Below are 115343 nucleotides of genomic sequence, written 5' to 3'. Positions count from 1 at the left end.
ATCCGGCGTCGAATACTGGACCGCGTTGTTCCAGCCGGAATCGCCGACCACGCCCATGTCCGTCGTGTAGGTCGGGAACGTGCCCAGACCGAGGAACACGTGATAGACGGCCGGCGAGAACACGTACGAATCGATGAACGGATTGAACAGAATCGTCGATACGAACAGTTGCGTCGTCAGACGGCCCGCCGTCACCGTGCCGTACGGCGATTCGATACCGACATACGCGTTGCGGCCGAAGAACGTGTCGCCGTCGAAGCGGCCGAACTTGCCGTTCTGCGCACGGAAGAAGTCTTCAAGTGTGAAGATCGCCTTGTAGCCGTTGCCCAGATCTTCCGCGCCCTTGATGCCCCAGTACGACGTCGACATACCGCCGCCCGACACGTTCCACGCGCTCTGGCTGCCCGGGAACTTCGTTACGCCGACCCATTCGTCGACCTGACCATAAAGCTGCACGCTCGACTGCGCGAATGACGACGTCGATGCGATGGCCAGCAAGGCGCCAATGACGGTCGCCTTCAGGGTCGCCCTAGCGCTTGCTTTCGGGCTCGCCTGACGACTTGTTCTCAGCGCACGGCTGACGGTGGTATTCATGGGTTCTCCTGTCTTTGTCAAAAAGGTGTGGCTGTGCGGCGGGGCGCTCGCCGGATCCGTGCTTGTTGTCCGTCTGATCGTCGAGCCAATCGGGGGCTGGGACAAATCTTTGCGGACCATTTTTATGGACAAAAATATCTGCGCTTATTGCGGGTATATGGGTCTGAATAGTTTGGTGAACTTTCAGCCTGATACTCGTTGCCGGTGCACCTTGTTTTTGCACCGCCGCAAATCTGCGCACGCACCTGGAAGGGCGCGGATTTTACAGGACGGCGCTTGACGCGAGGCACATCAATCGAGGATTGATGCACCGCCGCAACAAAGACGGGATTTGATGACAAAAGGCCGCGCGCTGACGAGCGATTTCAAAAAAGTGTGGCGTGCTTACGTCAGATCAGACGGCCGCATTTTGACGAGGCGTGCAGAGGCCGCAGAGGTTGATGAGGCGGATTGAGAGGAGACCGATCCGAACTCAACGCGAGTTGGATGGCATAAGACGGCGACGAGCGCGTGAACAGCGAGCGCGGCGTGAGCCGAAGATTCGAACGATCAGTTGCGGTACGGCGAGGGAGACGGAAGTCGCGAAGAATCGCCCGGCGGACGAGGAATCTGGCGCGATGCGCCACGCTCTTCGTTGTAACGCGTGACGTCGTCGCGAATCGAGCCGACGTGCGCCGATTGCGCATTGGCAGGCGGACGCGGTGCGTTGTGCGAGTCGGTGCTGACGGGTGTGATGGCGCCCGCGTATTGCGTGCCGACGTATTGCGCCGCTGGACGATTTCGATAAACGTCAGAGGGAACCATCATGCGCTGCGCACCGTAGCCGCTGCGAGTGTTCGACACGTCGTTTCGTGAATAGCGGCCAGTGTGACCCGACATCGGAATGCCGCGCGGCATTTCGCGCGAAACATTCGCGCGCGGCACGGGATTGCCATGCACAGGTCCGCCAAACGACGAACCGTGAAATCCTGCACTGCCGCCGAAGAAACCATGTCCGTCATGCTGAACGAACGACGGCTTCGCATAGGCGAGCGAGGTCAGCGCAACGACCAGCGCGCCCGTCATCCACCATTTGATCCTCGACAGCCCTACAAGCACCATGTTTCACCTGCCCGACGACCCGCCTGAGAGTCCGCCGTTCGAGCTGCGGCTGGACTGGTTTCGGGACTCTCGCGACGCATGACGCTTTGGCGCGCGCGAAGCCCATCGGCCTTCGAACAGTAATTTATTGGCGGCCTCCGAGGGTGTCGAGCCAAAATATGTTAGGTCTGCGGCACTCTTGTAACGCATTGTTACTGCGACGTTTTTTCGCCACAAAGATCTTGCGGACCACAACGAAAAAGCGCTGAAACGGAGTGGTTCGAACACCTGAATTCGTATGAACAGTAGCGCAAAAAATGCGGCTTCGAAGGCGGTTTTCGAGCGGCTGATCGATACTTGAAACGTGGGTCGTGACGAGCACAGGAAGCGCCTTTCTGGATGCGGGCGCAACGACACGACATGGGCGAAAACGCGGTCGCTTTCATGCGTTTACGTAATTAATCAATTCGGCAAATGAATTTGCTTTTTCAATCGCTTTGCACGGACAATAGCCCTTTGGCGTACGCTCGCCGGCGGCAACAAGGCGATCGCTTCACCCGCACCGAGATTTAAGAGATGGCCCGTCCGAAACTCCTGCCAGACAATTTCACGCTGTGCCTGATCGGCACGGTGATTTTCGCCAGCCTGCTGCCCGTGCACGGGCAAGCAGCGCAGGCGTTCAACTGGGTCACGGACGTCGCGGTCGGGCTGCTGTTCTTTCTGCACGGCGCCAAGCTCTCGCGCGAGGCGATCATCGCCGGCGCCACGCACTGGCGGCTGCACCTCGTCGTGCTGCTAAGCACCTTCGCGCTCTTTCCGATACTCGGGCTCGTACTCAAACCGCTTCTTTCGCCCCTCGTGACGCCTGCGCTCTACGCCGGCATCCTGTTCCTCTGCACGCTGCCGTCGACGGTTCAGTCGTCGATCGCGTTCACGTCGATTGCGAAGGGCAACGTGCCCGCCGCCGTATGCAGCGCGTCCGCGTCCAGCCTGCTCGGCATCTTCATCACGCCCGCGCTGGTCAGCGTGGTCGTCACGAATCAGGCAGCGAGCGGCGGGTCGGCGTGGCATACGGTGTGGAACATCGTGCTGCAACTGCTCGTGCCGTTCGTCGCCGGGCAGCTGTTGCGGCCGATGATCGGCGGATGGATCGAGCGCAACCGCGGCGTGCTGAAGTTCGTCGACCAGGGCTCGATCCTGCTGGTGGTCTACGGCGCGTTCAGCGAGGCTGTGAACGAGGGCCTCTGGCATCAGATTCCGCTCGCCGCCCTCGGCGGCCTGCTGGTGGTGTGCGCCGTGCTGCTCGCGCTTGCGCTGACCGTGACGATCTTCGTCAGCAAGCGTCTCGGCTTCAGCCGCGCCGACCAGATCACGATCATCTTCTGCGGCTCGAAGAAAAGTCTCGCTGCCGGCGTGCCGATGGCGAAGGTGATCTTCGCGACGCACGCGGTGGGCGCCGTCGTGCTCCCGCTCATGCTGTTCCATCAGATCCAGCTGATGGTCTGCGCGGCGCTCGCGCAACGCTGGGGCGCTCGCGATGTCAGCGCGGAGAAGCGCGCCGCGCAAAAAAGCGCGACTGCCGCCGTGGCGCGCCGCTAGGCCTGCTTCGAATGAAACGGAATTCATAAGCGCTCTCCCTGAGTGCATGTCGTGGAAAGCCGCCTGCGGGCGGCTTTTTTGTTATTTCAGCGCGCCCACCGTTCGCTGTCGCCTCGGCACGACGGCATAGGACAAACGCACTCCCACCGATATGCGTTCCAGATATTGGAAACGCTTCCGTGACGCACCAAACAGGTGCATCGCGTCACTAAAAATTCACTTAATTCTTGCGTTTTGCTGCCGATAAGCCGTCGGTCCAATGCTCCGGCCGTGTGTGTCATGTCTCAACGCTCGCCCTCCCTCAATGCAGCGCCGCGCATCGTCGATCTGATCGCGCGGCGTGACCTGTCCGCCGTGTTCCAGCCGATCGTCGATTTCGAAGACGGCGCCATTCTCGGTTACGAAGGACTGATTCGCGGACCGGCCGGCACCGCGCAGGAGGCGCCATATGCGCTGTTCGCGCAGGCGGCCGCCGAAGGCAGCGTGATCGCGCTGGAGCGCGCGGCCGCGCAAACCTGCATCGAGGCGTTCGCGAAGCTCGGTTACGACGGCAAGCTGTTCCTGAACTTCAGCGCAGGCGCGATCCGCCTGCTCGCCGATCACCGCGACGACACGTTCACGATGTTGCGCAACATGGGCGTCGATGCCGAGCGCATCGTGATCGAGCTGACCGAGCAGAGCGCGATTCCCGACGTCGCCAGTTTTCTGCCCGCCATCTCCGTGCTGCGCGCGGCAGGCGCGCAGTTCGCGCTCGACGATTACGGCACGGCCAACGCCAGCATGAATCTGTGGGTGCGCCTGCAGCCCGACGTCGTGAAGATCGACCGCTTTTTCATTCACGACATCGCCAGCGATCCGCTCAAGTTCGAAGCCGTCAAGGCGATGCAGCACTTCGCGGCCGCGAGCGGCGCGCGCCTCGTCGCCGAGGGGATCGAAAACGAAGCGGATCTGATCGTGGTGCGCGACATGGGCATCGCCTGCGGACAGGGTTATTTCTTCGGCAAGCCGAGTGCGCGCCCGCCGCGCAAGCTCGCCGACGACGCGCGCGAGGCGCTGCGCTCCGGCCATATCGCCGTGTTCCCGGAAGCGACGCGCGCGGTGAGCGCCTCGCCGTCGGGCGGCATGGCGTCGGCGAAGATGGTCGTGCACGCGCCCGCGCTGCCGCGCAACGCGACCAACAACGACGTGCTCGAACTCTTCAACCGGCTGCCGAACCTGCACGCCGTTGCCGTCGTCGAGGAAAACGAGCCCGTCGCGCTGATCAATCGCCGCGCATTCATGGACCGCTACGCACTGCCGTATCACCGCGAGCTGTTCGGCAAGCGGCCGTGCATGCTGTTCGCGAACGAGTCGCCCGTCGTGATCGAAAAATCGATGACGGTCGAAGACATGGCCAAGCTGCTCGCGAGCGACGACCAGCGCTATCTCGCCGACGGCTTCGTCATCACCGAGGATGGCCGCTACGTGGGCCTCGGCACGGGCGAAAGCCTGGTGCGCGCGGTGACGGAAGTGCGCATCGAAGCAGCCCGCTACGCGAATCCGCTGACCTTCCTGCCGGGCAACATTCCGATCAGCTCGCACATCGCGCGGCTGCTCAGTCACGAAGCGGGCTTTTATGCGTGCTACGTCGATCTGAATCACTTCAAGCCGTTCAACGACCAGTACGGCTACTGGCAAGGCGACGAAGTGCTGAAATTCGCCGCGCATGTGCTCGCCGAAGTGTGCGATCCGACCCGCGATTTTCTCGGGCATGTCGGCGGCGACGATTTCCTGGTTCTGTTCCAGAGCGAGGACTGGCATGAGCGCGCGCAACGTGCGATTCACGTGTTCAACGAAGGAGCGCAGCGCTTTTACGCGCCGGGCGACCGGCTGGCAGGCGGTATCCACGGCGAAGACCGGCGCGGCAATCCGACGTTCTTCGGTTTCGTGACGATGGCGATCGGCTGCGTGCAGGTGCGGCCGCACGTTGACGACACTACGTACAGCAGCGAGGACATCGCGTCGGTGGCGGCGCTCGCGAAACGCCGCGCGAAGAGCGAGCCGTCCGGTCTCGTGACCGTCGAATTCGAAGAGAGCCAGACGCTGCTGCAAGGGCGCGCGATGGCAACCGTCGACTGAACCGCGCGCCGCTTTAATCCCACCTCACCCATCGTCCGACGCGACGACATTTCCCTGTCACGCCGCACGGTCACCTTGTGACTGTGCGCGCTCCATTTCCTTTTTCAGTTTGCTCATCCGCTCGAGTCCAGGCGAGTCCGGGCGAGGCGCACCCATTCATTTCACGTATCGTTTAGTGAATTTTACTAAACTATCCGAAAGCCTTCACCCCGCCTGTATACGGGTATCTACGCGTATCTAAAGCCTCTGAACAAGGGTTTGCAGATGACGTTTTACTATACAATCACCCGGACCTGAACTCCGCCGCGGCGCTTCGCTTGCGCCGCCGTCTTTTCGATGGCTACAACGATCCGCGACGTCGCCCGCGCGGCCAGCGTGTCGATCGGCACCGTCTCACGCGCGCTGAAGAATCAGCCAGGCTTGTCGGAATCGACGCGCGAACGCGTCGTCGAAACCGCGCGCCGGCTCGGCTATGACTCCGCCCAGTTGCGCCCGCGCATTCGCCGGCTCACATTCCTGCTGCATCGGCATCACAACAACTTCGCTGTCAGCCCGTTCTTCTCGCACGTGCTGCACGGCGTCGAGGATGCATGTCGCGAGCGCGGCATCGTCCCGTCCGTGCTGACGGCGGGTCCGACGGAAGACGTGGTGCAACAGATGCGCCTGCATGCGCCCGACGCGATCGCCGTCGCCGGTTTCGTCGAGCCCGAAACGCTCGCGACGCTCTCCGCGATGAAGCGCCCGCTCGTGCTGATCGACCTGTGGGCGCCGAATCTGCGCTCGGTGAACCTCGACAACCAGGCGGGCGCCGCGCTCGCGATGCAGCATCTGTTCGTGCAGAAGCGCACGCGGGTGGCGTTCATCGGCGGCTCGCTCGCGCACTACAGCATCGCGCAGCGCGCGCTCGGCTACCGGCGCGCGTTCTTCGAAGCCGGGCTGCTGTTCGATCCGTCGCTGGAACTGACGATCGACGCCGGCCTCGATCCCGACGCCGGGGCCGCGCTCGCGATGGAACAACTGCTCGACCGCCCCGGCCCGCGCCCCGACGCCGTCTTCGCCTACAACGACCTCGCCGCGCTCGCCGCGCTGCGCGTGTGCCTCGCACGCGGTTTGCGTGTGCCCGAAGACATCGCGATCGTCGGTTTCGACGACATTCCCGCCGCCGCGCACGCGCGTCCGCCGCTCACGACGATCGCCGTCGACAAGGAAGCGCTCGGCCGTCGCGGCGTCGAACTGCTGCTCGACGACACGCCGTCCGCACTCGACATTCGCGTGCCGGTCCAACTCGTTGTCCGTGCCAGTACCTCGGTGAACATGCCATGAAACAACCCGACACGACTCTCCCGAACAACACCGCCAATCACAAGGCGCCGCCCGTCGCGAGCTTCCGCGACGGCGCTTTCCTGCTGTCGCACATCGAAGACACGCTGCGCTTTTATGCGCCGAACGTGTTCGATCCGAGCGGCGGCTTCTTCCACTTTTTCCGCGACGACGGCTCGATCTACAACCGCGCGACGCGGCACCTCGTCAGCAGCTGCCGCTACGTGTTCAACTACGCGATGGCGTACCGGCAGTTCGGCGATCCGCAGCATCTGGAATACGCGCAGCACGGCCTGAAGTTTCTGCGCGACGGTCACTGGGATCCGCATCATCAGGGCTACGACTGGGAAGTGGACTGGCGCGACGGCCACCGGCGCACGCTCGACGCAACGCGCCACTGCTACGGCCTCGCCTTCGTGCTGCTCGCGTATTCGCACGCGGCGATGGCGGGCATCGAAGAAGCGAAGCCGATGATCGCCGCGACGTTCGAGCTGATGGAGCACCGCTTCTGGGACCCCGCAGCGGGCCTCTACGCCGACGAAGCCACCGCCGACTGGCGCGTGAGTTCGTATCGCGGCCAGAACGCGAACATGCATACGACGGAAGCGCTGCTCACCGCGTACGAAGCGACGGGGCATCTGGTGTATCTCGACCGCGCCGAACGTGTCGCGAGCAACATCACGCTGCGTCAGGCAAAGCTGTCGCAAGGTCTCGTGTGGGAGCACTTTCATGCGGATTGGTCAGTGGACTGGCACTACAACGAGGAAGACAGCTCGAACATCTTCCGTCCGTGGGGTTTCCAGCCGGGCCATCAGACGGAATGGGCGAAGCTGCTGCTGATTCTCGAACGTCATCGTCCGCTGCCGTGGCTGCTGCCGCGCGCAATCGAACTGTTCGACGCCGCGATGACGCACGCATGGGACCACGATCACGGCGGCCTCTACTACGGCTTCGGCCCGGACCGCACGGTGTGCGATCACGACAAATACTTCTGGGTCCAGGCAGAAACCTTCGCGACGGCCGCGCTGCTCGGCAAGCGCACGGGCAACGAGCGCTTCTGGGACTGGTACGACGAGATCTGGCGCTACAGCTGGACGCATTTCGTCGATCATCGCTATGGCGCGTGGTATCGCATTCTCACGTGCGACAACCGCAAGTACAGCGACGAAAAGAGCCCGGCCGGCAAGACCGACTATCACACGATGGGCGCCTGCTACGAAGTGCTGCACCATGCGCTGCAGACTTCCAGCGCGTCCGCATAACCTTGTACGGTGAGCATCATGAGCGCGAGCCCTGAATTTCCCGATTTCGTTTCCGCCGGCGACATCCTCACCGATCTCGTCCGCACGGGCCCTTCAAGCTGGCTGTCGGTGCCGGGCGGCGCGGGCTGGAACGTCGCGCGCGCGGTCGCGCGTCTCGGCCTGCCGACGGCATGCGCCGGTTCGCTCGGCGTCGACAATTTCTCCGACGACCTGTGGCACGCCAGCGAAGCCGCCGGTCTCGACATGCGCTTCATGCAGCGCGTCGAGCGCGCGCCGCTGTTGGCCGTCGTGCATCAGACGCATCCGCCCGCGTACTTCTTCATGGGCGACAACAGCGCGGACCTCGCCTTCGATCCGTCGAAGCTGCCCGAAGGCTGGACGTCGCATGTGAAGTGGGCGCATTTCGGCTGCATCAGCCTCGTGCGGCAGCCGCTCGGCACGACGCTCGCGAAGCTCGCCGCCGAATTGCGCGCGCGCGGCGTGAAGATCAGCTTCGATCCGAACTACCGCAATCTGATGGCGCAAGGCTACGAGCCGACGCTGCGCCAGATGGCGGGGCTCGCGGATCTGATCAAGGTATCGGACGAAGATCTGCGCATGCTGTTCAAGACCGACGACGAAGCGGCTGCCCTCGCTCAACTGCGCGCGATGAATCCGAAGGCGATCGTGCTCGTCACGCGCGGCTCGGAAACGGCAACGCTGATCGACGGCGAGCGCGTCGTCGAAGCGAAGCCGCCGCGCGTCGCTGTCGCGGATACGGTCGGTGCGGGCGACGCGTCGATCGGCGGTCTGCTGTTCAGTCTGATGACGGCGCCGCAGCGCAAGTGGGAAGAGCATCTGGCGTTCTCGCTCGCGGCGGGCGCCGCCGCGTGCCGCCACTCGGGCGCGCATTCGCCGACGCTCGATGAAGTCGTATCGCTCTTGCAGGATTGACGGGAAAAAGTTGCCGGTACAAGCACCGACCGGCAACTCCGTCCTTTGCGGGAACGGCCGGTGAATGCGCGATGAAAGTGACTCGAGGCGTCGACATGTGAGCGTCGAAATCGCGTGCTAGGATGGAATCTCCCCCTTGCAGGAGAGATGCATCATGGAGGACGTCACCTACACCAAAGGTCTCTATACGGCGACGGCGACCGTTCGCCCGGTAGATGGCGGGAAGTATCAGGGCGTCGTTGCGCTTTCGCGCGACGAAGGCGAAGGGACCGAGGACACCGTCTACGAAGTCGAAGCCACGTCGGCGACCGCTGACGAAGCGCTCGAAGAAGCCAAAGCGCTGGCTCACAGAATCCTCGGCGAGATCGAACTATAGGCATGCGATTTTTCCGTTGAAGCGAGACGTGGCGCGTCCGCCGCGCGCCGCGCCTGCGACTTTTTGCAGCTGAACAGGCGGAGGCGATCATGGCAGAACCGCTCTTTCTTTACGGCGTGTATGCGATACACGTGCGACCACTCGAACTGCAAGGCGCGCGCTGGGACGCGGAGTACGAGATCCGGCATCGCGATCATCCCGTGCAGCGCTGGACAACCGTAGGCGGCGACGCCGGCTTTGCGACCGAAGCCGAAGCCGTCGAAATGGCGCATCAGCAGGCCGTTGCCGATATCGAGCACGGCGCGGGCGTGCCGAAGCCGCGCGCATTTCCCTGATTTTTCCCTGAGCGCACGACGGCCGCTTCTTCGACGATGACGCCTCGCCGCCCGTAGGCGGAGGGCCGCGCTACACTACACGCCGCAGCGGGCGACGTCGGTGACTGGCGCGCCATGACGCTGCGCGACACACTCGTCAGCGGAACAGAAAAACAATGAGCGCGACCCCACCCGAATCCAGCGGCGATCATCCCGCGCGCGCAGGCCGCCGTCTCGACCGGAAGATTCGCGCCCGCTCGCATACGGTCATTGCGCACGGCTTGCCGTTGCGCGTGTGGCAGGACCTCTATCACCGTGCGTTGACGATCAGCTGGCCCGTGTTCTTCAGTTCGCTGGCGTTCGTCTTTCTCGTGCTGAACTCGATTTTCGCGTCGCTGTATGAGTTCGGCGGCAGCGCGATCGCCAATCAGAATCCCAAGGGATTTGCAGGCGCATTCTTCTTCAGCGTCGAAACGCTCGCGACGGTCGGTTATGGCGACATGCATCCGCAGACGCTGTACGGCCACCTCGTCGCGACGCTCGAAATTTTCGTCGGCATGTCGGGCATTGCGCTGGCGACGGGCCTGATCTTCGCGCGCTTTTCGCGGCCGCGAGCGAAGATCATGTTCTCGCGCTTCGCGATCGTGCGACCGATCGACGGGCAGACTACGCTGATGGTGCGTACCGCGAACGCGCGGCAAAACGTTATCGTCGAAGCGCGGGCGCGGCTGCGGTTGATGCGCGTCGAGCGTTCGACGGAAGGCTACGTGCTGCGCAAGATTTACGACCTCAAGCTCGTGCGCGATCAGCAGCCGATGTTCTATCTCGGCTGGAACCTGATGCACGTGATCGACGAGGCGAGTCCGCTGTTCGGCGAAACGCCCGAAAGCCTCGATTCGCAGGACGCGTCGCTGCTGCTCACGATAGAAGGCTCCGACGAAAACACATCGCAGACGATGCAGGCGCGCTTTTCGTGGCCCGCCGACGACATTCGCTGGCAGCACCGTTTCGTCGATCTGATCCGCGAGGTGAATGGCGTGAGCCACATCGACTACTCGCATTTCGATGACGTCGAGCCGCTGCAGCCGCATGAATTGCAGCAGGCGCCGACGGGCTGAGGCGCTGTTTTGCCTTGCTGGCTAGTGCTTGAGTTTCAGCGCTTCGATTTCGCGTTGCTCGATGGCCATTGCGCGCGTATGCGCATCGCGCGCGATCGCCCGATCGACGTATTCGCCGATGCGTCCCGCAGGCTCCAGCAGTTTCGCGACGAACGCGATTTGCAGCGTGCCAGCGAGCAGCAGATCGGCCGCCGAGAAGCGCTCACCGAGGAGCCAGTCGCCTTCGTCGAGCGCCGTGTCGATCGCGGCCTTCACGCGTTCGAGATTGCCCCAGCCGAAGCTGAACGAATTGCCCGACGCGCCTGTGAGTTTCTCGGCCATCGCCGGTTCCAGGCAGCCTGGCGTGAAGAAGAGCCATTGCAGGAAGCGCCCGCGGAGTGGATCGCCTACGGGCACGCCAAGCTTTGCTTCCGGGAAACGGTCGGCCAGATACAGAAGCACTGCGCCCGATTCGGCGACCTGCACGCCAGCGTCGTCGAGTGCCGGGAGCTTGCACATCGGGTTGATGTGGTGGAAGTTGGTGGTGTCCTGCTCGCCGGCGCGAAGGTTCACGTGCGCCAGTTCGTAGGGCTCGCCGATTTCTTCGAGCATCCAGAGCGCGCGGAATGCGCGGGTTTTGGGCCAGTAATAGAGTTTCATCTTTTTTTGCCTTCGGCGAATGGGTTTGGGTAGGGTAGCTCAGGATTGGGTTGGGTTGGCGGGTTTGTCTTTTGTGGTGGCATCCGCGGTTTCGTATCGGTAGTTCATGCGTTGCCCCTGTGCGGGGCGGCACCTACTTTTCTTTGCAGCGGTGTACAGACTGGAGACATGGTTGACACATGTACGGGGACATCGTTGACACCTGATGGTCAGGGTTTGGGTGCCTTCAGGTCAAGTTTGGCGACCCGCTGATGGGCGAACCAGATCTCGATCACCCCGTCTTCCTTCTCGCTCATGCGGGCGGCTACCTGCAGCCCCTTGAGCGCGATCGACAGCTTCAGTTTCTGGCCGCGCAGGCGCACCACGCCGCTGGCATTGACCCGTAAGACTTCATCGCCACAGCCGTATTCGGGCTCGGGCACCCGCCCGGGCATCGCGCGCAGGCTGCACGCGTAGCGGGTAATGGGCGTGGCCATCCCGAGTGCCTCGTGCGGACGTTCGACGTTGTACACGTGCCGCCAGCGATCCAGTGCCTGCTGCATGTGCGCATGTGTGCTGAAGGCCTGCCGGTCCAGCACTTCGGCCTTCAGCGTGCGGTGAAACCGTTCGTCCTTGCCATTGGTCTGCGGGTGATACGGCCGGCTGTAGCTCACCAGGATGCCCAGCCGGATCAGCCAGACCGCGAGTTCGGTGAGCTGCCCCGGCGCGCTGGGCGAGCCCCACGGCGCGCCGTTGTCGGTGTTGATGCGCGCAGGCAGCCCGTAGCAGCGGAACGCGCGCTCAAGCGCGGCCTGCACGACCTGTGTGGTCGTACGCGAGCAGGCGCTGAGCACGAGGTTGTAGCGCGAGTGATCGTCGATGACCGTCAGCGGCATGCAGCGCCCATCCTTCAGCGTCTGGACGTCGCCCTTGAAGTCCATCTGCCACAGCAGGTTCGGATGCGCGTGCTCGAAGCGCTGCCAGTGCTGGCGCTGCTGCGACGCCTGTTCATCGATGAGCCCGTGGCGGCGCAGGATTTCGGTGATCGTGGCGGGCGCGGGCACCTCAGTCTCGCCCAGATCCTTCAGGCGCCGTTCGATCTTGCGTCCGCCCCAGCCATGTTCGCGACGCAGTTCCAGCACCCGCGCTTCGATGTGTTCAGGTGAGCGCAGGGGGCTGTGGTGCGGGCGTCGGGAGCGGTCGGCCAGCCCGCCGGGGCCTTCGGCCTTGTGACGGTCCAGCCACTTGTAGCCGGTCTGGCGGCTGATCCGGTAGCGCCGGCATAGCTCGCTGAATGACAGAGCCTGTGTGGCGGCCAGGCTGACGAATTCTTCGCGGAGATTCATGGTGTTTTTTGCTTCCCAGGGCATGGTTGAATCCGGGCGTTTGATTACCCGAAAGTGTCAACCATGTCCCTGTACACCTGTCAGCTATGTCTCCAGTCTTTACACAGCGGCAAAGAAAAGTAGGCAAAAGAAAGCCGCTTTTGAACCTCCGGGGCCTGCCAGGATAACGCCCCGGCACATGTTCTTTGAGCTATTGCGCAGCGACCTCCGCACTCTGTAGAAAGCCCGCAGTCAACCGCGCACGGCGCGAAAACCCCACACACAGTTTCGAGCACATACCGCCGCAATCAGACCGACGGCAAACACAAAAACAAGCCTACCGAACGTGCCCCAGGTGGATGTCATCTTTCGCGCCGCGCGCGCCTGACTGCGGGCTTTCTACGGAGTGTTGCGTCGCTGCGCGACAGCTCAACTGCGGCATGCTGAAGCGCTATCCTGGCCGGCACCGGAGGTACAAAAGCGGCTTTCTTTTGCCTACTTTTCTTTGCCGCTGCAAAGAAAAGTAGGTGCCGCCCCGCACAGGGGCAACGCATGCAGCACCGATACGAAAACGCGGATGCCACAGCACGCGCAGAAAAATCCACCCAAACACCGCAAATTCCGCGAAGAAACTTGCGAACGAAACGGAACGGCCGGCCAATTTAGAGAACTTCTACTCCAATTGACGCGAAAGAATGGAGTCTCTTTCGCCGCGACTGCGGCCAGCGGCAACAAGGACGCGCCGCAGGCAGCAAAGCCCGAAAAAGCAAAAAAGGAGACTCCCCAATGACCGCTCGTCTACCCATCGACGGCACCCCCGCACTCGCCGATTACCGCCTCTCGGACAACCTCACCGCCACGCGCGGCCGCATCTTCCTGACTGGCACCCAGGCGCTCGTGCGCCTCGCCCTGATGCAACGGGAACTCGACAAGGCGCACGGCCTGAACACCGCCGGTTTCATCAGCGGTTATCGCGGTTCGCCGCTCGGCATGGTCGACCAGCAGTTGTGGAAGGCGAAGAAACTGCTAGACGCACACGACGTCCGCTTCCTCCCCGCGATCAACGAAGAACTCGGCGGCACGGCCGTGCTCGGCACGCAGCGTGTCGAGGCAGACCCGGAGCGCACCGTCGATGGCGTCTACGCGATGTGGTACGGCAAAGGCCCCGGCGTCGACCGCGCAGGCGACGCACTCAAGCACGGCAACGCATACGGCTCGTCACAGCACGGAGGCGTGCTGGTCGTCGCGGGCGACGATCACGGTTGCGTGTCGTCGTCGATGCCGCATCAGAGCGACTTCGCGATGATCGCGTGGCACATGCCCGTCGTGAATCCGTCGAACATCGCGGACATGCTCGAATTCGGCATCTACGGCTGGGCGCTGTCGCGCTACTCCGGCGCGTGGGTCGGCTACAAGGCGATTTCGGAAACGGTCGAGTCCGGTTCGACCGTCGATCTCGATGCGCTGCAAATGGAATGGCCGACGCCCGAAGGCTTCCAGCCGCCCACTGGCGGCCTGCACAACCGCTGGCCCGATCTGCCGAGTCTCACGATCGAACAGCGCCTGCACGCGAAGCTCGACGCCGTGCGCCACTTCGCGCGCTTCAACAGCATCGACAAGTGGATCGCGCCGAGCCCGCACGCGAACGTCGGCATCATCACGTGCGGCAAGGCGCATCTCGATCTGATGGAAGCGTTGCGCCGGCTCGACCTCACCGTCGCCGATCTGGAAAACGCGGGCGTGCGCATCTACAAGGTCGGTCTGTCGTTCCCGCTCGAAATGACGCGTATCGATGCATTCGTCTCCGGTCTTTCCGAAGTGCTCGTCATCGAAGAGAAAGGTCCCGTCATCGAGCAGCAGATCAAGGACTATCTGTACAACCGCAAGGAAGGCGCGCGGCCCGCGATCGTCGGCAAGTACGCGGAAGACGGTTCGCTGCTGCTGTCGTCGCTCGGTGAATTGCGGCCGTCGCGCATTCTGCCCGTGTTCGCGAACTGGCTCGCGAAGCACAAGCCCGCGCTCGACCGCCGCGAGCGCGTGGTCGATCTCGTCGCGCCGCAAATTCTCTCGAATGCCGCCGATGCCGTGAAGCGCACGCCCTACTTCTGCTCGGGCTGCCCGCACAACACATCGACGAAAGTGCCCGAAGGCTCGATTGCGCAGGCGGGCATCGGCTGTCACTTCATGGCGTCGTGGATGGAGCGCGACACGACGGGGCTGATCCAGATGGGCGGCGAAGGCGTCGACTGGGCCGCGCATTCGATGTTCACGAAAACGCGTCACGTGTTCCAGAATCTCGGCGACGGCACGTACTTCCACTCCGGCATTCTCGCGATCCGCCAGGCCGTCGCGGCGAAGGCGACGATCACGTACAAGATCCTCTACAACGATGCCGTCGCAATGACAGGCGGGCAGCCGGTCGACGGCAGCATCTCCGTGCCGCAGATCGCGCGACAGGTCGAAGCGGAAGGCGTGTCGCACTTCGTCGTGGTCAGCGACGAGCCGGAAAAATACGACGGCCATCACGATCAGTTTCCGAAGGGCACGACGTTCCATCACCGAAGCGAACTCGACAGGATGCAGCGCGAATTGCGCGACATCGACGGCGTGACGGTGCTGATCTACGACCAGACCTGTGCCGCCGAAAAGCGCCGCCGTCGCAAGAAAGGCGAGTTTCCCGATCCGGACAAGCGCCTCTTCATCAACGAAGAAGTGTGCGAAGGCTGCGGCGATTGCGGCGTGCAATCGAACTGTCTTTCCGTCGAACCCGTCGAAACGCCGTTGGGCCGCAAGCGCCGCATCGATCAGTCGTCGTGCAACAAGGACTATTCGTGCGTGAACGGCTTTTGCCCGAGCTTCGTGACGATCGAAGGCGGCAAGCTGAAGAAGGCCGCAGGCGTCGCATTCGATGCAGCCGCACTCGCCACACGTGTCGACGCATTGCCTTTGCCGACGACGCAACTCGATGCCGCGCCTTACGACATCCTCGTAACGGGCGTCGGCGGCACGGGCGTCGTGACGGTGGGCGCGCTGATCAGCATGGCTGCGCATCTGGAGGGCAAGAGCGCGTCGGTGCTGGATTTCATGGGCTTCGCGCAGAAAGGCGGTTCGGTGCTGTCGTTCGTGCGCTTCGCCGCGCGCGACGAGTGGCTGAACCAGGTGCGTATCGACACGCAGCAAGCCGACGTGCTGCTCGCGTGCGACATGGTCGTGGGCGCGAGCGCCGATGCATTGCAGACAGTGCGTCATGGCCGCACGCGCATCGTCGTGAACACGCATGCGATTCCGAATGCGTCGTTCGTGCAGAACCCGGACGCGAATCTTCACGCGGACGCGTTGCTCGACAAGATGCGTCACGCGGCGGGCGAAGAGCGCATGTCGTCGTGCGACGCGCAATCGCTCGCGACGCGTTTTCTCGGCGACACGATCGGCGCGAATATTCTGATGCTGGGCTACGCGTGGCAGTTGGGTCTCGTGCCGGTGTCGTTTGCGGCGATGATGCGCGCGATCGAACTGAACAACGTCGCGGTGCAGATGAATCAGTTGGCGTTTGCGATTGGCCGCATGGCAGCCGCCGATCCCGCCGGGCTCGAAGCACTATGGACGCAGCGTCATGCGGTCAAGCCTGTTGTGTCGCTGGAATCGCTCGATGCACTGGTTGCGGATCGTGAGGCGCGTCTTTTGGCTTATGGCGGTGCCGCTTATGTGAAGCGCTATCGTGCGCTGGTCGATGCGGCGCGTCAGGCCGAGCGCAAGCTCGAAGGCGGTGTGCGTGACGAGCGTTTGAGTCGCGCGGTGGCGACGACGTTCTATCGATTGCTGGCCGTGAAAGATGAATACGAAGTCGCGCGTCTGCATAGCGATCCTTCTTTCCGTGCCGCGCTCGAAGCGCAATTCGAAGGTGTCGCGGGTAAAGACTTCGGCGTGAAGTTCAACCTCGCGCCGCCGACCATTTCACGCGCGAATGGCGGCGCAAAGCCGCAGAAGAAGACGTTCGGGCAATGGATGTGGCCGGTGTTTGGCGTGATGGCGAAGTGGCGTGGCCTGCGAGGCACGGCGCTCGATCCGTTTGGCCGCACTGTCGAGCGGCGCATGGAGCGTGAGCTTTCCGCCGACTACGAAACGACTATGCAGCGGGCGTTCGTGATGCTGAACAACGTTACCGTTGATGATGTCGTTCGGCTTGCTGAGGTCTTTTCCCGCGTGCGCGGGTATGGGCATGTGAAGCTCGCTAATCTGGCTGCTGTTAAGCGCAGCGAACGTGAGATTGCTGTGCGGTTGCGGGTCGAAGCGGCGACCGGCCGTTTTGTTGCTGAAGCGCTTCTGGAAGCTAAAGGGGTTGGGACTCTGCGAGGCATTCCTGTTGTAGTCGCCAAGTGATGGTTTTTTTGTCTGCGACGCTTGAAGGCTTTTTTGTTGGCATCCGCGTTTTGCGGTCTGTGCTTCAGGCGTCGCCCCTGTGCGGGGCGGCACCTACTTTTCTTTGCAGCGGCAAAGAAAAGTAGGCAAAAGAAAGCCGCTTTTGAACCTCCGGGGCCTGCCCGGATAACGCCACGGCTCACGTTCTTTGAGCTATTGCGCTGCGACGTCCGCACGCTGTAGAAAGCCCGCAGTCAACCGTGCGCGGCGCGAAAACCCCACACACAGGCTGGAGCACATACCGCCGCAATTGGACCGACGGCAAACGGACAAAAACAAGCCGACCCAATGTGTCCCAAGTGGATGTCATTTTTCGCGCCGCGCGCGCCTGACTGCGGGTTTTCTACGGAGTGTTGGCGTCGCTGCGCGACTGCTCAACTGCGGCATGGCGCAGCGCGAACCTGGCAGGCACCGGAGGTTTGAAGCCGCTTTCTTTGGTTACTTTCTTTGCGGCGGCAAAGAAAGTAACTGCCGCCCCGCACAGGGGCAACACTAGCAAACCGATACGAAACCGCGGATGCCAGCAAAAGCAAAAGCAAAAACAAAAACAAAAGCAAACCTTTAAACATCCACCAGCCCACGAACTCGCCGCACGAGTTCTTCCCGCACAACACCATCACTACGCACACCAGACCCAAAATGAACCGCCTGCACGCGCGTAGCGTGAACAAACTCGGCGACACGATCGACGGTTAACCCAGCGCCAGCAAGAACAGTACACCGCGACCCAGCCGCTTGAGCAACAAGCCCACGAACTTCGTCGACAGCATCGAGCACAGAACGCTTCCCACCGGAGGTCAACACATTAGTAACGCCATCGACCGAAAGCAAAACATCCAACGCCCGGCGCAAATCGAGCGCCTCATCAAACGCACGATGAAACGTAACATCCATGCCGTCGGCAACATCGACAACCCGCAATAACGCCTCAAGATCGACTTCACGCGACGCAGTCAACATCCCAACCACAACGGCATTAGCCCCCGCCAATCTGGCAGCACGCACATCGCGCAAAAGAACATCGAAGTCATCGGCGTCGTAGACAAACGACCGGCTATGCGGCCGCACAATCACATTCACAGGAATCGAAACAGCCGCGATCACGGCCTCGATCATCCCGATGCCCGGCGTCAATCCGCCCTCGCCCATCGCCGTAATCAGTTCGAGCCGATCTGCGCCGCCGCGCGCGGCAGCCTTCGCATCGGCAACCGTCGTCGCGATGACTTCAAGCAATACCCGTTCGTTTCGCATCTCAATGAGTCACGTCGTGAAAAGAACATGATCTCAGAAGTGCGGCTCCTCGAACCAGTCGATATCGCCGCACAGCACGCACATGCGGCTGCCGATCTGCGTCGCCACCGATAACGTCACGCACGGCACCGCCTCGTTGATCGACAGATAAGGCCGCGTCACATGCACGCGTTCGGGCGCATCGATCGCCGCGCGGAAATACGGTCGACGCAGCCAGTTCGCGCCCTGCGCATCGGACAACGGCAAGAAGCGCGTTTCGTGCGACGCGCGGTCCGCTCGCAACACCACGTTGCGCCCCGCCTGCCGGCCCTTTTCGTCGAGCAGATAGCAGCGCGCCGCGTGATCGAGCGCAAGAAAATTCCAGCACACCTCGTCGAGCAGTTCGCCCGCAGCAAGCCGTTCCGCCGCGCGCTCGAACGCGCGAATGTACGGCGCGAGCCGCGACGCGTTGCGCCGCTCGCGCTGCTCGGTCTGCGTCTGATAACGCTCGGTCAACTCGCCGATGCAGGCCGCCGCATGCGTCGCATCGGCGAGACCCGGATGCGGACGTCCAAAGAAAAAGCCCTGTACGAAGTCCACATTGCATTCGAGCGCCATGTGCGCTTCGTGCTCCGTCTCGACGCCTTCGATCAACACCAGCTTGCCCGCCTCGTGCAGCAGCGCGACCAGGCCCGGCAGGATCGACGCGACATCCGTGCGATGCGCCGCGTGCGACAGCATGATGCGATCGAGCTTCACGATGTCAGGGTTCAGCTGCCAGATGCGTTCGATATTCGAATGCCCCGCGCCGAAGTCGTCGAGCGCAATCAGGAAGCCGCGCTCGCGGAACTGGCGCACGGCGTCGGCAAGTCGTTCGATATCTTCCGCGCTCTGTTCGAGCACTTCGAGCACGATGCGTCGCGGCGACAGGTCCAGGCGCCGCAAATTCGCGAGCAGCGCCGCCGAATGATACGAATCGATCAGCACGCCCGGATGGACATTCAAGAACAGCCACTCGCGCTCGGCGCCGAGCACCTTGAAGTTCTCCAGATGCAACGACTGCGCGAGCCGGTCGACCTGCAGCACGTCGCCGATCCGCGCCGCCTGGCCGAACACATCGACGGGCGACACGACACGGTCAAACGGATCATGTGCGCGCAGCAAGCCTTCGTAGCCCACGGCACGCATGTGCGACAGACTGAATATCGGCTGGAAGACGCTCGTCAGCGTCAGGTCGCCGTGTTGCACCGAATAGCGCTGCAGGCCCGAGGTCATGCTGAGCTCGAAACCGTGCGGCACCGCCGTTCTTTCCTGTTGCGCAATGGTCATGCAATCCTCTCACGCAGGAGTCACGGCGCGCGCGTCGCGAATGCGAAAGAGCCGCGGCCGTCCTCGAAATGTGCGTTGTCGCTTCCTCTCAAGCAAGCTCCATGCGCACGGCAGCGCACCTGGGAGCGAAATCCGCATCGGACATTGCACCGCGTGAGCCGCGTATGCGTCGCGCAAGGGCGCGAGATGCACTGCAACGGTGCAAACGGCTTTCAGACGACTTGCAGCCTTCGAAGCGCGATGTCATCCGATCGGGCTACACTTCGGTCTGACCGACGCGCCGCATCGTCTTTCCAGACGCGGCGCTACCTGTCGCGCGAGGTGCCGTATCGAGGTGTCAACCCGAGAGTCGTCCTTCCTCGCGCGTGCCGCCGTCTGTTTCCCCACACCCCGCCCGCTTCTGATGGATATCGTCTTCACCGTTCTGATCCTGCTGCTCGCCGTCGCCGCTTCGGGCGTGATCGTGCGGCTGGTGCCGCTCAAGCTGCCGCTGCCGCTCGTGCAGATCGCGTTCGGCGCGCTGCTCGCGTGGCCGCGCCTCGGCCTGCATGTCACGTTCGATCCCGAACTCTTCATGATGCTCTTCATTCCGCCGCTGCTGTTCGCGGACGGCTGGCGCATTCCGAAGCGCGAGTTCTACATGCAGCGCCGCGCGATCCTGATGCTCGCGCTCGGCCTCGTGTTCCTGACGGTCGTCGCCGTCGGCTACTTCATTCATGCGATGGTGCCGTCGATCTCGCTGCCCGTCGCGTTCGCACTCGCCGCCGTGCTGTCGCCGACGGATGCCGTCGCGCTGTCGGGCATCGCGGGCCGCAACCGGCTGCCCGATCACCTGATGCATATCCTCGAAGGCGAAGCGCTGATGAACGACGCATCGGGCCTCGTCGCGCTGAAGTTCGCCGTCGCGGCCGCGCTGACGGGCGTGTTCTCGCTGCGCGATGCATCGGTGAGTTTCGTGATCATCGCAGCGGGCGGACTCGCGACGGGCGCAGCCGTCGCGTGGCTCTTCAGCTTCGCGTCGACGCGCTTTCTCAACCTCACAGAAGAAGGCGACCCCGCGCCCGGCGTCGTGATGACGATGCTGATTCCGTTCGCCGCCTATCTGTTCGCCGAGCACTTCGGGTTCTCCGGCATTCTCGCCGCCGTCGCCGCGGGCATGACGATGAACTCGTCGACGTTCGCGCGCACCAGTCCTGCATCGGCGCGCGTGCGGGCGAGCGTCACGTGGACGATGATCGAGTTCATCTTCAACGGCATGGTCTTCATTCTGCTGGGGCTGCAGTTTCCGCACATCATCGGACGCGCGCTGCTCGACGCGCACGAAGAAGCCAGTGGCTCCGAAGTGCGGCTGATGTTTTACGTCGTGGCCGTGGCGCTCGCGCTGTACGCGCTGCGCTTCGTGTGGGTCTGGTTGCTGCGCTGGTTCGCGAGCCGCGGCGCGGCAAAGCACGGCGTCGCGAATGCGGTGCCCGGTCTGCGCACCGTATCGATGACGACGATCGCGGGCGTTCGCGGCGCGGTGACGCTCGCGGGTGTGCTGTCGCTGCCCGTCGCGTTGTCGAACGGACAGCCGCTGCCGGGACGCGATCTCGCCATCTTCATCGCGTCGGGCGTGATTCTCGTGTCGCTGTTCGTCGCCGTGGTCGGCTTGCCGCTGTTGATGAACGGCGCGCGCCGCCGCCCCGATCCGCATGCCGCCGAAGAGCGCACGGCGCGCATCCAGGCGGCGCAGGCCGCGATTCGCGCAGTCGACGACTTTCACGAAACGGCGACGGCCCAATGCGACGAAGCCGCGTCCGCGCATGCCGCCGATGTGACGGCGCGCGTGATGGACATCTATCGCCGCCGCTTGGCGACGCTCGACGACGATGTCGGACCCGCCGAAAACGCGCGGCGCAGCGAAGCGCTGGAGTTCCAGATGAAGCTCGCGGCGATGCGCGCGGAACGCTCGGCGCTGCTCGAACTGCGCGGCAGTCAGCTGATCAACGACGACACGCTGAACAAGCTGATGCGCGAAGTGGATCTGTCGGAAACCGCGCTGCAGACGCGCGGCAAAGGGAAGAAGTAGACGTAAAAAAGGGCGCCTCGATGGGCGCCCTTTTTTACAGGCAAGCCGTGCCGCTATCGCTCAGACAGCAGGCTCTTGCGGACCTTTGCGACGCAGCAGCGCATACAGAATGATCGCGCCGAACGTCGCGGTACCGATGCCGCCGAGCGCGAAGCCGCCGAACTTCAGCGAGAAATCGCCCGCGCCGAGCACGAGCGTCACGGCCGCGACGATCAGATTGCGGTTGTCCGAGAAGTTGACCTTGTTGACGACCCAGATGCGCGCGCCCGTCACGGCGATCAGACCAAACACGACGATCGACACGCCGCCCAGCACGGGGCCAGGAATCGTCGCGATCACGGCGCCGAACTTCGGCGAAAAGCCGAGCACCAGCGCGATCAGCGCGGCGATCACGAACACGAGCGTCGAGTAGATTTTCGTGACGGCCATCACGCCGATATTTTCCGCGTACGTCGTCACGCCCGTGCCGCCCGCGAAGCCCGACAGCACCGTTGCGAGACCGTCGCCGATGAACGCGCGGCCGATGTAGCCGTCGAGGTTCTGCCCCGTCATCGCGCTGACTGCCTTGATGTGGCCGAGATTTTCCGCGACGAGAATGACCGCGACGGGCGCGAGCAGCGCCATCGCCTGACCGCTGAAGACGGGCGCCATGAAATGCGGCATGCCGAACCACGGTGCGTTCGCGACGATCGAAAAGTCGATCGGCTTGCCCATGCCCATGCCGTTCGTGACGACCGCGTAGATCGCGTAGGCAATCAGCAGACCGACGAGAATCAGCAGACGCTGCAACATGCCATGCGCGAACACGGCAACGGCGCCGACGCACAGCACAGTGACGAGCGCCATGTACGAATCGAACGCGCTGCCGCTCACGCCCTTCACCGCGATCGGTGCGAGATTCAAACCGATCACCGCGACGATCGAGCCAGTCACGACAGGCGGCATCAGCGTTTCGATCCACGCGGTGCCGATCGCCGACACGATCAGCCCGATCACGACGTAAGCCACGCCACACGCGATGATCCCGCCGAGCGCGACGGGAATGTTCATGTTCGGACCTTGTCCCGTGTATCCCGTGATCGCGATCACGAGCCCGATGAACGCGAAGCTCGAACCGAGGTAGCTCGGCACGCGGCCGCCGACCAGCACGAAGAACAGCAGCGTGCCGATACCCGACATGAAGATGCACAGATTGGGATCGAAGCCCATCAGCAGCGGCGCGAGCACGGTCGAACCGAACATCGCGACGACGTGCTGGATGCCCATGGCGAACATCTGCGGCGCGGGCAGGCGTTCGTCGGTATTGACGACGCGCCCTTCGACGCTTTTTGGCTGGACGCGCCAGCGCGGAAAATAGGAATCGGCCATCGCGGGGGTTCTCCTCTATTGGCGTAGATCTTGTATGGAGCGCCGCGTGGATGCGTAATACGGCGGCGCGGTCCAGGATGCGATTCTTGAACTACGCGCGAGTGTACGGAGAGCGCCTGGCGCTGACAAGCCGCGCAAAATGCTGCGCGCGACTGCTCCGATTTAGTGTTGTATCAAAGCGAAAACACCGCGACGGCCGTCTTCAGATGCCGCGCCTGATCGGCCATCGCGCCCGCCGCCGCGGCCGCCTGCTCGACGAGCGCGGCGTTCTGCTGCGTGACTTCGTCCATCTGCGCGACGGCGCGGTTCACCTGCTCGATGCCCGTGCTCTGCTCGCTCGACGCCGCCGAAATCTCGCTCATGATGTCCGTCATCCGCTGCACGGCCTGCGTGACTTCCGCCATCGTGCGGCCCGCGCGCTCGGCGAGCACCGCGCCGCTGTCGACGCGCGACGTCGAGCTTTCGATCAGCTCCTTGATCTCTTTCGCCGATACCGCGCTGCGTTGCGCGAGCGCGCGCACTTCGCCCGCGACGACCGCGAAGCCGCGCCCCTGTTCGCCGGCGCGCGCCGCTTCGACGGCGGCATTCAGCGCAAGGATATTCGTCTGGAACGCGATGCTTTCAATCACGCCGATGATGTCCGTCATCCGCTTCGAACCGGACGCGAGTTCGCGCATCGTTTCCACCACATCGCCGACGAGGCCGCTGCCACGCACCGCCACTTCCGATGCGCCTCGCGCAACGCCGCCCGCCTGCTGCGCGTTGTCGGCGTTCTGGCGGACGGTCGCCGTCAGCTGCTCCATGCTCGACGCCGTTTCTTCCAGCGACGCGGCCTGTTCCTCGGTGCGCTGCGACAGATCCGTGTTGCCCTGCTCGATTTCGCCCGATGCAAGCAGGATCGATTCGCTCGACTCGCTGATCTTGCCGACGATCGCCGCCAGCTGCGCGCGCATGTTGGCCAGCGCGTGCAGCAGGCTCGTCGTGTCGCCCGGTTTCGTGTCGACGTGCACGGCCAGATCGCCCGCCGCGATCCGGCTCGCAATCTTCATCGCATAGTCGGGCTCGCCGCCGAGCTGACGCGTCAGACGCCGCGCGATCAGCCACGCGAACGCCGCGCCTACGACCATCGACGCCAGCACCAGCAGCGACAACACGACGCGCATGTTCGCGTATTCCGCACCGGCTTCGTGCTGCGCGGCGTTCGCCTGCTTCCGGCGATAGTCGATCAGTACGACGATCCTGTCGCGCAGCGCCTCGCTCGCGGCGATCGCGCGGCGCACCAGTTCGGCGTTGTCGACGCCGGCGGGCACCGGCTTCAAGCCAATCTGCTGATGCACGATCGCTTCCCATCCTTCCGTCTTGCGCAGCACGTCGTCGTAGAGCGTCTGGCCGTCCGCGCCCGCAATCGTCTCGCGATAGCGCGCGTACGCGTCGTGCATGTTCTTCAGCGACACGAGGATGTCGTCCTTCAGCTTCTGGCGCGCGGCTTCGTCGGGCGCGTAGCCGAGATTGGCCGCGTCGAGATCGGTGTCGATCTTGTATCGATTCGCCTCTTCCATCCAGTAGAGGCCGTCCATGTGCCGACTCGAGATTTCTTCGGTGATGCCGTGCATCGACGCCAGCGCCGACAATCCCGCCGCGCCGACGGCGACACCAAAACCGATTACGACTGCAAATGCGATCAGCAGCTTCTTCCAGACGGACATGCGGTCAAACCACTTCATGATGCGATCCTCGACAGTTCATCAGCCGGATGGGCAGGCAATGCGGGCCGGCAGGCTGCATTGCTTTACGGCGTCCGTTATGCGGACTTGATGAATGGATCCACGACATAAGAAAGCCGGCATGAGGGTTTGCGCGAAGTGCTCCGGCGTGCTGTCGAATCAGACGTTTGCGGCGGTGCTTTGGGAGTTATCTGATATCGGAGCGTATGTCCCGCTCCCTACACTTCAACGGCTGCGTGACCCCGATTGAGTAGCGCAAGCGATGTTGTAACTCTCCGACTTTCCGCTCATGCTCCCCGGCATGAGCGGTTTTTTTCGTCCGTCGGTTTTGTGGCGACACGTCACGCGTTCGCTGAAACGTCGACATCGAACGAACACTTCGCCAGCTTGCGCGTGTGATCGCGGACGTCGACGGGCCATGCGGCCGTCATCGCGTCGAAGCGCGCGGCGTCGTTCGCATACAGCGCGCGCGTCGCTTCTTCGTAGCCGGCCAGGTCGCCTGCCATGGCCGTCATGAAGCGATACGCCGCTTCCTGCGCCTGCCGCGCGCGATCCTTCCCTTCGCTTGCGACGCGCGCCGCGTCGACCAGTTTGCGCAGCGCCACCGACGCCCCGCCCGATTGCGCGTTCAGCCATTCCCAATGCCGCGGCAACAGCGTGACCTCGCGCGCGACCACGCCGAGTTTCGGACGGCCTCGGCCGCGTGATGCCGAAGCCGTGTCGCCGGATGGCTCGGAATCGAGTGCGCCCTGCGGGGCCAGTCTCGTGAGCACATCGCTCGCGGAACCTCGCAGATCCAGTTCGATGAGGCGGCTGGTCAGATCGTCGAAGATCAGGACGGACGCGCCCGCGTCGCGCTCCATGGCGGCTTTGACAGCCAGCGCGACGTCCGGCAATGCGCCCGACGCGACGCATCGGACGCCTTCGAAAGCCGTGCAGGTGATGGAATGGGTCATGTGATGCCTCGCATCGTGTGAAGTCGATGCGCGCATTTTATCCGGGTATAAATATAAAAAGCAATATCGTCCGGATAAAATTCTCATCTGCCACAGGGAACTCAAAACCCACCCCGCATTGCCGTTAACAAGAGCAAGGCCGCGACCACAAAAAATCGCCACCGGCTATCGCGGCATCATTCGTACGGGGTTGTTTCCATGTTCGTCCACCATCATCCAGGTCGACCGTCAGCGCTGACGGGACGTCTCGGCGCGCTCACTCTGGCCGCGCTGGTTTGCCTCTCGCCCGCCGCCATCGAGAAAACCGCGCGCGCCGCGACCATCAGCAGCGAGATCCAGATTTCGCTCACCATCCGCGACGTCTGCACGATGAATACTGACGACGCGACACCGCAAGTCGCCTGTTCGGCGGGCGCGCCGTTTCGCGTCTATCGAGGCAACTACTTCGCGAGCGCAACCGAGCCGCGATCCGCTGTTTTTGCCACGGCGTCGCGCGATGGATCGGTAGAAATTGCTTTCTAGCAAATCGCATAAAGTTAGCAAGATATGCGACAAAGCATGCCGTTAGCATGGTTTTGTCCTACTTCTCGGCCAAATCTAACAAATAGTTACATTTTGGTCTGCCAGCGAACTTCATAATCGGATCGTCGCCCTAAAAAAGCGCCGGATGCGCTCGAGGGCTCTGAGGAGATATCCGATGCGCTGGCGCAACCTGGTCGTTCCGTGTCTGTCTGTCGCATTGGCTGCCGCACCCGTCGTTCCGTTCAACGCGTATGCCGCGACCCGTCAGACCACCTTCACCGTCACGCTGACTCTGCAGACCGACTGCCAGATCTCGGCGACGAACCTCAACTTCGGCACGTCCGGCGTGATCGCCGCCAACATCGACCAGACCAGCACGCTGACCGTCACCTGCTCCAACGGCGCGCCGTACACGGTCGGACTCGACGCGGGCTCGGTGACGGGTTCGACGGTTGCCAACCGGCTGCTCGGCGGAACGGGGACGCCTGTGCCGACCGTCGCGTACCAGCTATATCGCGATTCGGCGCGCTCGCTGACCTGGGGACAAACGGTCGGCACCGACACGGCGGCCGGCACGGGCACGGGCGCCGCGCAGACGCTGACCGTGTACGGGCGCGTCGCGCCGCAGAACACGCCGGCCGCGGGCACGTACACCTCGACCGTCACCGCGACCGTCACCTTCTGACGCCATGACCATGCCGTTAAAACGGGCCGCGCGCCGGCCCGCTGGGTGCGCTTTACGCCGCGCCTTGCTGACGGTCGCGGCGCGACGGGACACAGACGTGGACAAACAAACGCCCGCGCATCGGATGACGCGGGCGTTGTTTCTCGCCTGCGTGAGTTGCGCTGCCATCCTGCACGCGAGCAACGCGCACGCCGCCGCGCTGCAGGTCACGCCGATCCGTCTCGACCTCGCCGCCGACCGCCCCGCCGCCGTCCTCACGCTGCACAACGTCGGCGCGACACCGCTCAATGCACAGGTGCGCGTGTTCGCGTGGAGCCAGACCGCCGACGAAGATCACCTCGAACGCACCGACGACATCGTCGCGAGTCCGCCCATCGTTCAGGTCGCGCCGGGTGCCGATCAGACGGTGCGCATCCTGCGCGTCACAAAAAGCAACGTGAGCGGCGAGGAAACGTATCGTCTGCTGATCGACGAGATTCCCAACGGACAGGGCGCGGACGCGACGGGCGTGCGGATGCAGTTGCGCTATTCGGTGCCTGTGTTCGTCGGCGCGCCGCTCGACGGCAAGCCGCCCGTGGTCCAGTTCGCGCTCGAACGGACCGCGACGGGTGAGAACGCGCAGCCGCCGTCCGCGTCCGTCCTGATGCTGCGCGCAGTGAACCATGACGCGACGCACGCGCAACTGAGCAAGGTGAAGCTGACCTGGCGCGACGGTCAGTCGACGCAGCTGTCTCCCGGCCTGCTCGGCTACGCGCTGCCACACGCGACGCGCCGTTGGCCCGTCGTCCACGCGCCCGCCGATGCACGCGAGGCGACGCTGTCGGCCGTCGTGAACGGGCAGCCGGTGACGGCGCAACTGCGCGTGGAATCGGACGGAAGCGCGCACACCGCTCCGCCGCCGGGCGACAGCACGCCCGCGCGCTGACGGTGGATCGATGCCATGCCGCCGCGGGCACAGTGCAATCCACGCAGCCGTCTACAGCGCCTGTACGTGCATGGCGTGGCCGCTGTTGTGCGCGCAGGCCTGGGGCACGCCGGCAGGCGTCACCATGAGCACGCCCGGACCGACGCCTCCGCTCAGTGTCGCCGCGCAGCCCGTGCCGCCTTCGGGCATGGCGCCGAATGGCGCGACGGCGGCGCCGTCGAACGGCGACGTCTATCTCGAAGTGAAGATCAACGGCGAATCGACGAAGGAGATCGCCCACTTCGTCGTCACGGACGCGATGATCTACACGACGGCGAGTGAACTGCGCGATGTCGGCATTCGCACCGACGACCTGCCGCCGCCCGGCAAGGACGGCCTGATCGCCCTCGGCACGATTCCGGGCTTGCGCTACACGTACCGTCCCGAGCATCAGCAGATCGATCTGCAGGTCGTCGACGCACGCCGCCAGCCCGTCACGCTCGAGAACAGTCCCGCGCGGCCGCCCGTATCGGTGAGCGGCACGGGACTCGTGATCAACTACGAGTTCAGCGCGCAGACCAATTCGCCGACGCAATACGGCCTCTACAGCGAGGAACGCTTCTTCTATCCGGGCGGCCTGCTCGACAACACAGGCACCGCGTACTGGTATCGCAATCTGCATCGCTACGTGCGGCTCGACACGACGTGGAGCCATTCGAATCAGGACACGATGGTGACGACGCGCGTCGGCGACACGATCTCGTCGTCGCTGACATGGACGCGTCCTGTGCGACTCGGCGGCGCGCAGGTGTCGCGCGATTTCACGCTGCGGCCCGACCTGATCACCTATCCCGTGCCGACGCTCGCGGGCACGTCCGCCGTGCCGAGCGCCGTCGATCTCTACGTCAACAACGTGCGCCAGTTCACCGGCGCGGCGCCGTCCGGGCCGTTCGTGATCAACGCCGTGCCCGCGATCAACGGCGCGGGCGAAGCGGTGATCGTCACGCGCGACGTGCTCGGCCGCAGCGTGATGACGACGGTGCCGCTCTACATCGACGCCCGCCTGCTCGCGCCCGGCCTCACGGATTTTTCGATCGAAGCGGGCTTCATGCGCCGTTCGTACGCACTGAATTCGTTCGACTATGCGGGTGATCCTTCGTTATCCGTATCGTTCCGGCATGGCGTGACGTCGCGCATCACGCTCGAAACGCACGGCGAAGTGACGCGCGGCGTCTACAACGCGGGCGTCGGCGCGCTGTTCGAAGCGGGCAGCGCGGGCGTGCTGAATTTTTCGGTGGCGGGCAGCGCAGGCAATGGCGGCGACGGCTCGCTTGCGCGCAATCTGCCTGCCGCGGGCCTGTCGAACACGACGGGCGTGCCTGTCGGCATCGGTTTTGTCGAAGGCACGACGAACACGTCGCCAGGCGGCGTGCCGCCGACGCCCGGCGGCAGCGGCGCGCAATTCTCGGCTGGCTGGCAATGGCACATTCCGTCGCTGTCGATCGATCTCCAGGCGCAGCACGCGACGCCGCACTACAGCGATCTCGCGGCAGCGGAAGGCACGCCCGTGCCGCGCACGACGTATCGCGCGACGGTCGCCGTGCCGTTCCGTCTGTTCGGCTCGTCGAGCACGGCGAGCGCGAGCCTCGTCGGTCTCGACGATCCGTACTACGGCGATTCGCGCATCGGTTCGCTCGCATGGACGACGACCTTGCCCGCAAGCACGTCGCTCTCGGCGAGCGTGTATCACGACTTCGGCGATACGGGAAATACAGGCGTGTTCGTTGCGCTGAGCTTCCTGCTGGGCGGCTCGGTGAACGCGAGCGTCAACGCGGGCACCGATCACGGCAAGCCGCTGTTCGGCGCGGCCGTCACGCGCACGCCGGACTATGGCGGCGGCCTCGGCTGGCAGGTGCAAACGTCACGTCAGAACGGCGAGCAGCAGTCGCTCGCACAAGCGACGTGGCGCGGCCGTTACGGTGATCTGATCGGCAGCGTCGCGAACGTCGGCTCGCGAACGTATGGCGAAGTGGACGCGTCGGGTTCGGTAGTGTTGATGGCGGGCGACGTGCTCGCGGGCCGCCGCATCGACGACGCTTTCGCGCTCGTCTCCACCGACGGCGTATCGCATGTGCCCGTGCTGCACGAAAACCGGGTGATCGGCGAGACGAACGGCGCGGGTCATCTGCTCGTGCCCGACCTCGTCGCCTACGAGCCCAATCATCTCGCGATCGATCCGCTCGACCTGCCCGCCGACACGTCCGTCGCGACGACGCGCCTGAATCTCGCGCCGCAATCGCGCGCGGGCGTGCTCGCGCGTTTCGCGCTGCGGGACTTCACGGGCGCGCAGCTGATCGTCGTCGATACGGCGGGCAAGCCGCTGCCGCCGGGCGCTGTGCTGACGCAACAGGAAACGGGCAAGCGCTACGTGGTCGGTTATGACGGCCTTGCGTTCATCGACGACATGCGCGCAACGAATGCCTTCACGTCGACGTCCGCGCAGGGACCGTGCGAAGTCGACGTGCCGTTCAGGCGCAGCGGCAGCGGTCTGCCGACGCTCGGCCCGTTCACCTGCAAGGCGCGTTGATCATGAGGCGCGCGTTGTGGATCGTCTTCCTCGCGATGTGGTTCGTCTGCATGCCGCGCCTCGCGTCGGCGCAAACATGTACGGCCGTCGCGTCGAACCTGAACTTCGGCCAGGTGAGTCCCGTCGCGGGCACGACGGCGAGCGCATCGTCGACGATCACGATCAACTGCACGGGCATGTCCGCGTTGCCCGTGCGCGCGTGCGTGAACATCGGCACGGGCAGCGGCGGCAGCACCTACCTGCCGCGTATCGCGCTCAACGGCACGAGCCAGCTGCAATACAACCTCTACACGGCATCGGGCGGCAGCACGGTGTGGGGCTCGCGCGGCTCGACCACCTATCAGCCCATCGCCATCGACGTCAACGAAAACGGCTTGTCGGGCTCGGGCTCCGCCACGCTCACCGTCTACGGACGCGTGCCCGCGTCGCAAACCGCTCTCGTCGCGGGTCCGTATGCATCGACCTTCGCGGGCGCGTTGCAGGCAGAACTGGACTATCAGGCGTATCTGCTGATCGCGCCTGCGTGCGCGTCGCTGACGTCGCCGAGCAGCACGTTCAGCTTCACCGTCAGCGCGAACGTCATCAACGACTGCACGATCGCGTCGACGAACATCAACTTCGGCACGGCGGGCGTGCTCAATTCGACGCTCACGGCGACGGGCACGCTGACGGTCGCATGCACGAAGAACGACGCGTATTCGATCGCGCTGTCGTCAGGCGCGGGCAGCGGCGCGACCGTCGCCGATCGCGCGATGACGCGCAGCGGCGGCAGCGACAAGGTTCACTACCAGTTGTATCAGAACGCGAGCTACTCGCTGCCATGGGGCGACGGCACGAACGGCACGACGGCGCTCGCGGGCACAGGCACGGGATCGTCGCAAAGCATCACCGTCTACGCGCGGGTGCTGCCGCAAACGACGCCGCAGGCAGGCACCTACATCGACACCGTGATCGCGACGATCACCTACTGAACCACACGCGGCCCTTCATTCGACGCACGCGCGCAACGCGTTGACGAGGTCGAGCGGATCGTACGGTTTGCGCAGTTGCGCGGCGCCCTGCAATTGCAGCTGCTGTTCCGGCGACAGCGCCGCATCGGAGCCCGTGACAAAGATCACACGGATGCCCGGTTCGTTCGCGATGGCATCGATCGCGAGATCGACGCCCGACGCGCCCGCGAGCCCGATATCCGTCAGCAGCACGTCGAAGCTCGCTTCGTGCAGCAACTTCAGCGCCTGCGCCGCGCTCGCCGCTTCCGCGACCTCGATGCCGAAGGTGCGCAGCAGTTCCGCCGTGCTCACGCGAACCAGCTCGTCGTCTTCGACGAACAGGATGCGCAGATTGCGGATCGCGTCGAATGTCACATTGTTGCCGTGATCGACGAGCCGCACCGTCTGCGAGTCTTCCGCCTGCAGCGTCACGCCGTCCGGCCTCGCGTACTGCACGCGCAGCGCATGCTGGATCTTGCGTGCGAGCGCTTCGCGCGAATACGGCTTGCTCAACAGTTCGACGCCTTCGTCGAGCCGTCCCGCATGCACGATTGCGTTGTCGGTATAGCCCGACGTGAACAGCACCGCGATGCCCGGCTGACGCTCGCGCGCCTTGCGCGCCAGTTCGGTGCTGCGCAGCGGCCCCGGCATCACGACGTCGGTGAACAGCAGATCAATGGGAACGCCGCTTTCTACGATTGCGAGCGCGCTTTGCGCATCCTTCGCCTTCAGCACGCGATAGCCGAGCGCCGAGAGCATTTCGACGACCGTCGTGCGCACGTCTTCATCGTCTTCGACGACGAGGATCGTTTCCGCGCCGCCTTTCGCGGGACCGGCGTCGACGATCGTTTCGAGATCCTCTTCTTCGCGCACGCGCGGCAGGTACAGGCGGATCGTCGTGCCGTGTCCCGGCTCGCTATAGATCTTCACGTGACCGCCCGACTGCTTGACGAAGCCATACACCATGCTCAGGCCGAGGCCCGTGCCCTGGCCTTCGGGCTTGGTCGTGAAGAACGGCTCGAACACATGCTCCTGCACATCGGCGGACATGCCCGAACCCGTGTCGGTGACGGCGACCATCACGTACTGGCCGGGTATGACGTCGGCGTGGCGTTTCGCGTAGGCATCGTCGAGCGACGCGTTGCCCGCCTCGATGGTCAGCTTGCCGTGGCCGTCCATTGCATCGCGCGCATTGATCGCGAGATTGAGCAGCGCGTTTTCCACCTGGAACGGATCGACGAGCGTATTCCACAAGCCGCCCGACACGATGGTCTCGATCTCGATGCCGTCGCCGAGCGCGCGCCGCATCATGTCGTCGAGACCGCGCACGAAGCGCCCGAGGTTCACCACCTTCGGCGCGAGCGGCTGACGGCGGCCGAACGCCAGCAGTTGCGACGCCAGCTTCGCGCCGCGCGCGACGCCCGCCAGCGCGTTGCGCACGCGCTGCGCGGGACGTTCGTTGCCCGCGACATCGTCGGCGAGCAGTTGCAGATTGCCGCCGACCACCTGCAGCAGATTGTTGAAGTCGTGCGCGACGCCGCCCGTCAGCTTGCCGATCGCTTCCATCTTCTGCGCGACGCGCAGCGCTTCTTCGGCGTGGCGCAGCGCTTCCTGCGTTTCGCGATCGCTCGTCACGTCGCGGCCCACGCCGTGAATGCGCTCGGTATCGGGATCGAGCGAAAGCGTCCACGCGATCCAGCGCCACGAACCGTCGATATGCCGGATACGGTTTTCGAAGCGCATCGGCGCGCCCGTGCGGCGCAATTCGCCGAGATGCGCCTTGACGAGCGGAAGGTCGTCGGCGTGAATCAGCGAGAAGTACGATTGCAGCGCGAGCCAGTGCACGTCGTGACCGAGCAGGCGCGTCCACGAGGGACTCACGCGCTGCAATTCGCCGTCGAAGCCCGCGACCACCAGCAGATCCTCGCTCACGTCCCAGAGCCGGTCGCGATCCGCGACGGCTTCGATCACGCGCCCTTCGAGCGTTTCGTTCAGTTCGCGCAGCGCCTCTTCCGCCTTCGTGCGCTCGGCGATTTCGCGCTGCGCGGCCTGATAGAGACGCGCGTTGTCGATGGCCGTCGCGGCCTGCGCGGCAATACCTTCGACGAAGCGCTCGGAGCGCGTGGAGAACATGCCCGGCGTCGGATGCCCGAAGAAGAGCCCGCCGAGCACTTCGCCCGTACGCGATATGACGGGCGCGGCGAGATAGCTGCGCACCTGCAGATGACCTTCGGGCATCCCGCGATGCGGCGGGTTGCGTCCGTAGCGCGAGTCTTTCGTGATGTCGTCGGAACGCACAATGCCCTCGCCCAGAAACGTCGGCGCGAACACGGCCGTGTTGCGCGGCATCGGAAACTTCGCGAACGTATCTTTCGGCACACCCGACAGCGTGTACAGCATGTAGCTGCCGCCCTTGTCGTCCTGCACGTTGTAGAAGAACGAGCCGAACGCGGCGCCCGTGAGTTCCGTCGCAGCATCGACGACGACCTGCACCGCGCGGTTCAGATCGAGTTCCGCCGCGACCACCGTGCCCACGCGATTCAGGATTTCGAGCGTGCGCGATTCCTCCCGCAGACGGTTGCCCGTTTCGCGTCGCAAACGCGCGAGCTGCAGATTGCCCGCGACACGCGCGAGCAGTTCACGCGCCGCAAACGGCTTGATCAGATAATCGTCAGCACCTGATTCGAGGCCGCCCACTTTCGCTTCTTCGCCCGCACGCGCCGACAGCAGCAGCACAGGCGTTTCGCGCAGATCGTCGTCGGCGCGCAGTGCGCGCAGCAGACCGAAGCCGTCGAGCTTCGGCATCATCACGTCGGAGACGATCAGTTCGGGCTGCAATTCGCGCGCGGCGGCGAGGGCTTCTTCGCCGTCGGCGGCGACATGCACCTGATGACCCGCCGCCGAGAGAATGCGCCGCATGTAGTCGCGCAGATCGGCGTTGTCGTCGACAACCAGCAGCTTGCCCGTCGCTTCGCCGTCGAGCGCGAGCGGCGCATTGCCCGCGCCCGGCAGCGCGCTCGCGTCGTCGGCATCGGCGGCCATCGGCGCGTCGGGCAGCCAGCGCCGCGCGGCGTCGGCGTAGCTTTGCGCGTTGGCGCTCATCGTCGCGCGCGCGGCGTCGCTCGATGCGGGATCGAGCACAATCGCCGGCGGCAGCACGATCGTGAAACGCGTGCCGACGCCCAGTTCGCTTTCGACATGAATCGAGCCGTCCTGCAGCCGCACGAGTTCGTTCACGAGCGCGAGCCCGATGCCGCTGCCTTCGACCGACCGGCCCATCGCGCCCTCGACGCGGTGAAAACGTTCGAACAGGCGCGGCACCTCGTGCTCGGGAATGCCGATGCCCGAATCGGCGACGCTCATTTCGATGGCACCGTCGTCGGCCATTTTCAGACTCACCGCGATCGTGCCCGTGAGCGTGAACTTGAACGCATTCGACAGCAGATTCAGGACGACTTTCTCCCACATCTCGCGATCGATCGACACGAGATGCGGCAGCGGTTCGCAATCGACTTCGAGCTTCATCCCCGCCGATTCGATGGCCGAACGGAACAGCGAGGCAAGGTCCGCGGTGAACGCGGCGAGATCGGTCGGCTGCGGATGAATTTCGATCCGCCCCGCTTCGATGCGCGAAAAATCGAGCAGCGCGTTCACGAGCTTCAACAGCCGCAAGCCGTTTCGATGCGTGACTTCGATCAGTTGCCGGTCGCCCGGATTCGCGGCGTCGGGCCGCGCGAGCATTTCTTCGAGCGGCCCCAGCATCAGCGTGAGCGGCGTGCGGAACTCGTGACTGATGTTCGAGAAGAACGTCGTTTTCGCGCGATCGATTTCCGCGAGCGCTTCCGCGCGCCGCCGCTCTTCTTCGTAGGCGTCCGCGTAGCCGAGCGCCGCGCCCATCTGCCGCGCGACCAGCGTGAGAAACGAGCGGTAGTGGTCGTCGACGAGCCGGTACGGATTCAGTCCGACCACGAGCACGCCGCTTCGCCCCGTTTCCCCCGAAGGCTGCACGGGCAGCACGGCCGCCAGCGTGCTCGGCCGCTGCCACGCGCCCGAAGGCAGCGGGGCGCCGAAGCGTTCGGCGAGATCCGGCACGATAGCCAGCTGCTGGCTGCGCAGCACGTCGAGGTACGGCCACGCGGCATCGCGCGCGTCGAGGACGGGCGGCGCGGCGGGATGGCCTGCCGCGATACCGCAGGTGGCCGCCAGCGACGCGGCGTTGCCCGGCTCCGTCTGATAGAACAGCGCGAACGTGACGTCGTGGGGATCGCTTGCGAGCGCGCGTACGCTGCCTGCACAGACTTCGTGCCACGACAGCGCGTCGCGCGTCGCGCTGCCGATTTCGCGCAGCAGCCGCAACTGGCGTTCGCCGAGCACGCGCGCGGTGTCGTCGCTGTTCGCGCAGATGATGCCGCCCGTGCCGCCGTGATCGTCGGGAATCGGGCTGTAGGAAAACGTGTAGTACGTTTCTTCCGGATAGCCGTTGCGCTCCATGATCAGGAGCTTCTGCTCGACGAACGTGCCCTCGATACCCGTCAGCGCCGTCTGCAGCAACGGCTGGATGTCGCCCCAGATTTCGCGCCATACGACCGACGTCGGCTGCCCGAGCGCGTCGGGATGCTTGCCGCCGATGATCGACTTGTACGGATCGTTGTAGAAGAAGATGAGGTCCGGCCCCCAACCGATCCAGATCGGCTGGCGCGACGTGAGCATGATGCGGATCGCCGTCTTCAGGCTTTGCGGCCATTGGTCGGGCGCGCCGAGCGGCGTCGCGCGCCAGTCGTACGCTCGCATCAGGCTTCCCATTTCGCCGCCGCCAGCCAGAAAGCTGGAGGCCGCACTGCCCGCGAGCGCCGCGTCCGCCTCAGTGGGAGCGCTCGCCATCGTGTTATCCGGTTTCATCGACGCAACCTCAAATGTCCCGCCGTATTGCTTTCGTCCGTCCGGCCGTTACCGGCCTCGCGCTGTTCGCCGGTGCCCGGACCGTGGTCTGTGTGTGCTGCGCTCGTCGCCTGCTATCGCCGTGTTTCGCCCGATACGCGTTCACTCCGTCACGTCGGGTTGGGCCGCACTCGGCTGGGCCGCATTTGGCTGGGCCGCATCCGGCTGGGCGGTCGAGCCGGGATTGCGCGGCACGCCGCCCGCGCCGTCCGCCGCGATCACGCGCTCGATGTCGTCGAGCGAAGCGGGCTTCACGAGGTGATGATCGAAGCCCGCGTCGCGCGTGCGCTGCCGGTCGCTGTCCTGGCCATAGCCTGTCAGCGCGATCAGCAACGCACCCGCCGTCGCGGGCTCGGCGCGCAACGCGCGCGCGACCTGATAGCCGTCGATGACCGGCAGCCCGATATCGAGCAGCACGACCTCCGGCCTGAATTCGCTTGCGGCCGCAATCGCCGCCGCGCCGTCGTACATCACGCGCACTTCGTGGCCGAGCATTTCGAGCAGGATCGACATTGATTCCGCGCCGTCGACGCTGTCGTCGACGACCATCACGCGGCGTCGTGCGCCGCTTTTGTCAGCCAGCTGTTCGGCGGTAGTGGACGTGTCTGCGTGATTCGCACGCGGCGTATCCGCCGCTTCGCCGGCTGTCGCCGGCTCGGGTTCGACGGCGGCTTCCTGAATCACCATCGGCAGCGTCACGACGAATTCCGAGCCCATCCCGAGTCCCGCCGAAAACGCTTCGATCGCGCCGCCATGCAATTCGGTAAGCGTCTTCGCCAGCGACAAGCCAATCCCGAGCCCGCCTTCGGAGCGCGCAAGCGAATCTTCCGACTGCATGAACAGATTGAACACGTCGGCCAGTTCGTTCGATGGAATGCCGATGCCGTTGTCGCGCACGCGGACCGTCACGTTGCCGTCGGCGGCGCTGACGTCCAGTTCGATCACGCCGCCTTCCGGCGTGTACTTCGCCGCGTTCGACAGCAGATTGCTGATCACCTGCGCGACACGGATCGGGTCGCCGTAAATCATGCATGACTTGTCCGGCACGTTGACGCGCAACGTGTGCTGCTTCTTCGCGATGAACGGCTGGCTCGCTTCGACGGCCGTCGCGACGGCGGCATCGACATGCACGCATTCGATCTGCAGCGCGATCTTGCCGTGCGTGATGCGCGACACGTCGAGCAGATCGTCGACCAGCCGGCTCAGATGCTCGACCTGTCGGCGCGCGATCATGCGTGCGTCGTGCACGGCGTCTTCGGTTGCGTGATAACGCGGGTCCATCAATTCGACGGCGTTGCGGATCGGCGCGAGCGGATTGCGCAGTTCGTGCGCGAGCGTCGCGAGAAACTGGTCCTTGCGGCGGTCCGCGTCGCGCAACGCTTCTTCCGCGCGATGCAGCCGCAGCAGCGCGCGCACGTTCGCGACGAGTTCGGCGGGTTCGATCGGCTCGGTCAGATAGCTGTCCGCGCCGCCGTCGAGCGCGCGCACCTTGTCGAACGATTGCACGGCGGCCGCCGACGTCTGCAGGATCAGCGTCGAGCGCGTCTGCGGATCGCGCTTGAGAATCGAGCAGACTTCGATGCCGCTGATATCGGGCAGCTTCACATCGAGCAGCACGATTGCGGGACTGTGCGAGCGCACCTGATCGAGCGCGCCCTGGCCCGTCGCCGCCTCGATCACCTCGAAACCGGCATGCACGAGCACGCGCGTTTTCGCATAACGCGCGCCGTCGTTGTCGTCGACGTTGAGAATCAGCGGAGCGGCAACCGTCATGAGGCGCCTCCGTGTGCGATGAACGGGCCGCGCGGCGCGTCATGCACGACGTCGGCGCGTCGAGCGTCCGGTCCGGCTGCCGCTTCGGCCTCGAGCGGCAGCGTCACATGAAAAGTCGAGCCGACGCCCGGCTTGCTGTCGACACCCGTATAGCCGCCCAGCAGCGCGGCGAGCTTGCGGCACAGCGGCAAGCCGAGCCCCGTTCCCTTGACCCGCTGTTGCAGATGGTTCTGCACCTGACCGAACTCCTCGAAGATCACCTGCTGGTGTTCCTCTGCGATACCAATTCCCGTATCGGCCACGGAAAACGTCACGTGCTCGCCATCCGGTTCCATTCGCGCACCGACGCGAATCTCCCCGTGCTCGGTAAATTTGAGCGCGTTGGAGACAAAGTTACGCAGTATCTGCGTCAACTTGGGTTCGTCGGCGAAGATGGATGGCAAACCGTGTGTGTCCTCGAAGATCAGCTTCACCGCCGGATCCGTCAGAAGCGGCGTGAGCATCGCGCGCAGCGCCGCGAAGAGCCCCGTGGCCTTGAACCGGACCGGCGTCACTTCCGTCCGCCCCGCTTCGATCTTGGCCAGATCGAGCAGATCGTTGACGATTTCGGACAGATCTTCGGCCGATTTGCGGATGAGTAGCACCTGGCGTTCCTGCTCGCCCGAAAGATCGCCGTCGAGACGATTCAGCAGCAGGTTCGACAGCGCGCGGATCGAACTGAGCGGCGTGCGCAACTCGTGGCTCATGTTCGACAGGAAGCGCGACTTCATCGTGTCGGCGCGGCGCAGTTCGTCGGCACGCTCGTCGAGTTCCGCGTACAGCGCGACCACGCCGCGATTGGTCGCTTCGAGTTCCTGCGTGAGGCGCGTGAGTTCGTCCTGACGATCGCGCAGTTCCGTCAGCGTGGTCAGCAGTTCGCGGTTCTGCTCGTGCAGTTCTTCGAACGAACGGCGCGCGGCTTCGTCCGTCGTTTCATGCTGCGGGCGTCCATTCACCGTGGTTTGCTGTATCAGGCTGCGCATGATCGCGTCGATGCCGGTGATGGGCATGTCGGGGCGGTCGTTCGGCAGAAAGCGCGCCATCGACACAACCGTGCCGCCTTGCGCCGACGATTCGATCTCGCAGCGGTCCATCAGCCGGCGGCTGCCCGCGATGCCGCAGCCCATGCCCGTCGGCGAGCGATAGGTGCCGTCCAGCACCGATTCGAGATCGCGGATACCCGGCCCTTTGTCGCGCACGTCGATGAGCAGCGCTTGCGGCCGCGCCGCGCCGTCGAACGCGAACGTCACTTCGCCGCCGCGCGCGTACTCGAATGCGTTGCGCGCGATCTCGGATACCGCGCTCGCGATACGCGTCTGGTCGAGTTGCGAGAAGCCGAAGCCCGCGGCGATCGCGCGAGCCTTGCGGCGCGCCGCTACGACATCTTCTTCGGCTCCGAGCCGGATGCGCAGGATAGGGGTCGTCATGCTCGAAATGTACTCCCGAAAACCAAGAACGGGCGCATTAGTGGGTGCACTAGCGCGCTACGTCTGCCCCATGAAAGATTGCTGCTGATCGGCCTTGACGACGACCACGGTCGCGTCGTCGCGACGGCGCGAGAAATCGCGATACAGCACCGCGGCGATCATCACGGCCGGCTGCAGATGCAGGCCCGGATACGCCCCCAGATCCCAACGCGTGCCGATGCCGTCGGAATGCAGGATCAGCAGCGCATTGCGCGGCCACGGCACGGCGAACTCCTGCGAATCGCGCATCGTGTGGCCGACGATGCCGTTGCGCGACGTGAGCTGCCAGCTGTCGCGCGCGCCGTCCGATGACGATACCGATACCGATGTCGATGACGATGCCACGCTCGTCCCGCGCGACGAACCGCCGCCAATCAAAGTCGGTCTGCCGGCGTTGAAGATCGCCGCCGAGATGTTGCCCGTGCCCGCGAACTCCAGTTGCGAACGCGCGAGATCGAGCCGCGCGATGGCGACGGCTGCGCCGCGCGTCGAACGCAATGCGCCGTGTGCGAGTTCCATCAGCGCGGCGGGCGAACGGCCCGCGCGCCGCCGCGCGACATCGACGGCGCCCGCCGACGCGACATGCGCGTCGGGACCGTGGCCGAGTCCATCGGCGACGGTGATGGTCAGGCCGTGCTGATCCGCTTCGATGCCCCACGCGTCGCCGCACACCGATTCGCCAGGATAAGGCACGCAGATGCCGCCGATGTCGGTGCCCGCCGCCGCCCGCATCGCGCCCGCCGCGGCGCGATCGCCCGAAGCGCGGCTGCGCACGACGGCGCGCAGCACCGTGCCGAGACGCGGTTGCGAATACACCGACACCTCTTCCGACAGACGCCGGATCGCGCCCAGTCCCGTGCCCGGCGAGCCCGCCGTCGTGCTGCCGTCGCGAAACGCGAGACCCACGTCCTGCATGCCCGGTCCCTTGTCGATCGCGATGATCTCGACGCCGGGAGCGAGCGTGCCCGCCGCGTCCGCAGGCAGCACGCGCACCAGCAGTTCGCCGTGCTGCGCATGCTTGAGGATGTTGGTCGCGGCTTCCGTCACGATCAGCGCGACGCGGCCCTGATCCGTTTCGTTCAGCGCGCCCTTCTGCGCGGCATCGTTGGCGCCGCGCCGTGCGAAAGCGACGCTGCTTGCGTCGGCAATTTCGAACGACGCATGCATCGCGCGCAGACCGCTCAGCGAAGTTTCCATTTGGTGATCGACACCGTCGTGCCTTTTCCTGGTTCCGACTGGATTTCGAATTCGTCGCACAGACGCCGCGCGCCGCCAAGCCCGAGGCCGAGGCCCGAGCCGCTCGTGAAGCCGTCCTGCAAAGCGCGCTCGATATCCGGAATGCCCTGGCCCTGGTCGACGAAGGTCAGTCTGAGTCCCTTGCGCGTGCCGTTGAGCAACACGTTGAGCGTCGCGTCGCCGCCTCCGCCGTACAGAAGCGTGTTGCGTGCCAGTTCGCTCGCGGCCGTGACGAACTTCGTCTGATCGACGAGTGAGAAGCCTTGTGCAATGGCTTCGTCGCGCACGATCTGACGCAGCCTGACGATCTCCTGATCCGAGCGCAGACCGACTTCGACAGTCGATGTCACCACTACGCCGAATGAGTTCATGTGTAAGCGCCCCGTTTGGTCAACGCTGTCGCTGCTTGAGCAGCGCCATGCCTCGTTCGACGTCGAGCGCCGTGCGCACGCCGGTCAGCGTGAGCCCCAGCTCGACCAGCGTGATCGCGACGGACGGCTGCATGCCGACCACGACCGTCTGCGCATCGAGCACGGTCGCCATCGCCGCCGTGTTGCTGATCATGCGGCCGATGAAGGAATCGACGATATCGAGCGCCGAGATGTCGATCAGCACGCCCTTCGCCTTGTCCTTCACGATGCGCGCCGTCAGATCGTCCTGAAGCGCGATGGCGAGACGGTCGTGCATGTCCACCTGAATCGCGACGATCAGGCAATCGCCCATCCGCAGGATTGGAATGCGATCCATGTGCTCACCTCAGCTCGCGACGCGTGCCGAAATGCTCGACCCGCTTTTTTGCAGCGCGACGATGAACGCATCGGCGAGCGTCGACTTCGTGATGACGTTGGTCAGGTCGACGCCGAGATGCACGATGGTCTGCGCAATCTGCGGACGAATGCCGCTGATGATGCAGTCCGCGCCCATCAGACGCGCGGCCGCGACCGTCTTGAGCAGATGTTGCGCGACGAGCGTGTCGACCGTCGGAACGCCCGTGATGTCGATGATCGAAATCGCGGCACCCGTTTCGACGATCTTCTGCAGCAGACTTTCCATCACGACCTGCGTGCGCGCGGAATCGAGCGTGCCGATCAGCGGCAGCGCGAGAATGCCTTCCCACAATTGCACGACGGGCGTCGACAGTTCGAGCAGTTCTTCCTGCTGACGCGCGATGATCGCTTCGCGGCTGCGCTGGAACACTTCCGTCGTGAAGAGACCGAGCGAGTCGAGCAGCAGGTTCAACGTCCAGCTTACTTCGGCGAGTTCCTGCGGATTCGAGTCGAACTCGTCGCGCAGGCGCGCGTAGACAGGCTGCTTCAGCGAGAACACGAAGGTTGCCGTTTCAACGGGTGTGAAGCCCTGGCGCGCGCGATGCGCGGACATGTCGGCGAGAAAGGCGCGCACGGCTTCCCATTCGGGACGGCTCGCGTCGAGCGTGTCGGCCTTCGCGAGCGTCTCGGAGAAGACGTTCAGGAAGTTACGGAACTGATCGTTCATCTCAGCTTCCGTGGTCAACCCGCGGCGCAGCGCAATCGATAGATGCTGATTCAACCAGTCGGCGAGCAACGTGTCGCGATGACGCGTCAGCACTTCGACAAGAGCCGCGCTTTTCGATGCGTTCATAAGGTCTCCGGAAACGGGTCAGGTAAATTTTGCTCGATTGTTTGCGTGCAAACTGTTCGCGCGCGGCATATGTGCGCAAACATTACCGGAAGGCGTACTGATGACTGCAGATAGCAGCGCCTTGCCGCACGATCGCCCAATACTACAGGTGCGATGCACGGTTGCGCATAAAAATGAGGGCCGAAATGTGCGGCGCGCGACGGGCTATCTGAAGGTCTTCGCGACGCGATTTCGTCTGACGTTGAAGGCTTAAGGTTCGCTGCAAACGAAGTTGTTCGCGTCGTTGAGATTGCCCTTGCCGAGATAGCGCGGATACATCGGATAGCGGCACAACGGACGCGAGCGACCGTTGGTCGGCGGAGCGATATCGGTGGCGAGCAGGGTTTCCGGCGAGATGCCGCGCGTCACCCAGTTGTCGAGTGCGCCGAGCAGATCGACGGATGGAATGAAGACGCCGCCGCCATGCTGGAAGCCCGGCACCATGTAGAGACGCATGAATGCGTTCACGCGCTCGTCGCCATACAGATCGACGAGACGATCGTAGTAGCCGATGGTCTGGTTCGGGCTGATCACTTCATCGGCGAGACCTTGCATCGTAATCAGCTTGCCGCCCTTCGCGATGAAGCGGCCGATGTCAGGATTCATCGCGCCGATGGTCTGCGACAGCGCGACAAGCTGCTTCTGATATTTGCCGGGATGCTGCACGTCGAACTTCAGCGAATCGAAGGTGGCGTCCTGCGCGACGAAGTAGCGGACGTAGCCGTCGCCTTGTGCGAACAGATAACCGTTGCCCGCGAACGTCGGCGACGTTTGCCGCACGGGATCGCGGCCGAGTCCGAGCGCGCCGGTGAAGCGCGTGCCCTGAAACACGTTGTATCCGCGATAGCCGCTCACGTCGTAGGCGAGCTTGTACGGCAGTTTCAAACCGTCGCGCAGGACGTTGAGCGTCGACAGTTGCGCGTCGCTGAGACAGCCGCCTTCGTGAGCGTAAGAGGTGCCGCGATGACAGCGCAGCGCGTCGATGATTTCGGCTTCGTGCTGACGGCATTCGGCGATATCGCTGACGATGCCGTCCGCCGCGCCGTCGAGCTTGTCGCAGACTTCGAGCGACTTCTGATAGACGCGCTCCAGTAGCGCGGGCGGCACGAAGCCGCCTGGCGTCGCGTATTCCGCCTGACCGACGCGCACGCCGATCAGACGCACGCCAGAGAAATTCAGCGCGGGTGAATCGGCGATTACGCCGTCGTAGTCGTCGGGGAAACGCTGCATCACCGTGTAGCCTTCGCGGCCGCCCGTCGAACCGCCCGCGAAATACGTGCGGCCTGGCGGATGGCCGTACATGCGCGCGATCAGCGCGAGGGCCGCGTCGTGCGTCTTCTTCAGATGCGCGTAGCCGAAGTTGACGACGGATTCATCGACGAGACCGAATACCGCGAGCGACGAATTGCCGACGTGGCCCGAGTCGTCGCCAAACGTGACGTAGCCTTGCGCGAGCGGTGCGCGGATCGGCGAGAACGGCATCACGCCGATGCCCGTGACGACCGTGCCGTTGTAGCCGCCGCCGCCGACCTGCAACGCGCGGCCATTCCAGCGACGCGGCAGGTTCAGGTCGAAGCGGATATCGGGCGTCGTGCCCTTGAGCGCGCGGATGACGCCCGTGATGCGGCAGAACTCGCCCGCGCCGTTGCCGGGCGTTTGTGCGGAAATCAGCGTAGCCGTTTCGACATGCGCGCCGTGCGTGGGAATCGCGATGGCGTCGGCTTCGAGCCAGATGCCGTTCAGGTCCGTGCAGCGGGTGGCGAACGGCGGCTTTTTTGCCTGGGCTTCTGGCTGTTCTGGCGAGTTAGGCCTTTCGGTCGTGCTTAAGTCTGCTGCGTGCGCGCTCGCGACGATGCTGCACAGAAGCGCGGTGCGTGCGAGCTTGTGCGCCGCACGCGGCCATGCGGAACCGCGCTTCATCGACAGTCGGCTCCGCGGACGGCCGCGCGCGGCTGCGTCGGACCTTTCCAGTCGTTCCAGAAACGCGCGAGCAAGAGTACGGCGATGATTGCGACCAGATCGCCCGCGAGTGCGGCGAGGCCGTGACTCAGGCCGCTGAGGCTGCGCGGCGTGGCGGTATCGACGGTCAGTGAAATCAGCGTGCCGCCGACGAAACAGACGAGCCCCGTCTGCCCGACCTTGACGACGGCGGGCATGCGGCGCGCGAGCCTGGCGATGACGCCCGTGCGGACGAGCCCGGTTGCGAGCCAGGCGATGGCGAGGAAGTTGATCACGCGTTCAATCGACAGGTTCTGTTTCAGGTGGCCGGGCAACGGCTGGGTCAGGATGAACAGTTTGGTTACTGCAAAGGCTAGCACGGCTGCGATGGCGATTCTGGTTAACCAGCGACCGGTGCGGGATTCCTGGATGTCAGTTGGGACCGGGTGTTCGCGGCAAAGGATACCGATTACGAACATCAACTGCCAGGCGAAAGGATTGAAGGCCCAGTCGCTGACGTCGTCGATCGCGAAGAGTTTCGCTAGCGGTATGGCTAGCGCCCATGTGGTCACGCTCAGGGCGAGTGCTGTCAGCGGGGATTTTCGCGCGAGCGGGACGATGAGCGGCACGGTTAGCGCGAAGAGGACGTACATCGGCAGGACGCTTGACAGGTACGGCTGGCGTCTGAGCGTCGCGATTTCGAAGGCTTCTTTGATTGGGGCTGCGGCGAAGGTCGGCCAGCCGGTTAGCTCGACCATCGGGCGGTTGAGGTGCAGGCGCTGAAGGATTGCGCCTGAAAGCAGCGTTAGGAGCGCTGTCAGTAGATATGCCCTGTAGATCTCCCAGCAGCGCTTGTGGAAGCGGGTTTGGGCGGCTTTGGGGCCTTTTTTTGTTAACACCGCGTTGTAGGCTGCTGCTGAGGCATAGCCTCCCAGGCATACGAACACTTCGGCCGAGTCGCATAGGGCGTAGGCGTGCAGCATCAGGTGCTGTAAGACGCTCCCCGGAATGTGGTCCAGCACGATCACGATCAGTACGATCCCTCGGAAGAAATCTACTTCGATCGAGCGGGGATTGTTGGGCATGGGGAGCTCGGGGTGGGGCTTTGCCTGGGATGTTTGCGCGAGCGTTTCTTTGAATCGGTTTCGGGTTTACGTGGATTAGTCGCGGTTGGGCGCGGGAATGTTCCCGGTGGTTAGGGAGGTGAAAGGCGGGTGTTGTGGGAGGAGGAGGGTCTGGGAACTGCTGGGGATGGAGCGGAGAGGTGTCCGGTAGGTTCACCGTTTGAGACGTTGCTGGGCTGTCTAAAAGGGATGGTTAATTTCGATGTGCGGAGGAGGATCGAACTCCCGACCTTCGCATTGCGAACGCGACGCTCTCCCAGCTGAGCTACCGACGGCTCCCGCCTGTCGCCTGTCCTGCTTGGGGCGCTTTCAACTACTGTTTCGGGACACTTTGCCGGGACAGCGTAGCATTTCCCAGCCCTACTCGTCTGCATACGGCTAGCAAGCCCTTCGCCAGACGTAAAGGTGCGTCGACTATCACGCTTTTTTGTCTCTCGACGCTGCCCGGTATGCCGCAGGGTTAGCCAGAAAAGCGTCGACGTCGGCGACCCGCCATCCCACCGATCTGGCACCAAGCTTCACCGCTGCTGGAAAAGTGCCATCCTTCATCCGGTTGTAAATAGTCGTCCGCGACAGCCTGACTTCGCGCTCGACGTCTTGCCGACGCATGATCGAGTTAGGGTTCCGTCGCCACGCCTCTTCCCTTTGTTGTGCAGCAACCTGTGCCGATTGAGCGGCTTCTTGGGTTGCGCGGGCCGGCTCCTGAGCCTGCTTTCCCGATCTCGCGCCAAATTCGATCAGCATTTTGGCGACCTGCTCGCCGGCCGCGCACCAGCGTGCGAATGCCTCGCAGTATGCTGCCAACGAACACGCGTCGACGGAGCTCAACACGTCGGCATCGCGCAGCTGTCTGGCCACGATGGGCCAATGCGCGATCGCAGCGGGAGTCAACAGCTCGACCACACGTGCATCGGCGGCTCGCTGATAGCCTCGTCGATTCGCCGCATCGACCCGAACCGATGCAGATCCATGGCCTGTTTGGCCTGATTCTCGTCCACGCATATCGCCCCTCCTTTCAAAAGCTCCTACTAGCGCTCAGCCGTCTACTGATCCTAGTTAAAGACTCGAAACAGAAAACTTGCGCGTGCAAGCACGGTTCGGCCGTTCTAGACGTCTCGCGACAACCGTGACGATCTGCCTTCCCGATCACACGCATTGCGTTGTGACTAGAGAGTTGCCTGCCAATGCGGGTGACCGCTTCGGGCGGTTTGGGACTTCCAAGGCGTCCGCGCAGGCGTTCACCCATCACGCTGCGGTTTGGACATCCTAGTCCGGCATGTCTACTGTTTCACGGACGGCGAGTTTCAAAGCTCCTTTGCTGTATAGCTATACGTCTAGCTATACACACCGGGATACAGTCGCTTGACAACCACAGCGATGCTCCCACCGCGTTTGACGCTGTCCGCATGAATCTATTCGACTACACGGAAAGTGCAGGCCTTTAGGCGCGTGTATTCAGGATCCGTTATTGCGACCTGGGGCGTGGGCCCGGGACGGAGATGATGCCGCTCAATTTCCGGTGTGGAAGGACAATTTGAAAGCCCTTCTCTGGTGGCGACGCGCCAGCGGATCGGGCGCGGGTTGCGCGTGAAGAAGTTCGGCCCGAACGTCGCGTTCATCGTGCGGGACGTCGACTACAGCGTGTTCAGGATCGCCGCTTGACGTTTGGTCATCTGCCGCGCGGGGTCAACAGCCCCGCTAGGCCTGCGACGCAGGCCGAGGCCACAGAAAGAACTCCAGCTATATAGTCCGTTGGCGTCTTCAAAATACCGAACGCCACGAGTGAACCTGCGGCTACAACAGCTATACCACCTAAGATCCAGATCGCCGAACGAAACGTCCACCGGTCCACGCCGCTCATCTTTCTGATCTGATCGATCAGTTTCTCTCGCCGCGCCGCGTCGGTTTCGGTCATGATGATTAGCGCGCACAGCGTAAAAAGACCATCCTGACCAATAACCGTTGGCGACGGAACAGCCTTCAACACTTCGATCAGTTTCTTGGAGTCTTCCTCGAAATCTTTTGATGTCTTCTTAGGTGGCGGCGGAAACTGGTCAGGTGGAGACTGGTTAGGTGTGTTCATGTCTTTCTCCAAAATGCTTTCACATTTCATTAAGCGATTAAACAACGAAACAAGCGTGACAGCAAAAGAAGTGTAATCACACCGTCAGCAAAATCCAGGGCGTTTTATTTGGTTATCCCATGTCCGCCAGATGCCGAGACCCATAAACCATCCGAACTGTTTCTTTAAGAAGAACGCCTCCACTCGCGTATGCGTCAGTTGCACAGCGCAGCGGCACGACGGATTACCGTTTCCATCCCGAACACGCCGGTTTTTTCAAAATTTCACGAACGACTTCGACTACTCAGTCTTCAGGAAGGCGGCCTAGAGCGGCGCAGACGTCGCTCGACGGGCCTCTTTCATCGAGCGTCTTTCGCGGCTGCTCATTTTCAAGCTGGAGCTTTTCCGTTTCCAGCTTCGTGTGCGATGCCTCTTCGGTCCGTGACCAAACCCAGAATCGTTGTCGTCACGGCGCCGAATGCTCCAATAAGTGTGCCCGCCGACGTCACGATCAGCGCGATTGGTGCGCCGGCGTCTACTAGGCGCTCCACCCCTCCCGCCGACGCTATCGGAGGCGGCGCGGGCCCAGACGGCTCCGCATTATCCAGCGGCGCATCTGCCTGCAGTGTGGTGAAGAAGCCGGTAAGAACCGCCCCTACGATGAAAATGAGCTTCAGGCATTTCCGATCGGGCGCGCCCTGCGCTGCTTCGGGCTTCAATGGGAGGTATTCCGGGTCGTGAGGACCCGTCGGATCGGATACTCCGCTCAGCGGTGAGGCACGTAGCGACTGGGTTTCCCTCCCAATAGATTCAACCGCCGGTCTATTGGGAGTGTCCGGGGTTTGCAACCCTTATTCTCCTTCGCCATTGGGAGAGTTTCCGGAGTCAATGGTCCCACGGCGAGGATTTTCGGGTTGCAGGGGCCAGTGGATAACCGCAAAAAGCCCGGCTTTTCTCCCAATAGCCACCCGGCGGACATCCGGAGTTACCAGGACGGGCTCGCCAACTGTTCAGCAATGCAGCAACATCACGCAGCGCATATCTCGCCTAACTCGCCAACGCAGAAATTCCTCAGCCTCGGACGATCCGCACTATCAAGGGGATCACCGGAACGTTGCACAGATTCACAGGTAACTAAGCAATGGCTTATTCGCTGCCACGAAAGTTAACGATCAGAAACACCAAAATACAGTGAATCACATCATCAATAATTGTAACCACTAACTTATTTGAAAATCCAAACACATCGCGAGACAATTGCATTCGCATCAGTGAACAATCGGGGAGAGCTATGGGAATTAAAGATCTTTGGAGGGCACGCCAGGCGAGGATCGCAAAGGAGTCTAAGCAAGATCGATTCATGCGGCGATACATGAACGTCATCTGGCTTATATCTGCCTCCATTCCAGTCGTTTACTCGATCTGGCACAACTGCCTTCGGCACAAGTAGAAATCACTTTGCGTCTTCGCGAGACTTGAGCAAGATGGTTTTGGCTCGCCCGCAGGTAGATTGCCACTTTCGACATGCAGGGAATTGTGTAGCCACCACGCGCTACGGACCAACCAAGACTCACTTTGATACGAGACGTCGATGGTCTTAGAAACGGGGAGTTCAATGCAGGGGCGTCATGCCTAATTTTTCTGCGCCGACGTGCGATCCTTATACAGCTGCGTTGGATAGGAGATGGACAGCTATGCGATTGTCGCTGTTCCCAACGGGCCTCAAGATTGAAGCAGTCCAGAAACACCGCTTGGAGCGCATACCCATGGCTCGCTCCATTTCGCTTTAACAGACAGGTATGGTAACTGCCCACTTCGACTATCGGCGCATACACAGCCTTGGAACAACTTACCTTCTGACTTCGTCATGTCGCCGCACGCAATAAGTGCAGAACATTCGATTGAGGATTCGTTAAAATTTTGAGTATAGAACGTCGGTTCGGAACGGGAATGAACGCGCGCGGTAAGACAGAGCGGAATCGGACCGTGGTCACTCAAAGATCAAGGCGACGAGAGCACACCGAAAGCGCTCACGTCTCGCTGAGTCAGCCGCTTTTGAAGCACGGCTGGCGCAAAACAATCGTAAATGTGGCTCCAAAGCGAGAGGCACTCGCGAACAGTAGGATGATTGTGTGCGCACCCGCGACACCCCGCAACACCCTCCCTATGGAGCTCGCACTCAAGAATATGCGCACAACGCCACCCGCGGATGCCCAACGCAGATTGGGCGATTAGGGAGGTCAGGCGCAAGACAACTGCAACGCGCCCTCCCCCAAGCCGAATTGCCTCATCTAGTTACCAAAGAGTCGATCGCCGCGAAAAGTTCTTTCGCCGCGCTCGACAGAGGTTGGACGTCGTTCATAGCAACCCCAAGAGCGGAGGCTGCTGCAGCTATCTGTTGCAGTCTATGCTGTCCTACTTCCGAACGCGCAACATTCGGATCGCCGGATGTCAGCACGGCGGAAAGCAAAATTGTGCGCAATTGTTGGTCTTCGCTTCTGCCCGGCGAGTCCATACCAAGTTTTCGGCCATCCTCACCTAGCACAGCCTTAAGTTGCGGAAGACAACCAGTGAGACGAGTTGCCCACGCGTTTATGCTTTCCACTATAACTTCTTGGCTCTCAGTGGTGAGCAACGCGAACTCTACAGCGGCGGTTCCAGACATGTTGTCCCTTTGAAAATTCATCTGGCAGATCGTCGACCGATCACTCGGTCTGCCAAAAAAGTATAAAAGGTCGTGTGATGGGTATCAGAGTCACTATGAGTTGTGCGATCGCAATCATCCTTCGTTAGCGACAACAGGAAGGCCCTGAGACCATCAGATGTTATTGAGCGGAAATCGTCATCGACGATGGCATTCGCATTCTCCAAAATTGCAGCCGAGTATTCCCAGTTAAAAGCGGCAGATCTCTCCTCCACTTCGCTCAATTTATTCGCCCGAACAATAGCTTCAATTTTTAGCAGATTTTCGGTGTATGCATGCAGGCAATCCGTAAAATGTCGCTGATTTCCTATATCCATGCCTAACCTCTTGGCCAGGTAAGCCTGCAATATTCCGAATGTAAATATATTGTAAGGGACGCCTAAAAATAAATCATTCGATCTATTGATTACCGTCAAATCCAGTTTTCGATCAATAATCTTCAAAAACACAGATGTGTTACACGGAATATCCTTTGATCGCTTTCCCAAATCGTCAGTATCGTATAAGGACAATACGACTCGCCTAGAACTAGGATCAAGCTTCAATATTTCCAAGCCTTGCTCGATTTGATCAAAATCGAAATATGATCGTAGCCGGTAACCGTATGCACCATTCAGCGTCACACCGTCATCCGAGAAATCGCCATATGTGGCGATTTCTCGAGCGAGAGGCGCCAGTTCGTTCGACCCTCGCAATACCCAGCAAGCCTCTACGATTGCGAAGACAGCATTTAGCTTCCGGCCACTCAAGAAAACGAGTCGAGGGTCATTAGGCTTTATTTCAAAAAAAGCCTGGCCGAGATTAACCATGTCACCAAGCCGCGACGGTGCGACATGGGGCGATCTGGTAGCGATTTCGAGAGCGCTCAGATATTGCCCGTTAAATGACAGATCGTTAAAAGTAATCATTTTCGATACTTTGCGAAGCGATCAATGTTACGTTTCCTTTTTTCCAGGAAACCCGCTTCGAGGTCAACATTGGTCTGTCCAGCGATCTTCAACAAGTAAATGAAAACGTCAACCAATTCCTCATCAAGATCAGGCTTGACATCTGCCAGCGGAAAATCTCCCCGCCGAACCTTCTTTACGATATTTGCGAACTCGCCCAACTCTCCCACCATGCAAACAATTAAATGTTCGAGTTCGCAAAGATTTTTTTCGTTGATTTCAACAAAAAAAGGGGTAGCGCCGGCGTGGTTCCTATCAAATTCGCTCTGCAACGTGAGGATTTCGGCGATGGTCAAGGACATTTTCTGAACTCCAACGCAAGTTTGGTAACGGCTGCCGTATATTTCTCAGCTTCCCCAACAACAACATCGTGATGAGAGTGCAAAAGACGCACTGCGGCGAGCTCGTTCCCTGCCTTAACTGCCTCAAACGCGAGGTGATTTATTTGATTGATATTTGCCAGATTGGGACGACGAGCACGTCCTGCGGCAGACCAGTCTGCGATCGTCGCGATTCTCTTGACATCGATAAACGTTGCCTCCTGCGACTTTTCGATTAGCATCTCCACTAATCTCGCTCGTTCGAAGTCCAACACATCCCTGAAGTCGACATCCGACAACCGATCCAGCTCCGGCTTTATCAATGTAGACTGATTCGGGCGGTTATATGCGCCAAACGCGAAAACGGCGAGCCTTACCCGGACCGCATGGACTCGCTTTAATACCTCGCACAGGTTAAGGCGTATCTCCTCGAGATTGATCCTCAAGAAATTGGCGATTTCAAGCGCACGAAGATACACTGTGCAGTAGAGAGTATCGCCGTCTAATCCACATTGAAAGATCAAAAACGACGGAATCGGCCGATCCCCACTCTCCGAAATATCTTTCGTGTTGATCAATGAATAGAGAGCCCGATTAGAGGTGGGCTTTTGGCGTAGTTCATCTGTCAAAAAAGCGATAGCGTATTGGAAATAGCTCCCGTGATTGATTATCAAATCATCAGGAACATTCGGTTGACGCCATTTTTCCGCAATATCAGTTACATCAGCAAGAGGAGCGTTCTCGATTGCTTCCCGCGACAGCTCAGCCGCAATAATAAAGTTGAAAACCTTTACGCCTTCGTTCACTGCATTTCTAGCACGAGCGGCAACAGCCTCTAGATTCTCTTCTTTCTGGTAATCAATGCAATTCACAGCAAATCCTTTACTCGCAGATAAATGGCTTCGTGCAAACTCTCCATTGAATCGCTGGCATTTAGCCGTAAGAATGGGTATTGATAATCGGCAAAAATCCGTTCGTAATTTTCTGAAACCTTCGTTAGTTTCGCTGCATTTTCGTATGCATCGAAATGCTTCCGGCTGGAAATCCTTGCCATCGATCGCTCAACGGTATTACTCAGATAAATCACCAGATCGGGGTGCCGAAACTCCGCGTTAAGCGAGCGAACCCGTTCGAAGTCTGCGGCAGAATCACCATGATATGCAAACGACGAAAAGTAATACCTTGTGCTGATAACAAATGTCCCCTCAGACACGAGCTTCTCAACACCGTCCACTGGGTTATGCAAATGGTCAAATCTATCTGCAGCGAACAAATATGCCATCTGTCGGTCAAAACGAGCAGCTTCCTGCGAGAAAAGCACCCTCCCTTTCATCGCCTGTCGAATCATCGTCCCGATGGGCCCTTCTGAGGGCTCGCTCGTCAATACTGCACGCTGGCCAGTAGTTATAAGTCGGTCGCGCAGAAGGGTCGCCTGCGTCGAGGTCCCGGAGCCGTCGATACCTTCAAATACGATAAATTTTCCAGCCATTTTATTCACGCCCCTGTGCTGCAAACCCGGCCAGCCCGACTGCTGCGATATCCTTTGACAGAAACAAGTTCTTCGCCTCCCAAGTCCCGTTGACCCGTTCATGTATCGACATGCCATTCACGTAACCGGGTGTTTCGAAGTTCAGGGAGCGACCAGCGCGGATAGCCATGGCGTTCGGGCCTACGGAAATTTCTGATAGCGAGTGTCTGTGGCCGTGCAACACGAGCTCAAATCCATGTTTCTGCAGCGCTTCCAGAAGTGGAAGTGCATTCCTAAGAGTCGAGAGATCGTTGGCGTCAACTCCAACAAGATGATGATGCACGATCGCAATCTTGGTGTTGCACTCCGACACCCTCGCCACCTTCAACTCATCAACGAGCTGCGCGACATCAACTAGCCCGAATTTATGATCACGATGGTAAGCGGAGTTGACCACTGCAAACAGGACGTCGCCGAATCTCAGGACGCACGTGCTCTTGTTTTCGAAGCTTAGCCGGCCGTCGCGCCGCACAGCGTAAGTAAATTTATCGAACGCGCGAAAGGAATTTTCACAAATATCGTGATTCCCCGGACAAGCAACAATGCGGCTCGCAGCTCCACCCCGGCTCAGCCAGCATTTTTCTATCACGGCTTGCGCTTCTTTGTATCCCGCGAGGCTGCCTTGATACGTAACGTCGCCGCTCACCACTAGATAACAGTCGTCGCGAGAAAAGTCCCCCGAAAGCGCTTCCAGAGCGTTGACCAACTCGTCCGTCCGAAACGGCGCGTTCTTGTTCCCGCAATGGATGTCTGTCAGATGAAAAAGCTTCATAGTTGCACGGTGGCCTGGATGAATGGTGTTCGGCGATTGCGGAGGAGATTTGTGCCTGCGGTCGCCCAAGTCGTCATTGTATCGCCCCAGGCATACCCGCTCTAAACTGCGCGATCAGAAAGGGAACTGGACCGTTTAAGGTCGACGCACCACATTGGTGCAGTTCTATGTCGAGAATTGACTAGAAGTCAGCGCAATCCGATGTCCCGAGGTTCGGTCCTGCGGCGTGCTCGGTGCCAATCGTGGCGTTCGAGGGGAACGCGCATCGGCACAGGTATGGAACAAGACCTCCATTTGGCCTTCTCGGAAATACAGTCGCGCGGCCGTTGCTGTAGAGAATGAGCGAGCGGCCGCACGTTGCTCATGAAGGGCAAGGACACGAAGCCCGACCAAGGCCGATCTCGGTAGCAAGACGTCGATAGTCTTAGAAACCGTGAGTTCGATGCAAAGGCCTCGCGCCTAATTTTTTTCCAAGGCGAGACCCGATCCTTATACAGCCAGGCGCTGCCAGAATCAGGACCCTTACAGTGCTATGCACACGCAAGAATCGGGCTCCACACAATGGGAAACTGACATGCCGAAAGTGCGAAAGTGCGAGTGCAGGAGTTCTACGAGACCGAAGACGAGTTCCACGAAATGGATGACGAGCGCGAACTCGATCTGACCTAGGCCGAGCTGGCAATCATCGACGAGGGGGTGGACAACCCGTGTGGCTAGAAACGCCCATAGCGGGGTTTACGCAGTAGTCGGGGAAGAGTGACGCTGGAAACGGCTATTCCTGCGGCCCTAAGGGCGCAGGCGTGCCCTAGACCCCGTCAGATGGGTTGATCAGGTCTGGTCTGTTTCGGATCATCGACGGGCAATTGGCCTTCCTTAAGCAGCCGCTTTGATCGCCGATCAAAGTCATTGGGGAAGAGCCGCATTCTCAGCTTGCCTGCCCAGACGGGCCACAGACTGAAATTGAAGTGACCGAGAAAATAGTTCGCGAGGGTCGCGTGCTCCACGCAATGGTCCCATGCCACAGTCACCGCTGCTACCCGAATGTCGATAGCCGCCTCAACCATCGCCGCATCCTGGGGCGATGCGATGGGCGCTTTTGCCGACTTCCACGCCTGTTCGAAATGGCCGAGCGATGCCTCAAACTCTTCGTGAATCATCTTGCATAGCGAAAGATGGGCAAAGAGCCTAGCGTCGAGATCATACAGGTGAGTGATCGTCTCACCGTGTAAAGCACGGATCTTTGGCCGCTGTTTCAGCAACATGAAACAAGTCTGCCGCTTCTGGGCGGCCTTGCTCTGGTAGCTGACTTTCAGGTGTTTGGCGATGCCCATTTGCGCCGCTTCGAAGCTCTGCACTTCGGGCAGCACCATCGTCGCGGCGATCTTCCGTTCTCGCCGGGTCGCACTCCGCGCCACGATCAAAGCCCCGATCACGCCGAGCAGACCACCAATGATCGCGCCAGTCAGGTCTTGCCACTTCTCCAGAAAGGCGACCAAGTCGAACCCTGAAGGAGGAAGCGGCAGACGCTCGCACATGAGCGCCAGAGCCTGCGTGATCTGAAAGACGTGCGTGTCGGCGGTCATGCTTAGCCGTTAGTGAGCGGCGCAGATCGTTTCGAGCACAGCCTCACCGGTCGAATCAGGCACGACGTCCTGAAAGTCATTCGGCGTTCCGCGTGATTGGAACATGATGTCTTGCTGCATATCGCGCACGAAAATCTCACCTTGCGCTATAGCGCGGCGCTTGCAGTCCAGATACCAGTGAGTCTGCTTGCTACCGATTGGTCTCGGATATGCGGTGTCCGCTTTGCCATTGGAGAATATTTGACGCAACCACACTTTGACCAAGGGTCCGTTCCGGGAAACGGTGCCCAGATCTATCTCGATAGTGCCATCATTGTTACCCGCGATGGGGTGCCAGTCGGACGCGTGCGCGAGGGAGAAGCTGGTAAGGAATACCCCTGCGATAGCTGCCTTCCGCAACATGGTGTAGTCCTCTTAATCTTTGATTTTGCTTGCATGATAACGGCACTTTCGACACGGAAATTCAGGGCTTTATTTCATGCTCCGAAAGCATGCCTAACTGAGGCACGATAAACCATTGATCTGAAATGCAATTCGCCTATTTCAAGGAGTCGCGCAATTTCGGTCCCATTACGAAGGTTTTACCGGCTATGGAAAGTGACTCAAGATCATAGAACGCCCTTACGAGCGCCTCGTTAGTTTACAGGTATCGACGACGAGCAGGCCCGCTATGAGCTCGGCATCGACCACCCGATGAGCAGAGAAAACGACCCGATCGCTTGGCCCACCAGCAACGACAAGGGTGCCCACCCGGTAGACGGAAAGACCGGTCGCGATAACACCACCGACACGGACACGATACACGCTGGGCCGCATGAATCAATCACACAATCATCCATACGTAGAGAACACACAGCCCACATCATTCTCTCTATAAGAAGCTTATACGTGTGGTCCGTATCGTTGTCTTTCGATCGCCGCCTGCCAGAAATTTCTTATACCGCACCGAAGCCTGCCACGGCCCGCTCAGCCAATTCCCGTCTGAGTTTGGCCCGAATCCACGCCTAAGTTTCCATGGCTGGGCGCCGGTAGAGACCGCCGTGGACCGGTATAGGGTTCGCTGCCCGCCATATAAGGTTCGACCGGCTTAGAGAGGCTTGCCGAGTTGCGCGCACGCATCGCGAAGCGACCAGTAGGTCAGGCTGTGCATCTCATACCCGGTGAGGACGGGATGGGTTCGTAGATATTGGTCCACGATCGAGGTGAGCTGGCCGTGCGTGGGATGCATCGCCACAAAGCAATCCTCGATGTGATCAAGGAAGGGGAGGTTGGCATTGGCCAAGGCAGGCGCATATAGCATTCCGTCAACGAGACCGTTCACGTAATCGGATCTGCTCCGATGCGACCACTGCATAAAGGCGCTTCCGGTGACGCCTGAGATTCCGATATGGACTTGCGTTTGCGCAAACGCTCCAACAGATGCGGCGAGCAGGGCACCCGCAATCAGCTTCCTCATTGTTTCCCCCGAGGTTTCACTATTCGATGAGGATGCATTCTAGCTTCCGCTCGGACGCCATTTCTGTGCGGGAAGTCGCCGTCCCGCCATGGATCGTATAGCTAGGTGTCTAGCTACACGGATCCGAGCCTGCTCCGTCGGTCGGTCTTGAAAATGAAGTCTCACCCAGTCATTAGACACACCGAGGATCGATTCAGCCGCGTGCTGCCCATCATCGAGACCCGCTTCGCGCTCATCAAAAGATCTGGGAAGACTAGCCCGGTCGGTATGTTGTGTAGATCCGTCTCAACGAGGCCGCGACGGCGCTGCCGTGCCCCATCCGGGCCTGATCGTCCGTTGAGCTCCCTTTGTCATGCATTCGCCACTTGCGCATAAATTGGGGCGAGACACTAGTGTCGAAAACAGAGACTACCTCGACGGCAGCTGACCACCGGCGCTCTGCCAGCAATGTGCGGCTGTAAAGGGAATGCAGATCTGGGGCTATTGAGCATTTGCGCACCTTGCAAGTTACGCCCAACGAGTCCTCAACTACATGAGATCGCGTCCGAACTAGGCGCCTCGATTTATGCGTAGCTTCCCGCTGAGGTGGCGCGGCCCCAACTTATGCGTAGTTCCTCGCCCACGCGACCACAAACCGGATTTATGCGTAGTAGCCGTCCCTCATCGCACTAAAGTTGAAAATTTAAGGGATTCGGCCAATAGGTCGTTATCGCAACTTTGGCCTTGGAGATCCGATGTTTGATGCTATTAACGCCATGATGACACTCAGCCTGCTTAACCTACTAATGGTTGCAGTAGCGGTGTCCACCATTTTGCTGACCAGCAAGGATATCAGCAAGGTAGGGGCTATCCTTCTTGGAATGGTGCTCATCCTCGCTGCCGGCTGGGCGGCTTTTCAAATCCAAATGCGGTGGATTCCATTTGCACAGTCCTTGATCAACTCCAAAGGCGCGCACGGCCTCTCGACAGTGCAGGCAACCGCCATAAGCAATGCTGGAACGTTCTTTATGTGGATTATTCCTTTCGTAACGGCATCTTGGGGCACCAACATAATATCCGACTCGGTGGCACGTAACTTCTCTTATTCCGCAAAATGGAGCGTGCCCAAGCATTTTGGTCATGTTCTTCTCTGGGTGCTCCGCATGATCTGGGCGACGCTTAGCTGGATTTGGGGAAGGTTCAGCGACTCGTCCATTGAGCAACGATCGGAGCGGCGCACCTCGATGCCGCGGTCATCGCGTCGCCTACTCAGCCTATTGGCTGAGCTCCCGCACTTCGACGCTAGCGCCGAAGACGAGCGCCTGGTCAACATGCTTGACGGCTCGGTGATTAATTTCGTAAGGGTTGACGAAGAAAACTTCGGCCGCTATCTGATGATCACCTGGCCTGGAGCTGCAGGTCCCGTTCGAGTAGAGGGTTCCCGTTATCTTCAAATGCAAATCAAGACGGCCGAACGATTCGGACACGACATCACCGGCGTTCATGGTCGAATCAACAAAGAAGTTCGCGACATTCGAGGATGGTAAGTCACAATTTGTCATGGACTGCCAATCTATGCGCGGACTTTATCAACGGCCTAGTGCCCGTCAAGGCCCATAAACGGCGAACGCAGCCCAGGTGTCCCGCGCCGGCTCGCCAAGAAGAAATCCGCCGCTAGAACGGCTTAAGTCCCCATAGGTGCGCCTGCCGGCGGATCTAGACAATGGAGCGCGCTGCCCCTCGGGATATCATGGCAAAGAGCCGCCAGCTCACAGGTAGAGGTGCTCTTACGCTCAAGCTTGCCCAGCGGCGTCGCCCAGCGTGCCTCCTGCATCGCGTCGATCGGGCCGAATGTCGGCACGGGCACACCGATGCGCTGGAACTCACGCGTGATGAACGGGAAGTCGAAACCGTTGCCGTTGTGCGCCACGAGGTGTTGCGTCTTGCTGAGCACAGTTAGGCGCGACCTGCTCCCACGTCGGCTCAGCGGCAAGCTGGTCGAACGTGGTTCACGGCATCACGTGACGCGCTGCACGTATTGGCCCAGACGCTTCTTCGCGCTGCGATGGGACGCTGCGGATTCGACCCCGATGCAACGTCAGGTCGTAGATGACGGCGGCGACTTCGATAATCCTGTGCCCTTCCGTCCAGTCGAGGCCCGTCGTTCCGATGTCGGTGCCCGCGATCAGAGTCGTCATATATTGCCCCCCATAATTGAATAACCCGATACTTAGTATAAGTATCGGGCATTGGAGTTTGCGAACAAGAATTCGGTATGCACTTCATGGCTTACGTTCTGCCTGTATGTGCTTTCGCGAACAGAACGAGATATTTCCTGCCGATAGGCTGCGTTGCTAATGACGGGAGAATCAAATGAAACGAATACTCCTTTGCCTTCTTGCGATGACGGCCACCTTGGCAAATGCCCAATCACCGCAGAGTCCCGATCTGGTCGCACTCACCGCGCACGTCAATCCGGTCATGGACCCCGATAGCCTTGGGGAAACAGCCATGCAGTGCATTCACAACACGGTCTGCAAAACTGCTTTGGATGCTGCTGCCTTATACCTTGGGGTGGACATTTCAACTCTCACGACGACGACTGGCTATGTGGTTGGATATACGATCGTTGGCGAAGATGCTGACTTTCAATACCCTTTGCCCGAAGATTACGAATACTGCAGCAGCGTGGTTCACACTGTGTCGGTGGTCCCGGCCACAGGTGATCGCGCCTCTCAAATGCAAATGTGGGCAATTGGCGACGGGATGAGAATTCATACATGGACACCAAAACGGCATTTTTCTGAAGGGCATTCATGGATCGACGCGCAGCTGACTGTGATCGGGGTTAACAAAAACGTAGCAGCCCAATACAGGGCAGCTGGCAAATGCTCGCCGACTGCTAAGCACTTTATTGGAGTCTGTCGTGGTAGCGATGGGGTGAATCACGGCGAACCCGCCTGCAAAACGATCGTCGATCCGCGTCCGCATACCTGATCACAGCGTCGGCTCCTGGACTTCGATGCGACTGACGTCGTCGAGCTTGGCCCAGTAGCGCACGCTCTTTTTCACCCCTCGAAGAACTGGTAGGGCGATACAGGAGAAGAACGATGGCAAAACTAACCTTCGTCAATGACAGCGCCCACCCCTGGATAACCGTTCACTGGGGCGTGCGTCATTCGTCGGGCAATATCACGCTCAGAAAAGGCGATACGGACGAGAAAGACAGCGGCCCGAACCATCTATGGATCGCATGGTCCCTTGGCAACACTCACATAAATGACGACCAGTTCGGGAAATATGGCGTCAAGCACACGCATGACGCCACGATCCACTTTTCGAAGAACCCTGCCGGGTTCGTTCCGATGCCGTAGCTAGATCGGGTCGACCAATTCAGCGTGCAGCAGGAACATGTTCAGTGCAGGTTGATCAACGTCGATGGCCCAGATTGGGTGCCCGGCGCAGCCCATATCCTCGACGCCGGTGATCCGCATGTCACACGACTGCCTGATTGCTTCGCGGCTGGTAAGGTGCAGTTGCTCGTAGCCGTCGTCGTTGAGGCGAACGCGCTGACCGATTGACGGCTTCGTGTTCATGGCGTCGGCTCCCGCACCTCGATGCGGTTCACGTCGTCCAGCTTCGCCCAGAAGCGCACACTCTTTTTCAGCAGACGTCCGTTCACCGCGACCGGCGTCGACTTCGCCTTGAGCCAAAACGTGATGCTGTCGAAGTCGGGCGCACCCTTGCGTATGAAGATGCGGTCAATGGACAGCAGCGCGCCGCGCGGGATCGTGATCGGGTGACACGGGTTGTAGTAGCGCTCGACTTCGAACGGCATCGAACCGCAGCTCAGCTTCGAAGATTGATGCGCAAGCGCCGCCGATCCTCGATCTAATATCAGCGACGACGTCGTCAATCACATCCATCACGTCAACGCAGCACTCTGGCGTGCTTGGTCCAGCAATGTGTGTCGACGGATCACACGATCATGGTTAGGCAGGCCCCTTATTCGTCTGAAGCCGCGGCAGGCGCTCGAGCCGCCCCTCGGAAATCGACTGCGAACTAGGCCCGACGCTTTTCGCGAGCTAGGTTCGGTCGGGGCTGAGCGGGCGCACCTCTCAAAACTGCGCGAGCCTGAGCGACCATTCCGTCGCTGAGTAAAAGATAGCGTTGCATTCGTGCTGAATATTGCGTTGAGTGTCTTGCAGATGTCACTGACCGGCATATTCGAGCCATTCCGGGATCGGCGTAATCGAGCCACCGGATGATCGCCGCAATCGAGCCAGTGCATGATCGGCGCAATCGGGCCACTCGATGATCGGCGTATTAGAGCCACCGCAGGATCGGCGTAATCGAGCCACGTAGCGGGCTCAGTGTTCTGTCGGGCGGCAGCCCGAAACGCATTTCGAATTTCCACAACCCGGTACCTTCAGGCTTTTTGCCCGGAGGGCCGATGAGTCGAAGGAGGTTCGAAGTGTTTGAGTATCGACAGGTTCTGGCGCGCATGCGTCAGGGCGATTCCGACCGTGACATTGCCAGCGCACGCCTGATGGGGCGTGGGAAGCTGAAGACCGTCAGGCAGGTCGCGCTCGCTCGGGGCTGGCTCGATCCCGGTCGGCCCTTGCCGGACGACGCCGAACTGGCAGCGATCTTCGGACGCAATCCGAAGCTGCCGCGTAGCTGCGTCTCCACGATTGAACCGTTTCGCGATCTGGTGCGCGGCTGGTATGACGCCGACGTGCAGGGCACGACGATCTTCAACGCGCTTCAGCGCAACCACGGCTATACGGGCAGCTATTCGGCAGTGCGGCGCTTCCTGCTGCACCTGAAGGCCGAGCGCGGCGCGAGAGCGACGACGATCCTGGAGTTCGCACCGGCCGAGGCCGCACAGGTCGACTTCGGCGCCGGTCCGGTGCTCACGCATGAGTCCGGGGTTCTGCTCAAGACATGGTTCTTCGTGATGACGCTGTGCTGGTCGCGTCATCAATACGCCGAGGTCGTGCTGGATCAGACGGTCGAGACGTGGCTGGCCTGTCACCGGCGCGCCTTCGAATGGTTCGGTGGCCGCGTCGAACGCGTGATCATCGACAACGCCAAGTGCGCGATCACAAAGGCGTGCATGTACGACCCCGAGGTACAGCGCTCGTACGCCGCGCTGGCCGAGGGGTACGGCTTCCGGATCGATGCATGCCCTCCACACGATCCTGCGAAGAAGGGCGTCGTTGAGGCCGGAGTCAAATACATCAAACGATCCTTCGTGCCGCTGCGCGAATTCCGCGATCTCGCCGACGCCAACCGTCAATTGCGCGACTGGGTGATGCAGCAGGCCGGCACGCGCGAGCACGGCACGACGCGCGAGCAGCCGCTTGCACGTTTCGCCATCGAGAAGCCACTGCTCGCCAGACTGCCCGATGTGCCGCCAGTGCTGGCCGTATGGTGCGAGGTCAAGGTCCATACCGACGGGCACGTCGTCTACAAGAAGGCACTGTATTCGGTGCCGTTCACGCTCGTTGGCAAGCAGCTGTGGCTGAAGGCGACCGACACGGTCGTGCAGGTGTTCCACCGCCATGAGCTCGTCGCGACCCATCCGCGCCTGCGCAAGCCCGGCGATCGCCACACGGTGCGTGACCACCAGCCGCCTGAAGCGCAAGCGTGGCTCGAGCACGATCCACAGTGGTGCCTGGCGCGGGCAAAGGATATCGGGCCAGCCTGCCACGCGCTCGTTCTCGCGATGTTCAACGACAAGGTGCTCGTCAACCTGCGCGGCGCGCAGGGCGTCTTGAGGCTTCGCGAGAAGGTCGGCGATCAACGGCTGGAGGCTGCGTGCGAGCGTGCGCTCGTGTTCGCCAGCCCCAAGTACCGCACTGTCAAGGCGATCCTCGACAAGGGGCTGGACAGCCAGCCCACCGCAGCACCAGCGCCGACGCCGGCGCCTGCCGACACCTATCTGAACGGCGGCCGCTTCGGCCGTGACCTCCATTCCCTTCTGATCCATTGAACGCCTATGCATCCCAGTCCAGAACTGAACACGATCCTCAAGCAGTTGCGCCTCTCGGGCATCCTCGACTCGCTCGAGCAACGCAACCGTCAAGCCATCGACGGGCAACTTGCCTACACGGAGTTCCTCGCCACGCTTCTGCACGACGAGGTCGCGCGGCGAGAGCAGAAGAAGCTCGGCGTGCGGCTCGCCCGCGCTGGCTTCTCCCTAGGCAAGACGCTCGAGAACTTCGACTTCGACCGCGTGCCCAAACTCAACCGCGCTCACATCTATGATCTCGCCGCCGGCCGCTATATCGACGAGAAGGTCTGCGTGCTGATGGTCGGCCAAACCGGCGTCGGCAAGTCGCATCTCGCGCAGGCCCTGGGCCACTGCGCCGCACGCCAGGGCCGCGATGTCCTGTTCATCACGCAAACCGAATTGCTCAAGAAGCTGCATGCAGCACGGGCGACTGAGCTCTATGAACGCAAGTTGCAGCAGTTCGTGCGCGTTCCGGTGCTGATCGTCGATGACTTTGCACTCAAACCCCTGCGTGCGCCCCACGACGAAGACTTCCACGACCTGATCGCCGCCAGGTATGAGCGCGCGGCAACTATCCTGACGTCGAATCTCGACTTCAGCGAATGGGGCGACGCATTCCCCGACAACCGCATCCTCGGTGCTGCCACGCTCGATCGGCTACGGCACGGCGCCTACCGTGTCGTCATTGAGGGTGAGAGCTTCCGCAAGCCGAAACCGATGCCCGAAAACGGCGAAAACGTGGTTGCAAAATCAGGCAAAAAAACGCATTCTTGAGTCCCTTCGAAATCGCGTTTCGGGGCCATTCCAGGTGGCCTCATTACGCCGATCATCCCCGGCTCGATTACGCCGATCCGTGACAGCAGATAAGTAACCGCAAACTTACAATCCCTGCAGCAGCGTTTCACTAGCTGTGTGGAGGAGGGAGAGGACAACCCAACCGCGGCCACACAGGAAACGGATAGCAGGTGGGGTGAGCCCCGTGCGAAACGCAAACCTGCAAGAGCGACGTCGCAAGCGGGACTCATGGCGACTAGGGTGGGGGCGAATCCTTGCAGAGCCCAAGAGTGGACACGATGCCTTCGTGTTAAGTCTGCGGAAGGTTGAGCTAAGAGCGGGAAAGGTAAATTCTCCGCCACCCGGGCATACGGTGACCTCTCAAGAGGTTATACAGACGCCGGACAATCAACTCGCCCGAACCTTGCTGATAGCAGCCGGGTTTGGGGGAGCTTTGACTGCTCCGGTGCTTCTTCAAAACATATCTACCAGTAATAGTAGATGCGTTTTAGTAAGCGCACTCATTCAACAAACCAAGCGAGCGCGGCTCGCCGCAATATCGCCTGCTCCCCATGCGTCAGCGTCTTGCGCGCAACCTGTTCAATGTCCGCAAGCTGAACCTCGATGAAGCGAGCTCGCCCCAAGCGGCCGCAAGCCCTTCCGGAAACCGAACAATGCTCTGCGATTCCGGGCCGTTCATGCCCGACGGAAGTCCCATATCCACGATGTCCGCCACGATGTGAATCAAGGTTTGGTGAGGGACCACGAAGCAGCCAGCATGCGCGATCTCTGCCAGACATGCGAATTCGTAAATCTTCTTGCGATTGGCCGTGCCGAACCCGACGTAGCCACAAAATCACTCTCTGGCGACGCAGGTAGGATAACGTCAATGCGGTCAACAGGAAGCTGTTCGCTGCATCAGTGACAACAGAAGGTATGCACAAGTAGTGCCTCACGGTATCGCAGTGATCCGTGCGTCTGCCGCCAGACCAATGAATCGCTTCGCGCGTAGCGAGCGTTTCCCCTTCGTCAGCTTTCACTGTTGCGAATGATTTAAGCGTCGACTTGGGGCTGGATGCCAGACGGACACCCGATTTGAGCCCACGAGTTATCCGCCGATGACGCGACCCACGAGAGGGTTCCGCCAGCGCGGAGCGGCGCACAAGTTATCACGCGTGCCGGTCGGCTCCAAAATGGCCCTTCACACCAGAACGACTCTCTGCATATCGCAATTCGAAACTTCATCCATTGATGGTGGAACGCCAAAAATGCGGCGTGCGCTGCAGATTTTGAGCGGCGCTCGAGAAGTATTCCGCGCACGCTGACCTTGAGTAGCGCGCGGGACAGCAATGCGGGTAGACGGTCATCTGCATCAGCTCGTCAGCACTACGGCTGGTGCATGAGCCCGTAGGAGATCAACGCATAAATCGGGGCGCCGCAGCTGGGTCTTCACGAGGCGCGACAAGAGAGACTTTAAAGACGTGTTGTTGGCGGCAATCCGGTGATCTTGGATGCGTGACGCTGAACGGGGATATACGCCTGTGACGCGCGAATAGCAGACTGACGTCGGAGTGCCAGCGCACAACGCTGCATCCAAATATACTTGCTGCCTTCACGTTATAAGGAGGCATTCATGGCAGTGGCATATACAGCGGAAGATTCGGCGCGTCGCATTCTGTCGATCATGGTCGATAGGTTCAATTTGAACGTCGGCGGCAACCTGCCATTCGGCAGCTTTAACACTGCATGGCATTCGGATGGTTTCACCGCAACAGATTTCGCTGCCGGTCGCGACTACGCCGAGCAGCAGGGGTGGGTTTCCGTGAACCAGTTGGGCCTGAAGCTGGAGCCCGCTGGTTTCGCTGCGGCATAATAAAAGGGCGCCGAGTGCGCCCTTCACTACCAGCTCCGCTCAAGTATCTCAGCTTCTTCGGTAGCCTCGCGCTCGATCTCCACTCAGCACGACTCATCCCCTTCCTGATTCAGTGGGTTGCCCGGGTGTGTGCAGGTGCTGCACGGCGCCGAGATAAAGCAGGAGCAGCTGTAATTGCGGAAGAGATCCTTGTATTCGACACGATCTGCTTCCGCTTCATCGGTGAGCACGCGCTCCTTGATGATCACGACTACCAGCGACCGGCCAGATCTGCGGTGTCCTGATCCATCTCGCGCACATCGGGCGGTGGTGGAACCAGCTTGTTGTCCTCGACAAACATCGCGTCGCGCTGCCAAAATTCTTGAAGGACGTAGAGGCCCAACGAGACACAAAGTCATATCCTTAAACGAGAGATTTATCGGAACGCAGATGGATGCTACGACGGTTTGTCGAGACGACGTCGCTATCGGTATCGCTTTCGACGACTCAAGCGTCGATTGGAACCAAGTCGACCGTGACGGTAGCTATTTGTCCGTTGGGCAAATTGACCTCAAAGCGTGGCGGCCCCTCAATGGGAAGCCTTGCTGTGGATAACACAGGAAACGCAAGGCGCGTGGTGAGGCAGCTATATCGCGTGACATAGGCAAGCAACTGATAGACATCCTTTTCGTCCACACCCCAATCTCTTTTCTTTGGTGCTAAAACCTTCCATTTGGCGTCGACCACGGCCTCAGGAGCGTCAACGTCGGTGTCCGCTTCTTCGCGCCAATGCAGAATATCCGGCGTGAGACGGAAAACCCCCGTCGCTTGCGCGCTCCGGCACGCGCCGTCGCCGGTGAATGTGGCAGCAATCCCCCGATCTTCCGGAGGTCCACGGCGGACGGCCGCCAATTGTCTGGCAGAGCCATGAAAGCGAACCACTACACCCTCCGATGCCCTGCTTCGCTCATGGACCTCGACCCACCGCTCAAAGAGTTGCTCCATATTGAACAGCAACGCCGGTGCGCTTTCGCCGCCGGCCGAGATGGAAGGGGCAAGCAAGCTAAGCAGGAGCTCCGTCCATCGGAGCGCCTCCGCGTAGCGCATCGTCTCGCGACCGCGCTTCAGGCTCGCCACTCGCTTAGCGTCCGTCCGAACCAAAGATACGCCAGAATAGAGAGCGCGTGCCTCGAACCAAAGGCGCTGCGTTGCGGCTTGCCGCGCGTGAGGCCGGCAGTATTCGAGGGCTGCAAGCAGGGCTTGGTTGTATGGATTGTCGACCGTGAGGTCGTCATGCGAGCATCTGAAAAGACCTGGTCGCGTAGCGATCAGGCGTTCGGTCTCCACAAGTAGCAAACGCCCGCGCAACACCGGTTGATCGTCAGTAGCCTCCATGTAACGCGTGAGCAGCCCCGCTTTCGCAACCCGCAGAGCGGTCCGCAGGAAGGAGCGAACAAAAAGATCTAGCAATGACGCATGGGCCGCCGACTGCGGGGCCACGTCGAGCTCGGAGAGTTTCAATCCGTTCGCCACGGCGAGCATCCGCAGCAAGGCCACACGAGCCTGCCCCGCTCCAGCAGTCCGATCAATTGACGCTTCGGCGTCGTCAACCTCGCCGCCCCAAATCTTCGGGACGATCTCTAGGACCAACCCTCCTTTAGCGCCCACCGTGCCAAACGCCGGAAGACGGACAATGCCGCAATGCTTCGAAAGTGCAATGCCGCCTTTGACGCGTGAACAGAAGCCCTCGCGAATGGCATTAATGCGTTCTAGCGCATCTGCCTCGGATTCACCCAAAACGATCCTGCTCCGAGGCGTCGAAACGGTGGACGCTCCACGGTCCCCCTCGCCAAGCCGCGTTTCTGTCTCGCCCGCCTCCGCGGGCCAAGCGAGTTCACGCCTGCGCATTTCCATCACCTCCGCGTCCGACGCGACGAAGAGGGTCTCCCGCTCGAAAGCAACTAAGGCGCGTATAGACATGGCTTACGGTTAGGTCGAACCTTCGGTTTGCCCCGTGGCGCCAGAGTCGGTGTCATCGACAGGGGCTTGAGATGATGTGCCAAACGGCGCGGAAGATCGTTCGCCGTGTTTAACGCCGGATGCAGCTGAGATCTCAGTGATCGGCTCGGAGGCTGCTCCCTCCCGGCGGTCGGGCTCGATATCCTCAAGTTTGGCGCCCGACCACTCCTCGGCAATTTCTTCATCGTCTTCGACCTCCTGGTCCGGCAGTCCGCCCGATGACAGAGCATCAATTGCCGCCTGTGCCTCTGCGCCGCGGAGGTAGAGCTTGACGAACTCAGGCGCCGTCCAATTGTCCGTTCTGGATGCGGGTCGAATGGAGACGCGGGCCTCAAGGCCATCAAGCTCGGCAGTCGAGTCGAATAACTTGCCAGGATCAAGGGGGCGTTCGTCGAAAAAGACCGAGCGCTTGCCTGATCCGGTCAGCGCGAGCTTCGCCTTGCTCAAATCTTCGAAAAAATACTCCTGAAGCAGGGGAATCACGCGACGTGAGAACACGCGCCGCAGGTCGCTGAGACTACGAACGTCCATTAGCAGCGCGTGACCAATAGCATGGTCACTATCGATCAGGAACTCGATTCTGTCGTTGACGGCTGAGAGTAATGCCCGAAGGTCAACACCGCCGACGAGGTTAGGCGATAGCCTCTCAGGATCGGACGGTGTTTCGATGAACTCGAAGCGGCGTCGCAACGCCCTGTCGATCGACTGAACAGAGCGATCGGCTGTGTTCATAGTCGCGACGATGTCCAGATTCGCAGGCACCGCGAGCATTTCGCCGCTATATTGAAGGCGCACCGCCGAATTTACGTCGGAGAAGTCTAGCGTCGGGTTGGGATCGCACCGCTTACTCGGCTCCAAGATCGTAATGAGCTCGCCGAAGACCTTCGCCACGTTCGCCCTGTTGATTTCATCGATGAACAGCGTGTGCCGAACATCCGGATGTTTGTGGGCCCGCTCGCAGATCTCCCGGAAAGGGCCTTTCACCGGCCGCTCGCTCAACCGTCCACCTTGTCCCGGCAAAGGCCGATAGCCCTCGACGAAGTCTTCGTAGGAGTAGGACGGATGGAACGATACGAAGACAATGTGCTCGCCACTTTTGTATCGTTCCAGCCGAATGCGTTCCATGGAGTAAGTCTTGCCGGAGCCGGGCGGCCCGAAGAAGACCCGATTGCGTGGTGTCCAGGGGCGCTCGATCGGGCTATCGCCGCCTCCCTCTTGCGCCTGCTTGTTCGAGTCACCGCCATTGCTATCCGTAAACAATTCAGTGAGATCAATCCCTCTCGGGCTAGGCGAGACGGATTTACGCTTCTGTTTCGATTTGTCCTTCCTGACGAGCAATGGTGGGTCGCTGTAGTAGTCGATGGAACGGCCAAACTCGCGTTCGAGACGCACACGTTCGTCAAAGAGCGCTTTATCACGTGTTGAACGAGGCGAACGCCGCGCATGCGGAATACTAAGTGTGTCGTGACGCGCTAGCGCCTCCTTGCCGCCCTCCGAGAACACCCGCTCAAACTCGTCGGGAAACAGCACATGCGCGAGAATATGATAGAACTGACGTCCTTCAGTATCATCCATCTCGTCGAGCCAGCGCGCAAACTCCCACGGCTGCATCAGAAGCTTGCTCCGCTCGTCGATCGGCATAGCGACCAAGCTTCTAAACATTTGAATGGCATATGCAAGTTCCATCCACATGAGAAGGTTATAGGCCGTTCCTGTGCTTCCCACTCCTCCGAGCGCAGTCTCCGATAAGTAAGGTGACGACGCGTCCAACGACGATATAGGTTCAGGCCTCGCCATCGCCCAAATCGAGGAGATTTTTGACTTCTTGTATTTCACAGTGAGGAAGCTTGATGCGAGCGTCAGGATCCAATAAATCTCTGCACAAAGAGCCACGCTCGACGGAGTGCACCGCCCCAGTTGGCTGCCAAGTTTCTCCCAAAATTTTTCCCCGCGGACGTCACCTTTTCCGACGATCGGGTCCTTCACATAGTGCTCGATAAGCGGATCGAAGTTCTCCGGGGTCCAAAGATCTGCCTTAGGAACAAAAATCGATTTGCCGTTCAGCAGGGCTTCGGTTTTGAACTTGGCGCCAAGATCAAAGACTTGATTTGCGTTTGGATGATTCGGGATATAGCGGCTCATGAGAATGAATCGTGCTCAACGTTGTGAGTAAAGTTTGAACGTAGTCTTCAGATCGGATATACCCGTGCCTTGAAGCGCCCGATCACTCAAGTTATCACCTCGCGCCAAAGTCGCAACGATAGTCGTTCCTGTTATGGTCGGCTTCGGACTCAGCAGTCGATTGCGTCACTTTTTCTTGGCCTTGCTCTTCAGCGTGAACAAATCATCGCCATCATTTACCACCTGAAATCCTGCAGGGTTCAAGAGGATGGCGCTACGAGGCTTGATCAGCACGTCACCCGAACACCTGACCTCCGCGTCGGACGCGTGCGCCGAGATAGCTCGTTTATAGTCGGCTGGTCCGAGGTCAATTTCGACCATTTTTTCGGTGTTTTCCACCAAAGCAGCGACTAAAATCGTGCCGTGTCTCTCGCCGTGCGCGCGGTCGAGTCGCTTGATGTAGCCTTGGACCGTCTTGTTGCGCGCTGTGTATGTGCGTCTGTAATACTCGGACGCCTTTTCTAGTCGTTCAATTTTTTCCTTTTGGAATGCAAATCTCACGGACGTCGGCGTATCACCTCCGGAACGCAAGGGCGTGATCGAGATTTCAAAGGCTCGGTTCTTGTCGCGCCCGCTTATACCTATCAAGGCGTCGCACATGTTCGCACTGGCGCCCGCTGCCACTGCCTCGTCGAGCGCTTTATGCTCGTCTTTTCTTTTACCTTTCGCCCTGATCGCATGACTAAGCGCCTTCAGGCCCGACGACAGATTTGCGATGACATTGTTTGTCATGTGCACGTTGTCTAATGCAGGCTGACTCTCTGATGGCTCGGGCAATTGCGCAAACAGGTTTACGACATAACTTCCCTTCTCCGTTTGACCTAGTCGAAGCGTCTCTAGGAAAGCATTTGTCACGGCCGTCGGCCTCTGATGATACTGCCGCTTCGTCAGGTAAGACATTGACGCCGCCGTCAACAACTCGAGCGCATTCTCGTTAAGTGCAACGCCATCGATAGCCGGTATGGTCCCGCTTTCGACGTCTTCGTGAATAACTCGGATGCTAATAACATCCCCGAAGCGCCCGCTCACCGCAGCGATGACGTCCGCTGTCGGCCGTTGCTCGAACTCGGCAATCGCGAGCACGGCATCCGCCAGGCGCGGCCAGAAATCGTCGGCTTCCTCCGATATGGGCAACAATACCTGAGCATCATTGTGATCTGCGCGGTGCCAGATCGACGCGAATGGGCCGAACGCTCCATCGTCCGCCCATCCGGTGGCTATCAGATAAGACTGCAGCTGCATCCATGTCACACCGTGGACTCGCTCAATGACGTCATCGCGGGTCATGCGCATTTCCCCTCGCTCGCCAACGTTACGAGATGCAGTAAAGACACGGTGTTCAAACGCTGGGTCAGCGGAATGTCGACCGTCACCTTCGATCTACCTTTGACAGACGGATCATTTTTGATGGATGCCCAGTAGCATGTGTTGTGCAGGCTCATATGCTGGGCATGATGTTGAATCCAATCGTCCGTGTCGTCCGGAACAAGCAGCACGATCAAGTATCTGGGAACAATGAGACGATCGTTCTTCAAATCGTCGTAGTTCTTCCGGGGAAGAGGAAACTTGATAACACCGTTCTTCACCATTTTTTGTGAAGTGGCTTTCAGCTGCAAGCTGATCTTGGGAAAGCGGTTCTTCGTCGCGGTGGGAATTTTTCCATCAACATCAAGGTCGATGCTTTGGTCGTCTACCCTCATATTTCCCGTGTTCAATCCAGCTTGGCTAGCGATCGCGTGAACATAGGCTACGTTGAATTGCTCTTTCTGATTGGAAATGAACATGCAACACCGCTCCGGCGTCGTCCGGACGTTCATAGCCCGGTTTCTTTAATTTTCCACATTGTAGCGAGGAACTGCGATCGAGGTTTTGACGACGCAATTCCGGCCGAGTCTTTATGGAGAACGTTGCATGAAGGAGTAGACGAAATCTCTATACAGACGAACGCCGAAGCAATTGCCTGACACGGCGCGAGATTGTCGTTCGACAAGTCATCAAAAGGCGCGGCTACGTCCCAAGTCCACCACTCAACGGGGAGCCCCACTAACAATTCGACGTAGAAAATCGTTGTCGGTGCCCAGCAAGGCGCGCCCTATGCTGATCGCTCAACGGTATCGGTGCGGCCCAGCGTAGCTCGTCACGCGCCTCATCGCTCAGTTGTGGCGAGAAAAGCGGACATCCGTCGTCACCAAAGCTCACCAATGCCCGGTCAAATGCTGCATCCCACAAAGCAGAAAGCAATAGGCCGTTGTGAGCATTCAGTCTTTCTGCGTCGCTATCGCAATCCGCCCAAGGGACGATATGCGAGGCGCGCAACAACGCTGGGTCCGTAATCCCGGTCAAAGGGCAGCGACCCTGCCAATATTCCATCAGGCTCGCGCGGAAGATATCTTGTCCAATACGCTGAACAATCAACCGCTCGGCCTCAGTCGCCTTAGGCATGCCCGCCACTTGTGTCTGGAAGATATGAAGCGGCGCATCGGGGAGGCTGGCAGCGAGCTGATAAAGGCGCGGGAGAATCCTGTATAGCTCGTTCAAACTCTCAAAAACATGGCGCGACAGACCTGGGCCGGGAACAACTCCGGCGGGGAGATTCAGCTCCGCAATCACTCCGGGATGATCGAGCGCAAGATGCCACGGTCCCTGAGGCCCATCGGCGGCGAGCCAGATCCTCCCCTGCGCAGTGGTCGAGGCAAATGCTGCCCAACCAGCATCCTCGCCCAACTGCCGGCGGAAGCCGTGCTGCCAAGCAGCCTTTCCACATTCCTCTCGGATGACAAAGGATTGGGGAGACTCGATCACAGCATCACCGTGTCAGCAAGCTCGCCCTTTTGCGCCATCCGGTCCCAGGCTTCCAGCACGAGGCTGCGAGTTCGATATTCGCCGTATTGGCGGATTTCCTTTTCCTTCAGCACACGGAAGGTTTCTGATGGATAGTCAGGGCCTTTTACCTCCGCAGGATCTAAGATATAGCGAAGTTCGTCGCGGGTCAGCCCATACATACGCGCATAATACGCATCGAGCTCCGCCCTCAAAAATGCACGGCGTTCTGTATTCCAAGGAAACGGCGGACCGGCATATCCAGCATCTTCGGCGAGGACGCGCATGCTCGCCGATGTGTAAACGAGTTCAACTAATCTGGGAAGCAGAAACGAGACGTCGTTTTCACCGTATACGCTCGGTTCAAGGACAGGCAGTTGCTTTAGCGTTTCCACGGTAAGATGAGTTCCCCCGATTTTCTGCCGCGCAACGTAATCAAATACAAGAGAGGACAAGCACCCAACAAAGAGCATTGCAAGCTTTGCGTCGGTCCCGAGAAACATCACTCGCAACGTGTGGGCAGCAGCACATCTCGGAAAAAAACCGGCAATTGTGGTGCGCTCGTTTGTAGCATTCGTTATATCGCGCCAGCCCATCAACCATTGTCGCGTCCAATCTTTGGACTGCAACCGCTCTAAAAGTCTAGATTCGCGCACCCAGTAACGAGTTTTGATTTCAAAAGTCGTTTCTTCTTTCTTACTGGCGACGACGTCAATCGTTTCATTCTCCGCAACGTCAAACGACGACCAGCGGTGGTCAAAGATGTGTAAGTTCTTTGCCTCATACAGCGGAACACACTGTCCCTGCAGAGGCACGTCCGCTCGAATTCGACCATCGCTAACGCTGGGCACGCCAATGTCCTTTGCATCGGCAAATTCGCCGCTGTTGTCAGCCATGTCAAACATTTTTGTCATGTAGTCGAATCCCCAAGGATTCGAACTCTTCGCATCCATCCTCAAGATCGGGGTGGACTGATGAATCTTCGCAGTCAATTCTGCGTCGGCGCGCGAGCGGAATACCGGCACAGTGCGGGTATTTGGGTTCAGCCCCGCAATGGTCTCCGCCGAAAGCGTGAAGTTCCGCTCAGGCTCCGCCAGTTGCGCAGCATCGGTTAGGAAGAACGCAAAGCGAGCCTCCTCCTCGTCTCGCCCAAGCGTGAGTAGGCAGAATTTCATGCGGCTATCTACGGCAGGAAACAGCTTTTCGCGATTCTCGAAATCCACCAGACTGGCGAGCCGCTTCTGTTCTACCAATAAAGCAAAGAAGGGCGCTGTAGTGGCATCAGTTGCGATGCCTGTCGGCACAATTACTCCCGCGCGCAATCGAGACAATTTGCTGAACAACTCGGCAAACAGTGCATAGGTGTTCACATCGCCGCGACCCGTCAGGACAAAACGTCCACCGTCCTCACCCACTACACGGACAAATTCACTAGTGGCCTCGGCTTGGCGTTTGGCAGCAATGAACGCATCCGACAGTGCTCGCTCGGCACTCCCCGCGGGAGAATCGCGCAGTGCCTTGATAAGCAGATCCCGCGCCGCCTTGTTCGGTGCGCTGGCAATCTCCGGCGAACGTGCGGCGAAGAACTCCTGCTCCTGCAGTTTAATGCGCTCCCACGGCGGGTTTCCCAGCACTACGTCAAAGCCGCCACCTTGCATGACATCGGGAAACTCCAGCGGCCAGTGGAAAGCGCGAGCTTGACGGGCGGCCTTTGCTGCGTCGAGCCTCACCTTCCGGACGTCGCCTTGTGCTTCGTCCGCCCGCAGTTCCGCCGTCGTCGGCACGGTGTGCGCGAAAGCGCCCGAGGGCAGGCCGCCGGTTTTCGGCATCAGAAAAGTTCCAACGTAGAGATCCGCCGCCGCCTCTGCTTGGATGAACTCCTGCTTGTTGCACAACTCCTCAAAGCGTTCTGCCTTCGCTCTGATCTGTTCAACCGTATCTTCGGGCAGAGCACGAAAGCCCGAGAAATCAAGCGCCAACGGCCTAAGTGCCGGCATCGATGACTGCCCGGTGCCGAAGTCGAACCCGCCCTGTCCTTTCTTCGCGTCCGTATTGGCCTGTAGGTAATACTTAGCGGTGGCCTTGTCATCCCCTATCAGGGGCTTGTAAGCCGCGTCGGGGATGCCTTTTTCCAGAACCTTCAGGTCAAAGACACCCAGCAATGCATCGCCACAACGGATCTGCGCGTCGAAGAAGCCTAGCGGCAGGCCCGGGTCCACCGTTTCGATCCAGAGTGCGACCTTGGTTAGCTCCACCGCCATCGGATTACGGTCCACGCCGTGGATGCAGTAACGGGCAACATCGCGCAGGGCATGGCGGAAATCGGCCAGCGAGGGCGTGCCCTCGGCCCGGATGCGGGCTAGGCGGGTTGCAATGCGGCGTGCGGCGGCCAGAAGGAAGTGGCCCGAACCGCAGGCCGGATCGATGACCGAGAGTCTCAGAAGCGCCTTGACGGGATCGTCGGCCTGCACCTCGATCCTATCGAGCACAGGATCAAGCGCTGTATCGAGCAGCGCCTGAACAAGGCTGTCCGGCGTATAGTAGGAGCCAGTGGTCTTGCGTTGATTGCCTTTCTGCTCCGCCGCTTCCGATGCAAAGACCAGACTGCGGCCGTCATCGCCCAGTTGCGGCTGAAGTTCGAGAAGCGATTCGTAGACGGATCCCAGTTCCTCGGTCTCCATCGCTCGCCAGTTGACCGGAACCATGCTGGCCTTTTCAGCAAGCCAGGACAGCCGATAGAGCGCCTGCATGAAAGCGTGGTTGCGCAGGCGGGCGTTCGTCAGATGAGGCAGCGCTCCATCGGCGAATAATCCGCCTAGCGCAGGCAACGCTAGCACGTCCTGTCCGGTGGCAAGTGCGTGGAAGGTGATCTTGACACCCTCGTAGCGATCATGGTGTTTGTCCCATGTCGCCCCCCGGAAGCACTGCGCACGCAGAGCAGTAAGCGAATAGCCGTCGGCATAAAGCTTGCGCGCGTCTGCCGGGGCATCGGGCGGATGCAGTAAGTTGCGGTCCTCAGCGACCATCAGGAAAATCAGGCGATAGACGAGACGCAGAAGTTCATTGAACCAATCGGTCAGGCTGATCTCGCCCGCCATCAAGCGTGCCGCAAGATCGGGGTTCGCTTCCAAGAAGCCCGAGCCAAGTAGTTTGAGCGCGCTTTGCACTTGACCCGCAAGGCGGTCACGAGCGGTTTCACCCTCGCGCGCACCGGCATCCCGCCAGCGCTCCAGTGCACAATCTGCAGCGGTGTTGCCTTGGCTGCCGAAGCGCGTGCGGTGAAGGAGTAGCCAGAGGACGGCGAAAGAAGCCGCATCCTCGTTAACAAAGATCTGCGTAAGATCCGCCTCGATATATGCCGGGCGAGTAAGGGAGGCGTTGTCCCGCATCAGTCGGATCACCGTGCCGTTGGTCACAAGCCCCCAAAGGCAGTCGTCGTTGTCGTTCAGATAATCTTGGAGTGCGACAGCCGGAGACCGGGATCGGTCCGTTGACAGGGTCACGCTGCGGCGATCGAGTTTTTCCTCGTTCGGCGGCACCACCACGACCGGCACGCGACCGCCGGCGATGAACGAGATCGCGCCACCCGAGGTGACTAGGTCCTCGAAGCCGAACGTCTCGGTTAGAAAGTCACGCATGAAGCGGCGCGTGGCTTCGGCAGACGGGGCTTTTATCCGCAGGAAGGCATCGAAATGCGACTGACCAACGCGAAAGGCGGTGGCGATTTCCTCGCGGATCGTCAAACCCTTTCGGATGCCGTAGGATTGGCGGGTTTCCTCATCATCCTTCGGAGCGGCAATCTGAGCGATCATTGCCGGGACGATCAGATTGCCTTCAAGGCCGAGCGAGGGCCATACGGCCATGTCGACGACAGGTTTGCGGGCCATGACTTACATCTCGCTCGGAATAAGGACGAAGAGACCGATCACATCGGGCGGAAGAATGGCTTCAACAGTCACCCGTGAAACAGATCCAGCAGCAGCCCGAAGACGGGCGTGATCCTCCGTGAGTTCATCGGCCCGATTCCGCACATAGTCCGCCAATGGGCCGTCAAGGAGGCCGAGCAGATCCTCATTAGCCTTGCGAATGAACCGGTCCCGCGCCGATTGCGCCAGATCTGAAATCGCGGGAGCGTTGAGCAGCGCGCGTGCCTCGTCTCCTACCGCGACAATCTCGTCGCCCTGCAAGGCCACAAGGGAGGCTTCCTCCGCGAGCAGAAGGCGCTCTTTACGCGCATGAACGGTCAGCTTGAAACGGATGCGCACCAAGGCTAGCCGCGTCAGCCTCTGCACGGCATTCGTGGGCCAGGCACCGACACGGCCAATACCAAGAGCGCTCAATGCCACAGGATCGAGCGAGGCTTCGAGCAAGGATTCCGCCAGCGTCGCAGTCAGGGGATGGGTCCGGGTGAGAAGTGCGGCCCCGGACGGTGCTGGCTCAGCCAGCGCCAGGCGAATCGAGCCTTGCAGGTTGCGCTGTTCGAGGCGCTCGCGCAGCGCCGCGTCGAGGCCCGACAGATGCGCGAGCAGCAGCGACTGCTTCGCTTCCAGCGGCATACCGAAGCGGGCCATCGTCGCTTCGACGAAGCGCCGGACATCCGTGGGCGAACCCAGGAAGCTACGGACCTTCTCCCATTCCGGCGCGACCTCTTGCGGCTTCATCGCGTTCTGGGCGAAGCGGGCACGCGATTTCGTCTCGTTTTCGGCGACATCACGCCATCGTGCTTCCATCACCTGGGTGCCGTCATCCAGACGGAGGTCCAGGGCCAGTTGTTTCTTGCCGCCTCGACGCAGCATCACCGATGCCATGAGAGCGTCCGTTACCGGGCCCCGTTCATCCGGAAGCGGCACGGTGACGCCGGTGGCTTTGCGGATTTCGGCGGCTTTGCGCAGGATCACTTCGAGCACTGCGCCGTCGATTGCGCTATCGGGCGAGAACATCATGATGGAGCGCACGAGCTGCGCCGGCTGGCCGAAGCGATCGACACGTCCTTCCCGCTGTTGATGGCGGGTCGGATTCCACGACAGGTCGTAGTGGATGACCGTATCGAATGCCTGTTGAAGGTTGATTCCCTCAGATAGGCAGTCGGTCGCGACGAGCAGGCGCTGCCCGCCCTTGCCCTCTTCTTCCGCGACCAGCTCCGCCACGCGATCGCGGCGCTCGTCCGGCGTCAGCATGCCCGTGACGGCTTCGATGGTCAGCTTTGGGAATGCGCGACGCAACCCGTCGCGCACGTAGTCGGCCGTTGCGAGATAGCGGCAGAAGACGACCGGGTTCGCCCCTTTCTTCAACAACGGTTTGAGGATCTCGATCAGCCCGTCCAGCTTCGGGTCCGCTACCTCGAGCAGGGTTTCCGCCTGCTCGACCAAAGAAAACAGGGCCGACTCGGTGGCGAAGCCGGCGGCCGGCTCGAGATCGACTGCGTCGCCATCATCACCGTCGTCGTCATAGATCTCGGGTTCGATCCGCTCGCTTTCGTTGTCCATGCGGTTGCGCAACGCGCTCAGCGCCGCGGCTGGAGAGGACCCGACGCAGCGCATGAGCGCCAAGGTGTTCCAAAACGCTAACCGCCGACTCTTGAAATTGCCGCCGACCCGTGAAACCACCTCAAGGCAGTAATCAATCACGGCCTCCTGAAAGGCGATTTGGGCTGGCAACAACCCGTAGGGAAGCTCGGTGGTCTCATGTTTCGGAAATACCCGCTCCTCGTGCCAGCCCCCCGTTGTGATGTCAATACGCCGGCGTTGAACAAAGTGCCTTGCCAGCCGCTCGCGATACTTCGCGTCATCGAAATTCATCGCGGCGAACGCGGGATCGATCAGCGAAAGCAGACGGCCGAACTCTTCCTCGTCGCCGGAATGCGGTGTGGCCGTCAGCAGAAGCATCCGGCGTTCAGGATCTTTCGCGAGGCCAGTTAGGAGTTCGAAGCGCTGCTGCTTGCCCGCGCCGGTTCCAACGCACGCATGGGCTTCATCCACGATGATGAAATCCGGACATGCCTTGGCGAAGTTTTCCCGGCGCTTGTCTGCCTTGATGTAGTCAAGACTGACGACCGTGAACGGATACGCGTCGAACAGCGACTGCGACACCGGCAACCCGCGCTCGAGGCGTGCCGCGCTGCCCGAAGTGACGGCGACCGCATCAATCCCGAAGCGGGAGTTGAGCTCGGTCAGCCACTGTTCGACCAGATGCGGCGGGCACAGCACGGAAAAAGCGTCGAGCTCGCCGCGGTCCATCAGCTCACGCAGGATCAGTCCAGCTTCGATGGTCTTGCCGATGCCAACGTCGTCCGCGATGAGCAGGCGCGGGACCTGAAGTCGAAGCGCCATCAGAAGCGGCACCAACTGGTAGACCCGTGGTTCGAATGCCAATTGCGCGGCGGAACGGAAAGGGCCGGCACCTCGGCGTAGTGTCAGGCGTAATGCATCGGCTAGCAGCACAGCCTTGGATTGAACCGTCTGACGGGCATCCTCCGGTAAGTCGAAGTGCGCCAGCTCGACCGGCATCAGCTCGAGACGCGGATCGAGAATGACCGCATCGCTCTCTGCGCCAGAGAGTGGACGCAGCGCCAGAATTCCATCGGCTGGCGCCGGCAGAGTCACCCACTCACGGCCACGAGCGCGAACAAGATCGCCCGGAGCAAAATCGACGGTCATTCTCTACTCCTTCAGGGCCGCAATGAAGTTCGCCGGCAGATCCGGGCCGGGCTCTTGCGGTAATTCGAAAAGTGTCCAGCCCATGTCATCGGAGAATGACTGGGCGGCGTCAGTCAACGTCTCGGCGGTCGCCGCAACCCTGTAATCGCGCCAGACGTAAGGAAATTCCTGACCGCCGAGCGTAGCCGGCTCGGCATCGGCCCGCGGCAAGCCGGCATGCTTGAACGCCTTGAACCAGCCTTCCGGTGCATCATCCAGGCCGACAGTTCGCGTTACATGGACGTCGCCTCGCGCGAGGTCCACCAGCATCCGCTTGGACTGTTGGCTCGTCCTGTCGATCAGTTCGTGATCCGGCTGGTTGAAATAGGACAGGAGGCATCGGTAGCAGCCACGGACGCATGCATCGCTAGGCCTATCCATCAAGAGAGATGCGTCACCCGCCGCAATCGCCTCATCTACCTGATCGAAGTGCATCAGCGACAACGCCGCACGCGCGACGCGGCCGAGGGCTTTGGGATCGTCGATAAGCCGGTTCAGCACGCCCGCACCGCCCTCGGTTGCCTCGTAGGCGAGAATGGAGCGCCGGTTAGTCCTCTCAGGCAACGGCTCGCCCAGAATCTCGCCCTCCTCCAACTGAAACTCAAGCCCGATCCCACGCATGAGCGCATGCTGGACTGTGGCTATCGTCTCTCGTGCTAGCGTCTCTGGATCGTTGAAACGAAGTAGCAGGGCGTTTTTGTGGTCGCGCACGATAGGCACGATCCGCACAGGTTTCGCGATATCCGGCGGACTGTCTGCGTCCACGCCTTCATCGTCAGCCTTCGCCCAGTAGCCTGTGCGAGGATCGATATTAAAGCCCAATGGGCTAGTGATTTTTCGTCGCTTGAGACCCTTGTTAATCCGGCTGATCTCAGCGCTATTCGCGTATTGCAGCGTGAGCACCGGTGTGTCTCCGCAACGAAATTCCGCCTCGGTGACATGCACGCGACCGTCCTTGCGCGGCCAGGAGAACACCGTTTGGAGATCAAAGCCCTGCCTCACCCGCTCTTCGTCATTGGCCGTAATCCGTTCCGCCGGCGCTGCCTCGAGATTGTCGATGCGCAGCGTGCGCTGGACCAGCAGCCCTCCCGCCATCGGCGCGTGACAGGCATGGCAGCGCTCGGCTTCTCTCTCGTGACAAGCCCCGCAATTTGGGCAGATGAGGATATCCTTCGTCACCAAGCCGTCGCCACTTCGCACTTCCGGCGGGAGCTTGGCCTTCATGACCCGATAGGCGCGCCCCTCGTGATAGATCAGACTGCGCGGGCCGAATTCGGAGATGGCAAGGAAGCGCGCACGCTGGAGAAACGACCCGGTTTTGCCGTCGCCAGGAACAAACGCATACAGGGGCAAACGTGGGAAGTTGTAGCCCGGAAGAAACCCTTCAGTTGCCAGATAGCGATACGAATAGAAGTCGGACCCGTTTGACGCCTTGCCTTGCTCCAATATGGCGAGCTGATCGGTCGCCTGCATCTGTGAAGCCTTAATCTTTTGGCGGTCCGCTTTGGACAACCCTGCGTTCATCGAATTTTTGTTCGCCTCCGCAAGCTGACTGCGCGCAGAATGGTAAAGCTCCCGCCAGCGGTCGAAGGCCTCGTTGAATCGGTCAGGCGCGTTTGTCGCAACAGAGACGATGAACGCCTCCTGGTCATCAAGCCAAACAGGCCTCGTTCCGCCAACTGAGTCAAGGATTTTACTTAGCACCTGCTCCATCGGAGCCCGGCTGGCCGTGACGAGCGAAGGCATTCGTATCGTTTCCAGCACATCCGGCTTGAGCGGGTAGCCCGTCTTCGTCAAGTCCAGGATCTCGGGAATGTCGGGCGACAGCGCCAGCTTCGTCTCTGCCAACCACACCGCGTGCAGATGCGAACGCACGAGTTCTTCATTAGTGATGTCGAGGGCCGGAGGTCGCACCACCCCCGCCACCATGTCGTTGCGTCGATTGAAGAAATATTGGTCGTGCGGAGACTGTGCCGCGCAATATGTAACGATTACGGCGGCCTGACCCGAACGGCCCGCGCGGCCCGCCCGCTGAGCATAGTTCGCTGGCGTCGGCGGCACGTTGCGAAGATAGACCGCATTGAGTGCGGAGATGTCAACGCCGAGTTCCATCGTCGGGGAACAGAACAGCGCGGGCAGGAATTGATTTGACTCGCCCGCAGCCTTCAGCTCGGCGACCTTGTCCTTAAGAAGTTCACGATCACTCGCCTCAAAGCGGAACCGCCATTCCCGCCATTCGCGCTGCCGCTGCGTGACCTGAGCGGTGTGCTCCCGCGCCTCCAGACCCTGGAAGCTACCGAGCCCGGCTTTGAGGTCCGCCGCGATGTCTGAATAATGCCCAGTAAAGAACGAGTTGCCCTTGACGTCCTGTCCCAACGCAGCAGGACCGGCAACAATACGGACGGCGGAAGGCGCGAGCCGCCAGCCGGAAAGGTCCGCTTCGATCTCGACCGGCATGACAAGCCCTTCGCGCTGCAGAATGCCCATCAAGCCAGTCATGAATGCAAGATAGTCGTCCTTCTTCAGTCGTGTGCCGATCATCGACTTGCGATTGATCAGGCGCCCGAGTCGAGAATTATGCCCAGCGCGCAGAATGGTTTGCTCTTCCCGCAGGTTGACCCGGTCCTTACCCGGCGCCTGAAGGAAGAGCGTGGTATTGCCGCGAAGCGTTTCCTTTTGATCGATTGCCCAAGGCATACGCAAAACGCCGCGCGACTTCTGGCTGATACCGTCGAGCACCGTCCGATCTAAGGCTTCGGTATTAACCGCTAGGCCCTCAAGGAAGAATTGCAGGATGGCGTGCACGACTTTGCGACGCTGCTCAACTTCCATACTTCCGAACGCGGGCAGCACGTTACTCAAAGCCGCATGATTCTCGGCGATATCGCTCAAGCCGACGAATTCGACTGCAAGCAACTTCAGTTCAGCAAGACTGGGATTGGTGAAGCGCCAGCCACGCCGAAGATCAGTCCACACGCGGTGCGCCAGCACCTTTGCCAACGCCCGTTGCGCATCCTCGCGGATTACGGCGCCCGCCTCTGGTTCCAGCATCCAATGGACCCGCGCGTCCTTGTTCACAGCTGTAAAGCCAAGTGCACGAACCGTTTTTAGGCCGAACTCCTCCTCACTCATACCTTCCGGCCCAGCATCCAGCACGGCACGCAGCATCGCCCCGCGCAGAAGACTGACGAAGAGAAAATCGTTGAAATGGCCCGCCTGAAGCGCGGCATCCTGCCGGTTGTCGGTAAATCCGAGGAGCTTGCGCTTTTCGGGCGGAACGCCGCTGTCCGGTTCGCTCATCCATTCCAACGCAGTCGCTACCAGCAGCGTGGTGGCCGAAGTTCGCCCTTCACCAGATAGACCCGCCAGCTTGCTGCGTTCCCGCATGTTGGGATGCGGCTGTTCATGGCAGGACGGGCAGAAACCGAAGCGACCAGGAATAAACCAGAAAGAGGCTCCGCCGGGGCTATAACGTCCGTCGGGACCGATGGTAATGCGCGCGGGAGCTCTCTCCTTGCGGTTAGCGCGCAGACGTTCATCCCCTTTGTATTCTTCTCGCCAGTCCTCGGGATAAGTGTCGATCTCGCCATTGAAAATGTAGTCCGAGTCACCGTCGCCCACCGGTGTGAGATAGCCCGCAGCATCCGCCTCTTCGCCGTCAAGTGGCGCATCGTCGATGCTGCGGGGTAGGAATATCGGACCGCCAGCACTGTCCATCTTTGTGACCACGTGCACCTCCTGTCCGCACGCGCGGCAGAAGCGGGTCGGATACAGTCGGTTACCCGGCGCTTGCGGGTCTTCAAGCTGCCCTTCGAATAAAACACGGCGGGGGCGCCCCGTTAGCGTAGTAAATATTTCGCCCGCGCCCGAGATGAACCGGTGCAACTTGAATGCAAGGAAGGCCCCATCACCTTTCCCCCCGCGATCTTTCTCAGGGAGGCTGACATGCGTGAGGAATCGTTCAAACGCTTCGCGACAGATCTCGCGGTCGACTCCGCTATCAATCGCAAGTCGCTCCACCGCGTCCCCGAAAGGAACAGGAGCTTGGCGGCGCAACTCCTGCTCATCCTTCAGCCCAATCGCCAGTTCGGCCCATACGGCCAGCGGATGCTTCCGCAGAATGTCGTCAGTGAGAACTTCCGACAGCGGATTGGTCAGCACCGACGCCAATTGCGGCTTAATGATTTCAAGTGTCAGGCTGTCGTCCGTAGCGCGCTGTAGCGCTTCGTCGATGACAGCGTCCGGCCCGACATCAGCACCGAATAGCCGTGACGCTACCGCAGCGACGGCCAGCGCCTTGCTCTCGTCCGATCCTTCACTAGACATGGTGGCCGAGGTGCCGATGTAGATCGGCTCATTGTTCGGCGCGCAACGGTTTCGAAGACGACGCACGAGGATCGCCACATCGGCTCCTTGCCGCCCACGATAGGTATGTAGCTCATCCAGAACAATAAATTCCAGCCCGGCGGCATTGGCAATCACACGCGAGTCGAGATCATCCTGTCGCGTCAACAACAGCTCGGCCATCATGAAGTTGGTCAACAAGATGTCAGGCGGGTTTTCCGCAATGCGCTGACGCTCCTCACGGGACTCTTGACCGGTATAGCGCTTGACCACCGGCTTCAGCGTTTCAGGTAGGCCCGACTGGGAAATGAACTTGTCGATCTCCTTGATCTGGCTGTTAGCAAGCGCGTTCATCGGATAGACGATGATCGCTCGCGTGCGCCGGGGAGCACCCGACTGGAGCGCCCGCACTATCGCATCCACAATGGGGACGAAGAAGCAAAGCGATTTTCCCGAGCCCGTGCCAGTAGTCACGACATAGCTATCCCCTTTGCGCGCTTTTGCGATCGACTGCGCCTGGTGCCGACGAAGGCCTATAGGGTTGCCATCAATTCTGAAAATGCTGCCCGTGGCCTTATCGAGGTCTCCAGAAGCTACGAGCTCATCAACGGTTGGTCCGTCGCGATAACGCGGGTTCAGCGACAACAGACTGCCAGGCCAGAAGCGCCCAGCCTCATATTCTTCTTCGACCTTCTTTTTGATGTCGCTCGCCCGGATTTCAGTGAAAGACCTCGAGAAGCGCTCGTAATTTTTTATGAGATTGTGATCGAATTCGAAGGCTTTCATATAAAAGATCCTTGAGTCGCTGGTAGGCAAAGCTCACTGGTCAGCAGGCATTCAACGTTCTTGCAGGCCACGCCCATTTTCTTGATAGAAAACCAATGTTAGACGTGAATGATCTGCCAGATGTGGCGAATATTAGTGAAGGGACGTGGTGTGCTTCATCTTCCGCAAGAACATTTCGTCCACGCTGAGACTCTGCCGCGAGCAGGCCGTTGGTCGCCTGGAAGCGATTGCCCGATTGGCACCGCGGACTGGCCCATCATTGAGCAGACCCTAGATGGGTCAATCCGCCCTAGTCGAACCCAGTGCTGTTCGAAGTCACACCCGACAGCCCACGAATTGTCGGTAACACTCGCGGCCTTACTCAGCTCCGCTATGAGCGCGGCCATTCTTCTCGTGCGGTCACACGCCAAGTTCGCCCTTGGATTGGCCAGTTGATTTTTTGGTGTGTCCAGCACTTCATTCGCAATCCCCCGGCGAAGGCTTGACTTGCCTCCACTTAGCTCGTTTTCCGCCTATTCTACAGGGCCGCCCCTGCTTGCGGGATCTGCCTGCCGCAGCGATGGCGAATGCAATACGGCTTATAGGGCGCGTCCGCACCGAATTCCCGCAAAGTTGCCACACATCTACTTGTGCGCTTCGGCACTTCGAAGAGTCGCCCCAACTTATACGTTAGCCGAAGGTCCTCGCGCCGCTAGATATGATCCACAAGTTTTTTGATAGCGACCAGCCCACGAAGGCCGCTGTGCGAGCCGCACGCTAATGGCCTACGCATCAGCGCACGCAAAGATAACGAGCGCTTCAGAATAAATGCATCATGAGATAGCCGCTCCGCAGCACATAGAAGGAGGCAAAAACTTGATGCTGGCCGGTTTGAAGACCGATCGCAAAATGGCAGCGACCCATCGCGCATAATCTTGCAGCTGGACGCGAACATTGGCGCATAGTCCAACTGCCGCATGCCCCAACTTATGCGCCAGCCGTCAGACTGCGCGCCCTTATTAATGCGTAGCTCTCGAATATCCGAGCCCAACAAAGTGTCAGCACGCGCACTAGCCACTCTCCTGCACACTTTGTTGTTTGCTCGCGAGATCTAGGTCGCCGTTCGTATGAATCGACCAGTTGGGATTCGCCATGCCTGCGGCCCCCATTTATGCGTTGAACTCAGATTCCAACGGAGCAGGCTCATGCGAGGATCCTTATGCCGATCGAACAGCCGACGTTCCAAGGAAGGCCATGCCGACCTAGCCGTCCTCGGGATACGCTTGCGGCCACTCCTATGAGCCCCCTTGAGACCGTAATGGTCTCCTTTGTTCGCAAGCGCGTTGGCCCCTGTGTGACTGGAGATCTAGAAGTGCCCTTAACCCAGTGACGGCGGCTTCATTCCTTCGCGTCCGCATCAATCCTTCCTTGCCGCTGCGCACCCTTCACTCGCTCCTGCCGATGGCGCGCTGTGCCGATGTAGGACGCATGCGTCAGGCCGTAGTCTAACTTCCTGATATCTTCGAGCAAGCCAGCCAGCGGAAACATCTGGTTGATGTCCGCCGGGCGATAGTGCCGATTGTTGACATCGCGCGACGCGTGACCAACGAGCCGTTCCCGCCGCTCCTGCGTTACGCCCGCGTGCCGGAGCTTACTGTTGGCGGTGTCGCGCAGGGAGTGAAAGACCTTCGTGCCGCGGCCGATCCACTTGCTGGTCGTCGCACAGAACGTCTCGGTCCTCGAGGTAACGCCGAGCTTGCGCCGGTAGCCAGTGAAGAACTCCGACGGGTCGGCCCCGAAGCTGTCCTTCGCCTTGTTCGTGCGCGTCAGGTCAGGAAACAGCCGATCGTAGCCTTCCGCCTTGACCTCGGCGTGGTAACGCAGCAGCCCAATCCCGACCAGCACCGGATGGATCGGCACCGTGCGGGTGGCGCTCTCGGACTTCAGTTGCTTTCTCAGGTCGTCATCGTTGATGTCGATCAGCCAGACACCGTCCTGCTGGCGGATGTCGCTCAAGTGCAGCTGTGCGATCTCGGTAATCCGGGCGCCCGTGTAGAGACCGATCAGCGGGATCCAGAACTGCGACGCCTTGGCGAAGGTTCCATCGCGGTAGTCGTCGGATTCAAACAGGCGCCTGAGATCGTCATCCGAGAACGGCTCATAGCCCCCGGTGGACTTCTTCGCCGGCATCTTGAGGATACTGGCAAGGTCGTCCCGGATGTATTGCTCGGTGCGCGCCCAGCGCAGGATCGCGGCGATATGCTCGAAATATTTCGTCTTCTTCGCCTGGCTGAAATCGTCCCGTCCGACCAGCGCCTGCTTGAACGCCCGGATCACGGCACCATCCAGCGACACGTCGGCGACGTCGCCCACGCACGCAATGAATTCCCGCACGATGGGACCGTAACGGTAGAGCCGCTCGGATTCGGGGTCGCGCCACTCCCCTGCACCCTCCTTGAAGCGGCAGAACGCATCGAACAGCTGTGAAAACGGCACGCCCGCGGCGCCTTGCTTAGGGCCGGGTTCCCCAGCCGGCACGGTGTGGTCAGCCGCCCTGACCACCTGCGCGACGACGATGGCCTGGGCGGTCTGCACGGCCTCCAGCGTGCGCTGGTGTTCGGCTGCCGTCCGGAACTGCTCGGACTTCATCCCGGAGATCTGCTGTTCCAGCTCCTCCCGCGCCTCCATCTGGCGCGCCGCAATCTTCCGCTGGTCGAGCAGCGCCCGCAGTGCCTTGTATGCTTCCTCGTTCATGCCCTCTCCCCCGTTCCCTCTCAGATCCGAAAACAGGCGATGCAGCGCGATCCTGAGGGTCTGCGCCATGTCGGCGGCCTGGCGCACGCTGGCACTGCCTAGGCTGCGATAGATCTCGGCCTGTCCCACAATAGGGCGCAGGTCGGGCGGCACGGTCAGCCGGAAATACAGCATGCCGTGGCGGTTGCGATGCAGATAGGCGGGAAGTCTGAAGGACATGGGCCAGCTCGGTTCGGGACACCTGTTCGGGACACCCAAGCCAAGACCGGCGACGATTTGGCAAGATAGCCTTGCCAATCAAGAAGATAGAATTCAGTGGTGGAGCGGAGGAGGATCGAACTCCCGACCTTCGCATTGCGAACGCGACGCTCTCCCAGCTGAGCTACCGCCCCACGGTGAAACGATTCTAGCACGGCGCAATTTTATTGTGCCAAGCCCGAAGCGACGTCACTTAGAAGGCGCTCCAACCAGCACCCAATCGACAACAGTGCGAATATCGGCATCGCTCATAGCAGGATGAGCGGGCATGGGAATCGCGCCCCAGACTCCAGATCCACCATCCTTGACCTTCTTCGCCAAGGAAGCAGGAGCCCCAGCATTTCCCTTGTACTTCTCAGCAACCTGCTGAAACGAAGGCCCGACGAGCTTCCGATCGACAGCATGACAGCCCATACACGCATTGCTTCGAGCGATTGCGAGCCCGCGCGGCGGCGCATCGGCGGCATGAGCCAACGAGGCCAACGCAACCACCAACCCCAGCGACGCACGAACTACAGAAGCAAAAAGCCTCATTGCCCCGCCTTCGGATTCCCCGGATGCACCTGCGACGAATTACTCACCGGCGCGGGCGACTGCTGCTCCAAAGGCTTCGACGTAATCGACGAATCCGGCACCGCACCCGAAGTCACCTCAGCATCCGGCTGAGCGGCAGCAGCAGCCGGCGCCCCTGAAGCAGTCGACGCAGCCGCGGCCGACGCCGCAGCAGCCTCTTGCGGCTGAATGTACTGGAACACCTTCACGACCTGCGTCACGCCCGGCACCCGGCTCGCGACATCGGCGCCACGATTACCTTCATCGACGGTCACGAGGCCCATCAGATAAATCGATCCGCGCTCGCACACCACCTTGTAGTTGTTCGACGAAATATCCTTCTCGGCGATCAGCGCCGTCTTCACGCGCCCTTCCAGATACGTATCGTTGCTGCGCGACGAGAACGAACTCGCAGGCGCAACAGTCAGCTCGTTGATGATCGCGTTCACGTTATTGAGGCTGCGCACAACCGATTCAGCGCGCGCCTTCGAAACTTCACCGGCGACTTCACCCGTCAACAGCACGCGCCGGTTGAACACCGTCACATTCACGTGTGCCGAGTCCGGCAGATTCTGGCTGATCAGCGACATCGCCTTCACCTGAATCTCGCGGTCTTCCGTCTGCGCGCCGAGCGTGCGCCGGTCGGTCGCAACCAGCGCGCTGCCGCCCGCCGCTGCACCGACAGCCAGCACGCAGCCCTGCAACGTCGCCGCCAACCCAGCGACGAGACCGACCACCAGCGTAGTTCTCACAAACGTACTCTTCACGCGATATGCGCTCATCAACTCGCTCTCCTTCGTCATCATTCTTCGCCGAGCAACATGGCATCGATGCCGTCGCACAGACTATGGATCGTCAACAGATGCACTTCCTGCACGCGCGCCGTGCGATCGGACGGCGCGCAAATATGGATGTCGGTGTCGTGCAGCATTTCATTGATCTTGCCGCCGCCCTTGCCCGACAACGCGACCACGATCATCTCGCGATCGTGCGCGTCTTCGATGGCAGCGAGAATATTGGCTGGATTGCCCGACGTCGTGATCGCGAACAGCACGTCGCCGGGCTGCCCGAGCGCGCGAACCTGCGTCGCGAAAATCTGGTCGAGCGAGGCATCGTTCGCGATGCCGGTGATGATCGACGAATCCGTCGTCAGCGCGATGGCCGCCAACGCAGGGCGCTCACGCTCGAAACCGCCGATCAGTTCGGCGGCGAAGTACTGCGCGTCGGCAGCGGAACCGCCATTGCCGCAAGTCAAAATCTTGTTGCCGTTTGCAAGCGCGGCAAACATCGTATCGACGGCCGCCGCGATCGGCATCGACAGTTCTTCAAGTGCTGCGAGTGTGACTGCCGCGCTATCGCGGAAGTGTTGTTGAATGCGTTCGACTGACATCGACTCTCTATCGTGTACTGCTCGCGCCGCCCGCCTGGCAGCGCTGGTTCAATTAGACGTGTGCCCTTCCCCGCGCGAACATGAGCGCACGAAAGCAGCCGCCCTTTGGGGTCGTCCCTTTCGCGTCCGCAAGTTTAGCGTACTCACGCGGCGAATCCGCATGCTCAACCTTCGTCCGCACGAAAAGCGTCCCGCAGCCACACGAGACGACCGCGCTCGAACGCGATCACGTCGAACCGGCACGCGGGCATCGCGACATCATGCGTCGACAAAAAATGCTGCGCGGCCCGCACGATGCGCTGCTGCTTCTGCCACACGACGCTCGCCGCCGCGCCTCCATATCCGCTTCGCGCCCGCGCGCGCACTTCGACGAACACGAGCGCGCCGTCCGGCTCGCTCATCACGAGATCAATCTCGCCGCCACGACACACGACATTACGCGCGACGAAGCGCAAACGCTGTCGCTGAAGAAACGTCAGCGCGTGCGCTTCGAATGCGGCTCCGACGGTTTTGGACCGTGCGCCCTTCGAAAAGTTGTGCGAGCGCTGCGCGGCATCGCTCGCGCAGTCTCGTGTGCGTGTATCCGCGTGGCACAATGTCGGCCTTGTTTCGTCTGTCTGCGTCTTTCGTGTCATGACTCCTCTTTCCGAACTCGCGCAAGGGCAGCAGTACCCCGCCTCCGCGCTCTACGTCGTGGCCACGCCGATCGGCAACATCGCCGACATCACCGTGCGCGCGCTGCATGTGCTCGGCCTCGTGGATCGCATCGCGGCCGAAGACACGCGCAACACCGGACAACTGCTGTCGCGCTATGGCATTTCGAAGCCGCTCGTCGCCGTGCATCAGCACAACGAACGTGAGTCCGCGCAACGCATCGTCGACTTTTTGCGAGCAGGCGAACGCGTTGCGTATGTCTCCGATGCAGGCACGCCCGGCATCTCCGACCCCGGCGCGAAACTCGTCGATGCCGTCCGCGAAGCCGGTTTCACCGTCGTGCCGCTGCCTGGCGCGAGCGCGCTCGCGACCGCGCTCAGCGTCGCGGGCGACTGGGTCTCGACGTTCTCCTTTCTCGGCTTCCTGCCGCCCAAAGCGAAGCAGCGCGCCGCCGCGCTCGCTCCGCTTGCGAAGCACTCGCAGGCCATGGTGTTCTACGAAGCGCCGCATCGCATAGTCGAAACGGTGCAGGCGCTCGCCGATGCATTCGGCGGCGAGCGCCGTCTGCTGATCGGCCGTGAGTTGACGAAATTACACGAGGGATTGCATCGCTGCACCCTGGCCGAAGGGCCAAAGTGGCTGGAAGAGGATACGAACCGGCAACGCGGCGAATTCGTGCTGGTGGTCGAAGGCGCGCCCGCCGATGTCGAAGGCGAGCACGATCACGACGCGCTTCTCGGCATGTTGCTGGAAGAGGTGTCGGTGAGCAGCGCGGCCAAGATCGCGGCCACACTGACGGGCGTCTCGCGCAACACGTTGTACACGCGCGCGCTCGAACTCAAGAAAGACGAGTGAAAACAAAAAGGGCTGCGCGCGCAGCCCTTTCTTCCGAGGACATCCAGTGTCCACGGCGATCCATCTAAGACGCTCTTACTTCTCGTTCGAATCGCTCTGATTCGAAGCCAGGATTTCCTTCATCTCGGCCTTAGCCTCGCGTTGCGTCAGACCTTCAATCTTCACGCGTGCAGTACCGACATGCGCAAGATGCAGAATTTTCGCAGCCGCGTAAGAAAGATCAAGCACGCGTCCGCGAGCGTACGGGCCACGGTCGTTGATCTTCACGACGACGGTGTCGTTTGTCGCCGGATTGGTCACGCGAACGTACGAGCCGAGCGGCAACGTGCGGTGCGCAGCCGTCAGCGCGTGCATGTCGAAGCGTTCGCCGTTGGCCGTCTTGCGGCCGTGGAAGCCGCGTCCGTACCAGGACGCGCGTCCCGTCTGGTGGAAGTCCGCGATGTTGGGGCCGTCCGTCAACGGCTCTGCGTCAGCGAGTTTGCCCTTCTGGTCTGCCGCATCGGGCAGATTGTTCATACCTGATCCGTACGACTGCGGCGCGAGCACATTACGCGCGTCCTTCGTCGTTGCGGACACACCGCTTACCTGGGTATTCGCGCCCGGAGGCACCGCACAACCAGCGAGTGCCAAAAAGGCAAAAACGGTCCCAACACGTCGGGGTAGCCGAGTTTTCATAAGACAAATTGATGCAAATGCGAGCCGCATCACGCGAATTGCTACGTGTTTGCTAGCGACTCCGGCGGCAAAGGGCGAGCGCGCGCTGCGCAACGCTGGCGCAGGACGAAGAAAGCCCGGACGCGGCACCTTCTGCCGCAACCGCACGGTTAGTTTTCACGTCTGACGCAACTGTCCCCGCAGTTTTTGGCCAGACCCCACAAGCCGCCATCGAACGTTCACACGCTCATGCACCGGAAAAACACGGCGCTCAGGAAGGCGGCGTAGGCCCCATCCAGCGTTACGGTAGCGAGACCGTGACAGGCGCGTGGCACCTGGCTAGACAGGACGTGCGCATCGAAAAATACGATCGATGCTGGATTTGCCATCGGCATAACCGACAGCACTTGCTTGATGGTGAACCAGCAGCGTCTGTTCCCGTTTTATAGGACGAAACGCCAGCTCACCCAAAAGACGGTGCGATTTCCCACACCTCATACCGAGATTATACCAAAAACACAATCCTGTGTTCTCTACCTCAAGTTGCCGTCGATGAATTCTCACTATTACTGCAAAAATTCGTATTCGCCAGTCGGCTTTTCGGCCAATGGCATGCGTCGCGACGGCCGGTACAATCGAGGTTTCCAAGCACGTCGTCACTTATCCGTCACTCATGAAAGTCACCCTGATCCCCGTCACGCCGTTCCAGCAGAACAGTTCGCTGCTCGTCTGCGAGAAGACCGGGCGCGCGGCCGTCGTCGATCCGGGCGGCGATCTCGACATCATCAAAGGCGAGGTCGAACGCCAGAAGGTGTCGATAGAAAAGGTGCTGCTCACGCACGGTCATATCGATCACTGCGCGGGCGCGAAGACGCTGGCGGAACACTACGGCGTACCGATCGAAGGTCCGCATGTCGACGAGCGTTTCTGGATCGAGCAACTGCCGCAACAAAGCCTGCGTTTCGGCTTTCCCGCCGCCGAAGCGTTCGAGCCGACGCGCTGGCTCGACGACCACGACACCGTGACGTTCGGCGATGAAACCCTTGAGGTCTTTCACTGCCCCGGCCACACGCCGGGACACGTGATCTTCTTCAGCCGCGCGCATCGGCTCGCACTCGTCGGCGATGTGCTGTTCGCCGGCTCGATCGGCCGCACCGACTTTCCGCGCGGCAATCACGGCGACCTGATCCGCTCGATCCGCGACAAGCTCTGGCCGCTTGGCGACGACGTCACGTTCGTCCCCGGCCACGGCCCCACATCGACGTTCGGCGACGAGCGACGCACGAATCCCTATGTCGCAGACGGAGTCGGCGCATGAGCGAGGAAATCTATGTGAGCACCGACGTCGAAGCGGACGGTCCGATTCCCGGCCCGCATTCGATGCTGAGCTTCGCGTCGGCGGCCTATACGGCCGACAAGCAGTTGATCGCCACGTTCTCGGCGAACCTGGAATTGCTCGAAGGCGCTGCGCCTCATCCCGTTCAGGAAGCGTGGTGGAAAACGCAGCCCGAAGCGTGGGCCGCGTGTCGCAAGGACTTGCAGCAGCCGGCGGCGGCGCTGGTCAAATATGTCGAGTGGGTCGAGGCGCTGCCGGGCAAGCCCGTGTTCGTCGCGATGCCGGCGGGCTTCGATTTCACCTTCATGTTCTGGTACATGATGCGCTTTACCGACCGCTGCCCGTTCTCGTGGTCGGCGCTCGACATCAAGACGCTCGCGTTCGCGATGACGGGCTTGCCATACCGAAAGAACATCAAGCCGCGCTTTCCGAAGCACTGGTTCGACGACCATCCGCATACACACGTCGCGCTCGACGACGCCATCGAGCAAGGCGCGCTCTTCTGCAACATGCTTGCGGAACTGCGCGCGAGCCAGAGCGCCGTCGTGTCGGAAGCAGATGGGGACGACTCAGGACAAAAACCCGCCGAGTAGCCGGCAATTTAGGGAATCTCCCTCAGTATCGGCGGTTTGCATTGCGTTTCGTTTCCGCGGCCTCTAACATTGATGAAAAGGCGACGCGACAACGGAGGCGCAGTTGACACTCGATACGTTCTCTCAAAAGATCCTGCGTCTTCTGCAGCTAGACGCGCGCCGTTCGGTGCAGGAAATCTCCGACCAGGTCGGGCTCTCCAGCACGCCGTGCTGGCGGCGCATCAAGGACATGGAGCAATCGGGCATCATCCAGCGCTACACGGCGTTGCTCGACCGCGAAAAGCTCGGCCTGCACGTCTGCGCACTCGCGCATATTCACCTCACGCGGCACACGGAAGGCGGCGTCGAGCAGTTCGAGCGCGAAATCGCCACCTGTCCCGAAGTGACCGAGTGCTACAGCACGACTGGCGAATCGGACTACATTCTCAAGATCGTCGCGCCCGACATCAAGGCGTACGACACTTTCCTTCACGACCGCATCTTCAAGATTCCCGCCGTCGCACAGGTGCGCACGAGCGTCGTGCTGCGCGAAATCAAATTCGATACGCAGCTGCCGCTTTAAGCAGCGCGCTCAAGCGTCGCCGCGCGGCTCCCGTGCGAGCTCTGCGCCAGCCGTCGACACATCGACGGCGTGCGTCACGCTCAACCGGCGCGCGCCCAGTGTGAGCTTCAGCGCTTCGAGATCGACTCGTTCGAGTTGATGCACTTCGCTTTCGAGCGCGTCGAGCCTGGACGGCTGCAAGGTCACCTCGACGTCGAGCCCGGTGCTCAGATAATGCAGATTCACACTGGCCGCCTTGAGCCCTTGCGCGGCGAGCGCCGTTTCCACCTCGGCGGCGATCTTTGCACGTGGCGGCAGGTTGACGGGCGGCCGCGCAATCGCATCGTTTTCCGGATCGACGTGGATCAGCGCGTCGAGCACGCGGTTATCCGACAGCACGCGCGAGCGCGCCGTCTCCGCGATGTAGTGACCTTCAGAAACCGAGATCATCGGATCGACGAGAATGTGCGCGTCGACCAGCGCGAAGTCGCCCATTTTCCGCGTGCGCAATTCGTGAACGTCGCGCACGCCCGGCGTCGACATGATGCGTGCTCGCAGATCGGCGGTATCGGCTTCGTCGAGCGCGCGATCGGACAGATCCTGCAGCGCGTCCCAACCGAACGTCCAGCCCATGCGCGCGACCATGAAGCCGACGATCGCAGCCGCGATCGGGTCGAGCAGCCGCACGCCCGCAATGCTCCCGAGAATACCCAGCGCCACCACCAGCGAAGACGCCGCATCGGAGCGCGCGTGCCACGCGTTCGCGATCAGCATCGCCGAACGCACGCGTTGCGCCTCGCGCAGCATGTAGCGGAACAGCCCTTCTTTCGACAGCAGCACGACGACAGCCACTGCCAGCGCGCTCAGATGGACAGCGGGAATGTGCTGCAGATCGGAGAGCCGTGTGCCGGCGCGCCACAGCATGCCCACGCCGACCGAGATCAGCAAACCGCCGAGAAATAGCGAAGCGACCGTTTCGTAACGGCTATGTCCGTAGTTATGATCCGCGTCCGGTTCCGCTGCGCTATGGCGATTCGCAATCAGCACGACAAAATCGGAAATGAGATCGGCGAGCGAATGCACGCCGTCAGCAACGAGCGCCTGGGAATGCGCGAACACGCCAATGGCAATCTGCATCGTCATCAGCACGGTATTGAGTCCGATGCTGACGTAAGTGCTTTTGCGCGCAACGCGCTGCTTTTCCGCGGACTGGGCGGCCAGGGTGGAAGACATTTGAAGGGAAAACGGGTTCGTTACCATTAATTCTACCCGCGGCTTCGTGAATTCGCTGTTAAGCGAAGAAAAAATACCTTTTAAATCATGTGGTTATCATAATGCGAAGCATTCGCATCGAACGGGCAGCGGCATGGCTGCCCCGGTTTGCTAAGGATTGAAAAGAAACCGCCCAATAAAAAACCGCGCCCCTCAATGCGGCGCGGTTTTCTTTAATGCATTGCTCGCAATGCAAGCATTAAGTCATATTATTTCTCGATGAGAAATTTTTCGCGATCTTGACCAGCAATCCAGCGCGGCGGCTTTCCACGACCCGACCAGGTGCTGCCGGTCGCGGGATCGCGATATTTCGGCGCAACTCCGGCACGGGGACGACCCGCCGCCTTTACGGCTTTCGCACGCGTACCACCGAGTTCAGCGAGCGTAATGCCGTAATCAGCCATTTTCTGCTTGATCTCGTTTAACACTTCCGCATACTCGCGCGCTTTCGCCTCTTCGATCTGCTGTTCGAGCTTTTCGCGCTGCGCGAGCAGTTCCCTGTAGGAGGACATAGTTTCCTTGTGGTTCAATAAATGGACGGACGGTCTATGCCGATTAGTCCGGAAAGTGATCATGCCTCGGAATTTGGTGGCGAGATTAACACAAAATAGAAACTCCGGAAAAGACGTCCGCGAAAATTAATTAATCTCAATTTCTTAAACTTTCACGCGCGAGCTCAATCCGCAACTCTGATGTCCAAATTATTCTTTCACTGAATAACGCTCATCTGAGGAATAAATTCATATTAACTGGCAAACCATGAAAAGCAATGGTTAATTTATTCCGAAACATTTCATGCGATGCGAGTTTTTAACCGGGCAATTGTGAAATGCGCTCATCATCAGGTAAAAACGTCCTTGCCTTTGCCGTTTAAGAAACGTCCAAACGAACGATGCAATCTTCGAGAACGGCTCGCAGCGATTCCGAATCCGGAGCGGGTGTGTCGAATATGACGCGGTTCCGGTTGCCCGACATCACCAGGTCCGCGCCATATCGGTCGACGCCCAGCAGTCGAACATGCTGTGGCCGCCGCGGATGCCGCTCGATCATGTCGATCAGCGCGCTTTCTTCTTCGAACGAAACAGGCGGGAGCGGATCGAGTTCATCTGCCATTAGCCAGCCCATCGCGCCGAACCCGCCGATATAACGCATCCGCTCGACCGACATGACCCAGAAAGAAAAATCCCCCAGCACGAGGTAGCGCTCGGCGTCCGGGTGATAGCGCAGGTAGCGCTGGATCACGTCCGGCGTCGGCTCGACGTGCTCGAACGTGCCAACGAGCGTGACGCGCTGGCCATTGAGCACGTCGCCGTCCGGCGCGTGGACGATCAGGAAACCCGAGCGTGGATCCGTATGCAGGTTGCGCGTGTGCTCGGCGAGACGGCTCACGAGTATCGTCGGGCGATGTCGCGCGTCGGGTGCGAACGGCAGCACGGTCGGATACGGAAAGCCTTGCGGCTGGCGCGCGTGCGTAGCGAGCGTGCCGATGGCGGCCTGATGCAGCAGATGCAACGGGGCGTGAGCGGGAATGTTCAAGGCGCATCCTTATTGAATGGAATCCGCGCTGCACGATGCCCGCTGGATCGACGAGGCCGTCCAACGTCGATCCCTGCCTGAACGGGCGCCGCGCCGCGCGTGGAAAGTAGATATTAGTTCAGGGACTTGTCCGCACGACATGCCATTGCTTCGCTAGAATCTGGAAGCGCTTTCACTGCGCTTTCTTGCCTGCAGTTCCTCTTCGTCGTTTCTTCGATCGCCAGGTTTCTACGTGTCCGACCGCCCTTCCGACTCCGCATCCCTGCCCGCCGCGCACCGCAATCTGTCCGTGACGGCGCGCAACCGCGCGCGTTACGCGACGATGGCGCTCTTCTTCATCGCCGGGATGATGTATGCGTCCTAGGGCGTCCACGTGCCGACGGTGCGAGACCGCTTCCATCTGAATCCGGCGATGCTGTCCGTCGCGCTCTTTGCGGTCGCGGGTGGCTCGATCGGCGCGATGGTGACGAACGGTCCGTGGATCGCGCGCGTCGGCACGCGCCGCGCGTGTCTCGCGGGCGGGCTCGTGATGTCGGCGTGCGCGGCGCTCATTCTGGTCGTGCCGTCGTACTGGATGCTGCTCGTGCTGCTCGCATTCTTCGGCGCAGGCATGGCGACACTCGATGTCGCGATGAACGCCGAAGCGAGCGCCGTCGAAGAAGCGCTCGGCCGGCCGATCATGTCGGCGTTGCACGGCATGTTCAGCCTCGGCGGTATGGCGGGTGCGGCTGTCGGCGGCGCGGCGCTGGCGCATGGGATGGCGCCGGCCGTGCATCTGCTGCTCGCGGCGCTCATCAGCGCGGGCGTGCTGCTGGCTGCGTGCCCCGCCGTGCTGCCGCACGTTCCGCATTCCGAGCATCCTGACGCGCATGCGCCGCGTGGCAGCCGCTGGCGCTCGCCCGCGCTGTGGGCGCTCGGCGCGATTGCGCTGATTGCGCTGATCGCCGAAGGTGCGATGTACGACTGGGCGACGGTCTATATGCGCGACGTCGTTGCGTCGACGCCCGCCGCGGCGAGCGCCGCCTACGCGGCGTTTTCTGGCGGCATGGCCGCCGCGCGGTTCGCCGGCGACGCCGTGCGCGCACGTTTCGGCGCGCCGCAGTTGATCGCCACGAGCGCATCGTTGGCATGCGCGGGCATGATCGGCGCGCTGCTTCTGCCGAATCCGATTGCGGCGCTAACGGGTTTCACGATGATGGGGCTCGGTCTCGCCAACATGATGCCGGTGCTGTTCGCGGCGGCCGCGCGTGTCAAAGGCATTCCGGCCGCCGAGGGCCTCGCGCACGTCGCAGGGCTTGCGTACTTCGGCTTGCTGCTCGGGCCGGTAATTATCGGCGGCGTGGCGCAGGTGACGAATCTGCCCATCGGCCTGTCCGTCGTCGCGCTGTGCGCGGCGCTCGTCGCGTTCGTCGGGCCCAAGGTGTTGCGCCGGCTCGGCATCTGAACGCTCACAACTCGCGATACGTGCTGTACGTGCGCGCGAAATCGTTGCGTTCGAGAAAATTCGTGTACGTCATTGTGACGGAAGCATCGAGCGCCTCGACGTAATGCCACCAGCCGATGGGCAGAAACAGCAGCTCGCCCGGCTCGAGCGTGCATTCGATCACCTGCGCCTGTTCGAACGAAGGAAAGCGTTCGACATCAAGCGCGCCGCCGTCGATCTGCGAATAGCAATGCAGATGGTTATACATATGCGCGGTGTCGGTGAACGGCACGAGCAACACGCGTTTTCGGCCGATCACCTGCGCCATCAGATTGTTAGTGAGGTCGTGATGAAACGGCGTTTTCGTACCGGCGGGACCGAACCAGAAAAAGCCCGCATCGGCCGACGTCGCATTCAGATATTCGCCGATGGGCGGCACGTCGTCCCATAGCGCCGCCAGCGCCACGCGATTGCGCGACGCGTTGTTCGCCGTCATATAGAAATCGTTCGTGACGCCTGCGCGTTCGACGAGATCGACATATTCGCCAAAACGCATCGCGCGCCGCAGCGACGGCTGATTGATCTCGTAGTTCGCGTCCGTATCGCGGCCGAACTGCACTTCCACTTCGGCCTGCGCGCAGCGAGCGCGAAAGTAATCGAAATTCCAGCGCCGGCGAGCGGGCCACGAATCGATCATGCCGGTGACGATCACAGGCCGGTTCTGAAAATAGAACTGCTCGTAAAACGCATCGCGCGACAGCCGCGCGCGACGTTCGACGCAATCCGCGCCCGTTCGCATGCGATTCAGCTCGCCATACACGGAAAGCATCCATTCGCGCTTGCGCAAACGATTGCGCAAGCGGGAACCCGCTTGAAAATAAGGGCTATTCAGCGTGCTATCGATCTCGCATAAAGCGTGTTCGCGCTCGAAGCCATGTTCGACGAGCACGGCATGGACATGTTCGGGCGATGCATCGAGCAACAGGTTTTCGGCGATCCAGCGCCGCCATTCGTCATCGATCATCCGTGTCACGATCGCGTCCCCCGCGTGGTATGCGCAAAAACGGCCACACAAAACAAAAGGCACGCGGGTTAAACCCGCGTGCCTCCTATGATGCCTTGTCTGGCCGGTTCGCGTCCTGCGCGACGCGGCGAACCGCGTGCGCGCAAGCTGCGTCAACCGCTCTTACATCTTGACGACGTCGAGCAGCGTCTTCTTGCCGGACTTGTAGTTGTACAGCGAGATCACGCCGTGCTTCAGGTCGCCCTTCGAGTCGAAGGTCGTTTCGCCGATCACACCCTTGTAGTCGGTGTTCGGCATTGCTGCGAGGATCTTCGCCGGATCCGTCGAGCCAGCACGCTTCATTGCGTCGACGATGATGTACACAGCGTCATACGTGAACGGAGCGTAGATCTGGATCGGCTGACCGAAACGCTTCTGGTACTTCGCCTGGAACGCCTGGCCACCTTCCATCTTCTCGAGCGCCATGCCGGCTTCCGAGCAGACGATGTTGTCGGTTGCGTCGCCAGCCAGGTCAGACAGCTTGTCGGTACACACGCCGTCGCCAGCCAGCACCTTCGCGCGCAGGCCGAGCTGCTTGGCTTGCTTGGCGAACGGGCCGCCCGTGGCGTCCATGCCGCCGTACATGATCGCGTCCGGGTTTTCGCCCTTGATCTTCGTCAGAATGGCGCGGAAGTCGACAGCCTTGTCGTTCGTCGCGTCATGCGACATCACGTTCAGACCCAGCGACTTTGCCGTCTTTTCGAATTCGTTCGCGAGACCCTGGCCGTATGCCGTCGAGTCGTCGACGATCGCGACGCTCTTCACCTTCAGGCCCTTCGCTGCGTAGTTGGCCAGTGCCGGACCTTGCTGCGCATCCGTTGCCACGACGCGGTACGTCGTCTTGAAGCCCTGTTGCGTGTAGGCCGGGTTCGTTGCCGACGGCGAGATCTGAACGATGCCTGCATCGCTGTAGATCTTCGAAGCCGGGATCGACGTGCCCGAGTTCAGGTGGCCGACCACTGCGACGACCTTGTCGTCGACCAGCTTCTGTGCGACCTGCGTAGCCGTACGCGGGTCAGCTGCGTCGTCCTGTGCATCCAGTTGCAGCGTGATCTTCTGGCCGCCGATCGTCAGACCCTTGGCGTTGATCTCTTCGACTGCGAGACGTGCGCCGTTTTCGTTGTCCTTGCCCAGGTGAGCAATGCCACCCGTCAAAGGCGCAACATGGCCGATCTTGACCACGGTGTCGGCCGAAGCCGTCGTCGCCAACGTTGCAAACAGCATCGCCGCAGCGCTGATCGGCAACAGCTTTTGAATTTTGATGTTCATGTAAGTCTCCGTATCGGTCCCGAAAAACAACGTAATCGCCCTTGTGCCCCGCTTCCTTCACGTGTCGCTCAAATCCCGTGGACGACTCCGCCGGATGCATCGTTCATGCACTTGGCAAGCACGCGTTCCAGCCTGTTTGTGGCAGGTGGCGCCCCGCGCTTGCGCGCAAGTGTAGGCCATCAAATTAATTTGTGGGGTTTTTTTGAGAAAGTGGGAACACTACCAATAGCGTTTATCCCACTTAGTCATGAAACACATCTGGAATGTGCCCGGAAAGCGACAGCTGGCGCGGCTTTCCGGCCAACGAGGTGTGTTTCCATTGTGCGTGCATCGAGCATCGCGCGCATCGTCGGTGAATGATCGGGATATGTGCGGAACACGTCATAACAGGTAAACGGAATGCTGTTAGAGCCGGGCTGCGATTGCTCTCAAACATTCCGAAGTGCGGGTATCTATATAAGAAGTGCATGAAGTGCGAATGCCATACGGATCGCCGTCGATGTGCAAATGCGCGCGCTCCGAATCGGCAAGCGTGTTTCATTCCCCTTACGAGAAGCCCGCCACGCGGGGCTCTCGCTGCAGCCGCCATCTTTTGGTGGCACACTGGGCGCCCACTGCGGGCCAGACGCCCGCAAACGATTGCCCGCCCGATTTGCGGCTTCACCGTTTATGCAAGGAGAAAAAACGTGAGCGTGACTTCCCGATGGATCGACATTCCGACCGGCAATGACTCGTTTGGCGCGTACATGTCGACGCCGAAGAGCGGCAAGGGTCCGGCCGTGATCATCATTCAGGAGATCTTCGGCGTGAACGGCCATATTCGCGACGTCGTCGATCAATACGCGCAGGATGGCTATATCGCGATCGCACCGGACATTTTCTGGCGCACGCAGCCGCGCGTCGAACTGACCTACGCGGGCGCCGACCGCGACAAGGGCATCGAGATTCTTCAGAAGACGAACGTGGATCTCGCCGTCGCCGACATCGGCGCGACGGCTGCCGCGCTGCGCGCTATGCCGGAACTGACGGGCAAGATCGCTGGCGTCGGCTACTGCTTCGGCGGCCGTCTCGCGTATCTGGCCGCGGCTGAAGGGCTGCTCGACATCGCCGTGTCGTACTACGGCGGCGGCATCCAGAACGCGCTCGACAAGGCGCCGCAGATCAAGGTGCCGATGCAGTTCCACTACGGCGAACTAGATCATGGCATTCCGCTGTCGGCCGTCGGCGAAGTGAAGGAGCGCTTCGCGGGCCGCGACGACGCCGAACTGTATATCTACCCGAACGCCGATCACGGCTTCAACTGCACCGAGCGCGCAAGCTATCACCAGCACTCGGCAGCGCTCGCGCATGGCCGCACGCTGACTTTCCTCGGCACGCACGCGTAAGTTACGCTAGAGGCGCGACGTATCTGCGTCGCGCCTTGTGCATGAGCACGCGCACGCAAGCCCGAGCGTGCCGTCATCATCATTCCAGTCCGCGGGGGCCGTCGTCGTGCAATCCGATTATCTCGATCATGACGCGATCGGCCTCGCCGATCTCGTGCGCAAGCGCAAGGTGAGCGCGCGCGAATTGCTGGAAACCGCGATCGCGCGCGCCGAAGCGACCAATCCCGCGATCAACGCGATCGTTCTGAAGGACTACGACGCCGCCCGCCAACGCGCGTCGCGCGAGCAGGCAAACGGCAACGGCGACGCACTCGCCGACGGACCGCTCGCGGGCGTGCCGTATCTGGTCAAGGATCTCGGCCTGCCCGTCAAAGGCCTGCGCATGTCGATGGGCAGCCGCCACTATCGCCATTACGTTCCCACGGAAGACGCGCCCATCGTCACGCTGACGCGCGCCGCCGGACTCAATATTTTCGGCAAGACGAGTACGTCCGAAATGGGGCAGATGCCTTATACGGAGCCCGAACTGTTTGGGCCGTGCCGCAACCCGTGGAGTCTCGATCACACGCCAGGCGGATCGAGCGGCGGTTCGGCGGCCGCCGTCGCCGCGGGCATCGTGCCGCTCGCGCATGCATCGGACGGCGGCGGCTCGATCCGCATTCCCGCGTCGTGCTGCGGCCTCTTCGGACTCAAACCGACGCGCGGACGCCAGCCGTCGAACGCCGTGCCCGCGCCCGGCGATCTCGGCATCGATCACGCGGTTTCGCGTAGCGTGCGCGACAGCGCGTTGCTGCTCGATCTCACCTCGGGCAACGCCGACCGTCCGATGGGCGCGCCCGGCACTTTCCTCGCCGCGACCAGTGAGCCGTGCAAGCCGCTGCACATCGCGTTCGTGACGGATCCGATGCTTGCGCCCACGCTTTCCGCCGACGCCCGCGCCGCGCTCGACGACGCCGCGCAACTCGCGGCATCGCTCGGTCATCACATCGAACCCGTGACGCTCGGCATCGACTTCGAGAGTCTGCGCGAAGCGTTTCTGATGATCTGGTCGGTGAGCGCAGAGAATCTCGTGCTGAGGGCCGATCAGATCACGGGGCGCAAACCGAATCGTGAGGAATTCGAAATCCCGACGTGGACGATGGGACATATCGGCCGCAAATTCGGCGAGCGCGAGTTGCCTGCTGCGCTCGAAGCGCAGCGCCAGGTCAGTGCGAAACTCACCGATCTGATGACGCGCTACGACGTGATCCTGTGCGCGACGCTCGCCGCCGCGCCGATCAAGATCGGCGAAATGCAGCCTACTGCCGTCGAGAAAATGCAGATGCGCGCCGTCACCACCGTTCCCGTCGAGCCGCTGATGCGCAAGCTGCTGACGGAAGTGTCGAACAAGGCGTTCGCGTGGGCGGGCTGCACGGAGTTGTTCAATCTGACGGGACAGCCGGCGATGTCGGTGCCGCTCTACTGGAACGCGCGCGGCCTGCCGATCGGCGTTCAGTTCGCCACGCGCGAAGGCGGCGAAGCGATGTTGCTGCGGCTTGCTGCGCAGCTGGAAACGGCGCGTCCGTGGTTCGACCGGCGGCCGCCGCTGATGCCTGCGCGCTGAAGTTCAGCGACGTTCGAGAGCATCGACGGGCTTGCGCATCGCGTCGAGATCGGCGTGACGTTTCGCCGGCATGCACGCGACCGAGACGATCGACAGCGCGAGTCCGCACATCACGTAGTACGTCGGCGCGAGCGGCGAGCCCGTCGTCTCGATGAGCCACGTGACGATGAACGGACCGAAGCCGCCGAACAGCATCACCGCGAAGTTGTACGAGAGCGACAGGCCGATCGAGCGCACGTTCGCGGGAAAAAGCTCGGCCATCAGCGCGCCGAACGGGCCGTAGTAGCCGGACAGCGTGATCGACAGAATGGCCTGCACGAGAACCAGCTTCGACACGCTCGGCGCGCCTTCCAGCCAGACGAAAAGCGGATAGATCACCACCAGCGTGACGACCAGCGACCAGAGCGACAGACCTTTGCGCCCGATGCGGTCGGACCATGCGCCCGTTAGCGGCGACAGCACGGTGAGCAGCAGATTGCCGATAATCACGGCCGTGAACGAATCGGCATACGGCAACTTGAGTTGCTTGACCGCGAAGGTCGGCAGATAGCTGATCAACACGTAGATCGTGACCGTCAACGCGACCACCGAGCCAAGACCGCAGAGCACATCGCGACTATGGTGCGCAAAAACTTCACCGAGCGTCGCAGGACGCGCGGTCTGCTTCGCGTGCAGAAATGCTTCGGAATCCGCGAGATTGCGGCGGATGTAGAAACCGATCGGCCCGATCACGAGACCGATGATGAACGGCACGCGCCAGCCCCACGATTTCAGCGCTTCCGGCGACAGGCCGCGCGTCACCGCCGCGCCGACCACAGCGCCGAGCAGCAGCGCAGCCGCCTGGCTCGCCATCTGCCAGCTGCCGTAAAAGCCGCGCTTCGAAAACGGCGCAGCTTCGATCAGCAGCGCCGTCGAACTGCCGAACTCGCCGCCCGCGGAAAAGCCCTGCAACAGACGCCCAACCACGATCAGCAATGGCGCGCCGACGCCGATCGCCGAATAAGGCGGCGCGATCGCGAGCAGCAGAATGCCGAGCGTCATCAGCGCGATCACGAGAGACAGCGCGGCCTTGCGTCCCGCGCGGTCCGCATACAGCCCGAGCACGATCCCGCCGACGGGTCGCATGAAGAACGCGACGCCGAAGCTTGCCGTGGTGAGAAGAATCGACGAGTAGTCGCTGCTGGAGGGAAAGAAGAGTTCGGCGATGACGACAGTGAGAAAACCGAAGACAGTGAAGTCGTACCATTCGAGCGCATTACCGATGACGGCCGCCGTGACCGCCCGGGTATTGAGGCTCCTGGATGCTTGTGACATCGATGTCTCCGGCCTTTACCGAGGCGTCGGGTGCGTTGGATTGAATTTGGTTCGAATGGGCCGCTGTCAGGCCCCGCGCGCACGCCATGCGAGTGTAAAAGAGCAGGACATCCGATTTCAAGCAACTTTCATACGACAAAGAGCGCGACGTCGCGTTGCACGGCGTCGCGCTCTTCGAGCGTTGCTGCGAAAGGCGCGCCCGGCGATGCTGCATTGCATCGCGTAACGCGCGCCCCATGAAGTCTGAAGCCTGTCGCGTCAGGCCTTCTTGTTATATGCGCTGCACCAACCCTTGCTCGCCACCTGCTTGCCCGCGAACATCGGGCAGCCTGCGTAGGCGTCCGTGGCCTTGCCCTGATAGAAGCTGCAGTTGCCGCAGTCTTGCCCTGCCGCGTATTTCGCGTACTTCGCCTTGTCGACCTTGCTCGCGTCTTCCTTGTAGCCGAGCGCCTGCGCGGTCGGATCGGATTCGGCGACCTTCGGCGCATCGGCGAATGCCTGACGCGACGACAGCGCGATAGTCGATGCCACACCGATGCTCGTGATCAAAAACGTACGACGGGAATTGTTCATGGGACTCGCTCCATTGGTATTGTGGGGATCTACGCTGTTCTGACGACAGCGGTCCCCAAGGATAGCAATGAAGCCGACGCGCGTGACGCGTCAAATGTCGGTCATAAGCAATTCCGTAGCGTGCGTGATTGAGAAAGACTCGCACGCTATCACCGGCGGCATATCACGCGTTCAGGCGCGTCCGCTGACCTCGCACACACGCTGCGCAATCGCCAGCGACGCCGTCAAACCCGGCGACTCGATACCGAACAGATTCACGAGACCGCGCACGCCATGCGCGGCGGGACCTTGAATCAGGAAGTCGGCGGCAGGCTCGCCCGGTCCCGACAGCTTCGGACGAATACCCGCATACGCCGGTTGCAACGCTTGATCGGGCAACGCAGGCCAGTAAGCGCGGATCGCCGCATAGAACGATTCGGCGCGCTGCGGATCGACGTCGTAGTTGATCGAATCGACCCATTCGACGTCCGGGCCGAAGCGCGCCTGGCCGCCGAGATCGATCGTCAGATGAACGCCGAGTCCCGCTTCGTTCGGCATCGGATAGATCAGCCGGTTGAACGGCGCGCGTCCCGAGATGCTGAAGTAGTTGCCGCGCGCGAGATAGAGCGGCGGCACGTGGCGCGCGTCGAGTCCGCGAATCTTGCGCGCGATCGCGTTCGCGTGCAGTCCGGCGCTGTTGATCACGCACGCGGCGCCGATCGTCGTTGGCGAGTTGCCGCCGACCTTGACGACGAAGCGGCCATTGACTGCCTCGATGGCTTCGACGGGCGCATGAAACGCGCAGATGGCGCCGTCGCGTTCGGCATCGCCGAGCAAGGCAAGCATCAACTGATGGCTGTCGACGATACCCGTCTGCGGCGAGAACACGGCTTCGACACATTGCAGCGCGGGTTCGAGCGCCTGCGCTTCCTCGCCGCTGATCCGCATCAGGTCGAGCACGCCGTTTTCCTTGCCGCGCGCCATGATGGCTTCGAGCTGGGGAATCTGGTTGCGCGCCGTCGCGACCAGCAGTTTGCCGCAGCGCTGATGCGGCACGCCGCGCTCCGCACAGTAGTCGTAGAGCATTTCGCGGCCGCGCACGCAGAGCGTCGCCTTGAGCGAGCCGCGCGGATAGTAGATGCCCGCGTGTATGACTTCGCTGTTGCGGGAACTCGTGCCGACGCCGATGGCTTCCGCCGCTTCGAGCACGATCACTTCACGTCCGCGCGCAGCCAGAGCGCGCGCGACGGCAAGACCGACGACACCTGCGCCGATCACCACACATTCGATCTGATCCATGTCCCTTGGACGCGGCCCGATGCACCGCGTTCTACCTCGTCGTCCACCAGGATTCCGATAGCGTGCGGCACCGTTTTACCCGTGACCGCGTGCTGTCGAACGCTTCACATGCACAATGCGAAATCGCCTGACACGCCACAGACACAAATGCCCGCAACCGGTTCGGGTTGCGGGCATCAATATGTGGGAACGCGTCGCGCGTTTGACTCAGTGTACGCCGACGACGCTCATTCCTGGTGAATTTGGCGGCCTCGCTTTTTCATGCGTTCCGCTCGCGCCACAACAGGCTTGATCAATCGGTCGCAGTTGTGCGTTTGAACAGATGGCGCACGTCGACATGCGCAACCGGCACCGTATAACCGCCCGTCGCGAACTGCTGCGGATACGCCGGCGCGTTCGGATTCAGGCTCAGTTCACCGCTCGCACGCGCTTGCGCCAGTTCCGTCCTCACCTCGGCGCGCGTCTTCGGACCGTTGACCGACGACGGCGTTTGCGTCGGCGCCGGGCTGTAACCGCTTGCGAATGCGGGTGCGGCGACCACTGCGGAAATCAACAACGCTGCAAGCGAAAGCTTCTTCATGATCGGTTCCTGGTGAAGTCCGGAAGAAACGCGGAGTGCGTTTCGATGGAGGCAGTCTAGTCTTCACCTATTGGTTTGCCGACCCTCATTAACGAAATTGACTGTTGTCGAAATCCGTTCAAGTAAGCAGTAAATCACCCTGTTTTTGGTATGAAATAGGCGCCTAATTGAAACAATGAACAGACCGCGCGCAGGCGGCCTGTTCGCAGAAACGGCGCGTGGCTCCTCAAAAACCGATCGGTTTGCGGCGTGAGTTGTAGTCAAGACGAATGTCGTCGGCGGCGATGTGATCGCGGCCCGCGATGCGCGCCGAGCCGAAGCCGTTCAGGATCGCGCGCCGCATTTCTCGCGGCGACGCCTGCATGAGCGCGTCGAGCGTGGCGCTGCCCAGTTCGGCGGGAAAGCGCTGTCCCCAGCCGTGCGCCGAGCGGATTTCGTCGTAGATCGACTGCGCGATGCGCCGCGCGCCGTCGCGGTCCGGCGGTGGAATTTCGTAGACGTTCATCCGGTTCATGATCGGCTCGGGAATCGCGCGCTCGTCGTTGGCCGTCGCGATCCAGATCACATGACCGGCGTTGATCGGAATTTCCGCGAATTCGTCGATGAAAGTCTGCGCGGTGTCGTGTTCGAGCAGCGCGTAGAGTGCGCCGAGCGGATCGTATTGCGAGTCGCCCGTCGCCTTGTCGATTTCGTCGACGGCAATCACCGGGTTCGCATAGCTGCCGTGCACGAGCGCGTCGAACACCTTGCCCGGCTTCGCGTTCTTCCATTGCGACGACGCGCCCGACAGAATCCACCCCGCCGTCAGCGAACTCATCGCGACGTAGTGATACGCGGTGCCAAGCATGCGCGAGAGCTGCTTCGCGAAATGCGTCTTGCCGATGCCGGGATCGCCGAGCAGCAGAATCGGCATCAGTTCGAGCCGGTCGTCGGTTTCGAGACACAGCGCGACCTGCTTGCGGATATCGTCGAGCGGCTCGGTGAAATTGGGCAGCGAGCCGATCAGATCGTCAATCGACGGCATGCGGTTCGGCTTCACGCAAAAACGCAGATTGCCGACCTTCAGCATTTTTTCGTACGTTGAACGCAGCGCATCGCTGGCGCCGTCGCCGAGATCGTTCAGCGCCGTCTCGACCTGCTCCAGGTCGTAGACCTTGCTGAACGATGCCACCGAGATTTCCTGCTTCACCATGGCCGTTGTCATCGCTTCACCCCGTCGAGTTGTTCTTGCAGACGCAGCGTCCGCGACGCCGCTCCTGTTTCAGTGTAACGACGGGAAAATCGCATGCAAGCCAGCAGCCACGCGGGTCTGCTGCTAATCGCACATGCCGGGCGAGGTGTTTGCTTGAATCGACACAAGCGCGTCCCTATCTGCAATGTAGTGTTACCGCCGCGCGCTGAACCTTGGTTCCAGATCGGGTGTCAGAAAACCGATATCTCGATAAAGCGTAAGATGGTCGGCGGTCGCAAGAAAGAACGCGCGGACATAGCACGCATCGGCGAAACGCAGCGATTCCGGAGACTCTTTGTACATGTGGAAAACCAGCCTCGTCGCCACCCTGCTCGGCGCCACGCTCATCGCAAGCGCCAGCACGGCCCAGGCACAACAGCGCAGTGCGCCGCCCGTCGTCAAATGGGAACTGCAGGTGATGCGCGACGGACAGCAGATCGATTCGTTCGACGGCACGACGACCGTCGGTCAGGCGCGCACCGACACGCATCATCACGTGGTTCAGAACAATGTCGGCTGCAAGGACGTGCCGGCGGGCAACATCGACCTGTCCCGCACGCTGACCGTCTCGCCGACGCAGGCGGACGCGTCGGGCGTGACATTCGCGATCGACGCCCAGGAAACGCTCCAGGAACCCGGCACCCGCGTCACGGACACCGGCTGCAAACTGCCGCCGCAGCCGCGTCAGGTGAGCGCGAATCATCCGGGGCTGAAAGTGCCGCCAGGCGACTGGACCTCATGGACGATCGTCGACAAAGACCCGAATCTCGTCTATCGCTTACGTGCAAGCGTCGCAAACAACCCGTGAACTCAACGAACGACGTGGATAACGCGGCATGCGAAACCCCGAAGAACTGATACGCGAAAACCTCGACCGGAAAGACTTCATCGCTGTGAGCTGGAACCTGCACAAAGGCCGCTCGCCCCTCGGCTTCCAGGCCTGGCAGGCGATGCAGCGCTGGGTGCAATCCGTGCATGCCGACGCGTATTTCCTGCAGGAAGCAATGGCTCGGCGGATGCCCGGCCCCGTGCTGGCCAGCACGTTCGGCGCGCGCATGGGCGATATCGACAGCGACGTGTGGCATTGCCAGGCGACGGAAATCGCCGACGCGCTGCAACTGCAGATCGCCCTCGGACCGAACGTGTTCAAGCCGTCGTGGCGGCACGGCAACGCGATCCTGTCGCCGCATCCGCTCGATCTCGGCGGACGCTGGGACATTTCCGCGCATCGCTTCGAGCGGCGCGGTTTGCTTGTGGCGCGCGCCACCTTCGGCGGCCATTCGGTGACGCTGCTGTGCGCGCATCTCGCGCTCACGCGTCAGGCGCGCTTGCGTCAAATGAACTGGATCGCGCACTGGATTTCGAAGGAAGCGCCCGACGGTCCGCTCGTGCTCGCGGGCGACTTCAACGACTGGCGCAACGATTCCGTGCCGCTCTTTCGCGAGCACGGTCTCGAAGAAGTGGCGACGCTGCTCGGCGAAACGGGCCGCACGTTCCCCGCGTTTTCACCCGCGCTCGCGCTCGACAAGATGTTCGTGCGCGGCATGAAACCCATCGAATGGATCCAGCCGGCGCAAGAGACCGCGTGGCTGTCGGATCACCTGCCGTATATGGCGCGGCTGCGCGTCGAATGAACGGATTGCAGCGTCAGTCGCGCTGCGGTTTCCAGTTGAGTTCGGCGCTGATCGCTTCGCCCGGCTGAAGCACGCGGTAGCCCGCGCGCTCGCGCATGTCTGCTTCAGCGTTGAAGCAGTCGGTCGTGTTCGTGACGGGCTCGACGCATAGCTGCACGTCGTTCGCGGGCGCGAACACCACCATGTGATCGAACGGCGCATCGGCCGTCATCGTCAGCGAGCGGCGCTCGTCCGGCCACGCGATCGTCGCGCTGCGCTTCCAGTTGGCGAAATTGTTGTCGAGGTCGAACGCGTCCGCGTTCATGCCGGTTTTGAGTGCATCGACGGCGGGATGCGAATCCAGATGCGTCGGCAGCACGTCGGCGTCGGCGTGCCACATGGCCTCGACATCCGCCGTGACCAGCGTGTTCGACGTGCGCGGATAGTACGGATGATGACCCATGCCGAACGGCATCGCGCTTTCCGACAGATTCTGCGCAGCCAGCGTCACGCGCAACGCATCGCCGATCAGTTCGATACGCTGGCTCGCGCGATAGTGAAACGGCCAGTCGCCACGCCTTTGCGAATCGGGTACGTGCTCAAACTGCAATTCGACACAACTCGACGTGCGCGCACCGACGCGCCACGGCCTGCGCCACGCATGGCCATGCAACGCGTGCGCGTAGCGGTTCCCATCCCCGCTCAGATCGAGCTCGCGTCCGTCGAACATGAAACGCGCGTCGCGTATGCGATTGCAATACGGAAAGAGCGGAAAGCTCGCCATCCGCAACGGATCGCGATCGGCGAGCGCAGCGCGCGTCGCGGGACGCAGCCAGTGCAGCACGCGCTGCGACGCGCCTTCGCGCACTACGCCGTAATAAGCGGCAATCGCTCCGCCCACGTTCGGCGCCACGACGAGCGTCGTCTCGCCGCTCGACAACACGACGAGCGAGGCATCGTCGATGCGCAGATCGGTGGCGGGATCGGCCGCGGACGAATGGAGAAAGGCTTCGCGCATAGTTGTTTGAGTGATCGTGGGCGGTTGCGAGATTCGGTGGGCGCCTCAATCGAAAACGCGAAAACCACGCGTAAAAAGCGCCCCTGCGCGAGCGAGAATCGCACGCCCAAATCTTTCGGTCAATATTATTAGTAATAAACTACCTCAAAGTCCGCCTCAACAAGCCGACGCCGCGAAGCGAAAATGCGGGGTTTGCGCGTGTTGTCCGGCGCATATTATTAGTGTTACCGTCGACACCACGATGCCTGCGGCATTCACCGTCAACGAGCCGCCGTTGCGCGGCCAGATCAATGAAAAAATCGACTCAACGCCGCCCGACGATGACCGATATCGCCAAGCTCACCGGCGTATCGCAATCGACCGTTTCGCTCGTTCTCAACAACGCGACCAGCGCCAAGTTTTCCGAAGCGACCCGCAACAAGGTGCTCAAGGCCGCGCAGGAACTCGGCTATCGCCTGTCCGCGCGCGAGCCGCTGCCGCCGTCGTCGGACGAACGCAACCTGATCATCTATCTCGCCGACGAAATCTCGACGAGTCCGCATCCCGTCGTGAACATCGACGGCGCGCGCGACGCCGCCTACGCGCACGGCAAGCTGCTCGCCGTCTACTCGACGCACGGCAACGCCGACATCGAGCAACAGGTTCTCGACGCCGTTCTGACGAGCCCAACCGTGTTCGGCGTAATCTACGCGACCGTCTACACGCGCAAGGTCGCGCTGCCCGCTGCGCTGTCGCGCGTGCCGACCGTCCTGCTGAACTGCTACACGAGCGAAGGCGGCCAGTCGTCGATCGTGCCCGCCGAAGTCGCGGGCGGCCACGTCGCGACGGAATTCCTGCTGCGCGCGGGACACCGGCGGATCGGCTACATCAACGGCGAGCACTGGCAGGACGCAGCCAAAGACCGCCTGAAGGGATACCGCACCGCGCTCGCCACCGCCGACCTGCCGTTCGCACCGGAACTGGTGCGCGACGGCGACTGGAGTTCGGGCACGGGCTTCGAACACACGCTGTCGCTGATGCGCGAGCCGCATCCGCCGACGGCCATCTTCTGTGCGAACGACCTGATGGCGCTCGGCGCGATCGAGGCGCTGAAACAGCTCGGCTATCGCGTGCCCGACGATGTCTCCGTGCTCGGCTACGACGACCAGGAAATCGCGCGCCACACGCATCCGCCGCTGTCGACGGTCGTGCTGCCGAACTACGAGCTGGGTCGCTGGGCCGTCGAAACGCTGCTCCAGGAAGTGCACAACCAGGCGGCGGGCGCGCCCGTGCGTCACCGGATGGTGAAGCTCGACGGTCCGTTGATCGAACGCGCGTCTGTCAGGGAAATTACCGAGGCAAAACACACAGCAATTAATATTATTAGTGATTGACCAATAATAATTCTCGATGAAATAATCGGCACGACCGGTCACCACCGAAGTGCCGGCGGCAGTTGAAGCACAAAAGCAAAACACACCAACTGAACTGGTACCTGGAGGAAGACATGGCGTCGCACAATCGGGATTCGCGCCGGCAACGGCTCCAGCCGCTCGCGGCGGCACTGCTGGCAATCGCTATGGGATTCGGCATGGCCTCGGCGCAGGCCGACGATCTGCCGAAGATCCCCACCAAGAAACCGCTGAAAGTCGGCTTCGCGCAGACGGAGAGCAACAATCCGTGGCGTCTCGCCGAAACGCAAAGCTTCAAGGACGTCGCCGCGAAGTGCGGCTGGCAGATGGTCATGACGGACGCCAACGGCTCCAACTCGAAGCAGGTGTCGGACATCCAGAGCATGATCGCGCAGCACGTCGATCTGCTCGTGTTCCCGCCGCGTGAAGAGAAGCCGCTCGCACCCGTCGTGCTGCAGGCGAAGAAGGCGGGCATCCCCGTGATTCTCGTCGACCGCAACGTCGATCAGTCCGTCGCGAAGGCGGGCCGCGACTACATCACGTTCATCGGCTCCGACTTCATCGATCAGGGCCACCGCGCCGCAGACTGGCTCGTCAAGGCGACAGGCGGCAAGGCGAAGATCATCGAACTCGAAGGCACGACGGGCGCGTCCGCTGCAAACGACCGCAAGAAGGGCTTCGACGAAGTGATCGCGAAGAATCCGGGCATGTCGATCATCGCGTCGCAAAGCGGCGACTTCGCGCGAGACAAGGGCCGTCAGGTGATGGAGACGCTGCTGCAGGCGCATCCCGATGTGACGGCCGTCTACGCACACAACGACGAAATGGCACTCGGCGCGATCGCCGCGATCAAGGCGGCCGGCAAGCAGCCGGGCAAGGACATCCAGATCGTCACGATCGACGGCACCAAGGGCGGCCTCGACGCGATCGCGGCGGGTGAACTCGGCGCGAGCGTGCAATCGAGCCCGTTCTTCGGCCCGCTCGCGTGCGATGTCGCGGAGAAATTCGCGAAGGGCGAAAAGGTGCCGACGTGGGTCAAGGTGTCCGACCGCTTCTACGACAAGGGCAACGTGAAGGAAAGCATGCAGTACGGCTACTGAGTAGCCAACGTGCAGCAAACCGGCGGGCGCTCCGCGTTCGCCGGCGATGACGCAGGGCTTCATCGAGGCGCACGCGCGCCCCGCTGACGGGAAGGGTTCGAAGCGACGTGTCCGTTGCGCGCGTTTTCGCGCTCGACAGGCCGTCGCTTCGCTTTGTCGGGCGTACCATGAACGTCGCGGCCTGACCGACAGCGCTGACCGTCAGCGATAAGTATCAGGAGACATACGTGACGCACCCCGACGCGCAGTCCGACGCCTTACCTTCTTCCCCATCTTCGTCCCGCGCGCCCCTGCTCGACATGCAGGGCATCGACATTTCGTTCGGCGGCGTGCCCGCGTTGCGCGGCGCGAATCTCAGCGTCGCCGCGGGCGAAGTGCACGCGCTGATCGGCCAGAACGGCGCGGGCAAATCGACGATGATCAAGATCCTCACGGGCGCGTACCGGCGCTCGGGCGGCAGCGTGCGCTTCGAGGGCCGCGAGATCGATTTCCGCACGCCGAAGGAAGCGCGCGAAGCAGGCATCAGCACGATCTATCAGGAGATCAATCTGGTGCCGTTCCGCTCGGTGGCCGAGAACATTTTTCTGGGCCGCGAGCCGCGCCGCTTCGGTCTGATCGACTGGCGCGAAGTGCAGAAGCGCGCGTCCGCGCTGCTCGAATCGTTCGGCTTGCAGATCGACGTGAGGAAGCCCGCGGGCAGCTATTCGACGGCGATCCAGCAGATGGTTGCGCTCGCGCGCGCGGTGTCGTCGGACGCGAAGATGGTCATCATGGACGAATCAACTTCGTCGCTCGACGAACGCGAAGTCGAACTGCTGTTCACCGTCGTGCGCAAGCTGCGCGACGACGGACGCGCGGTGATCTTCGTGTCGCATCGGCTCGACGAACTGTATGCGCTGTGCGACCGCGTGACGGTGATGCGCGACGGTCAGACCGTCGCACAAAGCGCGATGAAGGACATCGACAAGCGGCAACTCGTCACGACGATGCTCGGCCGCACACTCGCTGCCGTCGTGCAGGACGACAGCGCCGCGCGCGAGGCGAATCTCGCGCGACGCGGCGACAAGGCGATCTCGGCGCGTAACCTGTCCGCGCATCCGAAGGTGAGCGACGTCTCGCTCGACGTGCACGCGGGCGAAGCCGTCGGACTCGCTGGTTTGCTGGGGTCGGGCCGTACGGAAACGATGCGTCTTCTGTTCGGCGCGGATGCCGCGGAAAAAGGCGCGCTGTCGATCAACGGTGAGAACGTCGCGCTGAAGTCGCCGCAGGATGCGATTGCGCGCGGTCTCGCGTATCTCACGGAAGACCGCAAGGCGGAAGGCATCGTGCCGGACCTCTCCGTGCGCGACAACCTCACGCTCGTCTGTCTGCGCACGCTGTCGAAACACGGCGTCGTCGATGTGAAGAAACAGCAGGCGATCGTCGAGCGCTTCATCGCGTCGCTCGGCATCAAGCTGCGCTCGCCCGATCAGCCGATCCGCGAACTGTCGGGCGGCAATCAGCAGAAGGTATTGCTCGCGCGCTGGCTCGCCGCGCAGCCGTCGCTGCTGCTGCTCGACGAACCGACGCGTGGCATCGACGTCGGCGCCAAAGCCGATGTCGCGAAGATCGTGCGCGAATTGCGCGACGAAGGCATGGCGGTGCTGCTGTCCGCATCGGAACTCGAGGAACTGACG

Annotated in this window: 92 protein-coding genes and 2 tRNA genes (2 of these 94 running past the window's edge); 35 read left to right on the top strand and 59 right to left on the bottom strand. The window is 61.3% G+C overall.

Going from position 1 to position 115343, the window contains the following annotated elements:
- Together QEN71_RS01005 and QEN71_RS01000 are read right to left on the bottom strand one after the other, a co-directional pair.
- A protein-coding gene (locus tag QEN71_RS01005) for a porin (protein WP_201651430.1) crosses the window boundary here: on the bottom strand, positions 1-594 show its 5' portion. 522 nt of this gene lie to the left of the window's left edge; only the first 594 of its 1116 coding nucleotides appear in the window; it begins with the start codon at positions 592-594; the stop codon falls past the left edge of the window.
- 549 nt (positions 595-1143) lie between these two features.
- Positions 1144-1695 carry a hypothetical protein gene (locus QEN71_RS01000; protein WP_201651431.1) on the bottom strand — a complete coding sequence of 184 codons (552 nt, stop codon included), beginning with the start codon at positions 1693-1695 and terminating at the stop codon, positions 1144-1146.
- Between the two features lie 555 nt (positions 1696-2250).
- On the opposite strand from QEN71_RS01000, the gene QEN71_RS00995 reads away from it, so the two are divergent.
- The 8 genes from QEN71_RS00995 (at position 2251) to QEN71_RS00960 (ending at position 10714) form a co-directional block, all read left to right on the top strand.
- Positions 2251-3273, top strand: a complete 1023-nt coding sequence (locus QEN71_RS00995) for a bile acid:sodium symporter family protein (protein ID WP_201651432.1) — start codon at positions 2251-2253, stop codon at positions 3271-3273.
- Positions 3274-3552: 279 nt separating this feature from the next.
- On the top strand, positions 3553-5391 hold the full coding sequence (locus QEN71_RS00990) for an EAL domain-containing protein (RefSeq protein WP_201651433.1): 1839 nt from the start codon (positions 3553-3555) through the stop codon (positions 5389-5391).
- 336 nt (positions 5392-5727) lie between these two features.
- Complete coding sequence (locus tag QEN71_RS00985; protein ID WP_201651434.1) at positions 5728-6714, top strand: LacI family DNA-binding transcriptional regulator; 987 nt, start codon at positions 5728-5730, stop codon at positions 6712-6714.
- Positions 6711-7973: an AGE family epimerase/isomerase gene (locus QEN71_RS00980; protein ID WP_201651435.1), complete on the top strand. Its 1263-nt coding sequence runs from the start codon at positions 6711-6713 to the stop codon at positions 7971-7973. Before QEN71_RS00985 ends, QEN71_RS00980 begins: the two co-directional genes overlap by 4 nt.
- Positions 7974-7991: 18 nt before the next feature.
- Entirely contained in the window at positions 7992-8906 is a 915-nt protein-coding gene (locus QEN71_RS00975; RefSeq protein ID WP_201651436.1) for a carbohydrate kinase family protein, read from the top strand.
- Between the two features lie 154 nt (positions 8907-9060).
- Positions 9061-9282, top strand: coding sequence for a hypothetical protein (locus QEN71_RS00970; RefSeq protein ID WP_201651437.1), 222 nt, complete (start codon positions 9061-9063; stop codon positions 9280-9282).
- A gap of 89 nt (positions 9283-9371) precedes the next feature.
- Positions 9372-9617 (top strand): hypothetical protein, encoded by a 246-nt coding sequence (locus QEN71_RS00965; RefSeq protein WP_201651438.1) that lies wholly within the window; start codon positions 9372-9374, stop codon positions 9615-9617.
- 155 nt (positions 9618-9772) lie between these two features.
- The gene (locus QEN71_RS00960; RefSeq protein ID WP_201651439.1) at positions 9773-10714 is read left to right on the top strand and encodes an ion channel; all 942 of its coding nucleotides are present in this window, start codon (positions 9773-9775) and stop codon (positions 10712-10714) included.
- 21 nt (positions 10715-10735) lie between these two features.
- On the opposite strand, the gene QEN71_RS00955 is transcribed toward QEN71_RS00960, so the two are convergent.
- Both QEN71_RS00955 and QEN71_RS00950 read right to left on the bottom strand, forming a co-directional pair.
- Positions 10736-11353, bottom strand: coding sequence for a glutathione S-transferase family protein (locus tag QEN71_RS00955; protein WP_201651440.1), 618 nt, complete (start codon positions 11351-11353; stop codon positions 10736-10738).
- 209 nt (positions 11354-11562) lie between these two features.
- A complete protein-coding gene (locus QEN71_RS00950; RefSeq protein WP_201654201.1) occupies positions 11563-12702 on the bottom strand; it encodes an IS481 family transposase in 1140 nt (379 codons plus the stop codon).
- A 741-nt stretch (positions 12703-13443) separates the two neighbouring features.
- Between QEN71_RS00950 and QEN71_RS00945 the strand changes: the two genes are divergently transcribed.
- Positions 13444-17037: an indolepyruvate ferredoxin oxidoreductase family protein gene (locus tag QEN71_RS00945; RefSeq protein WP_201660980.1), complete on the top strand. Its 3594-nt coding sequence runs from the start codon at positions 13444-13446 to the stop codon at positions 17035-17037.
- A 600-nt stretch (positions 17038-17637) separates the two neighbouring features.
- Here the strand turns inward: QEN71_RS00945 and QEN71_RS00940 are convergent.
- Positions 17638-18327 (bottom strand): copper homeostasis protein CutC, encoded by a 690-nt coding sequence (locus tag QEN71_RS00940; RefSeq protein WP_201660983.1) that lies wholly within the window; start codon positions 18325-18327, stop codon positions 17638-17640.
- A gap of 33 nt (positions 18328-18360) precedes the next feature.
- Entirely contained in the window at positions 18361-19635 is a 1275-nt protein-coding gene (locus QEN71_RS00935; RefSeq protein WP_201660986.1) for a sensor domain-containing phosphodiesterase, read from the bottom strand.
- Positions 19636-20038: 403 nt separating this feature from the next.
- Here QEN71_RS00935 and QEN71_RS00930 point away from each other — a divergent pair, with 403 nt between their 5' ends.
- Complete coding sequence (locus QEN71_RS00930; RefSeq protein ID WP_201660989.1) at positions 20039-21703, top strand: Na+/H+ antiporter; 1665 nt, start codon at positions 20039-20041, stop codon at positions 21701-21703.
- A gap of 60 nt (positions 21704-21763) precedes the next feature.
- Here the strand turns inward: QEN71_RS00930 and QEN71_RS00925 are convergent, their stop codons facing one another.
- The 3 genes from QEN71_RS00925 to QEN71_RS00915 all read right to left on the bottom strand — a co-directional run bounded on the left by QEN71_RS00925 (position 21764) and on the right by QEN71_RS00915 (position 25751).
- Positions 21764-23071 (bottom strand): solute carrier family 23 protein, encoded by a 1308-nt coding sequence (locus QEN71_RS00925; RefSeq protein WP_201660991.1) that lies wholly within the window; start codon positions 23069-23071, stop codon positions 21764-21766.
- Between the two features lie 173 nt (positions 23072-23244).
- Positions 23245-24795 carry a methyl-accepting chemotaxis protein gene (locus tag QEN71_RS00920; RefSeq protein WP_201660994.1) on the bottom strand — a complete coding sequence of 517 codons (1551 nt, stop codon included), beginning with the start codon at positions 24793-24795 and terminating at the stop codon, positions 23245-23247.
- 341 nt (positions 24796-25136) lie between these two features.
- Positions 25137-25751: a DUF2239 family protein gene (locus tag QEN71_RS00915; protein WP_201660997.1), complete on the bottom strand. Its 615-nt coding sequence runs from the start codon at positions 25749-25751 to the stop codon at positions 25137-25139.
- A 198-nt stretch (positions 25752-25949) separates the two neighbouring features.
- On the opposite strand from QEN71_RS00915, the gene QEN71_RS00910 reads away from it, so the two are divergent.
- The 5 genes from QEN71_RS00910 (at position 25950) to QEN71_RS00890 (ending at position 31420) form a co-directional block, all read left to right on the top strand.
- A complete protein-coding gene (locus QEN71_RS00910; RefSeq protein ID WP_201661000.1) occupies positions 25950-26273 on the top strand; it encodes a hypothetical protein in 324 nt (107 codons plus the stop codon).
- 175 nt (positions 26274-26448) lie between these two features.
- Positions 26449-26958: a Csu type fimbrial protein gene (locus QEN71_RS00905; protein WP_201661002.1), complete on the top strand. Its 510-nt coding sequence runs from the start codon at positions 26449-26451 to the stop codon at positions 26956-26958.
- A gap of 97 nt (positions 26959-27055) precedes the next feature.
- Positions 27056-27883 carry a fimbrial biogenesis chaperone gene (locus tag QEN71_RS00900; RefSeq protein WP_233472135.1) on the top strand — a complete coding sequence of 276 codons (828 nt, stop codon included), beginning with the start codon at positions 27056-27058 and terminating at the stop codon, positions 27881-27883.
- Positions 27884-28007: 124 nt separating this feature from the next.
- Entirely contained in the window at positions 28008-30449 is a 2442-nt protein-coding gene (locus tag QEN71_RS00895) for a fimbria/pilus outer membrane usher protein (protein ID WP_201661004.1), read from the top strand.
- A gap of 2 nt (positions 30450-30451) precedes the next feature.
- Positions 30452-31420 (top strand): Csu type fimbrial protein, encoded by a 969-nt coding sequence (locus tag QEN71_RS00890; RefSeq protein WP_201661006.1) that lies wholly within the window; start codon positions 30452-30454, stop codon positions 31418-31420.
- 15 nt (positions 31421-31435) lie between these two features.
- Here QEN71_RS00890 and QEN71_RS00885 read toward each other — a convergent pair whose 3' ends face one another.
- The 11 genes from QEN71_RS00885 to QEN71_RS44665 form a co-directional block, all read right to left on the bottom strand.
- Positions 31436-36337, bottom strand: a complete 4902-nt coding sequence (locus QEN71_RS00885; RefSeq protein WP_201661008.1) for a response regulator — start codon at positions 36335-36337, stop codon at positions 31436-31438.
- 141 nt (positions 36338-36478) lie between these two features.
- Positions 36479-38149 carry a response regulator gene (locus tag QEN71_RS00880; RefSeq protein ID WP_201661010.1) on the bottom strand — a complete coding sequence of 557 codons (1671 nt, stop codon included), beginning with the start codon at positions 38147-38149 and terminating at the stop codon, positions 36479-36481.
- The gene (locus tag QEN71_RS00875) at positions 38146-39615 is read right to left on the bottom strand and encodes a sensor histidine kinase (RefSeq protein WP_201661012.1); all 1470 of its coding nucleotides are present in this window, start codon (positions 39613-39615) and stop codon (positions 38146-38148) included. The genes QEN71_RS00880 and QEN71_RS00875 overlap by 4 nt, the downstream gene beginning before the upstream one ends.
- 57 nt (positions 39616-39672) lie before the next feature.
- Positions 39673-40851, bottom strand: a complete 1179-nt coding sequence (locus QEN71_RS00870; protein ID WP_201661014.1) for an ATP-binding protein — start codon at positions 40849-40851, stop codon at positions 39673-39675.
- On the bottom strand, positions 40836-41261 hold the full coding sequence (locus QEN71_RS00865; protein WP_201661016.1) for an anti-sigma regulatory factor: 426 nt from the start codon (positions 41259-41261) through the stop codon (positions 40836-40838). Before QEN71_RS00865 ends, QEN71_RS00870 begins: the two co-directional genes overlap by 16 nt.
- Positions 41262-41280: 19 nt before the next feature.
- Entirely contained in the window at positions 41281-41637 is a 357-nt protein-coding gene (locus tag QEN71_RS00860) for an STAS domain-containing protein (protein WP_201661018.1), read from the bottom strand.
- A gap of 9 nt (positions 41638-41646) precedes the next feature.
- Positions 41647-42510, bottom strand: a complete 864-nt coding sequence (locus QEN71_RS00855; RefSeq protein WP_201661020.1) for an STAS domain-containing protein — start codon at positions 42508-42510, stop codon at positions 41647-41649.
- Positions 42511-42759: 249 nt separating this feature from the next.
- Entirely contained in the window at positions 42760-44469 is a 1710-nt protein-coding gene (locus tag QEN71_RS00850; RefSeq protein ID WP_201661022.1) for a tannase/feruloyl esterase family alpha/beta hydrolase, read from the bottom strand.
- Entirely contained in the window at positions 44466-45572 is a 1107-nt protein-coding gene (locus QEN71_RS00845) for an OpgC domain-containing protein (protein WP_201661024.1), read from the bottom strand. The genes QEN71_RS00850 and QEN71_RS00845 overlap by 4 nt, the downstream gene beginning before the upstream one ends.
- A gap of 241 nt (positions 45573-45813) precedes the next feature.
- A tRNA-Ala gene (locus QEN71_RS00840) sits at positions 45814-45885 on the bottom strand.
- A 143-nt stretch (positions 45886-46028) separates the two neighbouring features.
- Positions 46029-46613 (bottom strand): AlpA family phage regulatory protein, encoded by a 585-nt coding sequence (locus QEN71_RS44665; RefSeq protein WP_307792597.1) that lies wholly within the window; start codon positions 46611-46613, stop codon positions 46029-46031.
- Between the two features lie 519 nt (positions 46614-47132).
- Between QEN71_RS44665 and QEN71_RS00825 the strand changes: the two genes are divergently transcribed.
- Complete coding sequence (locus tag QEN71_RS00825) at positions 47133-47273, top strand: hypothetical protein (RefSeq protein ID WP_201661027.1); 141 nt, start codon at positions 47133-47135, stop codon at positions 47271-47273.
- Positions 47274-47280: 7 nt separating this feature from the next.
- On the opposite strand, the gene QEN71_RS00820 is transcribed toward QEN71_RS00825, so the two are convergent.
- From QEN71_RS00820 to QEN71_RS00780, 9 genes are all read right to left on the bottom strand, one after another.
- Entirely contained in the window at positions 47281-47694 is a 414-nt protein-coding gene (locus QEN71_RS00820; protein WP_201661030.1) for a hypothetical protein, read from the bottom strand.
- A gap of 2661 nt (positions 47695-50355) precedes the next feature.
- Positions 50356-51285 (bottom strand): thymidylate synthase, encoded by a 930-nt coding sequence (locus tag QEN71_RS00815; RefSeq protein WP_201661032.1) that lies wholly within the window; start codon positions 51283-51285, stop codon positions 50356-50358.
- Entirely contained in the window at positions 51282-51626 is a 345-nt protein-coding gene (locus QEN71_RS00810; protein WP_201661035.1) for a nucleoside triphosphate pyrophosphohydrolase family protein, read from the bottom strand. The genes QEN71_RS00815 and QEN71_RS00810 overlap by 4 nt, the downstream gene beginning before the upstream one ends.
- On the bottom strand, positions 51617-52516 hold the full coding sequence (locus QEN71_RS00805) for a hypothetical protein (RefSeq protein ID WP_201661038.1): 900 nt from the start codon (positions 52514-52516) through the stop codon (positions 51617-51619). The genes QEN71_RS00810 and QEN71_RS00805 overlap by 10 nt, the downstream gene beginning before the upstream one ends.
- Positions 52513-53133 (bottom strand): dTMP kinase, encoded by a 621-nt coding sequence (tmk, locus tag QEN71_RS00800; protein WP_233472137.1) that lies wholly within the window; start codon positions 53131-53133, stop codon positions 52513-52515. Before tmk ends, QEN71_RS00805 begins: the two co-directional genes overlap by 4 nt.
- Position 53134: 1 nt before the next feature.
- Positions 53135-53944, bottom strand: coding sequence for a metallophosphoesterase family protein (locus QEN71_RS00795; protein ID WP_201661044.1), 810 nt, complete (start codon positions 53942-53944; stop codon positions 53135-53137).
- Between the two features lie 815 nt (positions 53945-54759).
- Positions 54760-55527, bottom strand: a complete 768-nt coding sequence (locus tag QEN71_RS00790; protein WP_201661047.1) for a hypothetical protein — start codon at positions 55525-55527, stop codon at positions 54760-54762.
- Positions 55528-55536: 9 nt separating this feature from the next.
- Positions 55537-55929 carry a surface-adhesin E family protein gene (locus QEN71_RS00785; protein WP_201661050.1) on the bottom strand — a complete coding sequence of 131 codons (393 nt, stop codon included), beginning with the start codon at positions 55927-55929 and terminating at the stop codon, positions 55537-55539.
- 685 nt (positions 55930-56614) lie between these two features.
- Positions 56615-56983 carry a hypothetical protein gene (locus tag QEN71_RS00780; RefSeq protein WP_201661053.1) on the bottom strand — a complete coding sequence of 123 codons (369 nt, stop codon included), beginning with the start codon at positions 56981-56983 and terminating at the stop codon, positions 56615-56617.
- A gap of 734 nt (positions 56984-57717) precedes the next feature.
- On the opposite strand from QEN71_RS00780, the gene QEN71_RS00775 reads away from it, so the two are divergent.
- Complete coding sequence (locus QEN71_RS00775) at positions 57718-58509, top strand: hypothetical protein (RefSeq protein WP_201661056.1); 792 nt, start codon at positions 57718-57720, stop codon at positions 58507-58509.
- 137 nt (positions 58510-58646) lie between these two features.
- Here QEN71_RS00775 and QEN71_RS00770 read toward each other — a convergent pair whose 3' ends face one another.
- Together QEN71_RS00770 and QEN71_RS00765 are read right to left on the bottom strand one after the other, a co-directional pair.
- Entirely contained in the window at positions 58647-58916 is a 270-nt protein-coding gene (locus QEN71_RS00770) for a ribonuclease H-like domain-containing protein (protein ID WP_201661059.1), read from the bottom strand.
- Positions 58917-58971: 55 nt separating this feature from the next.
- Positions 58972-59160: a hypothetical protein gene (locus QEN71_RS00765; protein ID WP_201661062.1), complete on the bottom strand. Its 189-nt coding sequence runs from the start codon at positions 59158-59160 to the stop codon at positions 58972-58974.
- Positions 59161-59335: 175 nt separating this feature from the next.
- Between QEN71_RS00765 and QEN71_RS00760 the strand changes: the two genes are divergently transcribed.
- Positions 59336-59959, top strand: coding sequence for a hypothetical protein (locus QEN71_RS00760; RefSeq protein WP_201661065.1), 624 nt, complete (start codon positions 59336-59338; stop codon positions 59957-59959).
- Between the two features lie 113 nt (positions 59960-60072).
- Positions 60073-60336: a hypothetical protein gene (locus QEN71_RS00755; protein WP_201661068.1), complete on the top strand. Its 264-nt coding sequence runs from the start codon at positions 60073-60075 to the stop codon at positions 60334-60336.
- Here QEN71_RS00755 and QEN71_RS00750 read toward each other — a convergent pair whose 3' ends face one another.
- Together QEN71_RS00750 and QEN71_RS00745 are read right to left on the bottom strand one after the other, a co-directional pair.
- Positions 60337-60558: a hypothetical protein gene (locus tag QEN71_RS00750; protein WP_201661071.1), complete on the bottom strand. Its 222-nt coding sequence runs from the start codon at positions 60556-60558 to the stop codon at positions 60337-60339.
- Positions 60555-60800, bottom strand: coding sequence for a hypothetical protein (locus QEN71_RS00745; protein WP_201661074.1), 246 nt, complete (start codon positions 60798-60800; stop codon positions 60555-60557). The genes QEN71_RS00750 and QEN71_RS00745 overlap by 4 nt, the downstream gene beginning before the upstream one ends.
- 636 nt (positions 60801-61436) lie before the next feature.
- Between QEN71_RS00745 and istA the strand changes: the two genes are divergently transcribed.
- The 3 genes from istA (at position 61437) to QEN71_RS00730 (ending at position 65628) form a co-directional block, all read left to right on the top strand.
- Positions 61437-62960 carry an IS21 family transposase gene (istA, locus tag QEN71_RS00740; protein WP_201662938.1) on the top strand — a complete coding sequence of 508 codons (1524 nt, stop codon included), beginning with the start codon at positions 61437-61439 and terminating at the stop codon, positions 62958-62960.
- A 6-nt stretch (positions 62961-62966) separates the two neighbouring features.
- Complete coding sequence (gene istB, locus QEN71_RS00735) at positions 62967-63755, top strand: IS21-like element helper ATPase IstB (RefSeq protein ID WP_201662941.1); 789 nt, start codon at positions 62967-62969, stop codon at positions 63753-63755.
- A 1633-nt stretch (positions 63756-65388) separates the two neighbouring features.
- On the top strand, positions 65389-65628 hold the full coding sequence (locus tag QEN71_RS00730; protein ID WP_201660845.1) for a hypothetical protein: 240 nt from the start codon (positions 65389-65391) through the stop codon (positions 65626-65628).
- Between the two features lie 486 nt (positions 65629-66114).
- On the opposite strand, the gene QEN71_RS00725 is transcribed toward QEN71_RS00730, so the two are convergent.
- The 14 genes from QEN71_RS00725 to QEN71_RS00660 form a co-directional block, all read right to left on the bottom strand.
- Positions 66115-67404, bottom strand: coding sequence for an McrC family protein (locus QEN71_RS00725; protein WP_201660842.1), 1290 nt, complete (start codon positions 67402-67404; stop codon positions 66115-66117).
- Between the two features lie 192 nt (positions 67405-67596).
- Positions 67597-69768 (bottom strand): McrB family protein, encoded by a 2172-nt coding sequence (locus tag QEN71_RS00720; RefSeq protein WP_201660839.1) that lies wholly within the window; start codon positions 69766-69768, stop codon positions 67597-67599.
- A 165-nt stretch (positions 69769-69933) separates the two neighbouring features.
- The gene (locus QEN71_RS00715) at positions 69934-71094 is read right to left on the bottom strand and encodes a hypothetical protein (protein ID WP_201660836.1); all 1161 of its coding nucleotides are present in this window, start codon (positions 71092-71094) and stop codon (positions 69934-69936) included.
- Positions 71091-71591 (bottom strand): DUF4365 domain-containing protein, encoded by a 501-nt coding sequence (locus tag QEN71_RS00710; RefSeq protein ID WP_201660833.1) that lies wholly within the window; start codon positions 71589-71591, stop codon positions 71091-71093. Before QEN71_RS00710 ends, QEN71_RS00715 begins: the two co-directional genes overlap by 4 nt.
- A 259-nt stretch (positions 71592-71850) precedes the next feature.
- On the bottom strand, positions 71851-72609 hold the full coding sequence (locus QEN71_RS00705; protein ID WP_201660831.1) for an HNH endonuclease: 759 nt from the start codon (positions 72607-72609) through the stop codon (positions 71851-71853).
- Positions 72606-76514, bottom strand: a complete 3909-nt coding sequence (locus QEN71_RS00700; RefSeq protein WP_201660829.1) for an Eco57I restriction-modification methylase domain-containing protein — start codon at positions 76512-76514, stop codon at positions 72606-72608. Before QEN71_RS00700 ends, QEN71_RS00705 begins: the two co-directional genes overlap by 4 nt.
- Before the next feature lie 3 nt (positions 76515-76517).
- Positions 76518-79283 (bottom strand): DEAD/DEAH box helicase, encoded by a 2766-nt coding sequence (locus QEN71_RS00695; protein ID WP_201660827.1) that lies wholly within the window; start codon positions 79281-79283, stop codon positions 76518-76520.
- A 3-nt stretch (positions 79284-79286) separates the two neighbouring features.
- Positions 79287-84452 carry a DEAD/DEAH box helicase gene (locus tag QEN71_RS00690; protein ID WP_201660825.1) on the bottom strand — a complete coding sequence of 1722 codons (5166 nt, stop codon included), beginning with the start codon at positions 84450-84452 and terminating at the stop codon, positions 79287-79289.
- A 1377-nt stretch (positions 84453-85829) separates the two neighbouring features.
- Complete coding sequence (locus QEN71_RS00685) at positions 85830-87404, bottom strand: DUF6538 domain-containing protein (RefSeq protein WP_201660823.1); 1575 nt, start codon at positions 87402-87404, stop codon at positions 85830-85832.
- A gap of 97 nt (positions 87405-87501) precedes the next feature.
- Positions 87502-87577 (bottom strand) — tRNA-Ala (locus QEN71_RS00680).
- A 55-nt stretch (positions 87578-87632) separates the two neighbouring features.
- Complete coding sequence (locus QEN71_RS00675) at positions 87633-87977, bottom strand: c-type cytochrome (RefSeq protein WP_201660821.1); 345 nt, start codon at positions 87975-87977, stop codon at positions 87633-87635.
- Positions 87974-88777 carry a BON domain-containing protein gene (locus QEN71_RS00670; protein WP_201660818.1) on the bottom strand — a complete coding sequence of 268 codons (804 nt, stop codon included), beginning with the start codon at positions 88775-88777 and terminating at the stop codon, positions 87974-87976. The genes QEN71_RS00675 and QEN71_RS00670 overlap by 4 nt, the downstream gene beginning before the upstream one ends.
- Positions 88778-88797: 20 nt before the next feature.
- Positions 88798-89385, bottom strand: coding sequence for a phosphoheptose isomerase (locus tag QEN71_RS00665; RefSeq protein WP_201660815.1), 588 nt, complete (start codon positions 89383-89385; stop codon positions 88798-88800).
- A gap of 164 nt (positions 89386-89549) precedes the next feature.
- Positions 89550-90020 carry a YraN family protein gene (locus tag QEN71_RS00660; protein ID WP_201660812.1) on the bottom strand — a complete coding sequence of 157 codons (471 nt, stop codon included), beginning with the start codon at positions 90018-90020 and terminating at the stop codon, positions 89550-89552.
- Between QEN71_RS00660 and rsmI the strand changes: the two genes are divergently transcribed.
- On the top strand, positions 90019-90894 hold the full coding sequence (gene rsmI / locus QEN71_RS00655) for a 16S rRNA (cytidine(1402)-2'-O)-methyltransferase (RefSeq protein ID WP_201660809.1): 876 nt from the start codon (positions 90019-90021) through the stop codon (positions 90892-90894). The two genes, QEN71_RS00660 and rsmI, sit on opposite strands and share 2 nt — an antisense overlap.
- 75 nt (positions 90895-90969) lie before the next feature.
- On the opposite strand, the gene QEN71_RS00650 is transcribed toward rsmI, so the two are convergent.
- The gene (locus tag QEN71_RS00650) at positions 90970-91569 is read right to left on the bottom strand and encodes a septal ring lytic transglycosylase RlpA family protein (protein ID WP_201660806.1); all 600 of its coding nucleotides are present in this window, start codon (positions 91567-91569) and stop codon (positions 90970-90972) included.
- A 652-nt stretch (positions 91570-92221) separates the two neighbouring features.
- On the opposite strand from QEN71_RS00650, the gene QEN71_RS00645 reads away from it, so the two are divergent.
- The 3 genes from QEN71_RS00645 (at position 92222) to QEN71_RS00635 (ending at position 94039) form a co-directional block, all read left to right on the top strand.
- Positions 92222-92866, top strand: a complete 645-nt coding sequence (locus QEN71_RS00645) for an MBL fold metallo-hydrolase (RefSeq protein WP_201660803.1) — start codon at positions 92222-92224, stop codon at positions 92864-92866.
- Positions 92863-93477: a 3'-5' exonuclease family protein gene (locus tag QEN71_RS00640; RefSeq protein WP_201660800.1), complete on the top strand. Its 615-nt coding sequence runs from the start codon at positions 92863-92865 to the stop codon at positions 93475-93477. The genes QEN71_RS00645 and QEN71_RS00640 overlap by 4 nt, the downstream gene beginning before the upstream one ends.
- Before the next feature lie 103 nt (positions 93478-93580).
- Entirely contained in the window at positions 93581-94039 is a 459-nt protein-coding gene (locus QEN71_RS00635) for an Lrp/AsnC family transcriptional regulator (RefSeq protein ID WP_012399541.1), read from the top strand.
- A gap of 9 nt (positions 94040-94048) precedes the next feature.
- Here QEN71_RS00635 and QEN71_RS00630 read toward each other — a convergent pair whose 3' ends face one another.
- From QEN71_RS00630 to QEN71_RS00620, 3 genes are all read right to left on the bottom strand, one after another.
- Positions 94049-95251 (bottom strand): cation diffusion facilitator family transporter, encoded by a 1203-nt coding sequence (locus QEN71_RS00630; RefSeq protein WP_201660797.1) that lies wholly within the window; start codon positions 95249-95251, stop codon positions 94049-94051.
- 248 nt (positions 95252-95499) lie between these two features.
- On the bottom strand, positions 95500-95802 hold the full coding sequence (locus QEN71_RS00625; protein WP_201660863.1) for an H-NS histone family protein: 303 nt from the start codon (positions 95800-95802) through the stop codon (positions 95500-95502).
- A gap of 358 nt (positions 95803-96160) precedes the next feature.
- Positions 96161-96826 carry a HugZ family pyridoxamine 5'-phosphate oxidase gene (locus QEN71_RS00620; protein ID WP_201660793.1) on the bottom strand — a complete coding sequence of 222 codons (666 nt, stop codon included), beginning with the start codon at positions 96824-96826 and terminating at the stop codon, positions 96161-96163.
- 232 nt (positions 96827-97058) lie between these two features.
- Between QEN71_RS00620 and QEN71_RS00615 the strand changes: the two genes are divergently transcribed.
- Positions 97059-97190: a hypothetical protein gene (locus QEN71_RS00615; protein ID WP_267909742.1), complete on the top strand. Its 132-nt coding sequence runs from the start codon at positions 97059-97061 to the stop codon at positions 97188-97190.
- Positions 97191-97199: 9 nt separating this feature from the next.
- Entirely contained in the window at positions 97200-98270 is a 1071-nt protein-coding gene (locus tag QEN71_RS00610) for an MFS transporter (RefSeq protein WP_233472134.1), read from the top strand.
- A 4-nt stretch (positions 98271-98274) separates the two neighbouring features.
- Here the strand turns inward: QEN71_RS00610 and QEN71_RS00605 are convergent, their stop codons facing one another.
- Positions 98275-99273, bottom strand: a complete 999-nt coding sequence (locus QEN71_RS00605) for a cupin-like domain-containing protein (RefSeq protein ID WP_201660860.1) — start codon at positions 99271-99273, stop codon at positions 98275-98277.
- 162 nt (positions 99274-99435) lie between these two features.
- Entirely contained in the window at positions 99436-100581 is a 1146-nt protein-coding gene (locus tag QEN71_RS00600; protein WP_012399535.1) for a branched-chain amino acid ABC transporter substrate-binding protein, read from the bottom strand.
- Between the two features lie 686 nt (positions 100582-101267).
- Between QEN71_RS00600 and QEN71_RS00595 the strand changes: the two genes are divergently transcribed.
- Positions 101268-101966 (top strand): dienelactone hydrolase family protein, encoded by a 699-nt coding sequence (locus tag QEN71_RS00595; RefSeq protein ID WP_201660790.1) that lies wholly within the window; start codon positions 101268-101270, stop codon positions 101964-101966.
- Between the two features lie 106 nt (positions 101967-102072).
- Entirely contained in the window at positions 102073-103569 is a 1497-nt protein-coding gene (locus QEN71_RS00590) for an amidase (protein WP_201660857.1), read from the top strand.
- A gap of 3 nt (positions 103570-103572) precedes the next feature.
- Here the strand turns inward: QEN71_RS00590 and QEN71_RS00585 are convergent, their stop codons facing one another.
- From QEN71_RS00585 to QEN71_RS00565, 5 genes are all read right to left on the bottom strand, one after another.
- Positions 103573-104883, bottom strand: a complete 1311-nt coding sequence (locus QEN71_RS00585) for an MFS transporter (protein WP_201660787.1) — start codon at positions 104881-104883, stop codon at positions 103573-103575.
- 258 nt (positions 104884-105141) lie between these two features.
- Positions 105142-105456 (bottom strand): high-potential iron-sulfur protein, encoded by a 315-nt coding sequence (locus QEN71_RS00580; RefSeq protein ID WP_201660784.1) that lies wholly within the window; start codon positions 105454-105456, stop codon positions 105142-105144.
- Positions 105457-105627: 171 nt separating this feature from the next.
- Entirely contained in the window at positions 105628-106734 is a 1107-nt protein-coding gene (locus QEN71_RS00575) for an NAD(P)/FAD-dependent oxidoreductase (protein WP_201660781.1), read from the bottom strand.
- Positions 106735-107026: 292 nt separating this feature from the next.
- A complete protein-coding gene (locus QEN71_RS00570) occupies positions 107027-107314 on the bottom strand; it encodes a DUF4148 domain-containing protein (protein ID WP_201660778.1) in 288 nt (95 codons plus the stop codon).
- 226 nt (positions 107315-107540) lie between these two features.
- Positions 107541-108518, bottom strand: coding sequence for an AAA family ATPase (locus tag QEN71_RS00565; protein WP_201660776.1), 978 nt, complete (start codon positions 108516-108518; stop codon positions 107541-107543).
- Positions 108519-108846: 328 nt separating this feature from the next.
- Here QEN71_RS00565 and QEN71_RS00560 point away from each other — a divergent pair, with 328 nt between their 5' ends.
- Together QEN71_RS00560 and QEN71_RS00555 are read left to right on the top strand one after the other, a co-directional pair.
- Positions 108847-109353 carry a hypothetical protein gene (locus QEN71_RS00560; protein WP_201660774.1) on the top strand — a complete coding sequence of 169 codons (507 nt, stop codon included), beginning with the start codon at positions 108847-108849 and terminating at the stop codon, positions 109351-109353.
- A 28-nt stretch (positions 109354-109381) separates the two neighbouring features.
- A complete protein-coding gene (locus QEN71_RS00555; RefSeq protein ID WP_201660771.1) occupies positions 109382-110179 on the top strand; it encodes an endonuclease/exonuclease/phosphatase family protein in 798 nt (265 codons plus the stop codon).
- Between the two features lie 13 nt (positions 110180-110192).
- Here QEN71_RS00555 and QEN71_RS00550 read toward each other — a convergent pair whose 3' ends face one another.
- Positions 110193-111176, bottom strand: a complete 984-nt coding sequence (locus QEN71_RS00550; protein WP_201660768.1) for an aldose 1-epimerase — start codon at positions 111174-111176, stop codon at positions 110193-110195.
- A 320-nt stretch (positions 111177-111496) separates the two neighbouring features.
- Here QEN71_RS00550 and QEN71_RS00545 point away from each other — a divergent pair, with 320 nt between their 5' ends.
- From QEN71_RS00545 to QEN71_RS00535, 3 genes are all read left to right on the top strand, one after another.
- A complete protein-coding gene (locus QEN71_RS00545) occupies positions 111497-112549 on the top strand; it encodes a LacI family DNA-binding transcriptional regulator (protein WP_201660854.1) in 1053 nt (350 codons plus the stop codon).
- A gap of 113 nt (positions 112550-112662) precedes the next feature.
- A complete protein-coding gene (locus tag QEN71_RS00540) occupies positions 112663-113667 on the top strand; it encodes an ABC transporter substrate-binding protein (protein ID WP_201660765.1) in 1005 nt (334 codons plus the stop codon).
- 299 nt (positions 113668-113966) lie between these two features.
- Positions 113967-115343, top strand: the 5' portion of a protein-coding gene (locus QEN71_RS00535; RefSeq protein WP_201660851.1) for a sugar ABC transporter ATP-binding protein. It continues 201 nt past the right edge of the window; only the first 1377 of its 1578 coding nucleotides appear in the window; it begins with the start codon at positions 113967-113969; its stop codon lies off the right edge, out of view.

This window comes from Paraburkholderia sabiae (assembly GCF_030412785.1).
Lineage (GTDB): Bacteria > Pseudomonadota > Gammaproteobacteria > Burkholderiales > Burkholderiaceae > Paraburkholderia > Paraburkholderia sabiae.
Note: the sequence above shows the minus strand (reverse complement) of the source record. Positions and strands in the feature narration are given on the sequence as shown.

Bases quoted from the DNA above. Each gene is read 5' to 3' on its own strand.
- QEN71_RS00555 (WP_201660771.1), top strand. From the start codon at position 109,382: ATGCGAAACCCCGAAGAACTGATACGCGAAAACCTCGACCGGAAAGAC.
- QEN71_RS00660 (WP_201660812.1), bottom strand. From the start codon at position 90,020: ATGACACGAAAGACGCAGACAGACGAAACAAGGCCGACATTGTGCCAC.
- QEN71_RS00970 (WP_201651437.1), top strand. From the start codon at position 9,061: ATGGAGGACGTCACCTACACCAAAGGTCTCTATACGGCGACGGCGACC.
- QEN71_RS00850 (WP_201661022.1), bottom strand. From the start codon at position 44,469: ATGAAGCGCGGTTCCGCATGGCCGCGTGCGGCGCACAAGCTCGCACGC.
- QEN71_RS00965 (WP_201651438.1), top strand. From the start codon at position 9,372: ATGGCAGAACCGCTCTTTCTTTACGGCGTGTATGCGATACACGTGCGA.
- QEN71_RS00560 (WP_201660774.1), top strand. From the start codon at position 108,847: ATGTGGAAAACCAGCCTCGTCGCCACCCTGCTCGGCGCCACGCTCATC.
- QEN71_RS00935 (WP_201660986.1), bottom strand. From the start codon at position 19,635: ATGACCATTGCGCAACAGGAAAGAACGGCGGTGCCGCACGGTTTCGAG.
- QEN71_RS00795 (WP_201661044.1), bottom strand. From the start codon at position 53,944: ATGAAGCTTTTTCATCTGACAGACATCCATTGCGGGAACAAGAACGCG.
- QEN71_RS00915 (WP_201660997.1), bottom strand. From the start codon at position 25,751: ATGACCCATTCCATCACCTGCACGGCTTTCGAAGGCGTCCGATGCGTC.
- QEN71_RS00570 (WP_201660778.1), bottom strand. From the start codon at position 107,314: ATGAAGAAGCTTTCGCTTGCAGCGTTGTTGATTTCCGCAGTGGTCGCC.
- rsmI (WP_201660809.1), top strand. From the start codon at position 90,019: ATGACTCCTCTTTCCGAACTCGCGCAAGGGCAGCAGTACCCCGCCTCC.
- QEN71_RS00765 (WP_201661062.1), bottom strand. From the start codon at position 59,160: ATGACGACTCTGATCGCGGGCACCGACATCGGAACGACGGGCCTCGAC.
- QEN71_RS01000 (WP_201651431.1), bottom strand. From the start codon at position 1,695: ATGGTGCTTGTAGGGCTGTCGAGGATCAAATGGTGGATGACGGGCGCG.
- QEN71_RS00785 (WP_201661050.1), bottom strand. From the start codon at position 55,929: ATGTTGCGGAAGGCAGCTATCGCAGGGGTATTCCTTACCAGCTTCTCC.
- QEN71_RS00715 (WP_201660836.1), bottom strand. From the start codon at position 71,094: ATGACCCGCGATGACGTCATTGAGCGAGTCCACGGTGTGACATGGATG.
- QEN71_RS00960 (WP_201651439.1), top strand. From the start codon at position 9,773: ATGAGCGCGACCCCACCCGAATCCAGCGGCGATCATCCCGCGCGCGCA.
- QEN71_RS00580 (WP_201660784.1), bottom strand. From the start codon at position 105,456: ATGAACAATTCCCGTCGTACGTTTTTGATCACGAGCATCGGTGTGGCA.
- QEN71_RS00810 (WP_201661035.1), bottom strand. From the start codon at position 51,626: ATGTCCTTGACCATCGCCGAAATCCTCACGTTGCAGAGCGAATTTGAT.
- QEN71_RS00600 (WP_012399535.1), bottom strand. From the start codon at position 100,581: ATGAACATCAAAATTCAAAAGCTGTTGCCGATCAGCGCTGCGGCGATG.
- QEN71_RS00905 (WP_201661002.1), top strand. From the start codon at position 26,449: ATGCGCTGGCGCAACCTGGTCGTTCCGTGTCTGTCTGTCGCATTGGCT.
- QEN71_RS00920 (WP_201660994.1), bottom strand. From the start codon at position 24,795: ATGAAGTGGTTTGACCGCATGTCCGTCTGGAAGAAGCTGCTGATCGCA.
- QEN71_RS00775 (WP_201661056.1), top strand. From the start codon at position 57,718: ATGTTTGATGCTATTAACGCCATGATGACACTCAGCCTGCTTAACCTA.
- QEN71_RS00685 (WP_201660823.1), bottom strand. From the start codon at position 87,404: ATGTCCTTCAGACTTCCCGCCTATCTGCATCGCAACCGCCACGGCATG.
- QEN71_RS00845 (WP_201661024.1), bottom strand. From the start codon at position 45,572: ATGCCCAACAATCCCCGCTCGATCGAAGTAGATTTCTTCCGAGGGATC.
- istB (WP_201662941.1), top strand. From the start codon at position 62,967: ATGCATCCCAGTCCAGAACTGAACACGATCCTCAAGCAGTTGCGCCTC.
- QEN71_RS00745 (WP_201661074.1), bottom strand. From the start codon at position 60,800: ATGCCGTTCGAAGTCGAGCGCTACTACAACCCGTGTCACCCGATCACG.
- QEN71_RS00815 (WP_201661032.1), bottom strand. From the start codon at position 51,285: ATGATTACTTTTAACGATCTGTCATTTAACGGGCAATATCTGAGCGCT.
- QEN71_RS00925 (WP_201660991.1), bottom strand. From the start codon at position 23,071: ATGGCCGATTCCTATTTTCCGCGCTGGCGCGTCCAGCCAAAAAGCGTC.
- QEN71_RS00870 (WP_201661014.1), bottom strand. From the start codon at position 40,851: ATGGAAACTTCGCTGAGCGGTCTGCGCGCGATGCATGCGTCGTTCGAA.
- QEN71_RS00995 (WP_201651432.1), top strand. From the start codon at position 2,251: ATGGCCCGTCCGAAACTCCTGCCAGACAATTTCACGCTGTGCCTGATC.
- QEN71_RS00585 (WP_201660787.1), bottom strand. From the start codon at position 104,883: ATGTCACAAGCATCCAGGAGCCTCAATACCCGGGCGGTCACGGCGGCC.
- QEN71_RS00575 (WP_201660781.1), bottom strand. From the start codon at position 106,734: ATGGATCAGATCGAATGTGTGGTGATCGGCGCAGGTGTCGTCGGTCTT.
- QEN71_RS00875 (WP_201661012.1), bottom strand. From the start codon at position 39,615: ATGACGACCCCTATCCTGCGCATCCGGCTCGGAGCCGAAGAAGATGTC.
- QEN71_RS00565 (WP_201660776.1), bottom strand. From the start codon at position 108,518: ATGACAACGGCCATGGTGAAGCAGGAAATCTCGGTGGCATCGTTCAGC.
- QEN71_RS00880 (WP_201661010.1), bottom strand. From the start codon at position 38,149: ATGACGGTTGCCGCTCCGCTGATTCTCAACGTCGACGACAACGACGGC.
- QEN71_RS00790 (WP_201661047.1), bottom strand. From the start codon at position 55,527: ATGACCGCCGACACGCACGTCTTTCAGATCACGCAGGCTCTGGCGCTC.
- QEN71_RS00720 (WP_201660839.1), bottom strand. From the start codon at position 69,768: ATGAGCCGCTATATCCCGAATCATCCAAACGCAAATCAAGTCTTTGAT.
- QEN71_RS00975 (WP_201651436.1), top strand. From the start codon at position 7,992: ATGAGCGCGAGCCCTGAATTTCCCGATTTCGTTTCCGCCGGCGACATC.
- QEN71_RS00665 (WP_201660815.1), bottom strand. From the start codon at position 89,385: ATGTCAGTCGAACGCATTCAACAACACTTCCGCGATAGCGCGGCAGTC.
- QEN71_RS00985 (WP_201651434.1), top strand. From the start codon at position 5,728: ATGGCTACAACGATCCGCGACGTCGCCCGCGCGGCCAGCGTGTCGATC.
- tmk (WP_233472137.1), bottom strand. From the start codon at position 53,133: ATGGCTGGAAAATTTATCGTATTTGAAGGTATCGACGGCTCCGGGACC.
- QEN71_RS00545 (WP_201660854.1), top strand. From the start codon at position 111,497: ATGACCGATATCGCCAAGCTCACCGGCGTATCGCAATCGACCGTTTCG.
- QEN71_RS00895 (WP_201661004.1), top strand. From the start codon at position 28,008: ATGAGCACGCCCGGACCGACGCCTCCGCTCAGTGTCGCCGCGCAGCCC.
- QEN71_RS00540 (WP_201660765.1), top strand. From the start codon at position 112,663: ATGGCGTCGCACAATCGGGATTCGCGCCGGCAACGGCTCCAGCCGCTC.
- QEN71_RS00755 (WP_201661068.1), top strand. From the start codon at position 60,073: ATGGCAAAACTAACCTTCGTCAATGACAGCGCCCACCCCTGGATAACC.
- QEN71_RS00730 (WP_201660845.1), top strand. From the start codon at position 65,389: ATGGCAGTGGCATATACAGCGGAAGATTCGGCGCGTCGCATTCTGTCG.
- QEN71_RS00550 (WP_201660768.1), bottom strand. From the start codon at position 111,176: ATGCGCGAAGCCTTTCTCCATTCGTCCGCGGCCGATCCCGCCACCGAT.
- QEN71_RS00955 (WP_201651440.1), bottom strand. From the start codon at position 11,353: ATGAAACTCTATTACTGGCCCAAAACCCGCGCATTCCGCGCGCTCTGG.
- QEN71_RS00980 (WP_201651435.1), top strand. From the start codon at position 6,711: ATGAAACAACCCGACACGACTCTCCCGAACAACACCGCCAATCACAAG.
- QEN71_RS00950 (WP_201654201.1), bottom strand. From the start codon at position 12,702: ATGCCCTGGGAAGCAAAAAACACCATGAATCTCCGCGAAGAATTCGTC.
- QEN71_RS00820 (WP_201661030.1), bottom strand. From the start codon at position 47,694: ATGAACACACCTAACCAGTCTCCACCTGACCAGTTTCCGCCGCCACCT.
- QEN71_RS00625 (WP_201660863.1), bottom strand. From the start codon at position 95,802: ATGTCCTCCTACAGGGAACTGCTCGCGCAGCGCGAAAAGCTCGAACAG.
- QEN71_RS00990 (WP_201651433.1), top strand. From the start codon at position 3,553: ATGTCTCAACGCTCGCCCTCCCTCAATGCAGCGCCGCGCATCGTCGAT.
- QEN71_RS00760 (WP_201661065.1), top strand. From the start codon at position 59,336: ATGAAACGAATACTCCTTTGCCTTCTTGCGATGACGGCCACCTTGGCA.
- QEN71_RS00695 (WP_201660827.1), bottom strand. From the start codon at position 79,283: ATGACCGTCGATTTTGCTCCGGGCGATCTTGTTCGCGCTCGTGGCCGT.
- QEN71_RS00910 (WP_201661000.1), top strand. From the start codon at position 25,950: ATGTTCGTCCACCATCATCCAGGTCGACCGTCAGCGCTGACGGGACGT.
- QEN71_RS00640 (WP_201660800.1), top strand. From the start codon at position 92,863: ATGAGCGAGGAAATCTATGTGAGCACCGACGTCGAAGCGGACGGTCCG.
- QEN71_RS00700 (WP_201660829.1), bottom strand. From the start codon at position 76,514: ATGGCCCGCAAACCTGTCGTCGACATGGCCGTATGGCCCTCGCTCGGC.
- QEN71_RS00750 (WP_201661071.1), bottom strand. From the start codon at position 60,558: ATGAACACGAAGCCGTCAATCGGTCAGCGCGTTCGCCTCAACGACGAC.
- QEN71_RS00675 (WP_201660821.1), bottom strand. From the start codon at position 87,977: ATGAGGCTTTTTGCTTCTGTAGTTCGTGCGTCGCTGGGGTTGGTGGTT.
- QEN71_RS00940 (WP_201660983.1), bottom strand. From the start codon at position 18,327: ATGCGAAACGAACGGGTATTGCTTGAAGTCATCGCGACGACGGTTGCC.
- QEN71_RS00710 (WP_201660833.1), bottom strand. From the start codon at position 71,591: ATGTTCATTTCCAATCAGAAAGAGCAATTCAACGTAGCCTATGTTCAC.
- QEN71_RS44665 (WP_307792597.1), bottom strand. From the start codon at position 46,613: ATGCGTGGACGAGAATCAGGCCAAACAGGCCATGGATCTGCATCGGTT.
- QEN71_RS00630 (WP_201660797.1), bottom strand. From the start codon at position 95,251: ATGTCTTCCACCCTGGCCGCCCAGTCCGCGGAAAAGCAGCGCGTTGCG.
- QEN71_RS00670 (WP_201660818.1), bottom strand. From the start codon at position 88,777: ATGAGCGCATATCGCGTGAAGAGTACGTTTGTGAGAACTACGCTGGTG.
- QEN71_RS00865 (WP_201661016.1), bottom strand. From the start codon at position 41,261: ATGAACTCATTCGGCGTAGTGGTGACATCGACTGTCGAAGTCGGTCTG.
- QEN71_RS00860 (WP_201661018.1), bottom strand. From the start codon at position 41,637: ATGGATCGCATTCCAATCCTGCGGATGGGCGATTGCCTGATCGTCGCG.
- QEN71_RS00650 (WP_201660806.1), bottom strand. From the start codon at position 91,569: ATGAAAACTCGGCTACCCCGACGTGTTGGGACCGTTTTTGCCTTTTTG.
- QEN71_RS00945 (WP_201660980.1), top strand. From the start codon at position 13,444: ATGACCGCTCGTCTACCCATCGACGGCACCCCCGCACTCGCCGATTAC.
- QEN71_RS00890 (WP_201661006.1), top strand. From the start codon at position 30,452: ATGAGGCGCGCGTTGTGGATCGTCTTCCTCGCGATGTGGTTCGTCTGC.
- QEN71_RS00645 (WP_201660803.1), top strand. From the start codon at position 92,222: ATGAAAGTCACCCTGATCCCCGTCACGCCGTTCCAGCAGAACAGTTCG.
- QEN71_RS00855 (WP_201661020.1), bottom strand. From the start codon at position 42,510: ATGAACGCATCGAAAAGCGCGGCTCTTGTCGAAGTGCTGACGCGTCAT.
- QEN71_RS00930 (WP_201660989.1), top strand. From the start codon at position 20,039: ATGGATATCGTCTTCACCGTTCTGATCCTGCTGCTCGCCGTCGCCGCT.
- QEN71_RS00690 (WP_201660825.1), bottom strand. From the start codon at position 84,452: ATGAAAGCCTTCGAATTCGATCACAATCTCATAAAAAATTACGAGCGC.
- QEN71_RS00885 (WP_201661008.1), bottom strand. From the start codon at position 36,337: ATGAAACCGGATAACACGATGGCGAGCGCTCCCACTGAGGCGGACGCG.
- QEN71_RS00605 (WP_201660860.1), bottom strand. From the start codon at position 99,273: ATGATCGATGACGAATGGCGGCGCTGGATCGCCGAAAACCTGTTGCTC.
- QEN71_RS00780 (WP_201661053.1), bottom strand. From the start codon at position 56,983: ATGAGGAAGCTGATTGCGGGTGCCCTGCTCGCCGCATCTGTTGGAGCG.